The following is a 115,343-nucleotide window of genomic DNA, read 5'->3' as shown; positions in this document are numbered from 1 at the left end:
ACGTCACGCGGCGGCGAGCGAGTCGGGTCTTTCTTTCGGCTCCAACGCGAGTGCCCTATCAATTGGACGGTGACTATGTGGGGCGATTGCCATTGAAGATCGAGACGTTGCCGGGGCGGGTTTGTCTGCGGTTGCCGGTCGGAACAACTTTTTCGGGGCGATTGTCGAATCAATCTTGATTGCCGATGATGAGGGGATGAGCACTCCATCGCAAACCCATCACGTCGCCACCGTCACGGTTGGCCCTTACGCCTGCGGACCTCAGCAGCCCTTGCTGCTGATCGCGGGACCCTGTGTCTTGCAGAGCCAGGATTTGGCGTTTTCGATCGCCGATCGATTGGCCGCCATCAACGAGCGAGCGGACGTCAACGTGGTCTTTAAGGCCTCCTTTGACAAAGCGAACCGGACTAGCGTCAGTGCAAAACGGGGCCCGGGGCTCCAAGAGGGGCTGCGGATGCTCGAAGAGGTTCACCGTTACTGTGGCTTGCCGGTCACGACCGACGTCCATCTGCCGGATCAAGCCGAGGCGGTCGCCAGCGTTTGTGCACTGCTTCAAATCCCGGCTTTTTTGGCCCGGCAAACCGATCTCGTTGTCGCTGCGGCCAAGACCGGACGCCCCCTGAACGTGAAAAAGGGGCAGTTCATGGCTCCCGAAGACATGCAATACGTCGTCGAAAAGGTGCACGCCAGCGGCACCGGCGGAGTGATGCTTTGCGAACGCGGTACGTTCTTCGGCTACGGACGCTTGGTCAATGACATGCAATCGTTGCCGATCATGCGGTCGCTTGGGGTGCCGGTGGTGTTTGATGCCACCCACAGCGTCCAGCGACCGGGAGGTTTGGGCGGGGCGACGGGCGGAAATCGAGAAATGGTCGAACCATTGGCGCGTGCGGCCGTAGCAATCGGTATCGACGCGGTCTTTTTTGAGACGCATCCTGATCCCGAAACTTCGCCCAGTGACGGGCCAAATATGATTCCTTTGGACGCTTTTGAGCCAATGGTGGATCGTTTGCTCAGGCTCCGTGCAGCCTGTGGTGAAATCATGGCCTGACGCATCCCTTGCTCGATACTCCTATGGCCTCACGAAATCGCTCGCCTCTGCGATCCAGAACTCTCCCGTTCACCCTCTGGGCCGTGCATTCAGACGCGACATCGTTAGGGCTGCTGGGCACGGTGCTGTTGGGCACAGTGCTGTTGGGCACAGTGCTGCTGGGCGTCGCGGGGTGTGGCGACGATGCGTCGGTCGTCAAAGAGATCCAGGTTCAGCGACAAGCTCGCTTGCAAACCGAAACCAAGCAGGACCATCTTGGCGAAGTCCACCGTTTGTTGACCCGCTTGATCGAACTGAATCCAGATGAGTCACAGCGTCAAATCAGCTACCATTTGAATCGCTGGCTCGAATCGGCACCGTTGCCTGAGCAAGCGACGAAGCCAGCACTCTTTAAAACGATTGCCGATCGGTTGCCCGTAGCGAGTCGTGATGAGCTTCTTTTGAGCGATCGCTTTGTGCGTTCGGATATCAGCCATTTGCGCGACGCCTATTTGTTTGGCGCGATTGCAAAGTGGATCGATTCTCCGCGAAGCGACGATCCGCTGCTGGAAAATTGGTTGGCCGAACAACAAACCAAACTCGGGGAAAGCCACGCGAATCAGTTGCGTAGCGCATGTCGTTTCTTTGACTGGACAGTGCGCAACGTCGCACTTGAGCCGTTCATGGCGACCCCAGGAATGCAACTCACCCCTCCCGAAATGCCACTGGGGATGGTTTTTCAAGGTGCCGGTTATCGCCAAACCGATTACGAGACGGTTTGGCGCGGAACCGGAGACGCACTCCAGCGGACCGGGGTGTTTACTCAATTATGTCGACAAGCGGGGGTCACCGCCGCACTTTTGGCCGTTCCTTCGGCGGAGACCGGTGAACTTGCTCCTTGGGCGGTTGGCGTTTTGATCGGTTCCGACGTTTACCTGTTCGAACCGGCACTGGGGGTTTTTGTGCCGGGACCGAATCAAGTGGGAATTGCCACGTTGGCCGACGCGCGTACCGATGCTTCGGTGATGCGTCGATTGAATATCCCCGGATTTTTTGATTACCCGTTTAGCAAACAAGAGGTTCAGCAAAATATTGCACTGCTGAATGTGTTGCCGGTTGGGATGAGTTCACGGATGCAGCATTTAGAGTCGCGGCTGACCGGCGATCGGCGGATGACCGTCTACAGTGACGTTGACGAAATTGCCCACAAGCTTGACGCGGCCTCCGGTATCGCCGGCGTCCGCATCTGGGACGTGCCGCTGCTTGCTGAGGTCTATCACACGGCGCTTGAGCAGGCTGCGCAGCGTGATCCCATGCTCGGGTTTTGGTACTACTCGCGTTGGGCGATCATGGATGCGAATGTCGAGTCGTCTCGTTTGTTTTCCTTGGCCCGTTGGCGGCATCTACACGGAGAGTTCGACAGCGACGATGAAAATCATATTGAAGGTGCGAGACCGCTTTACTTAAGCCAACGCAAACCGGAATTTGAGATCGCGGATCTACGGATCGACGTTAACCTTCAAATGGCCTACGGTATTCGGCGAGAACTGGGGATGCCTACCGAGCTCTATGATCGACAAGTACAACAAGCTCAAAACATGATCCGGCTGGGCAAGCAGACGGCAACCTATTGGTTAAGTTTGATTCAGTATGACGACGGCCGTTACGACACCGCCGAAACGTGGTTTCGAAAACGCGTTCTCGATGATTCGCAATTGTCGCATTGGGTCCCCGCGGCTCGCTACAACCTGGGCCGGACGATCGAACATCTCGATGAACAAGAGCAAGCCGTCGAACTCTATAAGACCTCGGGTGACATCCAGGAACACGGTAACCGCATCCGCGCTCGGCTGCTTTTAAAATCCGAAGCCGATTGATGGGCGATTCAATTTCCGCGGATGTCGAACCCGCTCCTCATCAGGTGCGCCCGTTGCTTGACAGACGCGCCGCGTGACAGCGACGCCGCCGCTTGGCAAGTCCTTCGCTAGGCACGCCCGTCATCAGCTTTGATTGTTGCAGGGACCTCTTGGTGGGCATCGATGAAACGCATCGATAGCGAGTTGACGCAGTGCCGAGTGTTCTTCTCCGTCAATCGTTCACCTTGAAAGACGTGGCCAAGGTGACCGCCACAATTTTGACATAGAATCTCGGTGCGGCGTCCGTCGGCATCGGTTTCGTGTCGTACGGCACCTTCGATTTCATCATCGAAGCTGGGCCACCCGCAACCCGAATGGAATTTGTCTTCCGAGCGATACAGCGGCGCATTGCAGCGGCGGCAGATGTAGGTTCCCTCGGCTTCGGTATCAAGTAATTTACCGGTCCCAGGACGCTCCGTTCCTTTTTGCAGCAAAACGTAGGCTTCTTCGGGAGTCAATTCGTTGAAATCGGGCATCATCAATCTCGCGATTCTGAAAGGGGAGGAGGAGGTTGTTTTTGAATCATTCCTCAGGGGAGGGAAGCTCCGCAACGGTCATTGTTTGGTGAAGCGGTTTACGCCGCAAGCCTTGGCGGGTTGGCGCCACGGCCGTGAAGCTCAAAACGACACGACGCGCAGCTTCCACGGATGATTGGTGAAGAGGCAAAAAGCAGGGTCAACCACGCCGCGATCCACCATCTCCGCAATGTTCCATGTGGGATCAATCACACACGACTTCAGTAAAACCAATTCGTCGGCGGCTGATTCATTGGCAAGCATTCCTGCTAACGAATCGCTAGTGGTTCGCCAATCTTGCGGCAACCCACCGTCATGCTCGGGAGTGTAGAAGCTGCGGACCGCCACCAGCGTTGGCACGGTGTTGGAGAATCCATTTTTGAGGGTGTCATCAAAGCCATGTCGCGAATCGATTTGCGGCCATGATGGGAACCATTCCCCAATGATTTCAAACGTGTGCTGCAGCAATTCGATGCATCGCCAGTGTGTCTTCACGAGATCTGAAGGTCGCAGACGATCCCATTCGCGAATGGCTTCAATCAAATTGCCGCCACCGACGATCAACAGAGTTTCGGTCGGCCCCGCATCGCAACGATCCTCTTGGGCAATCGCATCGAGCCATCGCGGTAACTGCTCGACCAAGTCCTCATGCGTCATCAGGCTACCACCGATTTTGATCACTCGTCGCATGGAATGGCTCTACGCATGGAAGGGGGCCGTAGGTCGTTGATCAAAACCGTGGCTTAGCTGCATTGCGACCGCATACGAAGGAGCGCATCGAGAGACATCGGGTCCCAAACGCTCAGCCAAGGAAATCACCTCCTGATCATCAGGCAATCTTAAGAGATCGTTTCCATGACCGCTGATCACATACGCCTGGGGCCTAAACGACTGCGTTGCGAGTAAGCGTTGGATTGAGTCCGCGATCCTCTCTCGAGCGGCGTGAATGACTTGGTCGGCAATGTGAGTCGCTTGCTGCAGCGAGACACGGCGGCGATCGAGTCCGAGCATTCTCGCCAACCGATTTGCGGCGAATTCTTTGGTGCGTGGTTTGCCGTCCGCGGTTTGGAAATCCGTTGGCGACTCTAGCTCGAACCCAAGTACGATTCGCGCGTCATCGATCGTAGCAAACACTTCGTTCATGACCGGAACCGAACGGTCTTGAAACCGCAGCGACGAACACAGCGCACAAACCGGTGTGCGTTGGCAACCGATATAGGCAAGCGACCCTTCGCCTAAACGGTCGTAGTCCGTCATTGCTTTGGTAGCGACGACTCGATCGCGAATCGGAACGATATCGGTGGTGGTGGAACCGACGTCAATCAATAACGCATCGGCCGTAATCGTCCGTCCAACAAAGCTCGCCAATGCGTGCCAATTGGCGGCTGCTAACAAGTCAACGTCCTCGACCCCGACGCGTTGGCGAAACGCTCCGTCGACACCGTAGAAGTAACAGGATTTGATGCCGAGCTGGGCGGCGGCTTGATGAACATGGGCGGTGATGTGATCGACTCCCTCAGCGCGATCAACAAAGCAATCCGCCAACTCGCCGGTCATCACGATGGCGAGCGCAGTCACCTCGGGAAAGGCCGCCAGTGATTCGCGAAGTGCATCCTTCAACAATTCGGGCTGCCGCCAAATTGGGAAGAAACGCGATCGGGCACGTTGGGATTCGTCCGCAAATTTAAGGTTGGCGCCGCCGATGTCGACCCCGACGATCACGCTTGCTCCGTCACCAAGTCGTTGATCCAAACGGTTCCCGATGGAGTCCAACGCACGGAGTCCACCGCAGCATTGCAAGAGACGGGGCCCGTTTCTAACTCAAACAAGCGAGCCGCCAGGTTGCCATGAATGATCTGACGCAATCCCACATAAGATGTCGTCAAACGAGAATTGATCTCGATGACATAGTCTTCACTGGAATAGTTGCCCAGCAGCAAATCGAGGCCAACGAATCCCCGCGCGGTGGGAGGCATCGCAGCGATCGCGCGTGAGGCCAATACCGCGGCGCGTCGCTGGGACTCGCCGTCCAAGGGGCCTTGGCCTCCAGCGTATTCGCAAGTATTGCGGTCGAGGTCCTGGCTGACGGCGGGCAACAGCGTCAACTGGGTACCCGATGCAATCAGCGCAATCGAGACCGCACGACCCGGCATCCAAGGTTGTAGGATCAGGTTATCGGTCAACTCCGCCCGTGCTTCGTCGTAGGAGTCAAAGGTGCGAATTTTCTGCGTTCCACACCCATCGCGTGGCTTCAGCACAAAACGATCGAATTGCTGCAGTTCTTGTTCGTAGCGATCATCTGCCACGGTGACGAACAGCGGGTGTGCGACTCCGGCCGCCAACAAGCACTTTGCGGTCTGCATTTTGTCGCTGGCCACGCGCAGGAAATCGCCGCTGCCCGCAACCACGTCAATGCCTCCGGCGCGAAGCATCGCGACGGACTTCGCCAAGATCCCATCGCTTTCGGGTGCGACAATCAATGCGGCATCACAGTTCTCAGCAGCCGAGACCCATTGGCCGTAAAACGAATCATTGGCACGCATCGGAACAATTTCCGTCGCATCCACTTCGATGTCGAAACGGGGATCCAATGGGACCGTAACGCTCGCAAACTCTGAAAGATCGCTTACGATTGAGCGCAGCATTGCGGCCCCCTCGTGGCGCAACGAGGCTGGGATTTTATGGATATCTTTTTCCGCGAGACCGCCACCGCTGACAAACTCGCCCACAAAAATTCGCATGCTAATGCTCGGATGAGTGGCGTGATCAATGAGAGGGAGACGATTTCGGCCCTATCGCGACAACGCATCGGAGATGCACCGCCCGATGAGGATGGAAACCGTAGGCTCGCTGCTCGCTCGATCGACTAGAAAATGCCAAGATGGTCTCGCGCGTCATCGGTCATCTTGTCAGGTGACCAAGGCGGATCCATGACAACCTTGACTTCGGCCGTCTCCACTTCGTCCAACCCTTCGGCTGCCCCTTTGGTTCCCGCGACCAACTGAGGGCCGGCTGGGCACATCGGACTGGTCATCGTCATGTCGATTTCGACATCGTGACGACCATCTTCTTTCTCGTCACCGATGCGAACTTCGTAAATCAATCCGAGGTCCACAATGTTCACGTAAAGCTCAGGGTCAATGACCTGTTTGAGTGCTTCGCGAACTTTGTCTTCAGCCAATGCCATGGGGATCGCTACCTATTCGAAGAAAGTTTTAAACAAGCGGGTGGACAATTGATCAGCAGTCTTGCGCCGTCAAGCCGCCACGAATTGTACCAGACGCAGCGGATTTTGTAGACTATTCGTATTCACGAACTTGGCGTGCGATTGCAGCTCCTAGAGCATCGCGAACGCTCTCAATCGTGATGCGATCAAAAATCTGCTGGAAAAATCCACTGACGATCATCCGTGTCGCTTCCTTGCGGGTGAAACCACGGCAAAGGGCGTAGAAAATCTGTTCTTCGTCGACCTTGGCGGTCGTGCTACCGTGAGTACAACGAACGTCATCCGCTTCGATTTCGAGTCCTGGGATCGAGTCGGCACGCGAAGATTCCGATAAGACGAGGTTATCGTTTCGTTGATATCCATCGGTCTTCTGGGCGATCGGATCGACCTTGATCATGCCACGCCAAACCGTGCGGCTCTTGTCCTGTTGGGCGGACTTGTACAAAAAGTCGCTATGGCAACTTGGCGCGCGGTGGTGTTGCAGGGTGTGGTAGGCCAGGTGTTGACGACGTTGGGTGAACATCACTCCGTTGACTTGGCTATTGGCACCCGGGCCAACCAAGTCGACCGACTGATTCACCTTTGACAACAGCGATCCCATCGCGGCGAGCGTCCACTGTAGCGTCGCGTCTTTTCCGACCAACGCTTTTTGGTGTCCAAATTGATACGTTCCGTACCCCCATTCTTGTAGGTTGACGTAGCGAAGGTGTGAGTTCGCTTTTTGGATCACCTCGACCGCTCCGATCTGCAACCCACCGGACTCTTCGGTCGCTCCATTGGATTCGTGCAACACGGTCGCTTCGGCGCCCTCATCAAGCACAATCAAGGTGTGGGTCGTATCGGTACCGCCATCGGTCAGCATTGAACCGATATGCAACGGTTTGTCGAGCACCACTCCGCGTGGGACATATAGAAATTGGCCTCCCGACCAAAATGCCGCGTGCAATGCCGCGAATTTGTCGTAGTCGGGATCGAATGCCGTGAACAAGTGCGGTCGCACTAATTCGGGATGCTCAGCGCAGATTCGCGCCAAGCTTCCAAAGACGACTCCTTTTTGAGCCAGTTCTTCGTCCAGGGTTTCGGAGACGATATAGCTATCAACGGTTTCAATCGCCCCACCCAGGTCAACGCCACTGAGCAGTTGTGCGTTGGCTGGCACCGGGCGTGCTTCGGTTGCGGGTAATCCGTATTTCCCGATTTGGAAGGCACGAATGTCCGTGCGAATCCATTCTTCGTGACGTCGATCGGGCCAGTTCATCGCGCTGAAGTGCTGCCACGCATCACGCCGGAGTCCGGTCAACCAATCAGGCTCATTTTGCGAAGCCAGAAAGGAATCAAAACCGGCTTGATCGAAAGTCATTGTTGTCGTTTGCGTCATCAGAATTAAGTTGGCTTGTAGCGGATCGATAAACAAGAGTCCGCATGGTGGAATGAGAGCGATGTAGCTCGCTACGCCCGCCGAGGGAGTGTCGCGGGGGAAACTCAATGGCGGGCGAGTTCGGCTACGACGAGGTTCGCAAGTGCGTGTTAACCGACACTGCCTTCCATTTGAAGTTGAATCAAGCGGTTCATTTCGATCGCGTATTCCATCGGCAACTCTTTGACGAGAGGCTCGATGAAACCGTTGACGATCATGGTGCTCGCTTCTTGTTCGGTCAGCCCGCGGCTGAGCAGGTAGAACATTTGCTCTTCGCCGATCCGCGAAACGCTGGCTTCGTGACCGATTTGAACATCTTGTTCGGCAACCTCGATGTACGGATACGTATCACTTCGGCTTTCCGGATCCAAAATCAAGGCATCACAAACAACGCTGTTTTTGCTGTTGTGTGCTCCGGGTTCGACGCGAACGAGGCCGCGGTAGCTGCTGCGGCCGCCGTTCTTGCTGATGCTCTTGCTGATGATTTGGCCAGTGGTGTTAGGAGCACAGTGGACCAGTTTGGCCCCTGCGTCTTGATGTTGGCCGGCGCTGGAGAACGCAATCGATAGGATTTCTCCGCGAGCACCAGGTTCCATCATATGGACCGCGGGGTACTTCATCGTCAACTTGCTGCCCAAGTTACCGTCGACCCATTCCATCGTGGCATCGCCGTAAGCATAGGCACGCTTGGTGACCAAGTTGTAAATGTTGTTGGCCCAGTTTTGGATCGTCGTGTAACGGCAACGCGCGTTGCGTTTAACGACCACTTCAACGACCGCGCTGTGTAGGCTTTCGGTGCTGTACATCGGAGCGGTGCAGCCCTCGACATAATGCACGCTGGCGCCTTCATCGACGATGATCAAGGTTCGTTCGAACTGGCCCATGCTCTCGGCGTTGATGCGGAAATACGCCTGCAACGGGAATTCGATGTGAACGCCCTTGGGGATATAGATGAATGAACCACCGGACCATACTGCGCTGTTGAGCGCGGCGAACTTGTTGTCTTCCGGAGGAATGATTTTCCCGAAGTATTCGCGGAGCAAATCGGGATGTTCGCGAACCGCGGTGTCGGTGTCGGTGAAGATCACGCCCTGTTTGGCAAGGTCTTCTTCGAGCGATCCGTAGATCACTTCGCTTTCGAATTGAGCCTTCACCCCCGCCAAGAATTTCTTCTCCGCTTCGGGGATCCCCAGCTTGTCAAAGGTATCCTTGATTTCCTGCGGAACGTCATCCCAGGTCTTGCCCTGGTGATCGGTCGGTTTGAGGTAGTAGTAGATATCTTGAAAGTCGATGTCGATCGCCCCGCCCCATTTGGGCATCGGGCGTGCTTCGAACGTCGCCAGCGACTTTAAACGGAACTCACGCATCCAGTCGGGTTCGTTCTTGATGTCGGAAATTTGATTCACGACATCCGCGCTCAATCCCTTCTCGGCACGAAAGACCCCGGTCGTTTCGGTGCGGAAGTTGTACTTATTGATTTCGCCAATGTCAGACTTTTCGGTCACATCAGTGGACATCGTATTTCCTAACGTTATTCAGATTTCAGAGTTGAGTTTTGTCGTTCAGGCCGCGCCGCGAAGCTGCGATTAGACCGCGGTTTCTTCAGCCAGCATTTCTTGGTTCGCCGCTTCCGCTTCGGGATAGGCTTTGCGGATACGGTCGTAACCGTGTTGATGCAGTTCCTCGGCGAGTTCGCTGCCGCCGGTTTCCACCAAGCGTCCACCGAGCATCACGTGGGTGTATTGAGGCGGGTTGTGCTCAAGCAACTTGTCGTGGTGAGTGATGATCAAGAGGCCCATTTTCTTGTGCCCGATTTCGGCAATCGATTCGCTCGCCAAGCGGACCGCATCGGCGTCCAACCCGCTGTCGGTTTCATCCAAGACCGCGAACTTGGGCTGGAGCATGGCGAGTTGCAAGATCTCGGCACGCTTCATTTCGCCACCGGAAAAACCGTCGTTGACATAACGGCGGGCGAACTCTTCGTCCATCCGCAAATGAGCCATCTTTTCCTTCAGCTCTTTACGGAACTCACGCATCGGGATCAGCTCTTCGCCTTCCTTGCGGTCAGGGCGTCGGACGTTGGTGGTGGCGTGACGCAGGAAGTCGGCCATTTTCACACCTGGGACTGCCATCGGACGCTGGAACGCCATGAAGATCCCCGCGCGAGCTCGCTCGTCCGGCGCCATCGCCAATACATCTTCGCCATCCAGCGTGATCGAGCCTTCGGTGACGGTGTATCCGGGGTGCCCCATGATCGCCAAACCAAGCGTACTTTTGCCGCTGCCGTTGGGCCCCATCAACGCGTGAGTTTCACCGTGATTGATGGTCAGATTGACGCCTCGAAGGATCGGTTTGTCGCCAACGGAAACGTGAAGGTTTTTGATTTGCAGTACGTGTGTCATGCTTGGTTGCAAAAGTTCAAAGGGGAGAAAGGAAAACGTTGTCGAGCAAAATGGAGGTCGCGTTGTTGGCTAAGTTGCCGAGTCCGACGAGGGCGTCGAGGCGGCAAATTGACAACATTGATCGCCATCAAGTCGGCAACTGCTGAGGTGGACCGGGCGACCGAGCGCCTCGGAAATCATTTGTTCTTCAAGTCGGCACATCGCACGTTCGTCCGATGTGTCAGTCAGCGATGGATAAGGGCAAGCACAGATGTCGAGCACCGGTAGATCACCCGCATGCGAAATCTCGCTGGTGATTTGCCGATCCGTTAACATCTCTGATAATTTTTGCATGCGTGATTCGAACGATTGATCCTCGCTGCCATCACGGCCGACCTGCGACGCAAATTGACGACCTAACCGATTGGCAACGGACGTGAGCAACTGCTCTCGAACGTTGGCGTCTTGAATCGCTAAGATCTCTTGCCACATCGCTTCGGCCAGTTCGGTCGGGTTTGCACCCGCTCGACGATGCCCTCGCACGGTCAATCGATACTGGTACGTCGGCCGTCCGCGTCCCGCAACGATCTTCTCTCGCTCGAGCATGCCCGATTCAAGTAGCCGTTCGATACGTTGACGAATCGCGGTCGCCGTCACGCCAAGCTGCTCCGTTAAATCACCGATTCCAAAGGTATCCCCACTTCGCATCGCCATCAGCAATTCTCGATCCACCGACCGAAGATCGCCGATCTGGAACGAGGAGGAGGAAGGGGATGTCATGAAATACTTGAATAAGGGAACATCGACCGGGGGTTCACGGCCAGCACGGAGTGCCGCTGCGACGCTCTCATTATTAGAGGGAAACGCATTTTTGACAACCACCGTTGCGAAAAATGGATCCAAGGGGGATTTAAAGGTCGTCAAAGCCTTTTTGGGGGTCGCTTTGAGAGCAAAGAAGGAAGCGTTATCCGACCCGAGTCCCCTAAGCAATGTTGTCGGATACTGTTACGATTTGTCGCTTGGAAAAGCGATAAAGCATACAAATGCTATCGCACGTCGCATACCCTCCTGAACCCTATCCTCTCTGATCGAGTCAATCATGAAGGCTGTTGCAGTCACGCCAGGCACCCCTAATAGCGTGCATCTCGAAGAAATCGCGAAACCGAGCTTGGACCAAATTCCCGATGGGCTAGGAGTCCTAGTGAAAGTCCTAAAGGTCGGCGTCGATGCAACGGACCGCGAAATCAATGACGCGTTGTACGGCAATGCGCCTACCGGTGACAAGCACCTTGTCATCGGCCACGAATGCTTCGGCATCGTCGAAGCCGTCGGTGAAAATGTGCGGCGCGTTAAACCAGGCGACTATGTGACCGCAACGGTGCGCCGTCCCGGCGGTTCGATCTACGACATGATCGGCACCAACGACATGACCAGCGAGGAAGAATACTACGAGCGCGGCATCAACCTGCGGCACGGCTACCTAACGGAGTACTTCGTCGACGAAGAGGAGTACATCGTTCGTGTCCCGCAAGGACTGAAGCATTTGCATGTTTTGCAAGAGCCGATGAGTTGTGCAGCAAAGGCGGTCCACCAAGCTTACGAGGCTCAGCATCGGATGAAGGTCTGGCGTCCCCAGGTTGCTTATGTCCTCGGGGCGGGCCAGATCGGATTGTTGACGACCTTGATCCTGAAGCTGCGTGGCTTGGAGGTTTACACGCTCGCCCGTGGCGAAACGCCGAACCTAAAAGCAGATATCGTTTCGGGACTCGAAGCAAGCTACGTTAGCACTCGCCAGACATCGATGGGAGAGCTTGTCAAGGTTACCGGCAAGCCCGACTTGATCGTCGACGCGACCGGCAGTAGCCAATTGGCATTCGAGTCGATGCAGCACTTGGGGCATAACGGAGTGGTGGTGTGGACCGGCATTACCGGTGGCGACAAAACAATCGAAGTCCCATCGGATAGTATCAACCTGCAGTTCGTGCTCGGGAACAAGCTGTTGCTCGGCAGCGTCAATGCGAACCGAAATCACTTTGAGATGGGGATTCGCGACCTGGCCTTGGGTGAGATGATGTACCCAGGCGTACTGGAAAAAATCCTCACCAATCCTGTCGATGGGCTCGATAACTACAAGGAAATGATGCGGTTGTTGGTCGAGGACAAGGACGCGTTGAAGGTCTTCGTGAACGTCGCCAGCGAGTAGCCAAGCGGGCCCGTCAGCCAACACGCCGGAAATGGCGATCCCCCCTCGGGGACGCCGTCGCCTCGCTGCAGCGTGTCGCCCGAACCGGCACGGGTGGCCCGAACCGGCAAGCTTGTCGCCCGAACCGGCAAGCGGGGTCGAGCGTGGGCTCTGCACCGGGCCTCGTGCTCAGTGCTATCTGCTTTGGGACGCGAACCGGGCGGCGTTTGTAGCGGTGTGCCGCAAACCGCTCGGTGTTTTTGAACTTCTTTTTACTCGCTGCCCACCGGGCGGCTCGCGCCGCTAAAAAGTCGATGGGTTGGATCGCAACCGGTGCCGGCACGGGGAAGCGTCCCCATGCTGACTCTACAGACGTCAATAACGCTAGGGTGCCAATGGCGTTAGAGTGCCAATAGCAAGCGACTCGGTGCTTCGAGGTATCCGATCACATCGTTCAAGAATCGTGCGGCGGTACCGCCGTCGACGAGTCGATGGTCATAGGACAGACTTAGTGGCATCATCAAACGGGGCTTGATGCTGTCGTCGGGCATGACGACAGGCATCTTGCGACTGCGGCCCACCAACAAGATCGCCACTTCAGGAACGTTGACGATCGGGGTGGAGTATTGGCCACCGATGGCTCCGAGATTGCTGATCGTGAACGTGCCGCCGCGTAAGTCGCTGACGGCAAATTGTCCACCGCGGACTTTGCCCGCCATTTCGGCTAGTCCGCGAGTGATCTCAGGAATGCCTCGTTGGTCAGTGTTCTGCATCACTGGGACGACCAAGCCTCGGTCGGTGTCTACGGCGACGCCAACGTTGACATAGTCTTTGTAGATGATTTGCTCGTTTTCTTCGTCAATCACGGCGTTGATTCCGGGATGATGGCGAAGTGCGGTCGCTACTGCCTTGATCAAGAAGGGCATCGTGGTCAGCTTCAGACCTTGAGCCGCGTAATCATCCTTGCTCGATTGGCGGAGCCGCTCGAGGTCGGTGATGTCGGCGTCATCAAAATTGGTGACGCGCGGCACGGTCGACCAACTGGTGTGCATTTGGCGGGCAATCGTCTTGCGAATCTTGCTCATGCGTTCGACACGCACACTGCCGAAGTCATCGGAGCTTGCGTCGCCAGCGACCGAGGGTTGTCCGCTCGAAGCAGACTTGCTCTCTGCTGCTGGGGAAGCGGGAGCGGAGTTGCCGGTGCTGCGCGCCGCTTGGTTGGCTTGACGCACGACCGCCAAGACGTCCTCGCGTGTGATGCGTCCCGCATCTCCGGATCCACGAACGGCACTCAAGTCCACTCCCACTTCGCGAGCGAAGCGACGAATGGCGGGGCCGGCGGGGATGATTTCATTCGTTGATGCCGGAGCAACCGGAGCCGCGGGGCTGGCAGCCGCCACGGGGGCTTGAACGGGAGCTGGGGCTGATGCTGGAGCTGGGGCTGATGCTGGAGCCGGGGCAGCCGGTTTTTCTGGAGCGGCCCGTGGCGGGGTCTCCGCTTTCGGTTCCGGTGTAGCGGCTGGTTTTGCTTCGGGCGTCTTTGCTTGGGGTGCTGGGGCTGCAGCCGGCGGAGCGGGTTCGGCTGCTCCGGCTTCCGCTTCGACTTCCAGCAGCACGCCTCCGATCGCTACCGAGTCGCCTTCGCTGACAACGATCTTGGTGACCTTGCCGCCGACGGACGCGGGCACCGGAACGGTCGCCTTGTCAGTTTCCATTTCGACAATGTCTTGCCCTTTGCTGATCACGTCGCCGACCGACACAAAAATTTCCAGAACGTCACCAGATTCGATGCCGTCGCCCAGTTCGGGAAGTTTTACTTCAGTAGCCATAAAAGAGTTTCTGTAAGCAGATTTCAGTGGGATGTTTGTAACGAATGCTACCTCCGGCACGTCGCCGCGGCGCGTTGCCGCGGGCTCGGCGCCTCGGACTAGGCAAAGTAGGGGTTGGGTTTGTCAGGGTCGATGCCCAGGTCCTTGATCGCATCGGCGAGTTCCGCAGGAGTGAACAGGCCTGCTTTGGCAAGTCGGCTGAGGGTTGAGAAGGTAATGCATTCCGCATCGACTTCGAAATGTCGACGCAGGGATTCCCGCGTTTCGCTGCGTCCCATGCCATCGGTCCCCAACACGAAGTAGTCGCCTGGGATCCAAGGTTGCAGTTGTTCGCCCAACGCTCGCACGTAATCGCTTGCCGAGATGAAGGGGCCTTCGACGCCCTCGAGTTGTTCTTCCAGGTAGCTTTTGCGTGGTGTCTCGGTCGGGTGCAACATATTCCAGCGACTGCAATCGGCCGCTTCGCGACGCAATTGGGTGTAGCTGGTCACGCTCCAGACATCGCTGGCGATGTTGTACTTTTCGGCCAGCACCTCTTGTGCCTTCAACACGCAGTTGAGAATGGCACCGCTGCCGAACAATTGCACACGTGCCTTGGCGTCTTGCACATCACGGCTGCGGAATTTGTAGATTCCTTTGATGATGCCTTCTTCGCAACCTGCGGGCATCGCGGGGTGCAAGTACTCTTCATTTTCGCTCATCAAGTAGTACATGCACTCTTCGCCATCCTGGTACATCCGCTTCAGACCTTCCAGGATGATCACGACCGCCTCGTAGGCAAACGCGGGATCGTAAGCACGCACGGTCGGGAACGCGATGGCATTGAGCAGACTGTGTCCGTCTTGGTGCTGAAGCCCTTCGCCATTAAGCGTGGTGCGACCGGCGGTTCCACCGACTAGGAATCCCTTGGCTCGCATGTCCGCGGCGGCCCAGATCAAATCGCCGATCCGTTGGAAGCCGAACATGCTGTAGTAGATAAAGAACGGGATCATGTTGACGCCGTGGGCGCTATAAGCCGTTCCGGCAGCGTTGAAGCTGCTCATCGAGCCCGCTTCGGTGATCCCTTCCTCGAGAATTTGGCCGTCTTGAGACTCCTTGTACGAGGCGAGGATCTCGGAGTCCACGGGCTCGTACAATTGACCGGCGTGAGCGTAGATCTTGAACTGGGTGAACATCCCTTCCATCCCAAAGGTCCGCGATTCATCGGGAACGATGGGCACCATGTACTTGCCGATCTTCTTGTCGCGGCACAGCGCGATCAAGGTTTGCACCACTGCAAACGTCGTGCTACAGCTCTTGTCCTCGAGTCGGCCGATTAGCTTTTTGTAGTCGTCCAGCGTCGGCACTTCCATCTTGGGGTGCTCGGTGGGACGACTTGGCACAGGGCCGCCGAGCATCTTGCGACGCTCTTGCATGTATTTCAATTCTTGGCTGTTCGCCGGTGGCTTGTAGAACGGCGCCTTGCCGACCTCTTCATCGCTGATCGGAATGCCGAACCGCGTGCGGAATTCGAGCAGCTCCTCTTCGTTCATTTTCTTTTGGTTATGAGCAACGTTGCGTCCCTCGCCCGCCTCGCCCAGTCCGTAGCCCTTGACCGTCTTGGCCAACACGACGGTCGGTTTCCCGTTCTTCAGATCGGTCGCCATCTTGTAGGCCGCGTAAACCTTTTCAGGATCGTGCCCACCGCGACGCATCTTTTCAAGGCGTTCGTCGGAGTAGTTCTCGACCAACTTCAACAGCTCTGGGTATTTGCCGAAGAAGTGTTCACGAATGTAGCTGCCGGGCATGCCGGTGTACTTCTGGTACTGGCCATCGACCACTTCGTTCATGCGTTTGGCGAGCAAGCCAGTCGAGTCTTTGGCTAACAATTGATCCCAATCGTCACCCCAAACGACTTTGATGACGTTCCACCCCGCACCGCGGAAGATCGACTCGAGCTCTTGAATGACTTTGCCGTTTCCTCGCACCGGGCCATCGAGACGTTGCAGGTTGCAATTGATGACAAAGATCAAGTTGTCGAGTTTCTCACGCGCCGCTAGACCGATCGCCCCGAGCGTCTCGGGTTCGTCGCATTCCCCGTCACCCAAGAACGCCCAGACGCGTTGCCCCGAGGTGTCTTTGATGCCGCGGTCGCGAAGGTATTCGTTGAATCTCGCTTGGTAGATCGCCATGATCGGACCGAGTCCCATCGAGACGGTTGGGTATTCCCAAAATCCGGGCATCAACCAGGGATGTGGATAACTTGACAAGCCGCCCCCGGGCGCGAGCTCGCGACGGAAGTTCTCAAGATGCTCTTCGGTCAATCGACCTTCGACGAACGCACGGCTGTACATCCCAGGTGAAGCGTGCCCTTGAAAGTAAACCGTGTCACCCGAGTAACCGTCTTCACCACGACCTTTGAAGAAATGGTTGAAGGCGATTTCGTAAAGCGTCGCACTCGATGCAAAGGTGCTGATGTGTCCGCCAACGCCGCCGGGACGCTTGTTCGCTCGCACGACCATCGCCATCGCGTTCCAGCGAACGATCGACTTGATGCGGCGTTCCAGCTCTCGGTTGCCCGGGAAGGCCGGTTGGTCTTTGACCGGAATCGTGTTGACGTAAGGGGTGTTGGTGTCCTGGGCCGATTGGATGCCTTCCTCGGCAGCTCGGTCGCGAAGTTGCTCGATCAAGAAACGAACGCGATCGGCACCCTTGCTCTTCAGCACATAGTCGAGTGACGAGAGCCACTCTTGGGTCTCCGCCGTATCCATATCCATCTCGGTCTCCGGAGGAACCAATTCACCGAGCTGCTGATCGACTTCGGCCTGGGCGACTGTTTTTGAGTCCGACATATTCAATTCTCTTTCTATTACTCTATTACTGGGCAAACCCGTAATCGCACCGCTAATTTCGTGCGTCAATGTTTTCGTGCGAGTCCATAATGATTCGTCTATCTCAGAAGATTAGCCGGATTAGGGTAAATACGGCAAGGGCGAGCTGATATTGGCGTCAACTTTTACCGTGCAAGCTAGCAAGGGGAATTCGGGTGTGTATGGCTGTTCACCCAACCGTTGGTGTCCCGGTTTTAGGGCGAGTTTTACGCTCGATCCCCTCTCGCTGCAAACAGAGAAACGTCGCGGTCAAGGCACCTTAGAGCCAGCAACCAAGGGCTGGCAATCCGCTGGCAGCGGCCTGAAAACTTGGTCACCCCTGGGCGATGTGCCATCCGATTTGCGGCAGCCGGGGAGACGCTTTGGTGCTTCTCAACTCGCCCCCCCCCTGACAACGGATCGTCCCCATGACTAACGTACCACTCGGTTGCCGTGTTCGAATTCTCGAGCTACTCCAATGATCTCCAATGCCAACCACCTCCAACGCCAACCAAGGGAAGCGTGGAAATCGCGGAGGCGTTTAGCCGGGGGGATTCATTAGCCGGGGGGATTCAAAGGGGCAGCTGTGGCGAAAGGGACACGAGGCATTGTCGTAGGATCTCAGCATCACGCAGCTATCCGATCCACAACCGCATCGACGTGAGTTTGTCAAATTCCTAAATGAAAAGGCAGCGAGGGGTCGTGGAGCGGAATCGAGAATTTTGTGGTACCAACGCAGTGGTCACTGGGGCCTCCAGTGGTATTGGGCGTGCGACAGCCCTTGAGCTCTCGCGCCGCGGTGTCGATCGCATCGTGATTCACTATCGACGCAACCTCGAAGGGGCCAAGCAAACCGCGCGTGAATGCGGCGAGCTCGGTGCTCAGCCGGTGCTATTGGCTGCCGACTTGGGGGATTTCACCGCCATCGAAGCGTTTGCCAATCAATGTTGGAACGAACTTGGCGTGATTCACAGCTGGGTGAACAATGCCGGTGTGGATGTTTTGACAGGTGAGTTCGCCGCGTTGGATTTTGGCGAGAAACTCAACCAATTGCTGCAGGTGGATGTGATTGGCACGATCCATCTCAGCCGCTTGGTGGTTTCAAGAATGTCCGAGCAAACGCTTGAGTTGCCCGCTTCGATGGCATTCATCGGTTGGGATCAATCCTCCGCGGGCATGGAGGGTGACGCCGGGCAAATGTTCGGCCCGGTCAAAGCTGCGATCACCGCATTCGCCCAAAGTTTGGCTCAGACCGTCGCGCCCAAAATTCGGGTCAATGTGGTTGCCCCGGGATGGATCCAAACGTCCTGGGGACATACCACCAGCGAGTATTGGGATGCCCGGGCACGCAACGAATCGTTGATGAACCGCTGGGGGGCTCCCGCTGACATTGCCCGAGCCATCGCATTTGTCTCCGCTCCTGAAAACACGTTCGTGACCAGCCAAGTGATCGAAGTCAATGGCGGATGGAATCGCCGTTACGATCGCTGATGCGAGAATTCGTCAATTCCGTCCTGCTTGGTTTTTAACCGTGTCATGCGGAAGGTGCGGAGGAGGTTTTCCGCTAGCGGGATCGCGTTTTCGTATTGCCCGGGGCTCCGATTGCCTGGGGCTCCAATTCGCTGGGTCTCCAGTTCGCTGGGGCTCCAAACGAAAAAAGGCTAGCCGTGTGGCTAGCCTTTTGGAGTGGTTGCGTCGGCGAGGGGACGCTTACAAGTTGGGAGTCGTGTAGGGTTCGACGTCGCCCACCATGTGGAAGTGGTTGTGGTCAATGTAGACCACTTCGATCACTTCTCGGTCATGCAGCGTGTGGGGAACCGGGTATCCGACGATGGTCTTTTCGTCGAAGTAGATCGAGCACTTGTAGTGGGCGTGGTGCAGTTGTGCTGGACCGATCAGCGGATAGAAACGGGGCGGATCGATGTAATCGGCGATCTTTTCTTTGATGATCCGCACATTGTTGCGTTGGGTTTCCCACAGCAGGGGAACGCCACCTTGAGCCGGACGGGCCGACTCGAGTGCGTGCATCACTTCGTCGTCGCTAGGCGGGTCAAGCGCCACGGGGGTGCCACCCGATGTGGTTGGTCCCAGGATCGGAACGCGGTCGTAACGCTCCTTCTTCCAAAACTTCTCTTCTTGCTTGTGTTGGAAGTAAGGACTCACCGGGATTGGATAGGCCAAGAAGCCAAGGTTATAGTTGGTGCCTCCAATTCCGTAGCATCCGGTTGAACTGATCGCCATCATTGCGATCAGCCCCAATGCGATAGATGGGGCGTGCGTTTTCTTGGCAACACTTGCCACACGATCGACATCGCCGTTTGTGGTGCGTACGCGTGTTGAATTAGGAGTCTTCATCCGAGCAACCTTCCGTGGTTTCCTTTACGATCGATCGCAACTAGCGATCTGCGTAATGGTAGTATCGTGTGAACTTGGGAGGATCTTGCGGGTAAATCCGAAAGATCCGAAAATCGGACAAAAAGAAACGCGTCCGCAAGGATTGGGAGTCGAGTGATCAGGCGTATCCGGTCCGTTAATCCCCTTTAAAACGTCTGAAAACAAGCTGCGGCTCTCTCCACGATCGAAAACGAAGGGCCAGCTGCCCCGGATCGAGCAGCCCTCAATCGAGCAGCCCTCAATCGAGCAGCCCGAGCTTAGAAAACGGCACCTAGAAAGCAGAGGCGGGGGCGGAGCGTCCCGAAACGATACGCCTCGGTCGCGCGCTCTCGAACGCTGCGGGGGCGATCGACGCAGGATTCGGAGCTGCACCACCGCGAAGGCGGAATGAGTACCTGTAAAAGTCAGCGATATTTAAACGAAAAAAGCTCGTGAACAGCGAACTGTTTCACGAGCTTCTTTGCAAGTGCGATGGGCGAGGCGTTCCATGCCCAGCGGTCGATCGGCTTAGCGATCGGTGAAGTCCAGGAACCACCAGCCGTCGTCCCATTCAAGGCTGACCTTACGCCATCCAAGAGGAACTTGCGGATAAGGGTAGAACGGTCCGATGTACGGCCATGCCGATGGGCTGTACTGCTGTGGATAAGTCAATGCAGCGTAGTTTGGGTGAGCTGCGTAGCCTGGCCAAGCGTAATTTGGCAAGTTCGGCGAGTCATAGCGAGGTGCTCCTCCACCGGTATACGGAGCCATGGGAACGGGTTGTCCCATGGTCGGGGCTCCCTGCATTGCACCGTAACCCACTTGTGCCGCATGAACCTGTTGTTGCGGGTTCATGCGATAGGGGACTGCCATCGCGGGGGCATGCCCTTGGTTTGCAACCATACGAGTCTGCATGGGAGCGGCTGGCGCGACCGGTGCGGCTTGAGCCACGGTGGGCTTGGGAAGACGCGGCAGCGTTGCGGCGACTTCAATCGCATCGCGGACTCCCGTGACGCCTGGAGTGGATTCGGCAATCTGGACGATTGCATCGCGTTGTGCATCCGAAGCGGCGCGTCCCTTGAGTTGGACGATCCCACCGTTGCTCGTTACATCAACGCCAAAGCCACGTAGCTGGCCCGATTTCTGGGCCTGGCCGAGTGCACTGACGACCGACGAAACAATTTGCTCGTCGCCGCTTGGCAACGGCGAAGCGTTCAATTCCACCGCGGCGGTGGGACGAACCTCGCCCGGCATCTGCTCTGGGGCCTCAAAGCGAGGCAAGTCGGCTTGAACGACCGTCTCTTCGCGTTGAGTCGCTTCGCGAATCGTGGCTGCTTTTGCCGCCAACGCCTTGCTGAACGAGAAATTCGATTCGCTCGCAGGCTTGGGATTCGATTTCGCGGCTACAGCCGGTTTCGAATCCTTTGCACCCGCTTCGATCACCGGTTCCGTTGCCACAATGGCAACGTTTTTGACTGGTTTGACGACTTTTGCCGTCGTCGTTTCTGCCGACACCGTTTGACCATTGATGGTCACTTCATCCACGATGTCGTTGATCCCCTGGATGCCCGAAGCGGTCATCAATACGAGATCTTTTTGGGCCGACTGGCTGACGTTGCCGCGAAACAACACGACGCCTTGTTCGACCTTCATGTCGAGCGAGAAATCCTTCAACGCTCCTGAGTCACGGTTAACTTTCAACCGTTGAATAATTTGCTGAGCGATTTCTCGATCGCCGCCAAAGACCTGCATTGGTCCCAAGGCTGCTATCGTGGCAATCGCCAATCCGAAATACGTCCGTCGCATGGAAATGCCTCCCTACAGTGCTAAATCGCTCCGATGCGAATAACCAGCCGGAGGCCCAGTCGCCCGATGCGACAAGGAATAGGATGTCACCGTCACTGGTAACTGATCCTCCGACCGATCTGATCAGACCGGTGTTGCTGGTTGTTTCGGCTATTTCGCAGCGGGTCAGGTAGGTTTTTTCCAATTTTGGCGCCGATTCCGATTATTCAGTGCTCGAGGCAGCGTATTTAGAGCTCTAGACAGCGTGAAACCGAACGAAAGTAGTGTGAAACCGAACGAAAGTAGTGTGAAACAGTGGCCCCCCCAGAAAAAAGACAATCCCCCAATCGCCCTGCCTCGCGCGCTTGTCCGGGGGAACGCCTCTGTCCGACGGAACGCCTCGCACTCGGCTCGGTGCCTCGCTGACGCGTCGAGTTGTGATGGGCCCGGAAAAACGGCGTCCTCCAACGGGAAGGTGTCCTCCAACGGGACGGTGTGCCGCGATTTCTCTGCGGATAGAAATGAGGTGGAGGGGACGCTCAGCGTTTGGGGGGCCCGCGAAAGCTTCGCACCAACATGGTGATTGTGATCAACGTTCCGGCCGCTGGCACTACCGCAAAAATCAATCTCGGCTGTGCCGCCAAGACCATTAACGAGATCACCCCGATAACCGCCACCGCCGGTGGAAACCATCGCGCCGGGCGACGAAGCGAAGGCCACGCTAACCACAGCGCAGCGAGCACGAGCCCGACCCGTCCCATTGCCGCCGCCGCAAAGCGAGCGCTACTTTCGTCACCCCACCACCATACCGCAGCACTCCCCACCAACAGCGCAATCGCGATCAGCAATAACAGGGGGCGGCGGAAATTAGCGGAAAGAGGTTCAGGCATGCCAACTCAAAAATCACAGTCGAATTTGTTCAACCGTCACTTTAGTTGCTGTGACGGCATTCGGTAACCTTGCTGTTCGGGCAAACCGGAAATCATCGACGGTGGCGGCACCGGCGGCAGCGAACTCGCCCCATTGCTCCCATGCGCCGGAAAAAACATGCACTCGAAACGCATACGCTGGAAAAATGACCTGCCAGACATTGTCTTCGCCGGAATAACGCCTTTGCCCGAAAAGCGCCTTCGCCGGAAAAACGCCTCACGCGGAAAAGCATTGATCATCGGTCACACGAAAGCGAAGAAGTTGGCCATCGACAGCCGATCAAGCTTAGGCCAAGGTTGGTTTCGACACGCCCACCCTCGTCGTGTTTGCGAGTGGCGACGTTTGATTGATCAGGCCACGAGAATCGCGTGGCGACGCAATGACCAAGGAAAATACGATGAAATACCTTTGCTTTAGCGACCTTCATTGTGATACCGTCGCGGCCGAAAAATTGGTAGCGATGGCCGAAAGGGTCGATGTTGTGATCGGCGCAGGTGACTTTGCCCGACAGCACCGTGGGATCTCCGACACGCTCGACATCTTGTCCAAGATCGAAAAACCAGCCGTGTTGGTCCCGGGAAATGGCGAGACCGCTGAGGAATTGACCGCTGCGGCAAAAGGCTGGAACCGTGCCACGGTTTTGCATGGCAATGGCTGCTCGATCAAGGGCATCGATTTCTGGGGAGTCGGCGGCGGTATTCCTGTAACCCCGTTTGGGGATTGGAGCTACGACTTCGATGAGACGCAGGCCGCTGAACTACTCGCGGACTGTCCCCATCAAGGGGTGCTCGTTGTCCACTCACCTCCGATCGACAGCGTTGACCACGATAGCGAAGGGCGCATTCGCGGCAGCCAATCCATTCGCAGCATCGTTGAAACGCGAAATCCGCGATTGGTGGTCTGCGGTCACATCCATAGCGATTGGGAGAAACAGGTGATGATTGGCAACTCGTTGGTGCTCAACGCAGGACCGGCTGGAGTGATTGTCGAAATCCAATAGAAGTCGAAATCCAATAGAAACAGCGAAATTCAATTGGGAAAACGAAAAACCAAATGGCGAGCACGCCTTTTGGTTGACGCTTTACTGCAACGTGGGGGGCGGTCAGTCGATTTCGTCATAGGCAATCGTCCCGTCAAACCAAATCCGGAAACGTCGAATTCGTAATCCACGTGTGAACTGGATCTCGATTCGCCCTTGGATCGGTCCGTTCGTTGCGGTGCCATGGTCCTGCGATGGGGGGGACTGCAATGGGGGGGCCTGCGATGCGTTGAGCGCAGGCACGCTGTCGCCCGCGCGAGCCGTCGCTTCTTGAGCGTAGGCGCTCGCCGGAATGGAAAACGAGACGTCTCGGCTGAGGTTCAACCAACTGACCTTCCACCAGACCTGTTTGCCATTGATCTCGATCTTCTGGCGGAACCACCAACCGCTGTAGACCAAAGTCCCAAGCAAGGGCCGCCGGAACTCGATCACGCGATACAGAAACCGTCTTGTTCGCAGGGTTGCGTGGTCTCCGAAGACGCCTTTTTCCGCGGCTAAGGGGGCGGGGGGGCGAAAAGGGCTGGACAAGGAATCCCTCGTGGAGAAAAAAAATACCGCTTGCCACGCGGCGATGATGGAGAGAATTACCGACCGAGGAGCTCCAGAATCATAAGTGTCTTGAAAAAATCCGCCAAGTTCGCCTGCAAAAGAGAATTTGGCTTTTCCTCGTTATTTACGGCCCTTCTGAGGGTGGGTGTCGGTCTGGCTGGTCGGGGTGTGATCGGTAATTTAGCTGATTCCCCTCTGTAGAGCTGTTTTGCTGGGACTGAAACGTCGTCAGTTCAGGGCCTCAGGCGATCGAACGGAATTTGATAGCAATGTTAAATGTAGCGATTATGTGCTTGTTCACGGTGTTGGAAATGCTTACGATGAGTGTCGTATAAGTTGCCCAGCCCCCCTTGAATGAAATGCATCCGTCGGGCTGGTTGTGTCTCACCCATTAAAACACCAAGGCAATCAGAAATGAGACTCCACTTAGCAGGACTTGCCGTTCTTCTCGCGTCGACCTTGACTAGTGCACCGCTAAGGGCTGAGGTGGGGGCTAGTCACCTCACCGTTAGTCAGTGGGTTGCGCCTTCGAAGGCGGAAACGTTGACGGGGCGAGTCATTCTGCCGTCGGTCAATGGGGAAGCAAAGGCGGTCGCCGACGCAAAAATCACCCTGCTTGATAACGATGGAAACGTGTTGCGAGGCACCTCCAACGACGCTGGCGAATTTGCGATTGAAAATGTCAAGCCTGGCGTTTACTCGTTAACCGCGAAGGCCAAGGACGTGTTTGCATGCTTTGCAACGCATGTGCTTGATGCGGAAACCACTGCTGGCACCCACTTCCCCGGCGAACTGGAAATCGCAGCTGCGAACATCGATTTCACGATGGTGAAGATGGCGGTGACTCGCTATTTGCCAGCCAAGCTATCGGGCTCGGTGGTTTCTTTGCCGACCGAAAAGTTAAGCGAAGTATCTGAGCGAGTTTGCAACGATCATTTTCTCCGTGTCATGCAGAGCGATGGTGGGATGAATGGCATGCTTCGTCTTGCCGGTGCGAATGGCTCGGTGTTGGATGCCGCAAATCTAACGAACGTATTCATCGTGAAGGACGGTAAGACAATCGCGCGAGCCGTGACGGATGAAACCGGCAATTTTCGCGTGGATGCACTCGCCGCGGACGAGTATTCGCTGCTTGCTGTGGGAGCCGCCGGGGTTGGCTTGGTAGGGTTTGAGTTGGTCGATGAAGCCCAGCAAAAAGCGGCAAAGGGCGACGACAAGCAGAAATTAATTGGTCTCCATGGCCACGGTGCTCCCTACTGCAATTACTTTGAAATGCAAGTGGCGCCGTGTCCCGAAGTGATCCATTGTGTCGAGGAAGAGGTGATCGTTGAGGAAGAGATCGTCGTTGAAGAAGAGATCGTGGCCGATGGCTACGGTACGCCTCTTGATGGTTGCTGCAGCTCAGGCGGTGGTTATGGCGGCGGTGGCGGTGGAGGCCATGGCGGCTTGGGTGGCATTGCGGCTCTAGCGGGAATCGGTGGTCTGATCGCAGTCGCATTGGACGATGATGATGATGACAAAGATCACAAGATCAAACCGCCCCATGCGATCAGCCCGATCAAGCACGATTCGTCGTATTACGGGTCGTACAATTATCAATCCAACCCATATCAATCCAGCTCGTATCAATCCAGCCCATACGGCTTTTAAGAAACCTCGTTCCCGAACGCGTTTTTTGCGAGCGGAACGGAAAATTTAATCGATCCAATGGATCCTCAAACCACGGTCTCGGCCGTGGTTTTTTCATGCCCCCATGCAACGAGCCTTGCCACGCCCAAGAAACGCTGGCAATCGAAATAGGCCTTGCCTGCCGCCACCGGATTACGGGACCCGCGAATGTTGATATGATGTGGCTCCCGCCGTTGAGTTGCGTCAGCGAAAATAGGCTGAGGCTTTCCAACCCTCACTTTCTTGATTTCCTTCACGAGATGTCTCATGTCAGCTGTGGATAACCCCATGAACGAGCAAGTCGCCCAGAAAGCAACGGAGGCTCGGGATCAACTGAACGAGCACACCTTAAAAACCGTTCATTGGCATTTCAGCGACGACACCGGCAGCCCCTTTTGGCTCGAGAAAAAGCGGGAGTTGAATTTTGATCCGTTGACCGAGATCAAATCGTTTGACGACTTGAAAAAGTTTCCACTCTTTGAAGACGATTGGCTTCGCGGCGGGCCGATTCGTCGCTGGGTTCCCCAGGGACACGCGGGCAAACCGGTCTATGTTTTTGAGACGGGCGGGACCACGGGAGTTCCTAAAAGCCGGATGGTGATCGAGGATCACTGGAAGGACTACGAGTTATTCAGCGACACGCTTCCAGAGAAGTATTTCCCCAAAGGGGCGAATTGGTTGATGTTGGGCCCAAGCGGGCCTCGTCGCCTGCGTTTGGCGGTCGAGCATCTCGCCCAGCATCGTGAGGGAATCTGTTTTTGCATCGACCTCGACCCCCGCTGGGTCGTTAAGTTGATCAAGAAAGGTTGGATGGAACACCTCGAGGAATACAAGAAGCATTGCATCGATCAAGCCATCACGATTCTGACCGCAGGTCATGATGTAAAGTGCATGTTCGGGACTCCCAAGTTGATCGAGTCGCTTGGCGAAGCGCTTGAAGAGCGAGGCACCAGTCTCGCCGAGGTTGGTATCACCGGTATTTTTTCGGGAGGAACCGAGTTCACTCCCCAATGGACACGATTCTGTGTGGAGGAGTTGCTCGGCGGCCCACCGGAAGAGAGCGGTGTTTACATGACCCCCACCTACGGCAATACCTTGATGGGGCTGGCCTGTAGCAAACCGATCACGGCGGCCGATGGGTACAAGATTTCCTACTACGCTCCCCAACCGCGAGCGGCAACGGAAGTGGTTAGCTTCGATGACTACAACCAAGTCGTCCCTTTCGGAGCAACGGGACGGGTCAAGCTTTATACGCTGACCGATGAGTTCTTTGTGCCTGGATTTATGGAACGCGATGAAGGGGAGCGTGAAGCTCCGTTCGACCTTTATCCGTGGGATGGCGTCAGTGGCGTTCGCCCCTTTCATGAGCTCGCCGGTGCAACCACCGTGGGTGTTTACTAGTCAACGCCCGCGAGCTCGCCTTCGGTTATACGTTTTAAGTGGCGTGATCGTCGGTTTCTCAAGAAATCACAACTCGACGCGTCAGCGTGGGAACGAATCAAGATCGATTTTCTTTCGCTGACACTTCGGGTGATGAAAACACGCAATGTCAAATGTGACACGTGAGTTGCAGGAACACGTGAACTGCAGGAACACGTGAACTGCAGGAACACGTGAGTACGTTCACGCGAAATTCAAACCAAACGAAATCACCAAAAGTTCAAGCACATGATCACGCTCAGTCCATTGCGTTGGGGAAAACCGTACGAGTCGCTCGATTCGAAGGAAGTCGTTCACTTTGATACTGGCGAGCCGATCGCTCGTGTCGGAACGGTGGGCAGCGGGATCGTCGGTCGCGATATGCGAAAATCGCATCTGGCACGCGAAGCGCTGTTGCAATTCTCAACCGATGATTTGATCGCGCGTTGCAAGAAGGCAGCACAGCTGTTTGAAACAAGTGATTTGAAGGTTGGGGACTCACTGCAAAGTGTCGATGACTTCGTGCATCAGCAATCGGCCAGTACGGGATTGCCCGAGCACATGTGCCGCTCGAACATGGCCAAGAACAGTTTCGTTCTCAGCCGGATGGGCGAGATCCTTGATTGCTTGACGCGAGGATTAGATCTTTCGATTCTGTCGCGTGGTTACGGCGAGGAAGGCCGTGGAGTGATTGTCAGCTATCAGGTGCAAACTCCTGTGCTGGGTGCCGTGCTTCCCAACAACTCCCCCGGCGTGCACACGCTGTGGTTGCCTGCGGTGGCATTGCAAATCGGTTTGGCACTCAAGCCGGGATCGCAAGAGCCTTGGACGCCATACCGTATGGTCTCTGCGTTTATGGCCGCGGGGATTCCCGCCGAAGCATTTTCGCTTTACCCCGGTGACCATGATGTCGGCGGGGCGATCATGGCCAAGACGTCACGCAGCATGATTTTTGGAAGTGCCCAAACGCTGGCTCAACATGCGGGCAATCCACGGGTGCAAGCGCATGGACCTGGGTTCTCGAAAATTTTGCTGGGCGACGATGTCGTCGACGATTGGGAAGATTATTTGGACTTGATGGTCGAAAGCGTGCTCAGCAATTCGGGCCGCAGCTGTATCAATTGCTCCGGCATTTGGGCGAGTCGGCACACGCGTGAAATCGGCGAAGCGATTGCCAAACGAATTGGTCCGGTGGACGTGCGTCCGCCTGCGGATCCCGACGCCCAACTCGCCGCATTCACGGTGCCGGCGATGGCGACGGGCACCTATGCGATGGTCCAACAAGATCTTGCCGAATCGGGCGTGACGGACTTGACGGCTGAGTTTGGTGAAAAGTTGATCGAGCGAGACCATTGCGCCTACTTGCGTCCGATGGTGGTGCTGGCTGATTCCCCCGATCGTCAAGTGGCTGCCAAGGAATACATGTTCCCCTTCGTGTCGGTGGTCGAGTGTCCGCAAGCGGAGATGTTGAACCGCATCGGCCCCACCTTGGTGGGCACCGTGTTAACGCGCGACAGCGATTTCATTAACGCCGCAGGCAATAGTGTCGATATCGATCGTTTGAACATCGGCCCGATTCCCACGAATCGGTTGAATTGGCTACAGCCGCATGAAGGAAACTTGATTGACTTTTTGTTCCGATCGCGTGCCTATCAAGTGGCAACTTAGGGGATTGTCGGTTGATGGTGACGACGGAATTATGATCGGCCACTCTACCGCTGAGCTATATTCGAGAGATAAGGATCTCTCATCTTGGCCAGCGAAACTGATATGACCGGCACATCCCCTCTCAATACGACTGCGCCTGCGGTGCAGGTGTTGCAGGACGCGACGTGCGCCGCTCCTCCGATTGAGATTGATTCCGGGCCGGAGCAAGAGCAATCGTTACAATCAGTCTCATCGAACGCGGCTTCCAAAAATCGTTTCACGCGTGACCCCCGCATTATTCCGGGATTGATCAGCACGATCCTGCATACTTTGTTGTTGATCGCCTTTGCGCTGTTCACACTGCCGCTGCAAACGAAGCAAACGTTTTCGCTGCGTGCTCGGCAAACCACGGCTTCGCCGGTCGTGCATTTAGAGCAGTTTCCTCAACAAGACGACCGCGCCACGACCGAGGCTTCGCTTGCCGAGCGGCCCACCTCGATCACCGTCGCCCCGGCGAAGCCGAATGCAATCACTTCGCCGCTAAGCCAGCCCAAGAGTTCCGCTTCGTCGCCGAGTGAAATGACATCGTCGTTCACCATCGCTAATGCGCGCGACGCGATGGAGTCACTCCGTCGGCTGCCCAGCGGCGGGGGGCTATTGGGGCGAACGTCACAGGGGCGCAAGCAGTTCGGCGAACGGTTTGGTGCGACAGCAGCAAGTGAGAATGCCGTTGAAAATGCACTGCAATGGCTTGCCAATCACCAGCGTCCCAACGGCTCGTGGTCGTTCAATCTCGAGCTCGATCCCTGCAATGGGCGATGTCGCCATAGCAAAGCATCGTCGGACGCCGCCACCCCGTCGACCGGTGCAACCGGCTTGGCATTACTTGCCTTTCTGGGGGCGGGGTACACCCACCAAACCGGCAAGTATGACAACGTCGTGCGCGATGGACTCTACTACCTGCGTACCGCCGCGGCCGATACGGAAACGGGCGTCGATTGGCAACAGGGCAGTATGTATGGTCATGGAATCGCGTTGATGGCGGTCGCCGAAGCACTCTACATGTCGCGGAACGAAAGTAACGAAAACGGCGACTCCGACTTACGTGAACTCGCCACGCTCGGCAAATGGTTTACCACCTATGCTCAGCATCCAAACGGTTCCTGGGGCTACCTGCCCGGAAAGCCAGGTGACACAACGCTAACGGGATGGCAGGTGTTGTCGTTGGTTGCAACGCGGCGAAACGGCATCCCGCTTTCCTACTCCACCCTCCCTAAGGCAAGGGACTTTATCCTTTCGACCTCGCCCGATTCGCAATACACCTTCGCCTACCAGAGCGACCGAAAGCCCGATGCAACCAACACCGCGATCGGGCTGACGATGTTGCTGTACTTGGGCAAACCGCCCAGCGAGTTACCGATGGACAGGGCGCTCACGGCGATGGCCAAGCGTGGTCCGTTGCTGACCAATGTCTACCACGACTACTACGGCACCCTAGCGCTGCATCATTCGCGTCATCCGGGCTGGACGCGTTGGAACACCCAACTTCGGGATCACCTTGTGCGCACGCAAGCGACCCGCGGCCACGAAGCGGGCAGTTGGCATTTCAAAGACGAATACGGCGATGTCGGTGGGCGGCTTTATACAACCGCAATGGCCGCCATGATTCTTGAAGTCTACTACCGGTACTTACCGTTGTATGCCGAGATCGAAGCCTTTCCGCTCTAAACCATTGGGCGAAAATGATTCGGTGCTCTGGGGGGCTCTCCGAGCGAAACTTCGCCCCGCTTCCTCGTCAACGTGGGACGCGGCACCGCACACCGGTTACGCCAGCAGCTAGCGTTCTGTCAGCTAGCGTTCTGTGGCAAATGACGTGGAATTCAAGCCATTGCTGCGTTGACCCGCACGTGCTCCGCCGTCGGGCGACCGTAGCGACATCAACATGAAGAATGCGTTAGATCAACGTGCGCGGGGGCTTGCGGCTTTATTCACGCGAATCGGGGCGACCGAACATCGTCGACTTGTCGATCGCGGTCGCCATGTTTTTTTCGGTTCCCCTACGAGCTTGGATTCCCCTGGCATCCGGAGCATCGCCTATACTGAGTGTTGGAGAGGTGATCGTGATTTTGGGATGCGTTTCAAACTCTCATTCAACCCATTTCGATTGACGTGAACAAACCGATGAATCTTTACAAACATATTCGGACGAGCGCATCGGAGGGGGTGCCCGTTGTATTCCTTGCCTCAACGAAGTTCCTTGATCGAGAATTGATTCAGCAGACGCAGCAAGAATTAATCGCGTACATCAAGTCAGCTAAACCGGCGCGGATGGTGATTAATTTCAAGGACGTCAATGCAATTTCATCAGAGTTCATTACCACCATGCTGCGCTGCAACGATTATGTGCAGAGCGAGAATGGCGAGTTGCGTCTTTGCAACATGAGCCCGATGGTGCGGATGGCATTTCAGGTCACGAATCTGGATGGAACCCTGCTGCAGATCATGGACTCGACTCCCAAAGCCATCTTGTCGTTCACCCCCAAGCCATCGTCACGTTAGCCGTCGAGCACGACGCTTCCATGTGACACACTTTCTCGTAGGATCGCCCGTGAAAGACCAGCACCGTATTCTCGTTGTCGACGATAGCGCGACACAGTTAACCCAGATTCGGATGCTCTTAGAATCTTCGGGTTACGAAGTCAGCGTCGCCTCCGATGGGGTGCAAGCACTGGCAAGTGTGAAAGAGCGTTTACCCGATTTGGTCCTCACGGACTTGCAAATGCCAAACATGGATGGTTTGGAGTTGGTGCGTGAGATCACGTTGCAACAATTGCCGGTTCCTGTGATCCTAACCACCGCTGCGGGCAGCGAATTGATCGCGGCCCAAGCGTTACATGCGGGAGCGGCCAGCTACGTTCCCAAAAGCGCGATCGCAACCATCTTGTTGCCGACGGTTCGACGGGTGCTTGAGTTGCAAGTATCCGCGCAAACCAACCAACTACTTGCGAGTTGCTTGCATCAAACGGAGGTGACTTGGGCGCTCGTCAATGACCAATCGCTGGTGCCGGATTTAATCGGTAGCGTGGAGTCAATCCTCAACCAAATGTCCGACTACGACCCCGGGCAACACATGCAGATTGCGATGGCGCTAGACGAAGCAATTGTCAACGCCATGGTGCATGGCAATCTTGAAATCGCCTCGGAACTCAAATGCATCGAAGACGGGCAACCGTATCTCGATAAGATCCAGGAGCGATTAGCCGACCCTGCTTACAGCAATCGTCGCGTACATTTTTCCTTGCGTGCGGACCGCCATGGGGCCGTCTTCACGATTCGCGATGAAGGTCCTGGGTTTAACTTGAGCGACGTTCCCGATCCCACCGACCCCAGCAATCTCGACAAAGAAGGGGGCCGTGGGTTGTTGTTGATCAATACGTTCATGGATGAGGTCAAGCACAACGAAAAAGGCAACGAAATCACGATGGTCAAGCTTTGCGTCAATGATTCGCCCGTCGAGCAGATGGACGAGCAGATGGACGAGGAGTCATCAATGTGAAGGACGGCCCCGCTCGGTGCATCTTGATGGTGGAAGACAATCGCGACGATGCGGAAGCGGTCCGTCGTTGGTTAGCACGAAGCGAAACGTCGTACGAATTGCAGGTCGTTGAAACACTAGGTGCCGCAATCAATGCGATTGGTGCACATGACTACGACCTGATCTTGCTGGATTTGAATCTCCCCGATTCGCATGGGCTTGAAGGTCTTGCCCAAATTCGTGCCGTCGCAGATGCATTGCCCATCGTTGTTTTTAGTGGCTATGCCGATCGGTCGATTGCCATTCTTGCGGTTCGTTCAGGAGCGGAAGATTATGTCTTGAAGGACGAAGTTTCCAGTCCCGAGCATCTTACCCGGCCACTCGATTTGGCGATTGAACGTTGCCGACGACAAACCGCGGAAAAGTCGCTGCTGGGCTTTCAAAATCAGCTTGCACTGGCGCATCGCATTCAACAAATGCTGTTGCCCAATCCGATGCAGCGTTTCGCAGAGGTGCAGTGGTGTGGCCGATGCGAACCGGCCGAGCAAGCCGGCGGCGACTTCTACGACCTAATGGAATTACCCGATGGACGGCTGGTATTCGTGATCGCCGATGTCAGCGGACATGGCTTGGTGCCGGCGATGGTGATGATGGAAACCCGAGCGATTCTGCGAGCGATGGCGATGACCTGTGACGATCCAGGAACGATTTTGAGCAACGCCAACAAAATTTTATGTCGCGATGTTCATCTGCGGTATTTCGTTACGATGTTTCTTGGTTTTTTGTCTCGTGAACGCCAGACGATTCAATACGCCAGCGCTGGACATCCCGGCTATTTGATTCGCCCCGACAAAACCGTGCGAGTGTTGTCCTCAATGGAACCGCCCTTGGGAATCCTCGAAACCATCACCTATCCGACTCATCAAGTGGCCAAGGAGTTTGCGGATTCCACCTTGCTATTGTTCACCGACGGCGTTCTTGATTCCATCTCGCCGGGCGGTTCGTACCATACGTTTGAAGAGGTCGTCGCTAAAGCGGCAGGTTGCATCACAGCGTCGCTGCAGGATGTGATCGACTGTTTGTTTGAAAACATCCACGGCATCGGCACCGAACGTGATGATTGCACGGCGTTACTACTCAGAGCGTCGAAGAAAAACGCCGAGGGTGTTGCTTGACCATGTGCTTGACCATCGCACTCCCGCTTGGATGTCGTGCATCGCAGCGCTCTCATGCCCCCCGATGCGTTTCACGAGCCAACGTCGCGTTACTGAACCGTCCTTCGCAATTTTCCCCAACTCCACCAGCACCACGGAGCCCTCGAGCGTCAAGGGAACCGCGAATGACACGGGAAAACATATTTCAAGTTGCTTGCGGCGTGCGACCGTGAATCTGCCTCTACGACCTGCTGTCGTAGTCATTTTCGAGCGATTTCTGATTCCGTTATCCGAAGGTCAATGAGCCACGGAACAGGCCCCGCGTCGCGTCAAAAGTAGCGTTTCGAGACCTTTGACGCGTCTCAGTCCTGCAATCGGCAATCCTTGTAGGCTGCTCTTGATCACTCGTTTCGCACTTGACTCTCCGGACAACGATGGAAACAATCGCTCGATTCCCCAACTCATTGCCGGTGGATAAACCTACCATGTTGAATGCCATGATCCATCTCCTAACCTTCGTGGCGTTTTCAGCGCATGGGGTGTTGGGCTGGTGTGATCTGCATCATCATCATGAGCATCGAACTCACGTTCACGATGAGTTGTGTCACAGTAAGGAATCAGAGTTCGGGTCGCTCACAAAGGTGGAATCTCTTTGCGGGCATTCACCTTTTTGCAACGAAACGGCGTGTGCGTTCAAGCTTGCGAAATTCATCGCGTCCCCAGATTTCACGGAAATCACAAGCTCTGGTTTTGCGAGTGACCGTCTCGAGTTTGCTGTGGAATCGAATGCGTCTCGCTATTGGGTGTCCAACGGCATCGATCGTTACACCACTGCGAAGTCGCGTTGCGCCCTGCTGCAATCCTGGCAGCTTTAATGGGACTCGCGTTAACCCGCGTTAATCTACGCTCAGCCACGGGTGAAATTGCCTTGGTTTGTCGCTTCACAAGCATGCCAGAATCCCAAGTCGGATGAGGCTTAAATGGAGCGGTGACTGCGCATTTTTATCGCTCGGCTGTCGCCTCCACACGCTCTAAAACTGTTTCGCTGCTGCGCGTAAGAAAGTCCGTTTGTCTCGGTCGCTGCGGCGTACGGTCCCCAATGCAATAACCCGATCTAAGGAATTCAGTATGACTAAGACTCTCAGACTCACTCAAACCTTCTTCGCCTTTGCCGTTTGTGGCGCTATGTCGCTTTCAGACGACCGGACCTTCGCTCAAGGCACCGGTCAAACCGCTCATGATCACAGCGGTCACGGGCACGCTGATCACGGGCACGCTGATCACGGGCATTCTGAACATGAGCACGCTGATCATGGGCATTCTGATCATGGGCACGCTGGCGAAGGCTTGGCATTCTATTTACCCGAGTGGAATTCGATGCACTTCGACGATGCCAACAAAGCGGCTCAACATGCTGCGACGCTCAAGCAACTCGGATGCGAGGTCAAGCAAGGCAGCCATGCGGGGCACATTGACGTGACCTTTCGCGCTGCGATGTGGAAAGAGCTGAAGGTGAAAGATCACAACATGGCTCAGCAATGGGCGACTTGGCTCTCCCAATCTGGCTTTGACGTATCACACAGCCACGCCGACCCGGCTTACTTCAGCGGCCCCGAAGCGGTGGAGTTTCGCATGCTGAACTGGAAAAAAACGCACGGTAACGGAGCGGCCAACGAACAACAATTCGTCACGGCGCTTCGCCAGATCGGTTGTGAAGTCCGTTTGAACTCCCATGATGGACATTCCGACATCGCCTACCGCGCGCCGACATGGCGAGCGGTCCACTTGGCCGATCCTATGGCGGCAGAGCAATTGATCGGTTGGCTCAATCAGAACGGTTTCGAGACACATCACTCGCGCTAACGACAAGCCTCTCTTCGCAGCTTGCCGCCGAGTGATCGGCGGCAAGTTGCGGCGTTCCAAGCGAGCCGCGATGAGGTGCATCGATCGCCTTAGTGGGCGACCGCGTCCAAACGCTCGCTGCCCGAATCCACGCTTTGCTGGCTTCGATTCGGATTGGGAAGGAAGGCATCGAGCCGTTCGACTTGCACCGTTTCGAGACAGAAGGTCAAACGGTGGTCGGGTTGCAATTCGCGTCGCAGAAAATCCATCATCAGCGTGGCGGATTCTTTTGGCGCGATCACCTCGATCCGAACTTGTGGATTCGGTTCCTCGGTTGCCAATTGCAATTGTTGGCGTCCTACGCCGTAGCAAGGGATTGACGTGTACCCGCTAGCACCGAGCCGTACCACATGGCGTTGGATTTGTTGCTCCAAATCGGGGTCGGTGATAATCGTCAGACGCTGGACCGTGCAAAGTCCCTTGCGTCGCGCTGATTGGGCGTGCCCCGCAAACGGCTGATGCGAGTCGAGTCCGACGACCGTGAAACGCAATCCTTGTTGTTCGAAGTCGTTTTCCATCTCGTGTAATTTATCCATCACGCTATGGTCAACGAGCTTCGTTTCCGACAGATCGAGTTCGACGTTCTTGCGTTCCACTAAGCCCACTCGCTCGATCTGGCGGCGGATGGGAATCCAGTTGCTGAACACCGCAGATTGGTAAGCGGTCAAATGCACCGTCGTTCCGTCGTCTTCGGTAACCGCGATCTCGGGTTTGAACAAGGCTCGCAGCGAGACGCCGTTTGCCAAGTGGATGACCGCCTTCGTCGCAATCCCGATCGCGATCCCAATCAGCAAATCAGTTGCCAACACCGATACTAGTGTGACGGTGAAAATGACAAGTTGTTCGCGTCCGATTCTCCACACATTCATGAACTCGCTGGGGTGGGCGAGACGGAAGCCGGTATAGATCAGCATCGCAGCGAGCGCGGCCATTGGGATGCGGTGCAGCACCATGGGGATCAATGCGACGCAGACCAATAGGAAAATTCCGTGCCAAAGATCTGCGAAACGCGTGCGAGCACCGTTGTCGATGTTCGCTTTACTTCGCACGATCTCGGAGATCATCGGTAGGCCACCAACAAACGCACAGCACAGGTTCCCAGCACCGACGGCGACCATGTCGCGGTCCATGCTGCTTTTGCGTTTCCAGGGGTCGATGATGTCGATCGCCTTCGCACTGAGCAACGACTCGAGACTGCCGATGATAAAGAACATGAACACCCATTTCCATGCTTTGGGTTGCTGTAACGCCGAGAAATCAGGGGCCGTCAAGGAATCGAACATGCCGAAAACGCGGTCTGGCATCGCAACGAGGTAGTTCTCGCCAAGTTGGTATTGGTGATTTTGAAGCGTGTAAGAATGCGGGTGCATCAGGTCGAATCCCATCCCCATCGGAATCGCAACGATCAACACGATTAACGGCGAGGGCAATACTTTTAGTCGAGGAAATTTGCCGATCACCACCGGCCACAAAAACATGATCAACACACTCGTCAATCCAATCGCGGCGATCGCCGGATTCGCGGACGCGATAAACGTCGGAATCTCCCTGAGCATCTCGATCGGGCCACCGGACGCGCTGACGCCTAGGGCAACTGGGATTTGCTTGGCGATAATGATCACCCCGATGGCCGCCAACATTCCGTGTACCGCAGAAATCGGGAAGAACTCGCCCAGAATCCCAGCCCGGAAAACGCCGAAGAAGATTTGCAGCACCGCCGCAGCAACCCCGACGGCCAATGCCGCTTGATAGGCGGTAACGTCACTTTCCGTCCACCCGCCCACCATGCCGTCGCCGCCAAATTCACCGATGCATCCAATCGCAATCACGATCAAACCGGCTGCGGGCCCTTTGATGGTTAGTTCCGAGTCGCTAATGAAGGTGGTTAGCAACGATCCGATAATCGCGGTGAAAATCCCCGCGATCGGCGGATACCCACTGGCGATCGAGATTCCCAGACACAACGGCAATGCGATCAAAAAGACGAGCAAACCGGAGATGAAATCGTATTTAAAGTACTTCGTAAATCCGCTGAGATTACCGCGTGGTTTTTCCAGGGAATCGGGAACCGAGTTGCTCATTGGGTTGGATCCTTAGCTTTAGAGGAGGCGAGTCGCTTGTTCGCCAAAGGCGTGACAATATTCGTAGCAGGCAGAGCGGACGTGGAGACTTCTACATGTGCTGGCGCGTGATCGGGAGAGTGATCCGCGTCTTCGGTCATTGGATTACCTTGGCGTTGTCGCGTGAGTTCTTTAGCGGCGTGGTACCGCGACGCAACGCCCGGTTGCGGAACCAATCCGCCACCAAGAATGAGCAAGCTCAGGATCAGCACGGCGACATTTTCGCTCAGCCGTGCATGCATCGGAATTAACGTTGGATTGTGCCGCCCGGTGAAGATGCGAAAGTAGGCCCATAAGACGGCGATCCCGTTGAGTGCCGCAGCGATTACCACCATCGTGCCGACCAAGGGGTAGACGTCCACGGCACCTTCGATCAGCAATTCCATGCCAACGAAACCGACCGTTGCGGGGAATCCGATCGACGCTAATCCCGTCAACAGGAAGAAACCTGAGAAGATGGGCATCTGGCGATACAAGCCGTGGTAATCCGCTAATGAAATACGCGAGATCCGTGACTCAATACTACGCAACGTGATTCCGAATCCCGTCAACGACAAGCCGACGGACAACCACAGGCATAATGCTCCGGTCAAACCGATCGGGGTGACCAATTCGAGGCCCACGAGCACCAACGACGATTGGCTAAGCAGGATGTAACAGAACATACGGCGTGCTTCGCGTTGCACCAACGCCATTCCTCCAGCGTAAACCGCTGTCACTAGCGACAGGATTGCAATGCTCTGCAACGCCCATGAAGGGGCGATCGGTAATACCAATCGCATCACGGCGTAGGCGCCAACCAACGGGGTCGTAAACAGGATCGCGGTCCCGAAGGTTCCTTTTTCGAATAGATCGGCGATCCACAGATGGAACGGGGCGATTCCACTACGCAGCAGCGCGGCGGCCGTTAACAACGCTCCCGGGATCAACGCGGCGGAGGAGGTCGCATCGACCCTCGATAACCACGCCCAACCGCTCACCATCAGGGCGACGAACAATCCCATGTGTAGGGTGTAGATGCGAGTGCATCGGCCACGTTGACGCAGTTCCAAATAGGGAGGGATCGTCGATGCCGCCAACAAAGCCACCAAGGTCCACGAGGTGCGGCAACTAAAGGTCGCCAACAACAACGATTCGGATACGAGCGCCAACTTCAAAGAAAAGCGAGGGGTTTTGGTTCGCAGCGTCGACATGATGGTGACCAAAAAGATCAACGCGGCCAACGGCAATTGGAATGCGCTGAGCTCATCGACGACAAAAATGTCGCGGTCGAATAACCAATCGAGAAACAACCAGTGATCGTGCGCTTCAAACGCGCCGATGATGACAAAGTCGATTAATTCCCCCACCGTCAACACAAACGTGATTGCACAGATCACGATGGCGTGGCGAAGCAGATTCTCTCGTTGGCCCATAAAGTGGATCCAGATCGCCCCGAGCAACGGGACGAGGATGGAGACTTCGATCCAAGGGAAGTGAAGTTCAGGCATGGAAGCCGGGTTCCTATCGTGAGGGGGTGTATTCGTGGGAGTCGCCATGCTGGGCCCCGTTTTCGCCGGGGCGATGATGCGACTCGATGTTGGTCTAGAACGCGGGGAAGTTAGGCCGCGCGTCCCGTCGATTCGGGATGCAATTCAATCTTGTCCGATTCGCGAGACTGATCGCGGGACAACCAATCTGTGGTGCGATGTTCCATCCGGTCACACCAACGAAACAGACTCATGAACGGCCGCACCACCCATTGGTCTAAGGCGATATCCATGAATCCACGCTCGAAGCCAAATCGATAAAACCAACCTTGCAAACTCACCGGGAGATATCGGGTCCAGGGCGATGAGCCTTCGGGGAGCCGCATCCCTATCGCGTTTTCAAGTTCGTTGTAATCACGCAGTAACGTCGGAGCACGCAACAATTGCATCGTTCGCAAACAAGCGTGACCGATGATGTGAATGAGCGCCAAATAACGCAGCCCGAGTCCAATTTCGACCACGATGATGCCAACCTGGGTCAAGGACGCGTAGGCCAACGAAACCTTGACGTCATTTTGCACGCGTGACATCAACGCCCCACAACCGGCGGAAACCAAACCCAGGGTAATGACCATCATTTGCAACAATAGCGAAGCCTCCAAAATCGGACTCACTCGCAACAACAGGTAGGCGCCCAAGTGGACCGACAACGCTCCGTAAAAAATTGCGCTCGACGGAGTCGGCCCTTCCATCGCTCGCGGCAACCAACCGGAAAATGGAAACAGTGCTGATTTACCCGCGGCCGCGATCAGCAGTAGCGTCCCGACCAACAACGCTTGTTGGGACGAGATTGCCGCGACCCCTTCGGGCCAGACGCCAGAACTCATCAAGCCGCCCAAATCGCCTTCACCCGTCATGCTGTGCATGGTGATCGCCGCGATCAAAAAGGCAGCGTCCGCCAAGCGATAGACCGACCAAACGCGTTGCCCGTTGCGAACCGGGTTTTTGCGTTCGTGGAAGTAGGCGACCAACAACGCCGAGGAAAGTCCAACCATTTCCCAGCCGACAAACAAGGTTTCAATCGTGCCCGCCAACGAGGAGGTGACCATCCCGCAGAAGAACATCGCATAGTAGAGAAAGAAACGCCCATAGCCCTCTTCGCGATGCAGGTAGCGGCGAGTGAACGCGCCCACGACACCGCACAAAACGCATGACAAAAGCAAGAAGGGGATGCTCAGTCGATCGAAGACAAATTTCAAATTAAAGTGAAACTCTTGCTCGGGAATCGTCACCCAATCGCCCAATTCCACCGGGACGTAACGCGTGTCCACAATCAACATCAAAGCGAGGATGATGATCCCAGGTACCATCGTGAACAGCACGGCGACTTGAGTGAGTCGCGAGATGTTTGCTTCGCTTAACGGGCGGTTCAACAACGCGGATAGCCCCAGGATCGCCAACAACATGGCGGGGCTCGCCACCACGACGGTGCCGAAAAATTGGAAAGCGGTATCAGTTAAGTTCATCAAAGGTTTCCTGTTGTCCTGGGGAGCGACAACTCGCTAGGCGTTTCAGTCTTCATGTCAGTCTCGGGAATCGCAGCACCACTCGAATCGGCTGCTGCGACGGTTAAGAAACGGTTTCCTTGGAAGCGGTTTCCTTGATTGATGCAAAATCGAGATGCCCTCGTTGACCTCGGTACCACTGGATCGACGAATCCACTTCCGCCAACTCCGTCGACTCCGGCACAAACGGTTCATACTTGCCTTTGACATATCGCAACAACGTCGATGTTTCGGGATCCAACAGGGCGACTTGGACCCAATTGCCTTTGACAAGTCGAGCAATCGCAGGGTTACCTTCGATCACCAAGTCCATCTTCTCCGGGGTCGTTTCGATCACAAAGAGATGTCGCAGCGGTTCGTGAATCTCGACCATTTGTTGCGACAAACCAGGACGTAGATCGCTGGCCGCTCCCGTCATGACACCCAACATCGAAGCGACGTTGTGTGGCAGTTTTGATCCACACCCGTAGCCTTCGGTGTCCACGGTCGAGAAGTAATACTCCAACGCGATCCCGGCACAAACCGGAATGGCGGCACCGAGAATTCGTGACAACACCGACACCTGCTCGTCATCGACGCTGGGATCATACGAAGTCAAGAACACGCGGCGATCGGCGAACAACCCTCGACTCCATTCACGTCGGCCGACAAAGGTCAACGCGTTGGTCGCATGGTTGTATTCGGGGCGGGCTTGCGACAAGTCTTCGCCTCGTTGTTCCACATGCTCAAGTGCTTGACGGGGTGTCAAATCCAACGGCGCCGACTCAAACCGTCTCGCTCGCTCGTGGGCAACGTTTGCTCGCGTTTCATTGACACTTTTCTCAATGCGTCGGAATAACGTTCGATGGCTGCGAGGGAGCAAGTCGAGGTCGTAATACTCGACGTTGTCACTACAGGTGTTGTGGTAGGCACCGACGAAACGGGTGTCTTCGGGGATTTCCAGCCCAAGCTGGGCCGTCAATCGTCGCACCCGTGGATCGTTCGCCATCATCGCAAACGCTCTCGCGTTGGGGCCGCCGCGTCCGCCGCTGCAAGCACCACAGTTGTAAGCGGATTCGTGTGGATTGTTCAAACTGGCCGAACCATGACCGAAGAAAACCAAGATTCGAGGGAAGTCGTCGACCACCCCGATGTCTTGTAGGATTCGCACGACGATTCCCGCCATCTCATCCAAGCTATAACCGAGCGCATCGGGCGTCGGTCCAGGCTCTGCCGATACGCGTTCAAGTTGCAATTCCGTTGCGGGCGGGCGAGTGAAGGTGCCAAATGACTTGCGGATTCGTGAGGTCAAGCCGGGCGCCAGGATCCGAGCGACCATCGGAAACGTCGCAATCGCTCCGAACACGCCGGTCACCCAGCCACCGATCATCGTGCGAGAACTGGCATGCACTTGGTGTGTCAATCGTCCAATCCGACGACGACGATTGGCCCGCCGTTGACTCACATCGATCGTCGAGAACATTGGTTCTTCGCGGACGTAATGCTGCGGGGTCAGGATCGCGGGACACAGCGGGCGAAAATGGGCGTGGTCCGCTCCCTGGTAATACATTGCCACGGCAAAGAAGCCAGCCGCTGACGCGGTTTCGCATTCCGGATCCACTTCTTCCAAATGTCGACGGAACGATTCCTCGCGATCATCGATACAGAAAATAGCGACGAACGAAGGTCGTTTGCCGTTACGACGATTTTTTTCGCGGCGATTCAGTTCGCGACGGCGCTGTGTATGGACAGCGATCGCGTTGAGCGCTGCGACTTGGTAATGTCGTTCATAAGCGCCATGCAAAATGCGGCGACGCTCCAATGACGAGAATGCCTCGATCTCTTCGACCAAGCACTTCCATTGGGGATCGGACATGTCGATCAATTGTTGCGGGGTCCAACCGCTGACTTGTGCTAATTGGAACACCGTATAAGTACGCTGTTCCATCGACGCCCCATGACGATGCGGCGAATGTTGTTCGGCTAACTTGTGAATCTGTGGCAAATCACGGGTGCCGAACTGTTGGTGTCCGACCTCCGCGATCGCATAACGTTCCAACATCAACCGAATTGCAAGGTATTCATTGAGCGTGCCTGCCGGGGTGTGGTTGGGTAACCAGGGAGCGCCCGACTCCACCTGCCAAATCATTCCCGCCCAACCTTTGAGCGCCAATAACGTTAAACCAATTTTGGAATCGAAGTCCGAGGGCTCCACGCCCAACGTTTCGAGTGACTTGGCAATCGATGCGAGCGGGTCGAACGGGCCATCTAAAATCGCTTGCAACTCATCAACGATCCCCTCCATCCAACTCGCTTTGACGGTCATGCGATGCAAGTACAATTTGGCGAACGCTCTAGCAAACCCTTCGTCACGATGGGGCAAGGACCAATTCGCAAAGCCTTGATCGAGGAAGCTACCGCAGAAACGGATCAGCACGTCGTTGACCAACGCGTCGGTATCGTCCCCGGTCGCGTCGAGCAACAACTCTCGGATCCGCAGCGGTGTCGAGTCGTTTGACGACGGTAGGCTCGTCGTGGAGACACCGGCGCGGCAAATTCGCCACAACAATTTCAGCACGAACGCTTCCCATTGAGCGTCGCTCCAAGACTGGATTTTGTCGCCTCCCGATTCGGCGATCAGCGTTTCGACGATCGGCGGCAATCGACTCGCAGTCGTACCTCGAAGCTGCTCCGAAGCATCGGCTTCGGACGTCGCGGCGGATGCCACCGGAGCGGACGGGTGAGATGCTAACTCGCGATCACGCATCACCCAGGCACGCGTTCGCTGGATCATTTGTTCACGACGGGGAGCTGAAATGTCATCGCGGAAATGACGCAGCATGTCCGTTTCCGCTAGCAGCCAACGCAGTTCGGCATCCGGGACCGAATGCAATGTCATCTGCAACATCGCCAATCGCAAGGTGTAACGCGTCCCGAAACTGGCGACCAATTCGTCTGCCTCTTCCTCGAGATGATCCATCAGAACTTGGCGCAGATCGTCGACGGAAATTCGGCCACGATTGAGCTCGTCTCGGTAACGTCCCTCGCTGAGGTAAGGTTCGCAACCATAAAGCTTTCCACCTTCAACGACCGCCTCATCAAAGGGCATCTCCTCGAACGAATGGAGCGTATTGTGGTGCACGAAGATGGAGATCGGACCTTGCGACGGCAGGTAATGAGCCGCATGCTCGATCGCCGATCGCAGCTTGTCTTGTCGATTGCTTGAATGATCGGTGGGGGCATCCTGGCTGGGGACAAGACTCGCGACGGCATCTTGCATGGACTGGCTCCTGGTCGAGGTGGGGACGATGTCAGGAGTGGAAGAGCAAGGGGGATGCCAAACCCAAAGTCGCGATCCTGTGGCTATCACTCAAACAGGGATATCACGCCGCAAAAAACCGCAGATAAAAAATGTCCTTTTTCCGAAAATTCAAGCGAGGGTCAGAATCGAAAGCAACATCATGCAGAGTAGTGCAGGAGGCATGCAATTTTTTGCAGATCCGTGCGAGGCCAAGTTTTTGCCCCAACCGCGGCCACGGTCCCGGCAACGTCTCGGCGAGCTATGCACGCGGTGGGGGACTAAATTGGGCTGCAAAAACGGTAAGCGTGACACCGTAGTTTGATCATCATTGCGAGGGGGCGTTCCGCCTCGAGATGCCAATGGCGTGAAACAACCCTCGCTTGGGGTGACCCCACAATAGCGACCTAATGCAGCCCGTAACGCCCCATCTTGTAATGCAGGGTACGGACACTCACACCGAGCGCTTTGGCCGTTTTCTCGCGGTGCAAATCGCATGCTTCCAATGCGATTTGGATCGTCTCGCGTTCACAGCCTTCGACCGCTTCGGCCAACGTAGGGGGCAATGCGCGATTGTCCCTTTGTTTGGGGGTCAGCTCCGATGGCAGCTCGACGTTGTGAATCACATTTCCGGTGTGCGTTACCACGACACGCTCGATCACATTGCGAAGTTGCCGGACGTTACCGGGCCAAGGAGCGGCAACGATCGTCTGCATCGCCTCGGGCGCGAGTCGTTTGATCTCTCGATTGTAGCGTTTACAGAAATGCTCTAAAAAATGTTCGACCAACAATGGGATATCCTCACGCCGCGCTCGCAACGCGGGAACTTCAATCGGGATCACATTGAGTCGATAGAACAAATCTTCGCGAAACGTGCCGTCGGCGATCAAGTCTTCGACGGAGCGGTTGGTGGCCGAGACGACTCTCGCATCGGTTTGCAACTGTGCTTCGCCACCCACGCGAGTGAAGCGTCTGGATTCGAGCACGCGTAACAAATCGACTTGGCTTTTGGCCGACATCTCGGTGACTTCGTCCAAGAACAACGTTCCCCCGCTGGCCTGTTCGAAGCACCCCGGTTTCTGGCGGGTGGCCCCACTGAAGGAGCCTTTCTCGTGCCCAAACAGTTCACTTTCTAATAGCGATTCGGGCATCGCTCCAAGATTCACGGCAATGAACGGACCACTGCTGCGATCACTCAAATCGTGCAGCGCGTGAGCAACCAACTCCTTCCCCGTGCCACTTTCGCCTTGGATCATCACGGTGGCTTCGGTTGCAGCGACTTGCCGAATTTGCTGTAACACACCCTGCATCGCAGCGCCGCCGCCGATGATGTTGGAGACTTCCCCTGCGCTGGCCAATCGATTTCGCAAGCGTTGGTTTTCAACGCGAAGTTGGTGATACTGACGCGCTTTGCGGACCTGTTGTCGGATCAGATTCAAGTCGAGCGGTTTTAAGATAAAGTCAAAGGCGCCAGCATGCATTGCTTCGACCGCCATTTCGACGGTTCCATGCGCAGTGATCATAATCACGGCCGTTTGCGGACGTGAGAAGAGGATCTTCTTTAGCAGTTCGATTCCGGTGATACCACAGTTCAACCGAACGTCCGCGATCACCAATTGGTAGTCCGCTTTCTCGAATTTCGCGAGTGCGTCGTCGGCATCGACCGCGGTATCCACGATGTCGGCTTCTCCGGCCAGCCCTTTGGCGAGCCCCGACCGGATATTCGGCTCGTCATCGACGACTAGTAAGCTAAATGCATCGGAGTTCATCCGTTTCCTTCCATTGGTAACATCACTGAAAACTCGGTTCCGCTAGGACTGGTGCGAAAGTCGATGCTGCCTGCGTGTTGGCGAACGATCTTGTCGCACAGCGCCAATCCCATCCCGGTGCCGTCGTTGCGCGTCGTGAAATAAGGATCAAAAACCTGTGATTGGATTTCCATGGGAATGCCGTTTCCGGTGTCGCTGACATCAATACGAAGCGAGTCTTGGATCCGGCTCAAGCGGAATTGCAACGTCCCCCCATCGGGCATCGCGGCGAGCGCGTTGAGCGCCAAGTTCAACAGTACTTGTTCGAGCCGCCCCGAATCGGCTTCGATCGAACCGAGTGATTGAGGGGGCAGCTCCACTTTGACGATGACGTTTTGCTTCTTGACCTGCGGATGCAGAAACCGGACCAATTTTTCGATGAGGGTGGCGACATCGACCCAGGAACGTCCCAGTTCGTTGACCGATGCATAATTTCGAAAGCTATCCAAGACATGCGTGATGCGAGTGACTTCGGTATGCAGCACGTCGAGTAGCTCTTGCGTTTCAACATCGGGGGAATTTTGGGACACATGCTCACCTAGCAATTGCAGGTGAAGCGACAGGGCGCTTAGCGGATTTTTGATTTCATGTTGCAGCCCGGCGGCGAGGGAACCGAGTCCCATGTAGCGTTCCATCCGCCGCAGTCGTTGCTCCATTAACACCCGCTCGGTCACATCGCGAACATGAATCACCGTGCCGACCGCCTCGTTTCGTTGGTTTTTTAGACGGGTGCACCCCGCACGCAGCGTATGTTCATAACCATTGCGTAGGATCGTATAGTCGCGGTCACGAATCGGAGTTTGATGCTGATTGACTTCATGACAGATCGCGTCGAGCAGGGCATGTTCACTGCCCGCCTGAGACGGTGTCATTCCCTCGCCGTCGTCCTCGGAAAGCCCCAACAGTTCTCGACCACGCGGATTTAGACTGGTCATTCGCCCCTCTTGATCGGTCGTAATAATGCCCCCATCCAAACTGGCTCGAATGTCGGTCGCCAAGACTTGGGCGTCGCGAAGGGATTGCTCGCTGGTGACGTAACCTCGGACCACGAGTGCGAAAGCAATTGCAGTGCCAACGATGTTCAATACCAACAGCAACGAGAGCTTGCTACGCAATTGAAGGTCGCCGGAAAGCTCTTCCACGACCGCCATATCACTCTGCGGCAGATGCGTGATGATGCGGGCGACGATCTCTTGTTCACGCGCGACATCAAAGAAAATCCAGGCCGTTACGCTCAACGCCACGAGGCTAAGGAAGGCTAATCCGGCCGCAAATCGACGGACTCCACGTCCATCGGGGACGCCAAACATCGTGGGGTTCAGCTGATTCTGAGGCATGCGGTGGGCGTTTCAATCTTTGGAACGTGGAACCAGTTGTTAGGAAAACCGGGAGGATGGGGTGAGCCTACGGCCCTCGATTGGATCGTGCATCCGATCGCTCCAGAATGCCCTAACCGATGACTCCGAAAGGTGTTACGACTTTTAAGTGACGGGCACAATCGCAACCCGAAGCGTTCGCAACAGACGGAATCATGATCGATCTTCCCTCGCTGGCGCTTCGAATTATCAAAATACGCTCATTATCAAAATACGCTCAGCGTCAGGAATCATCCGAACTCGCTCGAAGTCTTTCAAAATTGCGGAGCTTCCGCAATAAGCCCACGTCGAATCCAACGATTCCATGATCGAACGCCCTTTTCATGCAGCGAATTGCAGGAGGAATGCAGGGCATTGCAGCAACTTTTTTATTTTACTCTAGGGAATAGCAAATCGCCTTTCCCAACTGGAGTTTCGCGGGCGGATAAGCCGACTCATACCCTTACCAGGATTACTCGGAGGGCGACGAGCGTTGAATGCAATCAGCATTCTCTACCGTCCCCGCCCGATGTGTAAAACACCCCCCAAGGGAGACCTCGGCAATGGAATGCCCACTTCAAACTCGCCCCGCTCGCGGACAGTGGCGGCCGCTCGCAGGACTGAAATCATGGTTCGCGGTGGGGCTAGCGGCAATCTGCCTTCATTCCTCGGCGTCCGCGCAATCACCGCCCGTCTCCGACGGCATGATCCTTTCCAACGAAGTCCAGTTTGAACTTCAGCGGATGCAACAACAGATTGACGAACTCAAATCGGCCAGCGTCATTTCGTCGGCGGCCTCGACGGCGACCTTCTCCTCCGCCCCCGTGTTGTGCTGTCCCTCGGAGAAACCGACATACCCCACGAAACCGAAATACCCCACCGCCCGTCTTACTGGATTCTTCCAGGCTGATGCGGTTGGTTTTAGCCAAGACCGTGCCAACATGGAAACGCTCGGAGGCGGGATTGCCGCCGACGGAGATATCCAAGATGGTGCCGACTTTCGTCGTGCGCGTTTGGCGGCGACCGGCCAGGCGTGGGACAATGTGAGCTACATGCTCGAAATGGACTTTGCCTTTCCCGGACGTCCTAGCTTCATGGACGTCTGGCTCGATATTGACGATGTGCTTGGATCGAGCAACTTGCGGGTGGGACAGTTCCGTCAACCCTTTGGGATGGATGGACTCACGAGTGTTCGAGAAATGACCTTTCTCGAACGAGCCTTGCCCTTCGCCTTTTTGCCGTTTCGACAAATCGGTGCGATGCTTTACGGCAACCGTAAAGACGAGCTCGCAACCTGGGCCATCGCCGGGTTCCGATACCCCACGGATACATTCGGTGGTAACGTCGGCGACAACGGTGGCTACGGAATGGCAACTCGGTTGACGGGGCTGCTTGTCAATCGCGGCGATGGCAAGGGGCTCGTCCACCTCGGTGGTGGTTACAGTTTCATTGATCCGGCCAATGACCAATTCCAATATCGTAACCAACCGGAGGTCGCTGTCGGCGAAACCGGTGGCGGAGTGCCCACACGAGCGATTGCAAATGTGCCAGCGTTTGTCGACACCGGCGCATTCGCCGCGGACAACGCCAACCTGTTCAACGCAGAACTCGCGCTGGCGTACGGATCGTTCTATGCACAAAGTGAAGCGAGCTACGCGGTGGTGACCCAACCCGCCGGACCCACCCTCACCTTGCCGGGCGCTTATGCTCACGCAGGCTATTTCTTGACGGGCGAGACGCGAAAATACAACGGGAAAAACGGAGTCTTTGGACGGGTGACTCCCGATCGTAGTGTTGGAAACGAAGGTGGCATCGGAGCGTGGGAGATCGCCGGCCGATGGTCCTACCTCGACTTAAACGATGAAAACATTCAAGGCGGACGCTTGAACGATTTGACCGCGGGATTGAATTGGTACCTCAACCCCTATACCAAGTTCCAATTCAACTACATTCACGCGATGCTCGACCGGCCGACTTATGGCGAAAGCGATGCGGATATCTTCGCAATGCGAGCCCAGCTCGATTTCTAAGCGAGTCGCCACTACGCATTATCGCCGTGGCTTTCCATCGGAATGACCGAGTGAAACTCCGTCGCGTTGCGGTTGCAGGTGGACCGACAACGGGTGTGTGTCCGTTTTGACGCTTAGGTTCAAATCGCGTTGCGGGAAGGGAATCGAGATATCGGCTGCACGAAGGGCCGTAAGGATGGCCGTATTTATCTCGTGCGTGACTCCGACACGGCGATCTAAATTCGCCAAGTAAAAGCGAATCGAGAAATTGAGTGAGCTGTCTCCGAAGGTGTCAAAGTTGATCAATGGAGCAGGATCTTCCATCACATCAGGGTGCTTCGTGACCACGTGTTCTAGGATGTCGCGGACTTGATCGGGATCGGCGTCGTATTCCACTCCCACTTCCATGGTCAACCGATTGATGACGTTCGAAAGCGACCAGTTGAGGATCTTGCCGGTGATCAAGTCCTTGTTCGGAACCACCAATTCTTTGCGTTCCCAACTGGTGATCGTGGTCGCTCTCATTTGGATGCGTGAAACGACTCCGGTGGTGTTGTCGATCGTCACGACATCTCCGACTCGAACGGGCCGCTCGAGCAACAAAATGATGCCCGAGACAAAGTTGGCGACAATTTCTTGCAAACCAAAACCGAGTCCCACCGAGGCGGCGGCAAGCAACCAACCGAGTTGTGTCCATGGCACACTGATAATATTCAATACGACCAATGCCCCCGTGACCGTCAACGCGTAACGCAGCATCGTGGTCAATGCATAACGCGCGCCGCTATCGAGCGAGGTCTGACGCAGCACAAATAACTCGACCAGCCCGGGTAAATTGCGAACCGAATAGGCGAGGACCACGATCGCTGCGATTGCATAGAGCATGTCGCGGAAGGTCACCACTTCCACTTCCATGTCCTTCCCGATGTGCACGCTCCACAGTTCGACACGATCAAAAATCTCGATGGCTGGTAAGACATTGCTCCAAATCAGGGCAAATCCGAACAACGAAAACACGGTGGCCACCACATAGATCAATTGACGCGTTTGTCGATCAAGCTTCGGCAGATCGGCCTGGTCTTCCTCTTGAAGCTCGATGCCAACGTCCGTTGTTAAACCATCCGTCGCAGAGGATTGCAGCGAGGCGAGTTTCTTTTCACGCTGTTCACGAGCTTGGCGTCGCGCCACTTCGCGGTAATGCAAACTCAGCCACCGGAACGTCAACGCCATCAACAACAGCACCAACACGAGCAGCAAAATGGAATACTGCATCAACGTGCCCAAGTTGAATGCCGTGTCGAGATAGCCGGCGAAGGCGAGTCCTGCAAATACGATTGGAAATCCAGTCAGGCCGAACCAGATCACCCGCCGCCACAAATACGCTTTGGAATCGGCACTGTGCCGCCGCGCTTGCAGAAAAATCGGGCTCTTGATCGAGAAAACAATGCTGTGAAATGAAGCGGTTACCAGGAACAGGGCAATCGAGGTGAGTCGCGATGCGGTGGCACGCAGTTGGGTATCGGAGTGATCCTGAATCATCACCATCACGAAAATGAGGATGCCTCCGAGCACGGTATACCAGCGCAGGTGGAAGCGGAGCATCGAGCGGACCGCTTTGTCCCAGCCGAAATGAAGTTGTGCTAAACCATGGTCGCGACAAACCTCTTTGATCAATTCACGCGAAGCAATGAATAACGCGGTGATCGAGAAGGCATTTCCGACTCCGTTGACGAACGCATCATTGCCGAGATTACTCAGCAACATCCAACCGATCCATCTAAAGAGTGCCGGCCAAGCACACGCCACTAAAATTGTGAAAAACAACGTGGTCGCGGTGATCCGAAATTTGGCGTTTGGACGCAGTGCTTGTTCGCCGCACTCATAGACGAGGCGCCGCAGTTTGATGCGATAAACAAACAACGCTAGCACGCCCAGCAATCCCAGCAGCGAACGCAGCGGTCGCCAGACGAAATTCCGCATCATTTGATCCAGCACCTTCCGCCAACTCGTAGGCTCCGCCAGCCAGCGGAGCGTTTCAGGGACATATTTCAGTTCCTGAAGGGAAAACGCAGGCGAGCTGCGAATCCAAAATACGTTTTGATCGACAAAATCAATGTACTCGTCGATCACGTTCCGAAGTTCGTGTCGCTGGGTGTCCACGGTTAACATCGTTTGCAAGATTGAGTTTTGAGCCTGCATCGTTGCGACCAACAACTCTTTGCGTCTTCGTAATAGTTCGAGCTCCTCGGCTAGGTGAGCGGAGTCCCGAATCGCTGCAATTCTTTCGTCGACCTCTTCGGCGGAGTCTTCCAAGCTAAAGACGCTGATTTGATGTTGTTGGATCTTTTCTTGTAAATCAGCACGCGGGCGAAATTTATTACGTAGCTCTTCGAATTCGTTGCGTTTGTTCCGCAACATCAATCCCAATGCATCGGTCAACCCGATCGCTTCGAGTCGCTCTTGCGAGATTTTCAAAGTGTTCTTGACGTCTTCGAATGCCGCCCGTGTCTCGTTGAGCTCGGCATTCGCTCGGGCGGACTCGTTAACCAACGCTTGATGTTGCTCGGTGACTTCGATGTTGCGTTGCGCAAGTGGCTTAAGTTTCTCTGGAACGCGTTGGAGATCATCGCGAAGATTTTCGATCTTATCGGCAACTTCGCTTCGCTGACGTTGGGTTAACGTCTCCTGCAATTGCTGCACCTCATTGCGAAGTGTGGCAATGTCTCGATCCGCCAACTGTTTCTGCAACGCCACGAGTTCGGTGGTGGCAAGGTATGCCGCCTGTTCCTTGCGGAGCTCCTCCATTTTCATCCGTAACGCTTGGCGTTTGGATCGTAGTTGGGTCGTCCGTGCTTGCGTTTGCACCGCAGGCTCATTCGCCAAGGCGGGGTTGGCGAGTTGCTTTTCGACCTGCTCAAGATCTTTCTCTAGTTGGCTGATCTCTTGCGGAATTTCAGTAAGCCGCTTTTGGCTGCGCCCCGGCGCCGTCGTCAATTTGCTTTCGGTGGAGACGAGCTCATTCAGTTCTAGCTGCGATTCCGCCAATGTTTGTTTGATCGATTCCACGGTGGCGTCGGGATCAAGCGTCCACTTCACCACTTCCTTGGAATCCAAATCCATCTTGGCCTGTTTCATCCTGGCGGGAGCTTCCGCCGCCATCGCCTCGAGTTGCTGAGCATTCTTCGCGCTCAACTCCGCGGCGCTGAGATTCTGCTTCGCTTGCTGATACAGATCCTCCAGAGACGTTTTTAAACTTGGGTCCAGGGATTCGGCCGCCGCGAGTGCGGCGAGTCCTGCTTCAATCGTGGTCGCATCGACCGCATCGCGATCTCCTATCGGATTTTCAATCGTCACGGGTTTAGGAATGTCACCCCCCTGTTGGCCATTCTGTTGGCCGAGGGCTCCCGTTGGTAACCCCGCCAGCACGATTACCAGCACGCACCACGGCAGCGCAGTCGGGTGAGGGATCGCGGCGAGGCAAGTGCGTAGACGGTTCGGTACAGGCTCGCCTGGTGGGAACCCGCCATTGGCTTTGATTGACATGATTGAATGAATGCGAGTGGGCTGGATGATTCGAGCTATCGAATACAAACTGTCTTCGATAGCTCGAAAGCCCGCAACCTTAATGCCAACGAGTTCGCCAAGAAATGTCGGTCGTCGTCTTGATTCGTTTCCGACGTGAACGCGATGGGTAAACCACGCTTCGCCACTTCATCCTCAGCAACGCGATCTTGTTTTGATTCAAAAGGCCATTCGCTTACGGTCGCCGACCGGAGCCAGAATCGTTGCCGTTTGGCGGACGGTTGTCGGATTCGCGAGACCATCTGTTTTCTGAAGCGACGCAGTGGACAGGTTTGCGATCGGCGAGTTGGACGCTGAGTTTCAATACTGGCTCGCCAACGGGCCCGCAATCGATCATCGAGCCCCCCTTTTTTTACATCGTCGTAGACTTTTGCTATCTTGGCCGTGGCTTCGTCTAGAAGGAGGGGATAACGCGTACTCGCACGACGAGCGCACGCTTGCACGAGGGCCTCTTTGTGAATCCAAACACGCGGACAAAGCCAGACGCTCTTTATCACGCCACGTGGTTGATAGAAGCGGTCCCCGTTTGTCAATCGACTTAGCATCGGAGAACACCATGATGAATGCTCAATGGCGCGCAACGAAGTCCACCCTCGATCAAGGGAACGGCGCTGGCGAACAACTCGTCCCAGCCAAGTGGCAACGATCAACGCCACGGGCGAACGTCATGACGCCCCGGTCGATTTTTGTTGGGATCCGAACGTTGGCGTTTTTGTGGCTCAGCGGGGTCGCCGTTCTTATCGTGTTGACGGGATCGATCAGTCCGGTCGCAGCCGCGGATCCTCCATCGCCGATTGAGTTTCGAGTTGGGTTTTTCAATATCTATTTGGGGCTAGCCAATTCGTCTCATCGCGCTGCCGTGGTGCGCCAGATCCAACGCGTTCGGCCGGACATCATGGGGCTTAGCGAAATCAACGACGCGGACCATTCGCTCCTGCCAACCCTGGTCGAGGGACTGCCCAATGTGGTCACTCAGCCCGGTGGTTTGCAACCTGCGCTGATCACTCGTTATCCGGTACTGTCGTCTGGATCGTTGGGCTCGATCGCACCGGCGAATGAATTTAGGCGCAAGCACTTGTGGGCGGTGCTCGATGTGGGGCACGCGAATCGGAATCTGTTGGTCTATGTCATTCACACCGAATCGTGGTGTTACGTGGGCCCCTGCGAGAACGTCGCCAGGCCGGCGTTGGAATTCCCGCGAGCGATTGAATGGATTCGGCTCAAGCAAGACATCCAAGCGAAGCTCAAGGCAGATCCTCAACTCGACGTGATCGTGATGGGGGATTGGAACGACGATAATCGCAGCCCCCAAACCGACGCGTTTGCGTCGCAGCCCGAAGGGATCTTCAACGGATTTGCCTTGGGGGCGGACATTGTTTTTCCGGTGCAGCACGCGCCTTATCCCAACTACCAATGTGAGCAAGCCGGACTTCGGTTGCTGGAGTCGACCGACACCGATGGCAACCGCAACACGGTCTGGGGGGGCAAGCCAAATCCGGCGTTACAGACCGCAGTGAAGATCGACTACATCGCCCACAGCGAGGGCGTTAGGGTCGCCGGCCATGAAGTCTTGAATTCCGAAGTCAGCGAGCCCGCCGCAGGACTGCGGAAATACGCAGCGCCGTTAGGGTTCGGTGATTCTCGCGCCGCCAGCGATCACTTGATGATCTTCGCCGACATGGGCATCGAGTAATCACCGTGGCAACACCCGCTTTCTCCGTTATCCCGCAGAGATTGTGGATTTCTACAAATCTCAGATGCAGACGTATTTCTTGACCTCGCGAAACTATCGATCTCGCTCTTCAAATTGCGTTCAATCGAACGTGGCTTCATTGAAGTGCGACGAGTTTCTGGGCGACGAGTTTCTGGGCTGCATGGTGGGCGTCATCGACAATGTCAAACGACTCAATGACGGCGTCGCGTTTGTCTAACGGACCGGTGCCGGTTGATACAACGCGTAAGATTTTTCCAGTCCTAGGAAACGCTCGCAAAAGGTTTCCGAGTGAGGAAACAGTGTCGCCATTTGCTGATGAGTCAAGACGCGGGTCTCGCGGATCATCTCGTACCACTCCGGAAGTTTCGTTTCCCACGATTGATGTAGCCGATCGCGGAGTGGCGCCGGTAGCCTCCAATAGCAAAGCACTCCCGTGTGGACTTCGAGAGGAAATCGATCACTTGGCGTTTGGATCCAATGCGCGGGGGCAAGCCGGTGCACTTCCTCGGCGAATGCAGCTTGGCGAGATTCATCGCCGACATGCTCAATCACGGAGTTGCTAAAGACAACGTCAAACGATTGGTCGGCGAACACCTCGCTGAGATCACACGCATCGCCATCAACAAAATGAAACGTCCCCTCCCCGTCGGGTTCGTCGTGACAACCGGGAAGATTGACCATCGTGATTTCGTAGTCGTGGGGGATCAGATTCCAAATCGTCGGAGAACCTCCCAAGTCGACAATCCGGGCGTGAGGTTTCGGTTGCACTAATTTCTGAAACGCTTGCATGCGTTTGGCTCGTCCTTGAACAATGGGAGTATTGTGCAAATAAACCCATTCGCTGAGATTTCGGAACAATGTCTGCATCGGGTGAAGTCCAAAAGAGCAAACTCGTTTACCGTGCCTTCGTTCTTCTGCTTGTCAGCAGTCTAGAGGGTGTACTGTGGAGCGTCAATTTTTTTGCCTTCCGCATCCGGCCCGATTCCTAGCATCCGATTCCTAGCATCCGGCCGCATTGGTTTTGGAAGCGGATCTCATTGCACACGGATTGCCAGCCTGCGGTTCGCTGCTTCGAGGAGTGCTCAATGAGATTCGGTTTGTGTTCCCAAGTTCCCAAGCGTTGCCGGCCCCGCCGCGATTTCCCGCCATGACTGACGACGACTTGCTTTCCATTGCCTACTTCACGATTGGCTACTTCACGACTGGCCGCCTCACGACCGTTTTGTTTGGTGAGCGAAGGGCCGTTTTGCATTTGAATGAATCGTATCGACGGGGCCGATGATTTAGATTCAGCCGATGATTTAGATTCAACCGGGCTGATGGCACGCGGATTCCTGATCGGCAACCCATCGTAGGGTGTTGCGCCGTGGAGTCCGAGAACCACGCCGCATCCGAGGCAACACAGTGGCAAGCGGTATCCGACGTGCAATCGTCCGCTCGTGAGAGCGGACGCGGATGGAAACGACTTGTCGACTTCTCGGGTTCCTGCCTCGCGAGTCAGATCAGGTCCGCTGGATCCGCTAAGCGTCACCGGCGGCCTGAGGCGTTATAGGGCGGCTAGGATCTCGTCGGTTGTGGCGCGGCCCCCGTGCGTTTCACTGATCTTGGCATACGTGATCTTGCCCGACTTGTCGACGACGAGCGTCGAGGGATAGGAGGTTTCATTGACGGCGTTCCAACGCAATCCGTAGGCGTTGGTGAACTGGTAGCCGGGGTCGAGCAAGAAGGTTAACGGCTTGGGCAGCTTGGTGCCTTGCAGGAAGTCACCGGCGTGTTGGTCGAGTTGCGATTTGGCCCCTGGGTAAATCAACAGCACTCGCGCCTTTTTGGCGGCAAACTTGTCTGCGTTTTTCACAAAATCAGCGACCTGGGCGCTACAGGCGGGACATTGTCGGCCTGGGAAACCTCGCAACACCACCACGACCACGGTCCCCTCGGCATTGACGTCGCTCAAGCGGACGTTGCCTGACAACTCGCCTCCAACGGATCGTAACTGAAAATCTTTCGCGGTATTGCCTGGAGCCAGCAACCTCTTGGCTTGGGCAACCGGTGTCTGGGTTGAGGATTGGGCCACAGCGGGAACCGCCAACGTGGTGGAAACGACGAGTGCAGCGAACGCAAGCGGAAGGACGGTCTTCATCAAGAGATACCTTTTCGAAAGTGAGTTTGAAACATAAGGGAGGGTAAGGCTCGGTCGCGGAGCGCCAGGATGAGCGACGTTGATTCTCATTGCCAATGGCCTCTTCCGCCTACAGTCCGCCACTTGCCCCCGAGAAAGCGATGACAAATTTATTTGCCGGCGGGTTGCGGAGTGGCTAAATTGGCAAACGTTCCTTTATGAGCATGAATTCCGACGCCTGCTGTTTGCCCTGAGCCTGTTTGGCCTGAACCGAAAGCTCTCTATGCCCACCACCATCAATGGAATCGGTACGCAGTATTACGGCAAAAGGAATCCACGCATCTATCATGGCCGCTGCGACTCCTGTGGTGCGAGTTGCCAGATGACCGACTACGAGACCGGTTACTATTTCGTGGTCCTGTTCCTCCCCCTGATTCCTTTGGGGAAAAAGCAAATTCTTGGCGATTGTTCTCGCTGTCGTCGCCATCGCGTGATGCCGCTACAGCAATGGAACCAACTTCGCGAAGAAGCGATCGATGCCGGCATGGATAAATTGGCTGCGGCTCCGGATGAGCCAGAACGTGCGATCGAATTGATTGGCACGATGACCCTCTTTAACCGACTCGACGATGCCATCGAGCTGGCCTCGGCGACGTTGCAATCGCATGCCGATAATGTGGACGTCCAGCTTGGAATTGGGGGCTGGTACGAGACTCAAAATCTCAGGGCTGAGTCCGAGACGTGCTTTGCGCGGGCGATCGAGCTCGATCCACAGCGCCCGGCGTGTGTCCGTATTGCCGGAATTGACTTGCTCGAGCGTGGCAAGCCGAAACTTGCCGCCGAGCGGATCGCGGCGATTCGCCCTCCATCGCCTGATTACGATCCGTTATTGTTCTTGATGCTGGCCAGCGCGTTTGCCAGTGCGGGAAATCACGACGAGGCATTGAAAGAATACACGCAAGTGTTTCTCAAGGCTCCGGAACTGGCGATGGACAAAGCGGTCCGCAAATCGGTCAAGCAATGCGAAAAGACACTCGGGCGCAGTGAGACGATCCTGCCCAAAAAAGGACTGTTCGGTTAACTGCGGACACGCTGCCGCGAAATCAAATTGCCCGAGGTTCCCTGGCTCTGATTCTTCGTAGAGAATGAATGGACCAAAATTTGCAGTCCATTAACTCTGTTTGACTTCGAAGGATCTCTCGAAATGAGCCACACGACAGACCGCCCCGTTTTAACTTCTCGCGACTCATGGAAAGCACTGCAATCGCATCACGCGGAGATTCAAGACAAGCACCTCCGCGATTGGTTTGCCGAAGACCCCCAACGAGGCGAGAAGCTGAGTCTCGAAGCGCTCGGTTTGTTTCTTGATTATTCAAAGAACCGGATCGATGCGAAGACGATTGCGTTGCTCGTCGCGCTGGCGGAATCGGCGAACCTAAAGGATCGCATCGAGGCGATGTTCTCGGGCGAAAAGATCAATACGACCGAACAACGCGCGGTGCTGCATACCGCGCTGCGTGCTCCACGTGATGCCCAAATTGAGTTTGAGGGTGAAAACGTCGTGCCAGAGGTGCATGCCGTGCTCGACAAAATGGCAGCCTTTTGCGAACGCGTGGCCAGTGGTGCGTGGCGGGGGCACAGCGGAAAACGCATTCTTAACGTGGTCAACATCGGGATTGGCGGATCGGATCTGGGGCCGGTGATGGCTTACGAATCGCTGCGTCACTTCAGCAATCGCGAGCTGACGTTCCGCTTCGTTTCCAACGTCGATGGCACCGATTTCGCCGAGGCCACTCGTGATTTAGATCCTGCCGAAACGTTGTTCATCGTGGCGTCCAAGACCTTCACGACTCAGGAGACGATGACCAATGCGAAGACGGCGCGTCAGTGGTTGTTGGCGGGACTCGGCGACGACGTGTCAGCGGTAGCGAAGCACTTTGTCGCCGTTTCGACCAACGCCGACGAGGTTGCCAAATTTGGAATCGACACCGAGAACATGTTTGGATTTTGGGATTGGGTCGGCGGTCGCTACTCGATGGATTCTGCGATCGGGTTGTCGACGATGCTGGCCATTGGTCCGCAACAATTCCGCGAGATGTTGGATGGGTTCCATGCCATGGACGAGCATTTTCGCACCGCTCCATTGGCGGAGAACCTGCCCGTGTTGATGGGATTGTTGAATGTTTGGTATGCCAATTTTTTCAATGTTAAAACTGTCGCGGTGCTCCCCTACGATCAATACTTGAAGCGGTTCCCAGCTTACTTGCAGCAATTAACGATGGAGAGCAATGGCAAGTCGACGACGCTCTCGGGAGAACGAGTTGACTACGACACTAGTCCGATCTTCTGGGGAGAGCCGGGAACCAATGGGCAACATTCGTTCTACCAATTGATTCACCAGGGAACGCATTTAATCCCTTGCGACTTCATTGCATTTGGGAAATCACTCAATCCGCTCGGCGAGCATCAGGACATTTTGATGGCCAATGTGATCGCACAAGGCGAAGCGTTGGCGATGGGGAAAACGGCCGAGGAGGTGGAACGCGAGGGCACCGCTGCGGAATTGGTGCCCCATCGAGTTTTCGAAGGCAATCGCCCCTCCAACACGCTGTTGGTCGAGCGTTTGACGCCTGCCGTGCTCGGGAAATTGATCGCCTTGTATGAGCACAGCACGTTCACTCAAGGGGCGATTTGGGAAATCGATTCGTTCGATCAATGGGGCGTTGAGCTGGGGAAAGTGTTGGCCAAACAGATCATGCCGGAATTGCAATCCAAAGATGCCGCGTTAGGCCATGACAGTTCCACCAACGGCTTGATCGAGCGATATCGTCAATGGAAGTAGTGCGTTGATCGGAACATTAACGAGGGGGGCGCCAAAGCGTGAATGCGATACATCGATGGTCGAGTAATCCGATACCGAAACGAGCGGTGTTCATCTCGGATTTGCATTTAATGAGCACGCGTAGCACGGCAGAGCAGCATCGCGACCAGATTGGCTCGTTGATCCAACGCAACGAGATTGTGGTCTGGGGAGGTGACCTGTTTGATTTCCGATGGTCAAGTTTTTCGACAGAATCCGAAGCCGTCGATTATTCGCTCGCTTACTTGCAGCAATGGCGAAAGGAGTTTCCGCACCAGCAATTCGTTTTTCTGTGCGGTAACCATGACGCCAGTCCCGTGTTCTTGAACGAACTGCGACAGTGGATTCAAGGCGATGCGAATTTTGTCTTCGCAGGGGATGTTTTGCGAATCGGCGACACCGTGATGCTTCACGGGGACCAGATCGAGGGGCGTGGGACAATCCATCGTTTTGAGAATTACCGCCAACGGTGGGCTGATAAAAAACGCGCCGCGATGTGGCGTTTCGCGGGGTACGATGCAATCGTTGCCGCGCGGGCACACAAGGTCGCCGCGGCGGTCGCGCACAGCAACAAGACGGCGATCAAGAAACTCAACCGCTTCCTGACCTTGCAAGAATTGACGCACGAGACCGGAGTTCGGCAAGTGGTGTTTGGGCACACGCATCGCTTGATCCGTGGGGTTCAGCACAATCGGATGCACTTTTTCAACGGCGGCGCGGCGATCCGTCACGTGCCGTTTCGGCCGGTCGAAATCGAATTGGACTCAATCGATTGATCGTGCGCCGTCGCAAGCGTTGCGGAAGGCATGCGAGCGCATTTTAAAGCTGCGTTTTTCAGCCACGCGGTGGCGTCATCACGTGGCGCCGGGGGCGGCGCAAGCCTTAGGACAACGAAGAAAAGAATGATACGAAGCCGCGAAAGAAGAAGGGGCGAAAGAAAGCGAACCGGTCGATCGCTGCCGCCCTTGCGGGGCTTTGCGTACGCGTGGCGTCAAAAGACTGGGCTTTCGCCCCAGCCTAGAGCATTCTTAATTCTGACGTAGCTACCCATCGCCAGTCGGTGGACCACGTTTTGGCAAACGCAGCTACGACTCGGAATGCCGCATCATTTGTCAAAGAGCTCTCACCGAAGTCCCCTGCGGCAAAGCGTCGGGTCGTTTCCCGTATCACCGGGCGAGATGGTGCCACGGGTGATACGCGAGGTTCGAGCCTTTCTGCGGGAGTCGTGCTTGCGCAGTCCCTATTTGGCGTGCGCGGGCTTTTTGAAATGCTTTTTCTTACCAGGCTTTTTGCCTGCTGCATTGGCCGTGGCCCCTTTTCCACCAGGCTTTCCGCCCGATTTGAACTTCTTGTCTTTCGATCCGAAGCGTTTGCCCGTCGAGCGACCGCTATCGGTATTCGCATACCGATTTGTATTGCTTCGCTCATCAGCGACGCTGATGTTGAGTTGCTTTCCGGCAACCCAAGTATTGCGCAATGTTTGGAAGATTTCGTTGGGCATTCCCGCCGGCAGGTCGACGGTGGTGTAGCTGTGTTGGATATCGATAGGGCCAATAAACTGGCCTTCGATGCCCGCTTCGTTCGCGATGGCTCCGACCAAGTTACCGGGCTTCACGCCATCGGCGCGGCCGACATCGACGCGGAAGCGTTGCATGCCTTCGCGAACGGGGCCCGAGCGTCGCCCACCGCGACGCGGTGGGCCATCGTCGGAATGACTGAATCGCTCACGATGAGAATTTCTCGAATCGTCAAACCCATTGTCGCGTGGCGGACGCTTGGATTGAGGCACATCTTTGAGCAACAATGGACGACCGTTCTGAGCCATGTCGGCAAGCGCGGCTGCGATCATCTCCATCGGCTGGTTGGACTTTTCCGAAAACTCGGCGAGCATCTGCTTAAAGAAGGTCACATCGCGATTCGCGATCGTTTCGGTAATCCGTTGGTTGAAACTCTCGACGCGTTTGCGGTTGATATCGGCGGTCGAAGGCGGGTCGACGATCTCAATCGATTGACGGGTCACCCGTTCGATCGAACGCAATCGTCCGCGTTGGCTGTGCGACAACAAAATGATCGCTTCGCCACTTCGTCCGGCACGCCCTGTGCGGCCAATCCGATGCACGTACGACTCGCTGTCGTGTGGTGGATCAAAGTTGATCACGTGACTGATGCGAGGCACGTCCAAGCCGCGTGCAGCGACATCCGTGGCAACGATGATATCCAATTGACCCGACTTCAATTTGTCTACCGTTCGCTCGCGTAACGCTTGAGGCATGTCGCCATTGAGCGCCGCGGCGGTGTGACCCCAGCGGGCCAGTTTGTCGGCTAGGGTCGTGGTCGCTTCTTTGGTCTTGGTGAACACGATCACGCCATCGGTCTCTTCCGATTCGAGCAATCGCATCAACAAGTCGGTCTTGTCGCGTGGTGTCACGTACAGACAACGTTGGCGAATATTGGCCCCCGTCATCGTTTTGTGTTTGATTTGAATGGTTTCGGGATTCTTCAGATGCTTTTGAGCAATCCGCCGAATCGGGTCGGGTAGCGTCGCCGAGAAAAGAGCGATCTGAGTCGTCTCGGGCGTCTTGTCGAGCACAAATTGGACGTCTTCCAAAAAGCCCATGTTGAGCATTTCGTCCGCTTCATCCAACACCAAACAATCGAGGGAGCCCACTTCCAGCGAACCACGCTTGATATGGTCGATCACGCGGCCGGGGGTTCCCACGATGACTTGAACGCCCCGCCGCAGAGCGCGCAGTTGAGGTTCATAATCTTGGCCACCATAGATGGCACAGACAGAAAAGCCGTCCATGCATGACCCGTAGGTCGAGAACGACTTGGCCACTTGAATGGCAAGTTCACGAGTCGGTGCCAACACGAGGACTTGAACGGCTTTCTTCTTGGGATCGATTCGCGACAGGACCGGCAGCGCAAAGGCAGCTGTCTTTCCAGTCCCGGTCTGGGCTTGCCCGATCACATCGCGTCCCTCGAGTAGGTGCGGAATCACGGCAGCTTGAATTTCAGACGGGGTTTCGTATCCCGATTTCACAATCGCTTGTTGGACTTCATCCGAGAGCGGCAACTCGGCAAACGTGGCGTTTTTCACTTCGGCGGGGCTGTTTTCCAGCTGATTCATAAAGAGCTTCACATGTCAAAGAGTCTGCGCCGAAAGTGCTCTGGCGCCCACTTGACTGTAAGCATCGCCCCTATTTTACACAACTCAAAGGAACGCTCAGCCGCCCGATTTCCCCGCGAATATCACGGCTTTGCGTGAGCGTCATGCGTACTGCATCGACTGTACGGTTGGGGAATGCCCCCTTGCAAATTGTCGTAAATCTTTCCCTTTTTACATTCAAGCTCCTGCAAATGAACCGCCTTGGACGATCGATTCGTGTTCCACCCATCTCTCCCCACTCCCCATGCCGGGCCCTCATGTGGACTGTTCGCTACTGGCCCATCTTGTGGTTCCGCATGTCGAGGGCACTCGATGAGTCGGGGATGGAGGCACTGTGCTGGATCAGACGGCAAGCCTCGAAAGCCGTTGGCGGGCGGCTCGGCGACCGAGTTCGATGATGCGTTCGGGATGGCGAAAGTCGAACCAGTCGACGCCTTGAAGATCTGGTCGAATCACCACATCGGCGCACTCGGCCTTATCGCGACGCATCATCGTTTCGCCAATATCTTGCATCCGCATGATCACATCCAGCGCGGTCGTGCAATCATCGACCCGGGCATGCGATTGCCCCACATCCACCGCGATCGTCAAATCGGTGGCATACGATTTGGCCATCACCGAGGGCAACGAATCGATCACACCGATGTCGCACAATTGCATTCCCTGCCAGTCGACGGGCGGAAAGATTCCCGGTATCGCCATCGATGCTTGAATCGCCGTTCGGAGCGGTCCGTTCTCCAACACGATTCGATTGCCGCTTCGCAAGTCGGCCGCCACGATGCTCAGTGGCGTGGGCAGATCGGAGAACTCAATATCGGGCACCAACGCCTCGATCGCTTCCGAGAGAATCCCTTCGGGCATTAAGGATTGCCGTGTCGCTGCCCGCGTGATTCGGCGATGTGCCGAATAGAGATAGCGAACGCGGTTGTACCACGCCATCACACCCGATTCGACTTCATCCAATCGCGAACCGGTGGTGCCAAACAAGAGATGTTGATTACGAGAAAAGGTCGGCGAGAGCAGAAATTCGACTGCCTGGGCCTGGACGCGACGTATCTCTGGTTCTAGAGCACACATGGCTCCGACCAACGCCCCGATACTGACCCCGACAAACCGCTCGGTTTGAATTCCTGCCTCACCGACCGCTTGAATCGCACCGTAGTGCGCGAGCCCACGCGCCCCGCCCCCTCCCAGGGCGAGGACTGCACGCCGTTGGCGTGTCGTCACAACCTGGGCGAGAGGTGAGCGAAAATTAAAGAGGTTGATTAAATTCATGTTGCAACTCCAATGCACCTCAGGTTTCTCTACTGGATTGGATCCTTTTGCTGTTAGTCCCACTTCGCCAGATGGCAAATCCCCAGGCGTTGATCGCCCGTTGTTTTACTTGTAGGGCATCATGATGTTTCCCGCCGTCACTCCCTCCAACTCCCGCCATCCCTGCGCTGCGATCTGAGCCCCCAATTGTGTCGCTTGACGGAAATCGGCATCGCTCGCTTTTCCCCCCGTCACCTGCAGTGTCAATTGGCGACAAACCGTGTCCGCGGCGGCGCGTGTGAGTGGGTCACTTGACGCTTGCGCGTACAAGCTGGTCACCAACACGACGACCGCATTTTGGATATCCAACGACAATGCGGACATGCGGCATTGTCGGTCGGTCAATTTCAATTGATAAGTCCGCATCGTGGTACTGATTCGCATTCCACTTTGCGACAAATACCGCTGAGCAAAACGGGTATGCCGAGCAAGATCGCGATCGGCTGCGGGTAAATCGGCAACGGGTAAATCGGGGGTTGGCGAAGCGGTCCACCGCGCGGGCCTCGCTTGTTGTCCGACCCACCAACGCGCATAGCGTGCCAGCGGCGCCTTGAGTGCCCACGCATGACGTGGGTTGAGCGGGTTGGGTTTGGCCGTGCCCAGCGCGCTAAGCGTCCGCCCGATCGGCTCAAAGAATTCCTTGCCGTGGTGTTTGACCAGCGACTTGAAAAACGCCATGCCCAACATTTCCCCTTCGCCTTCGTAGATACACGGCGCCAGGAATTCGTGCACATGATCACCGAACAAATGGCCTTCCAAAAACGATCGTCCGCCATGCGTTTTCATGAACAATTCGATCGCCGCTTCCTTTTGAGCTTCACTGCCGAAGATTTTCGCAATGATGCACTCCATCTCCCCTCGATAGCCTTGGTCCAATAGTCCGGCGCACCACGCCGTCAGCGCGTCGCACCCGACAATCAATCCCGCCAAACGCCCGATCCGCCGCCGCACCAACTCGCGGCGATCAATCGTTTGCCCATAGGTTTCACGGTACGACGCCCACGGCAACATTTCCGCCAACATCCAACGCATCGCCCCGGCCGCATTGGCACACAATGAAACGCGACCCAAATTCAAACCGTGATAAGCAATCGTCAGCCCGTCGCCTTGCACCGGAACCAACAAGTTTTCGGCAGGCACGCGGAAATCGTGAAAGATCAAGCCGTTGTTGTTCGCTCGCCGCAACGCATAGATGCCATAGCGTTTCAATTGAAAATGCTCGGACTCTTGCTCCGGCAAATCAACGATCAATACGCTCGGTTTTCCATCGATCTTGCATACCAATCCGATCGTGCGTCCCGGAATCGCATTGGTGATAAAGAGTTTCTCGCCGTTGACCACGTAGTGATCCCGATCGAGCACTGCGGTGGTCCGCAATGCCGTCAAATCGCTGCCAGCCCCCGGTTCGGTTAAAGCAAAGGCAGACAAGCGACGCCCATCGGCTAACTTTGGCAAAAAACGCTTCTTCTGGTCTGGCGTGCCAAAGGAACGCACCGGATCGACGGCACCGATACATCCGTGAACGGATGCCAAGCCCGCGACCGTAGGATCGATCGTCGCCATTTGCGTCACCATTTCGCTGAATTGACGCATCGTCGCTCCGCTTCCCCCATACTCGGGCGAAACCAATAGTCCCCAATAGCCGACCGATCCTAGTTCTGCCAAAACTTTGGCGGTGATTTTGCCTTGGGCGTCGAGCAGCGTCCCTCCATCGCGATGTTTACGCACGATGCGGAGCGATTGCCCCACGACTCGCGCTACCGATTCGCGTTGCGACATCGACGCTGTGTGAGATGTCGACGCCAATTGCGACGTCGGCGCGGTCTGGAACAATTCGGTCGGCACCTGTTTATCCCAAACCGCGCGGTGCACGGGGCTGTTCGTGGTTTTATAGGGAGCTGCAAACAGATCCTCGACTTGATCGTCCGCGGTATCAATCAATCCAGTGCGTTTCGACTCGTCGACCGAGGCGCCCCCTAAACGGAGCGCGACCTCGGCGAAGGATTCGTCTGCCGACCGTGAAGCGGCGTCCGATTTCGGCGGCGCGGGCTGGTCCGGTTGCTGGGGCGGGTTCGGTTGTTTGGGCTGAGATGAATGAAGATCAAAGCTCATGATATCGCTCCTCGAGGAAAAGGACGTTTGAACGTTCTCGGTACCTTTGCCTGACCCACCCCTGCCCCGCTGGATCGCTTGGCGTACGTGGCGGTCTCGTTGGCAAATAATGAAGTCCTTTGCGAACGCGTTCTTGGATCAATGGGTCACGGCGTGGTCGTTGTTCTCCGCTTCGGAATCCTCGAAAAACAACAGGTGTTGCTCCGCCATCGCTTCGAGCAGCACGGGGCTGGCAAATCGATCCCCGTAGATCGATTGCAAGTACGTCAAATTCGCATGCACAATGTGCTCGCCGATCGTATCGACCACGTGCAACGGGCCTCCGCGATGGGGCGCAAATCCGGTGCCGAGCACCATCGCTAAATCGATCGCCCAGGCTTGGTCGACAATTTTTTCTTGTTTACAGCGAATCGACTCGGCCAGCATCGGGTAAATCAAGCGGCGTTGTTCGAGCGACAAGCCATCGTTAACAAAGTGATCCTGATCTGCGACGGGCCAGTTTTGGCGTCCCTCCTTTTTGCTGGGGCGGGGAAAATTTGCAACTCCGTCGCGACGTCCCTTCTTGTACCGATAGAAGCCGCTACCGGATTTTTTGCCTAACATGTTTTGGTTCACCATCAACCCCAATTGATCGACCACGGGCGTGACCCCCGCCAACACGCTGGCCAAGGATTGAGCCACATGCAAGGCGATATCGAGGCCCACTTGGTCCAACAATTCGAGCGGCCCCATTGGCATGCCAAAGCGGCGAATGGCCTTGTCGAGTCGCTTGACGTCATGCCCTTGGGCCACCATCACCACCGCTTCGCCCAAATACGGAAACAAGACTCGGTTGACCAAAAAACCAGGCGCGTCCGCGGTGACGACAGGCGTTTTCCCCAACGCTCGGACAAACCCGACCAAGCGGGCTACCGTGGCATCGCTGGTCCCCGCCGCGCGGACCACTTCGACTAATTCCATCTTGTGAACCGGATTGAAGAAGTGCAGCCCGGCGACTTGCTCCGGTCTCGCGGTTGCCTCGGCCATTCGAGCAATCGATAACGACGAGGTGTTCGACGCCAGAATGGCTGTGCTTCCCAAGCACTTGTCGAGCGTGGCAAATACGGTCTCTTTCACCTTCGCGATTTCGACGACCGCTTCGATCACCAAGTCCGCATCGGCGAGGGCGTCATCGTGGGTCGTCACCTGCACGCGATCCAGAATCGAGGCACGGCTTTTGTCGTTCATCTTGCGATGCTTCGCCAACGTCTCGACCAACGCAACGACCCGTTTGCGTCCCGCTTCGGCCGCCGTTTCGTCCATTTCCTTGAGCACGACGTCGAAGCCGTTGCAGGCCGCCAATTGCCCGATCCCCGCCCCCATCGTTCCCGCTCCAATGATCCCGACTTTGCGAATCGGAGCTTCATGCAACGCGCCGATTTGCGACGACCACGTGCGTCGATCGCGTGCCGATTCACGGGCAAAGAACAGCTGTAACAGGTTGCGACACGTTGGGGTTGCCAACAAGTTCACGAACTCATTTCGCTCTGTCATGAATCCATCGGGCCGTAATCCATAGCTGCTGCGGACCGCTTTGACCGCCGATCGCAGCGCGGGATAATGTGCCGCTTTCGAACCAATTTTCTTTTCGGTTGCGGAAAAAATCAGCGATCGCCCCCACGGTGTCGCCTCTAGCCAACGTTGCCCCCACGAACGCTCGCGTCCACTCTGGCTAACCGCTTCACCCTCGAGCACCTGAGTGACAAAGCACGCGACTTCATCCTCCCAGCGATCGGGATCAATCGCTAGGTCGATCAAGCCGATTTTTGCCGCTTCGGCCGCCGACAAGTTTTTGCCCTGCAGGATCATTGATAACGCATTGGCCAATCCCACGACGCGGGGTAATCGCTGAGTCCCGCCCCAGCCGGGAATCAAGCCGAGTTTGATTTCAGGCAGCCCAATTTTTGTGCTGCTATTGTCCCTCGCGATTCGGTAATCACAGGCGAGCGCCCACTCCAGCCCGCCGCCCAAACAGGGGCCGTGGATCACCGCGATCGTCGGCATGGCTAACCAATTAATGCGGTCAAACAATTGTTGCCCACAATCGATCAATTGGGTCGCATGCGCGGGGGACTCGATGTCCGCGATCGCTTTGACATCGGCGCCCGCCAAAAATCCGCTCTCTTTGCCGCTGCGAAAGACCACGGCTTGACAATCGCCATGGTGTTCCAGGTGATGAACGATCGCATCAAGTTCGCTCATCACTTGATCGTCAAACACATTCAGCGGTCGGTGGGGCACATCGAGCGACACGGTCGTCACCCCTCGCCCATCGGTCGAAACGTGAAACGATTTTGTTTGTTTGGTATTCATCTTAGCTCTCCAATTCGGTTTCCAGTGCAATGGCGACCCCTTGGCCACCTCCGACGCAGAGTGTCGCCAATCCACGGCGTTTGCCCGCCGCGCGTAAGGACCGCAGCATCGTCAGGATTAAACGAGTCCCGGTCGTTCCCACGGGATGTCCCAATGCGATTGCCCCGCCATGGATGTTCGTGATCGCGGGATCCATTTCGCCCACCGCGGTGCCGCGTGAAAGTTCCTTTTCGGCAAACGATTTGGACTGCATCGCACGATCGCAAGCAATCACTTGCGCCGCGAACGCTTCGTTGATTTCGATCAACTCAAAATCCCGCAGCGACAACCCGGTTTGCGCGAGCAGTTTGGCGATGGCATAAACCGGCCCCAGCCCCATCCGTCTCGGATCGCATCCGGCAATCGCTGCGGCGGTGAGGTATCCCAGCGGCGGCTGGGCAAAACGATCGAGATCGTCCACCGCCGATAACACCACTGCCGCGGCACCGTCGGTCAAGGGACAACTATTGCCGGCCGTTACCGATCCGTCGCGTTGGAAGATCGGTTTGAGCTTGGCCAACTGGGCAATCGTTTGGCCAGGACGAATGCCGTTGTCCTTGCGGAAATCAACCGCGCCGGAACCCTCGTGACGGGGGAGCGAAACCGCGACGATCTCGCCCGATAAAAAGCACTGTTGCTGGGCCGCCTCCGCTTTCTGGTGACTGCCCACAGCGAACTCATCTTGTTGCGCGCGGGTGATCGCGAAATCGTGCGCCAGCACCTCGGCGGTTTGCCCCATGTTGAGGCCGGATACGGGGTCGGTCAGCCCCAATTCGACACCGGCGACGGGTTTGAAATGTTGCGGGCGAAACGCAGCCAGCGCCGTGATGCGTTGAGTCAAGGTCTTGGCCCGAGCCAGTCGCATCCATGCTCGCGCCGCTGAGTCGCTGTAGAGTAGCGGAATCTGTGACATCGACTCGCTGCCTCCCGCGACCACCGTCCTAGCCCGCCCGCTGCCGATGATGCTGCCGCCTTGCAAGACCGCTTCCATTCCTGAGGCACAATTGCGATTCACGGTATGGGCGATGCGGTCGACCGGAATCCCGCTTTTCAAAGCGATCACACGAGCAATGTTGGCCGAATCGGCCGGACCGGCAATGTTACCGATGATCACTTCGTCGACCGCAGAGGGCGTCAGATCACAGCGACGAAGCGATTCGGTCACCGCGATCCGTCCCAATTCGACTGCGGAAACATTTGCCAACGCACCAAACGCTTTGGCAAACGGTGTCCGCACTCCCGCCACAATAGCAATCGGTTGCATGATTTGGTCTCCTAAAGGTTGGTCATCGCTTCTGAGTTCCCAATGCCCCAGGGGCAGCTCGCGGTCGCCCACGAGCTGCTTTGCGTTATCCGGTGTAAGGATTCGCTGGCGATCACTCTCGCAATTTTCGCCGCAGCACCTTGCCTAGGAAATTCCGCGGTAAATCGCCGACACACTGTTCGTACACCTGCGGTTGTTTGTGCTTGGACAAATGGATCCGGCAATGCTCGCGCAAGGCATCCTCATTCCACTCTGCTTTGTCATCCATCACCACGAACGCCTTGACCGCTTCGCCGCGGCGTGGATCGGCGATGCCGACGACGGCGGCATCGCGGACGTCGTCGACTTGGCGAAGCACCCCTTCGACTTCCGAGGGACAAACGTTGAATCCCGAGGTGATGATCAAGTCCTTCTTGCGACCGACGATGCGGTACAAACCGTCCGCAGTCCGCGTCGCCAAGTCGCCCGTGTACAACCACCCGTTGCGAATCGTTTGAGCGGTCGCGGTGGGATCGTCCCAATAACCCAGCATCACTTGAGGTCCACGCACGATCAGTTCTCCCACTTGGTCGTCTCCCAAGTCCTCGCGACCTTCTTCCGCAGCAACAATCCGACATTCGGTCTCTGGTAACGGCAACCCGATCGTGCCGTAATGAGGATCTCCGAACAGATCGCCGACATGCGTTACCGGCGAGGCTTCGGAAAGCCCGTAACCTTCGACCACCAAGGCACCACTGTGTTGACGGAACGTTTCGCCGACTTCGGCCGCCAACGGAGCTCCACCGGAAATGACCCAGCGAATCGAAGATAAATCCGCGGGATAGTCCCGCAGTCGTTCATTCAATGCGATCAACATCGCAGGCACGGCATGCAGCACGGTGGGCCGGTGGGTTTCGATCAATTGAATGACTTGCCGAGCGTTGAAGTGATGGTGCAACACCAACGTTGCCGCCATCGCGGCGCCGCCGAGCACCATTGCCGAAACTCCGTAGCTATGAAAGAACGGCAGCACCGCGATCATCGTCTCGGTCCCAAACGAGCGGTGCGTCCACTCAAATTGCTGCCATGCATTGGCGACCATGTTCTGGTGACTTAGTGTCACCGATTTGGGCACCCCAGTCGTGCCGCCCGTGGGCAGAATGTAGGCCGGATCGGACTCCGGATGAATCTCCACCGGATGCCATTCACGACGCAAACCGTTTAGCGATTCCCAAAACCAAGCGTGCCGATCATTGCTCGGCAATGACCATTGTCCGGTGCGTTGATGTCGCGCCCATAAATATCCCAACTGCTTCAACGCAGGCAAATGAGGTCGAATCGAAACGTATAACGTCTTCGTCAACTCGGACTCGCAATCGCCTAGCAACTGAGCCAGCATGTCGAGTGTGATCACGACCTTGCACTCGGTGCTGCGGACAACCTTCGAGACTTCCTCTGGCACCATCAGCGGGCTGAGTGCGACGACGACCCCACCGGCACGCCAGATGCCGTTGACCGCAATGATGAACTCGGGCACGTTGGGCAGTAACACGCCGACACGATCCCCCGGTTCGACGCCCAGATGCTGGAGCAACGCTGCCGCCCGCACCGCTTCATGATTCAGCGCTTCGTAGGTCCACGTCATCGTCCCGTAGATCACCGCGGTGCGGTTGGGAACCACATTGGCCGCATGTCGAAGCAATCCAAAGGCAGGGATTCCGTGGTAATCGGTGCAGCCCGACGGAGTGAGTAAATCCGCGTCAAACTCAGCGGACTTTGCTAACGTCCGATTTCGCTCGTTGACCGGCAAGACACTTGCATTGCCTGAAACCGTATTGCCTGAAACCGTATTGGACGCAATCGCATGAGGTGAAACGTTGGCGCAGGGAAAATTCCCATGACGGTTGGGGGACCCCAGATTGTCTTCAAGCATTGGACCCATCGCTGAAACTCCCAGAGAGAAACCGCTGTGTCGTACAGGATCATCCGTGATGACATTGCGAGACATCGACGGTCCGCTCCGATCGCAACGATGCAACCCCATTTTGGGCGTGTCCATCGGCACGACGCGAAGGAGAGTGTCGAGTCAAATCGCTCCACGTTGGTCGGGGCTAAGCATGGCGTTTGACGGCACACTCAAAGCCGACCGCAATTGCGGCTGTCGGCTCGGGGCCAGCCAAATGATCGATAAGAAAAGAAGTCGCGACCGTTACCGAAATGAATGGTCATCGCACCCCAAATGGGGCGCAGAGGGTAAACCGGCCGTGATCAACAACAAGAAACCGATAACCGAGCCGTAGTCGCCTCTTGTTGCTAACACTTGATCTTACGTTGCAGAACCAGCAATGGCAAGCTTTTTTACCAACGGGTCAACGCAGCGTGATAACGGGCGCCCTTGTGAAATGTTTCACGAACAAGTGTTCATCATCCGCTTGAGGTAACTGGCTTAGCGGATGGCCAGCCCTGGACCCGTTTGATTAGTCCCTTGGCGGCCGCGTACGCATCGACTCCGCTGGCGCCACACGACCGCGAACTAAGAAGCTTGTAGCGTGTTCCAAAGCTGCGAAAGCACGATGACCGCGATCACGACACAGCCGCCAACGGCCGTCGCCATCAGTAATTGTGATTTGATCGAACGTTGACGCTTGATCTGAACCATGCGCTGCGTCACGCCGCTGGTGAATCCATCCGCTTCGATATCGGTCTTTGCGGTATACGCGCCGCCGGTCCCGGACGCGGCATATTGGCGGAGCGGATGGGGCGATGCCGTGACGGCGAGGGGAGTCGTTTCCGCAGCAACCGCGACGCGGACTGGCTGTTTCGAGAGCAGGCGTTTCGAGAGCGGGCATTTCGGCGCCGCAGCCGCGTTATAAGAAATCTGGATCTCGCCAACACTAACGGCGGTCCCCGGCTGCATGGGGTGTGCCAGCATCGTGGTCACCGAATGAGGATGAGATTCAGGGCATAGCGGCAAGTACCACAATCCCTCGTTGACCGAGACCACTGCGGCGTGACACCGCTGTAACCCGGCGCCGCGAATCCGAGCAACGCTAGGGTGCTCGTTGCCAACAATCGTCACCGCACGCTGCAGTGGCAACGTCAACCGACGCACCGCCCCGACCACGGCCAAATCCGGATGATTCGGCTGAGGCTGCAGTGCAGCGGAGTGACTTCGCGAGCTCTCGTCTTCGGGCTCGCCATGGCCTCGCGTCTGGCAATGGAACGTCACCTGTTGGCCGCCCAGCCAAATGCCTTCATCCGAGGGCAAGGTCCCCCAACGCGGTAACGAAATCGGGGCGACCGGCCAGACTTCGATGCGCTCGTCGATCACGCATGCCAAGTACGCGACCGCAGGCAGTCGTGGGTCATCCAACTGGATCTCGCAGCCGGGGTGAGAGCCGATCCGCGCGTACGGCAGCAGGGGAGCATAATGCTGCTCCGCATCTTGTTTGCGGACGATGATGGACCACGGTGACGAGCTCCAGAGCACGTCCGGCTGCACTAACGATATCGGTTCAGTCTGCATCGCGTGATTTTAGTTGCCCCCTGCGCGGCCAATGATTTTCTGGGCAGTCAAAATTTTGATGTCCCCCCGATTTCGATGCCCTTTCAAAGGGATGAACGCAACGTGGTTAAGTCAGCCATGCCCGGCGTCTACGATGGGAACCATCGAGGAAACGGGGGTGGAGGGTGATCGAAAACCGCAGCCTGCTTGCCGCCTCTGGTAAGGCGATCCGGCCGACAATAAAGCCGCGGTCAAAGGACAGATCAAACGCCATAGAATGAGGTTTCTGGACTCCGTGTCAATCGCCTCTGTGGGGGTGTGGGTGTCCCCGCCTTGGCTTGTTTTCTGGCCCCCCAGGGCCAGTCGAAATACCTGCCAAGCTGAACGCTTCCCCCTTTTTCAGGTTGCAAATGTCCGTTAATGGTTTGGGGGCCTCCTATTTCGCGGTCCCGGCGCAGGCCCAAAAACGCTAATTCGAGCCCACATGAGGGGCAAAGGCGAACGGACTTGTTCCCGCTTTAACGCCCGCGGCTTCCCAGCTTCCCGGATTCCCGGATTTCCAGCTTCCCGGAATCGGAAAACGCCGAGCCAGCTCCCACGCCGTCGACGCTAACGGATGGCGGCGGCAGTCTATCGACTTCCCACTCCATGCCACGCCCCCGATCGTGCTTCGCTGGGCATCGTGTTTCGCTGAGCATCGTGCTTCGCTGGGCATCGTGCTCCGCTGGGCATCGTGCTCCGCTGGCCTTAATGACCTGTTGGCCGCCGTGCGTGTCTCTTAGCCCGATGCCGATCACGCATATTGTCGAACCAAACTAGCTACGGCGGGCTTGGACGCACCATAGGAGACGATTGCCACCTCCAGATCCACATCGCGGTACCGCTGCAGCGACCTTTCGATCGCGTCGATGATCCACGCGTCGGCGTTGCCAAACACGCCGCCGCCAAGCAGCGTCAGGTACAGTTTGTTTGACGATGGAGCTTGCTTGGCGACCCGCGATTGCGGCGTTGATGGCCGGGGCGAGTTCGCGGCAGCGGGGATGCCGCTTTGGCGGTTCAGGATCGCGGCGCAGAACGTTGATTCGTAGGCTGCTTCCAACACGAGTCGAGCAACGTCCGCCCATTGGCTCTCCGGTTGTCGGCCGTAGGCAACCGGCAGCGCCGAGGCGTAGGCCTGCGACACGCGATGGCGTGCCCCCGGCAGCGTTACGGCGGTGTTCCACTGCAATCCGATGCGAAGCGTGGAACGATAGTGGTCCCGTTCCGCTTCGTCGGCACGTTGTAGTGTGGTCGAAATCTGCTGGAGTCCTTCGTCGGTCGGGATCAGGTAGCCGTTTTGCATTCCCCACAACTTGCCATTTTGGTTTCCCAGCAGCACGCCCAGATCGGAGGCGCAATCGATTTGATGGTCGGCGGTTTGGCCGATGCGATCGCCAACGGCGGCAAAGTAGTTACGAAAGATCGTTCCGGCGCCACATGAGATTGCGCACGCTGGCCCTTGCGTACGATCGTGCTCATAGATCCCCACTCCGCGTTCGGGAGTCACCGAAGGGCCGGTCATTTCCAACAAATTAAACTGAGACGCGACTTGGAACATCGCTCCAGCGTTAGTCACGTCCGCATGCAGTTGGCGAACATCGGCAATCATCTCGCGAATTTTCAAGCGTCCCGGTGATGGCGCTGCCGCCGCGACTCTCGCACGCAGCTCGCTGAGTGTCGGAGTCTCCAGTCGTCCAAACGCGATCCGATTGTCGTTGGGGAGAACCAAACAATCGTCCTCGACCGATATTTGCGAGCGAACGTATTCCGGTGAAACTTCGTCGATCCCCGTAAGCTGTTCAAACCAAGTCATCGGTTAGCCTATACATGTGAAATTCTGCCATTTGAGGTCTTACCAACATCGCGTTCACGCTGCGTCGCGTGATTTCCATTTTTCAATTTGCAACTATCAATTTAACATTTTTAATCCTTCATCACCCCTCCGCCATCCCACATGCCATGGCTGGCCGCTCGAGTCCAAGCTGTCCTCTCCAACTGCTTCCATCGTCAGGTAAAAGAATCCGTCTCGCTTCCGCAGAGCGTTTAGCAAGGCATCGCTTTGAGCCTTGTCGACACGACGAGATGTCTGGATCGGTGCTGTTGCTAACGCTCATTGCAAATCCCTCACCTTTCTTGGAGTTCACGCATTTCCGACGGCTCCATCAAGCCGCTCATAGGAGATCGATTGCAGACAATGAGATAGCCTTTGTTGATGCAGCGATCGTTCATCAGGTCAGAAGCAGAAATGGAATGGAATACAGCCCAGGGCATTTTCTGTCGTGCCTTTTCCTGTGAATCACCAGGCTGACGTGTAGATCTCCAAAGCATCGCTTTGCGTGACGGTGCGAGGATTATTGACCAACAACCGCGTTTGATTCATCGCGTCGCGCGCAAGCATCGGCAGCGAGGCTTGTTCAATGCCCACGTCGCGCAGACGTTGTGGCAATCCACACCGCGCCGAAAGAGCGGCCAGCTCGTCCGCAAACGCGGCGGCCTTCTCCTTTGGATTCACCTCAGCCAGCTTGGGGAACACGATGTCCGCGATCTCTACATAGGGCTGGGGTGACGTGCAGGAATTAAATCGCAGGACATGAGGTAGAACCAATGCATTTGAGAGACCATGCGGTACATGGAAATGTGCGCCGATTGGATAGGCGAGCGCATGCACCGCCGCCACTGGCGAATTCGCAAATGCCTGACCGGCCAACATGGAACCGAGCAGCATATTAGCGCGCGCTGAGGAATCATGACCATGGTGTACGGCACGTTCCAACGCTCCTCCCATCAGCCTCAGTGCCTGCTGTGCCAAATGCCGTGAAACGGGATTGTTGTTCGCGCTGCTCGACGCGTAAGCCTCGATCGCATGAACCATGGCATCGATTCCGGTCGCGGCCGTGATGTGTGGCGGCAAGCCCAAAGTGAGGTCCGGATCCAATAACGCAATGTCGGGGAGGATCACCGGTGTTACCACCCCCATCTTTTCACTGGCGCCGGTGGTCACGATCGAAATCGGCGTCACCTCTGACCCCGTTCCGGCGGTGGTAGGCACTAGCATCAACGGCAATCGCGGACCTACCGCTTTCCCAACTCCGTAGATCTCCGGTAGTGTTTGTGCTCCAGCGGCCAGCAATGCGGAGAGCTTTGCAACGTCCAGCGATGATCCACCTCCCAGTCCGATCACGCCTTGCCGATCCGCTTTCGCCAGCTTGGCGGCGGCGAGGACGACGGCCTCGGACGGATCGGTCTGGACGTCGGCATACACGGTCACATCCACGCCAACGTCTTCCATCATTGCCACGGCCCGATCCACGATGCCGATCGCCACAATGCCGGGATCGGTCACCAATAGAACGCGCGAACCCAACGCCGACTTGGCAATCTGTCCCAGTTCCGCAAACATGCCGCTTCCGAATCGAATACTGCTACAGGTGTCGAATGAAAATTTGCGCATCTCGCACTCACAATCCGCTTGGCGAAGTCAAAAAGAGGTGGAAACATCGTTGTTCCTCAACAATGCATATCGTAACAACAAGCGGAAGGGAGATGTCAGGATCGGTGTTGTTGCTAACGCTCATTGCAAAGCTCTTCTGTTTATCGGATTTCACGCTCTCCCACGGTACCACCAAGCCGCTCATGTGAGAGCGATTGCAGGTAATGAGTGAGCGTCTTGCAGCGCTGTGACAGTTCATCAAGTACTAACGTAGAGTACGCATGTGGCGGACGAGTCGACGCAAATAGAAGAGAACAAGCTAAACGCGGACGCCCATGTTGACGGAGCCGTCAGTACCGACGGCGTGAGTCCGTTTCGTTTACCGATGAAAGAGGTTGCAAACAGTGGGCATTTGGATGCCGTCGCCGTGTTTTTGACCACACTCGGTTTGCACATGGTCGTGGCGTAGCCTAGGCTTCCAGCCTGCGGGGCCGTAACAACACAAGGACCCAGGCTGGAAGCCTTGTCTTTACCCACGTTTCTATTGAGTGCCGTGAAACGTTTTGAGGGTTTGATGCAACGAATTCTCGGGTCGGTCGAACCGTGAATCTGGCTGTCGCTTGACTGATCTGAGGCGGATGCAACGATCTGGCTGCCGACGGGATGGATCGTTGGTGTCCTCTTCCCCTGGAAACCTACGTGTCCAGGCAAACGCAGATCGTTAAACGGAGTGTACTCGATGAAGGTTGTTGATAACGAAACTTGGGTGATGAACCAATTCTCATCCTGTGACCTAAAACACAAAACGCGAACCAAGCGACTGCAGAGCGTCGCCTCCAATATGCTGGCTTGTCCGGAGAAATCGTTACCTGGCCAAAATACCCAGTGGAAAGATCTCAAAGCGGCCTACAGGCTGTTCGATCGTCCCGACGTCACGCACGCTGCGATTTGCCGGCCCCACTGGGAAAAGACTCGTGCGACCCGACCGGGCCGCTATTTGATGATCAGCGACACCACAGACATCGACCACTATTCGCATCAAGCCACCACGGGCCTAGGGATGCTTGGCGACGGTAAGGGCCGTGGCATGCAACTTCACAACTGCTTGGCTTATGACTGTCACAACCAAAAGATCGTCGGCCAAGCCGGTGCGATGCTTTTCTATCGCTCCAGGGCGCCGAAGAAAGAGTCTCGCACACAGCGTCTGAAACGAACACGCGAAGGATGCTACTGGGGCGAGGTGGTCGATCAAGTTGGCCCGCCACCGGAGGGAAGTCAGTGGATTCACGTTTTTGATCGTGGCGGTGACAACTTTGAATCGTTCTGCCATCTTGCGCAAAGCGGATGCGACTGGGTTGTTCGTGCCGCCCAGCTCCACCGCAACGTCTTGGACCACGAAGGTGACACAAAAAAACTATCCGAAGTCGTCGATAACGCTCAGTTGCTCGGCTCTTATGAAATAAACGTTCGCAGTCGCCCCGGTGTGGCAGCCCGGACAGCCAAGATCAACGTATCGGTTGCAACGGTCAGCTTCGTTCCACCAGCACACAAAAGTTCTTACGTCAAACAGTGCGGCGTCAATGAGATCCCGATGCGTGTGGTGGTGGTCCAAGAAGTTGACGCTCCCAAGGGCGTCACGCCAATTCGCTGGGTATTGCTGACAAGCCTGCCAGTGGAAACATTCGAAGATGCTTGGCAGGTGATCGAAGATTACGAGCATCGTTGGCTAATTGAGGAATATCACAAAGTGATCAAGAGCGGTTGCAGCATTGAGCAGCACGCTCTGCGAACCGCCGATCGTCTGGAACCATTGATTGCGTTAATCAGCGTGATCGGGATCAGGCTGTTTGAGTTGAAGTTACTCGGACGCAATGAACGTGAGACGAAAGCCAGCGGGCGTGTGCCGTCATCGTGGATGAAGTGCCTCACGATTCTCCGCCCGAACTTGAAGGCGCACGAACTGACGGTCTACGAATTCTTCCGCGAAATTGGCAAGCTTGGCGGCTTCCTCGGACGCAAAAGCGACGGCGAACCCGGTTGGCAAACGATCTGGAGCGGCTATCAAAAAATGCAGTCGCTCCTTGTCGCGATGAAACTACTCGGTCAAATCGAGACTAAAATTCGTGGGTAAAGACAAGGCTGGAAGCCTAGGCTACGACTGAGTGCTTGAATCTCGTGATTGAGAATTCGGTCGTTTTCGGAGTCAGCAACGAGGACTTTAATCTGATGGACACCGGGCGAATCCAGGCATTGGCAACGTAGCGCCGGAAGGTTCTGGCTCAAGGCGACGGGATGCCCGTTTGCGTCTTAAACTTCCGCGTCCATGACGAAGTCAGGGGGGCCGTACCTCAGCCCGAAATTCTGCAACCCCATGTTGGCCTGATCATACCATAGACGCCATCGCGGAGGACCAAGACGACGAGATTGAACTTCAGCCGTGTGGCGGTTTCGCAGTGCCTGAGAGTTCATTACGACGCCAATGTCACCGCAGACCGCGATGAGTTGCCGATCTGCATGAACCCGTTTGGCCGCCATCCCGGTCGGCATTCCGGTTCGCATTGTTGCTAACGCGTTGTCGAGCCACACCGTGTTCGGCGCGGTGGTCCGATCGTTTTGCGAAAACCAAAACGGGGAAGGAAACAAAGGGGCAAAAGGATTTCGATGGTGGAACGGCGGTACGCCATCGATCAGAATTGAGGTGTCGCTTGTCGTCCTGCCGCGTCAGCCGGTGCGTATGGGGTTTGGTGTTGCCGTTTTTTTCTAATCCGAAGTGGTCAGCGAGGGAATGTTGCTCATGACTAGGTCCCTCGATGATGCTTGGGGTTAGGGACGCTTGGGGTTAGGATTTGCTGGGAACAACGACAATCTCGCGACTTCAAACCGTTGGCGTTTCTCTCTCCTACTCACCGCCGAGAACCCTAATGAACCACATCGACGGAACTTTCTGGGCCAGTCTACTGCGACCGCAATCGGTGCATCCTTTGCCCTCACGCTGGACGCCACGTTTGCCGACGACAATGCGAAACCCAAGCGGATCCTGCTTCGCTCGTCGTGGCAGACGGTGAATATCGGCGACATCGCTCACACTCCGGGGGTATTGAGGATCTTGGAAACGCATCTGCCGGATATTGAAATCGTGCTTTTTCCGAGCAACGTCGATAACGGCGTGGAAACGCTTCTGCGTTCGCGGTTTCCCAAATTGAAGATCGCCCAAAAGGAATCTCAGGAGCTTGAAGAAGCGTACCAAACGTGCGACTTTCTGCTGCACGGTTCAGGTGCATCGCTTGTCGCGGAGAAGGACATTCGCATTTGGCGAGAGAAGACGGGCAAGCCGTATGGCATTTACGGGATCACGCTTCCGCCGAAAATGTCACATGCCACCCGAGCCACTTCGGCCAGCTCGCTCCAGAAAACAGTTGACGTTCTCAGTGCGGCAAGCTTTGTCTATTTTCGCGATTCGAAATCGCTTGCGTTTGCTAAACAACTTGGGGTGAAAAGTCCGGTGATGCAGTTCGGTCCGGACGCCGCCTTTGCCTGTGATCTGCGAGATGACAAAAAGGCCGAAGCGTTCTTACAGAAGCACAATCTACGAACTGGCAAGTTTTTGTGCTGCATCCCAAGGCTTCGTTACACTCCGTACTGGACGATTAAAGAACGCGTCAAGTTTGATCCCGACAAACATCAACGTAACGAAAGGATGAAGGAGCACGATCACGTTCTACTACGTGAGGCGATCATCGAAGTCGTGAAGCAAACCGATCTCAGCGTGTTGGTTTGCCCCGAAGACCGCACGCAAATGCAGGTCGGCAGAGAGATGATTTACGACAAGTTGCCAGCGGAGGTTTTGCCGCGAGTCGCGTGGCGGCCCGATTATTGGTTGACCGGCGAAGCGATCAGCACGTATGTCCGCAGTGCGGGCTTGTTTGGTAACGAAATGCATTCTCCGATCATGTGCATCGGTCACGGAGTCCCTGCGATCGTATGCCGCTTTGACGAACAAACCAGTAAAGGTTTCATGTGGGAAGACATCGGGCTCGGCGATTGGTTGTTCGACCTCGATGACGAATCACGCCGCCAACAACTGGTCGCCACCGTTTTACAGATGGCCCAAAATCCCGCAGCGGCAAAGGCCAAGGCGGCAAAGGCACGCCAGTTCGTCGAAATGCGACAACGCGAGACGATGGAGCAACTGCGAAGCGAATTGGGGTGACGGCAGGCCCGGGAGATCCAGGCGGCATGCAAGCGATCAAACCAGAACGCACGGAGTGATATGGGACGCCGCTGGGGTTCTGGCCTGTTTTTATTGCATTTCCCGGGGCGTGCTGTGCGCCCCCGGGCTTTGTGTTGAACCGCGATGCGGTCGACCTCGGAAAACGGCGTCGGTTCGGTGACACGCCGGAGCGAATGGGGGTGATGGGTTTGCGTTGCTGTAGTGGTTATGATGCATGGCCTTGTTAATCCTCGACAATGCCTTTTTCAACGCTCACGGATCCGATGAGAACCTCGCCCCTGATCTCCGCCGCATTCTTATGCCTTTTGATAGTCCCGCCGTTTAGGATTGGCATGGTGGCGGGTGAAGAGACCGCTTCTGCGCCGAAACCCACTCGTCTCGCGCCGTCGCCTCCGTTGTTAATCCACTCTCCCTCGCAGGACGCCTCGAGCTATCTTCACAATCGATTGCAATTGTCGGAGCGGATTTACTCGGGCGCCCAACCCGAAGTGGATGCGGCATTCGCTGAGATTGCCGAGCTCGGAGTGCGCACGATCGTTAGCGTCGATGGGGCTCGGCCGGACGTGGAAGCGGCGAAGCGGGCGGGTTTGCGCTACGTCCATATCCCGATTGGGTACGACGGGCTCGATCGGAAAGCCAAAGAATCGATCGTCAACCTAGTCAAAACTGCTGACGGTCCCTTTTATATCCATTGCCATCACGGCAAGCATCGAGGCCCTGCGGCCGCGGCCATTGCTTGTATCGCCGAGGGGTCGGCCGACAATGATTCCGCCCTTCAGATCCTGGCCAAGGCGGGCACCAGCAAGAACTACGCGGGACTGTACCGCGACGTCAGCGAATTTCAGATGCCGCCGGCCGACGCACCGCTGCCGAAACTCGTGCCGATCGCCGAGGTCAACTCAATGGCGTCACTGATGGTCGTCATCGATCAAGCCCACGAGCATTTGAAAATGCTAAAGAAGAATGACTGGGCGCCCCTCGACCGGCATCCCGATTTACGATCACACACCGAGGCAAACCTGCTTCGTGAAGGGCTACGCGAAGCGATGCGACTGAAATCGACTCAGCCCCCAAGCGAAACCTCGAAGCACGACGAGGCTTACTGGATGCAAATGGCTGATGCGGAAAGGTTGGCGGAACAACTTGCCGACGCGCTCCAGCAAAAGGATTACGCTTTGGCAACGAAGCGGTTGCACGCGACCGGCGTGTCATGCACAAAATGCCACGATGAATATCGCAATTGATTGCCGCCCGAACGCTCACAGCCAAACTCGAACGATCGCAAGCAGCCGCTCTTGTCCCTAGCATCGTTTGAATAAAACGGCAAAAGCGAAGCGGGCCGAACTCGGCGCCACTTCGCTTCTGCGTGCTTTCTTGTTTAGACCGCGACCGTTGGACGCGGAATCAACCGCCTACAATTCGCGGATTTCGACGTTGCGGAATTCAACGGGATCGCTGTGACCGGCGAACCCAAAGAATCCCGACTTGCGATCCTTGCCGGGGTGGGGCGAGTCGGCCATGAATTCTTTGACCTCTGCAATGTCGGCGTCCAAGATCACGCTACCGTTGAGCTCGACCTTGATGCGAGTGCCATTGACGGTCACTTCTTGGAAATTCCATTGGCCAACTTCACGCAAGTACCCGCGTTTGGCAGCGACCATTCCGTACGCACCGCCGTGATATTGGCGTGGATCCAGTTTGGCGTACTTGGGATGCTCGGAGTCGAGGACCTGCAATTCGGTCATGGCATCGTAAGCGGGGTTGCCCTCGAGAGGGGCGCGAATCGCCAAGCCGTTGTTTCCAGCCGGTGGCAGACGAAATTCAACGCGTGCTACGAAATTGCTGTACTCGTCTTTGGTCAACAGCATTCCGCCATGACCTTGTTTGCAACGGATCGCTCCGTCAACCACTTCGTAGTTCGCAACGGCGCCGTGCCAGCCGTCCAAGTTTTTGCCATTGAACAGCGAGGTGAACGAATCATCGCCCTGTTCGCTGAGCAGTTCATTGGCTTCATCGGGAGTGAATTCACGAATGAACAGATTGCGCCAACGGATTTCACCGCCGTGCGTTTGCAATTGAATTGGACCGGTGACGGCGAGCGGCGATTTACGGTCCCAGTAATTTTCCATGATGGCGTTATCGACGACTTTTTCGCCATTGAGCCAGACGCTGGTGCGAGCACCGATTTGACGAATTTTGAACGAGTTCCACTCGCCAAACGGCTTGTCGGCAAGCTTGGCTGGATCTTTTCCGGCGGCCCCGGCGCTGTTGTTCCAAAGTCCACCGCTGCCAAGATTCGCACCCAGCTTGAACTTGGCTTCATCGGTGTAATCCCAGATTTGGACCTGCGGAGTGGCCTTCAAATAGATGCCACTATCGGCGCGAGCGACGGTCTTGTACTCGAGCAAGAATTCGTAGTCGCGGAAGTCGTCATTGGTGGTCAGGTAGGCGCCGTGGCCATCGTTGACCAATTCGCCATTCTCGATCGTCCAATGCTGCTTCGCATCGGCCATCCACTCGGCTAATTTCGCTTCACGCTCGGCGGCTGGCATGTCGGCCAACTTGGTGGGGTTGAAGTGGGGGCGTGCGTGCCACCCTTCGAGTGTTTTTCCGTCGAAAATCGCACGAAAGCCTTCGGGGGGAGCTTCCGCTCGAACGGCGCTGATTGCGACGAACGCAAGTAAAGTAAACGTAAGAGACGCAAACGTTTTTTTCATCAGGGGGTCCTAGGTGGGATCAGGAAGGTTGAAGATGAACAGTTTAGTCAGATGGGGACGATAAGGGCGTGTTGATTTTGTCGTTCCAGACAAAACAAAGTCGCCTTGCGCTTCGCGAATGCCGTGTTTCGTGGCGTAATTTTTGCGGGAGCGAAAAACGACGATGATTAATACAACACGCCCGTAAGCGAGCGAATCTCTATCTTGGCTCGGTCCCTCGCTTACGCGTCGGGTTAGGAATTCGACTGCGTCCATCACTTCAATGCCGTAACGCTTTGCTGAGTAAGCGGTGAAGGCACTTTGGGGCGTTTGGATGCAATCCAAGCTAAAACTCGCGGCACGATCCGCGCGGTATTCAGTCCGGACGCGGTCTGAGTATGCAAAGGGAGTACGCGATACGGCGGAGCCGGACATCGATATTCGCCCCATCGCAGGGGAGTTTAGCGATAAATCATGCTTTGCAAAGTGCCAGCGATGCCGGGGAGTCTTCCGCTACAGGTGGGCCAATGAGGCAAGTTTCTCTTTTGCGGCGTTCGAATCGATCGTTTCGGCTGCCCGCTTCACCCCATCGGCGACAGTGTCAGACACCCCCACTAAAACGAGTGCTGCGGCGGTGCCCGCCAATACGGCATCGCGGCAAGGTCCCGGTTCTCCGGCGAAAATACGCTGAATGATTGCGGCACTTTCGTGTGGGTTTGCCGCAGCCAATGCGTCACGTGTGGCGGGTAGCAAGCCGAAATCCGTTGGCGTCCAATCGTAGCGGACTGCCTCTGCGTCGCGCACATCGATCACATGTGTCGCTCCCTCAAGCGAAACCTCGTCTTGGCCATCCGCAGCATGGACGACGAAGGAGCGGGTCGTGCCGAGCGAACCGATTGCCGCCGCGACCATCCGCTGTGCGTCGGGGGTCGATGTGCCCAGCAGTTGGTGGGTGGCACCGGCCGGATTGCATAACGGGCCGAGCAAATTAAACAGCGTCTTAACGCCGAGTTGTCGCCGCACGCCGATCACATGCCGCATCGCGGGATGGAGTTTCGCTGCGAAGCAGAAGCAAATGCCGTGTCGATCGAGCCGCTCGGCGACCAATTCAGATTCGGATTCGATCGGCACTCCCAAGACTTCGAGCACATCGGCCGATCCTGATAAACTTGTCGCTTTGCGGTTTCCGTGCTTGGCGACCGCCACGCCTGCGGCCGCTGCGACAATCGCCACGGCGGTACTGATATTGAAGGTCCCACTTCCGCTGCCGCCCGTCCCGCAGGTGTCCAGCAACACAGCGTGGGAGTGGGGAATTTGTGTCATATGGCGACGCATCGCTCGGGCAGCCCCGACTAGCTCGCTGACCGATTCCCCTTTTTCCCGCAGCGCTAGCAATAGGTTCGCGACATCATGCTCTTCCGCCTCACCACGAAGCATGGCGTCAATCAGTTGGCTTGTTTGATCTTCGCCTAAATCGGTTCCCGCATTGGCTTGGGCGATGGCGGTCTGAAAAAGAGAGGGCATGGCGAGATTAGGGGAGCTAAAGAGGAGAGGGGTAAATGGGGAAGGATTTAATTTGGAGCGAGTGGATTGCCAAGCTTGATCGCCAAGCGAAGTTCCCACCCCGGCGCGGCGGCGGCGTGGGCCGTTCGGTTTTCAAACTGGCATTGGGAGGCCATGATACGATATCTTCAACGTTTATGCTGCCACGCTCCCCCTCGTCACGCCACGTTATTGAAACGAAAGCATTTCCATGACACGCAAGATCATCATTGACTGCGACCCCGGGATCGACGACGCCATCGCACTTTGTATGGCTCTGTTCGATCCACGGTTGGAGGTTCTGGCGATTACCGCTACCGCCGGTACGGTGGACGCGGACCAAGCGACTTCCAATGCGATTGCGATTGTCGAACAGTTGGATCCCAAAAAGTACCCGCGCATCGGCAAAGCCTCGGTGCCCGAAGATGCGCCGGTGATCGATGATCGCCACCTCAACGGCGCCGATGGGCTCGGGGGGTGCCACTTTCCCGAGTCCGCTCGCCAGCATCTGCCGCTGAGCGAAAAGGTGATCGCTGAATTGGTGCGAAAGTTCCCCAATGAAGTGACCGTGGTCTGCCTTGGCCCGACCACCAATCTGGCTCGCATTTGTCGTGTCGACCCCGGTGTGTTGCCGTTGTTGGACAAAATTGTGATCGGCGGGGGATCGGTCGCTCATGTGGGGAACGTGACCGCCTCGGCGGAATTCAACATGTACTTCGATCCGATGTCGGCTGCCGATGTTTTCGAGTCGGCAACGACCAAGAGCATGGTGCCGTTGGATTTGATCGATGCGATGAGCTTCGGCGTCGATTTGTTAGAAAAGTTGCCCCCCAAGCATTCGCGTGCGGGAAATTTGTTGCACAAATTACTGCCGTTTGCGTTTCGGGCTGCCCATCAGCGTTTGGGGCGCGAATTGATTCCGCTGAGCGACGCGACGACGATCCTTTCGATCGTCGAGCCCGATTTATTCACTTGGAAATCGATGGCCGGCCGAGTGGAAACTCGCGGCGAATTGACTCGAGGGGTTACCGTCTTCGATCAACGACTGCGGCCGGAATGGCCCGTGAATATGGAAGTGGCGTTGGATGTCGATGCCGACGAGGCGCACGAGATGTTGGTGCGTGGTTTGCGTTACGCAGGACAGCAAACGTGATCGGTTGAGGCGGCCAATCGCCGGGATCGACGGCGCGTGACGAAACCGAGTTCGGCATTCCGCCTCGACAGCACGCGGGCAGCGGGAAACCATTATACTGATTCGAGCTGAGTTCGTTTCAGTCACTCGATCCTCCGCCCCCTCGATGTTTCTTTATGCCTAGCGACAAACCCTCCTCGGCGCAACCGGTGGTCCCCAGTCGCATGCTGCCGCGTGTTTCCTTTCGGCTGGTGTTTGCGATCACGACGCTTTCGGCCATTGTGGCTGCATTGGCACGCCAAGCGGGAGACGGAGGCGCATTGGCGACCGCCGTGATGACGGCGTTGTTGGTCCCCGCGATCTGCTTTGCCCTGTTTGCCATGCTGTTCTTGTTTGCCTGGGCGATCACGTCGCTTTGGTTCCAGGGGGACGACCAAGACACGCTGCACGGCAGCCCGTTTGCCGCTGGCCAATTGCCGCCACAAATCATGCCCCCGCGAGAGCACAACGCATGATGCGAAGCAACGCATTTCTCAGGCCGCGAATCGTAACGGCGATTGTCGCAATGTCGATCGTTTGGGGATGGTTGATCCTTGTCACGCCCCACGGCTGGGCGGATAACGCGGAGTCCCTACGTCAACCGGATTCCCCGTCTGAACTCGATTCCACGTCTGAACTCGATTCCACGTCACGGGCAATTTCCGCTTCGCAGGCAATTTTGCCTCCCACCGCCCCCACGGTTCGCTTGCCGACCACGAAAGTGAACAGGCTCGGATTGACGATCGACATTCAATTGGCGCGGCAACAAGCCGCGGGAACCATCGCGGTCAAAATCGACGTTTGCTCGACCAGCACGTTTGCCGCCGACCGTGAATTGACTCTCCGCTTCGTTACCGATCCCAACGGACAATCGCCCCCCACCAACGGATTGCGAGTGGACGTGCCGATTTCATTGGCCCAGGGCACCTCCGCAACCACTGTGATACGGTATTTACCCAAATGGTCCGTCGGTTACCTGTACAACGTCTCGGTATATGAACAGGACCGAGCACTGGAGAATTGTTTCGCCAAGCTTGGTGGGAACGAGATCAACTTTGCGGTGGACGATCCCGACTTCCATTGGTTGTTGGTTACCGAATCGGAGGAGGTGGATTACGCGAAATTGCCGGATCTCCGCTCGTTATTCTCAAAGCCTTCGCCGCAGCGGATTTCTCGGGTTCCAGGCGAGCTTCCTGCGCCGGAGCAAGACCCTCATTTGTGGGCATCGATTCTAAGCGACGGCCCCAATGTCGCTGCGGGGCAAGCTGAATTGCCAACCGATTGGCGTGGTTACCAGAACGTTAGTCTACTCATCGTTAATCTTGCGGCGTTAGAGTCCGCCAAGCAAAACGGCAACTTCGAGGCGATTCACGATTGGGTCCTCAACGGGGGATCGATCGCGTTGTACGACGCGGCCTCGGAACAGCAGTTTGTCGAGGCTTTGGGGTTGCTCCGCGATGCCCCTGCGGATTCAAAACTGGCCGTGCCCATCCCGGAGATGCCCATCGCGGGGTTCCCGTACAACGTACCCGCTGGCGACTTGAAGCCGTTCGTTGACGCCCATGCTGCGGAGTGGGCGAAGAAGACGTGGGTTCGTCCGCTCGGTGCGGGATTGGCGTTCGGGTTGCAGCGATCAGCGGACAAGACGTTCCCTAGTGCAATGCAATGGACCATTGTGGAGAAAACGCTCGGCTATCGCGTGTCACCGATGTTACGGCGCGGGGTCGACCCGATCCTCGGCGACCGACGCTTTGGCCGTTGGTTGATCCCAGGGGTCGCTCAGCCGCCGGTTTACACCTTTATGGGACTGCTCGCTGTTTTCGTAATCCTGGTCGGACCGGTGGCTTATCGCAGTACGGCAAAACGTGGACGCACCTATTTGATGTTCTTGATCGCTCCGGTGCTGGCGATCATTACCACGGTCGCCATGTTCGCCTACGGGATTGTCTCGGATGGCTTCGGCACGCTGGCGCGGGTGCGACAATTGACTTGGGTCGATGGGGCGTCGAGCAAGGCGGGTGAGCGAATTCAGTCAACCTATTTTGCGGGATTGAGACCGATCGACGGCCTGGAATTCTCAGGCGATGCCGAAGTGATGCGTTATACCAGTGGCAACGCCGGAGCTTGGGAAACATTGAACCAACTTCCGCCCGCAATCATCGGCAACATGCGTATCGAAGATCAAACCCAGCGTTTCAGTAGCGCCTTTTTGCCTTCGCGACAGCAGCGGCAATTTGTAGCCCATCAATCTCGACACGCGATCGGTCATCTGTCGATCCAAACCGACAAATCGGATCCAAATCGCTCCGCAGCCACGGTCGGTAACCGATTCGCGTTTGAACTTCGTCAATTGGTGATCCGAGATGCCGATGGCGAATATTGGTTCGCGGAGCAGGTCCCCGGCGAATCGAATGACGTCCCTTGCGTCCTGCTCAATTTGAAGGAGGCGTCAAGCAAACTTGCGAGTCACTACAATCTCTATCGTCCGCTGGAGGAAGACACCTATCAAATTTCACGACGTTCCTTTCGAGGCTTGACGCAGGATCTGATCGTGCGGGCCTTGGACCCGCGTCTTAATTCAACGCGAGAGAACTGGAGGGTGTCAACCGGATCGTTCGAAAACTGGCTCGATCGACACCTCCAATTGGATCTCGATCTGCCTCTCGCTCACTTCGTTGCAATCTCGGACGTCAGCGAGGATGTGATTGCGGTGCCCCAAGCGGAATTGGTCGAGAGCGTTCGTTACGTTTATGGAACTTTGAAATGAACACCGATACGTCATCGGCCGTCGACGATCGCAAACCCACGGGCGGCGAACTTGCTGGCGCCATGGAAACGAGGGGCGGAGTGCATCGTGGCGCCGGCGATTGCATTGAACTTCGGCGACTGCATCGGTTCTTTGGTAAAACCAAAGCGGTCAACGATATTTCGTTCTCGGTCGCTCGAGGGCATGTGTTTGGCTATATCGGTCCCAATGGCGCCGGCAAGACCACTTCGATGCGAATTCTTGCAACGCTCGATTTGCCCAGTTATGGCGACGCGTTCATCGATGGGTTTTCGGTGATCAATGATCCCGAACTCGTCCGTCGCCGGCTTGGGTTCATGCCCGATTCCTTCGGCACCTATCGCGATGTGAATTGCAAAGAATATCTCGACTTTTTTGCGCGTGCGAACGGATTGGTCGGTCGCGAGCGGAACCAACGCCTTGAGTGGGTGCTCGACTTTACTGGAACCGCGGGGATGGCAAGCAAGCCGATCCGGGGGCTGAGCAAAGGGATGAAGCAACGTCTTTGTTTGGGACGCGCCCTGATCCACGATCCCGCCGTGTTGATTCTCGATGAACCCGCAGCGGGGCTTGATCCCCGAGCACGCATCGAGCTGCGCAAGATGATTCGCGAATTGGCGGACCGTGGAAAGACGGTTTTGATTAGCAGCCACATCCTGACCGAATTAGCCGAGATGTGTGATTCGGTGGGGATCATCGAGCAGGGGTGTTTGTTGGCGACCGGCAGCGTAGAGCAGATCCAGCGTCAACGTGAAACCCATCGCGAATTAACGATTCGGTTGCTCGATCGCGCGAGCGAATGTGCCCAGGAAATTGAAACGAGGACGGGCATCGACCGGACCCTCGTCGACGGGACGCTGGTAAGGTTTGAATTCGAAGGCGACTTGGAAGCCCAAGCCGATTTGGTCGCCTGGATTGTCGGACGCGGCTATCGAGTCGCTGAGGTCGCGTCGCACAAAAAGAGCTTGGAAGACGTCTTCTTGCAGGTCACCGAGGGGCTCGTGCAATGAATGAAATGCTTTCCATTGACCCCGCTTCGGTTACTCCCGCGACAAACGCAAATCGTTGGGAACGATTCGATGCGTGGTGCGAACGGAAGGGCGATCAGCTCAATCCGATCCTCGTCAAAGAGACTCGCCAGGCGCTGAAGAGCCGTCAATTCGTGGTCACGTTCTCGGTATTGCTGTTTGCCTCGCTGGGGTGGACGGTCGCGGGCAGTTTGTCTCAGATGCCACAGATCTACACGACTCCCTCGGCAGCCCGTTTGATGATTGGCTATTACGTGGTGTTGGCGATTCCGATGCTGTTGGTGGTACCGTTGGCGGCTTACCGATCGCTCGAAGGCGAGATCGACGATGGCACGCTCGAGCTGTTATCGATCACCGCGCTCAGCCCTTGGCAAATCGTGCTCGGCAAACTGGCCAGCGCGTCGCTACAAATGATGATGTATTTTGTCGCCCTGTTTCCCTGTATGGCGTACGCCTACACGCTGCGGGGGGTGGACTTGCCGACGACCTTGATCATCATCGCGACGTTGTTGGTGGCGGGTCTCGTGCTGACGGTGATCGCCTTGTTCTTGGCCCCGTTGGCACAGAGCCGGACGGGCCGCATCGCGACGCTACTAATGCTGATGATGATTCTGTTGATCGCCGAATATTCGATTGGCTTTTTTGTGATTAACTTGATCACCTATGGCAACTCGTTGTCCGCTTCCTGGGTGTTTTTCTTAAGCGCATCGACAATCCTGTTGTCGCTATCGGTCTCGCACTTGTTATTGACCGCGACGGCGGCCCAGTTAACGCCGGAGAGTGAAAACCGCTCGACCCAGCTTCGCATTTCGATGATGGTGTTGTCGATGTTGTTGGTTGGAATCGCATGGTATTCCGCCAACGCACTCGAGGGCAGCGTGGGCGTGTTTCTGATCACGTCGCTCGCGTTGGCGGTGTTGTGGACTGTCTTCGGAAGCATGCTGGCGGCCGAATCCCCGGTGATGACACCGCGAATTCGGCGTGAATTGCCGCAAAGTTTTTTCGCCCGTGTGATGCTAACTTGGTTGACGCCGGGCCCCGCCACCGGCTTGGTATTTGCCACCGTGAATATTGTCGTCTTGACCGCGACAATGCTCTTCGGGCTTGTGCTCTACGCTTCCCAGATGGGCAATGTTCGCCCCTTGGAGATTCAAGCGTTCATTCGAATCAGCATGCTGTTTGTGAGCTATTTAGTGGGCGCGTTGATCGCCGTGCGATTGGTTGTCGCGGTTGTCCGAATCAACAATCATCCTCGCGTTGAAGTCGGCATGGCGGCGATGGTCACCGTGCTCGTGATGTCCGCCTTGGTGCCTTATTCGATTGGTTTGCACCTCAATGATTACCGTGGTTATTCGTACTCGCGTTGGCAGATTGCCAATTGGGTTTGGACGCTCGCCGAAGCAGGTCCCAATGGATCGGTGCGGACTTTTGAAGTGGGGATGGTGCTCGGGTGCGTCTCGATCGCATTTATTGTCTGTTTGCTAACGATGCCGCGAATCGTCATGCCCCGACGTATCGCGACGCCGGAACAGGTCGAGGCAGAGCAAGCCAAGGCCGCGCACCCCCTGAAGCTCGCCCCCTGAATACAGGGGTAAAATCCACTAGAATTGGTTTTCACCTCGCTAACGTATTGGCTTTCGTAAGCCCGCCTCGCTACAACAGCGGTCGCTTGATCGACACGACTCGATGTTGACAGCCACCGCGTCGTCTCCCGCATCACGATTTTTAAAAACAAAACGGCTTGTATCGCATGACTTCTGAATCTGGATCGTCTCCTGACCGCCCCGATCCCGCCGACGCTAACCCCGCCCTCCGCGCGCGGGTTCCAGACCATGTCGCCGAAGGTTGTTTTAGCACCGGCGCGATTGTGATGACCGGGCCGAGCGAATTCATTATTGACTTTTTGCAAACGATCGGCCGACCCCATCGTGTTGCCTCGCGGGTGGTCATTCCTCACCCTGTCATGCCTCAATTCATCGAGGCGTTGCAGACCAATCTCGATCTCTATCGCAATCGTTTTGGCGATCCCCCGTCGCCGCCCGCCAACCCGCCACAAAACCAAGCTCGCCGCCCGACGCCGCAAGAGATCTATGATGATTTGAAAATGCCCGATCACGTGCTCAGTGGCGCGTATGCCAACGGCGTAATGATTGGGCACGGCGCCAGCGAATTTGGCTTGGACTTTCTGACCAGTTTCTTTCCGCAAAGCGCCGTCAGCTCGCGAGTGTTCGTGGCGGCAGGCCAAGTCCCGCGGCTGCTCGATTCGCTCAAGGGAGCTGTGCGTCAACTGGAACAACGACGACAAGAGCAAGGTGGTGCTGCCGGGCCGTTGCCTCCCACGCCTCCGTCGCTCGGCGATGGCCCGATGGGAGAGCTCGATCGCGGCAACAGCGACCTCACCTCCGATGGCGGACTCGAAAATCGTGGGCTTGGTCGCAATGAAACCGAGGGCGATGCGGAAACCGAGGGCGATGCGAGAAAAGAGGATCCTCCGCCTCCTGCTCCCCCCCGCGACAACGATCCCCAACCTGGCAGCTAGTGCTCTGTCTGAATTGGAGTTAGCAGGGAGGAAGTGCTGGCCAGGATATTGCATCCGGCCAAGCAAAAATGTCCGAACCGATTGCTCAACAACGGGTTGCCTACTCAGTAACGTGTTACGCATTTTGAGTGGCGTACGCAAGCAAAATTATCACGCGACGCGTGAGTGAGGGGGTTTACGAAGGGGGCCTCGCTTACGCTGCGGGTGATGCAATCTCCGCCCTCGTTGCTTCACGGCGGATTCCCCCAAGTGGAAATGGTGAAATCTTTCTGGGGTTGAGATCGCCACGGTTTCACGACGTTTTCTTGAGTCTTTTTCGACAAAACAGGTGAAGTGGGCTGAGTTTCACACTTTTCTCTATTTCCGAAAAATGGCGATTTCGACTAAAGTCCCACTCACATACCGCAAATGTACCTGGACGACTCGCTCTTTGAAGGGCTTCTTGCCACACGATGATGGCAACGCAACGGAGTCGCCCCAATGAATGACCCACGTGGCCATGGAGGAGCCAGACCATGTTATTAGAACGAATCGATATCGACGCACACGGTCCCCTGAACCGTGTAGAACTTGGACCGTTCTCAGAACATCTCAATGTGGTCTGTGGCCCCGAAGGCTCGGGAAAGACAGCAATCGCACGCTTCATTCGCGACTCGCTCGTCGAGCGTGATTACCCGCTGGGGATGATGAGCTCCTCGTCGGGACGCGTCGTTTGGGCCGATCGCAATGGGTTGTTGCATTGTCGACGGGAACAGGATGGATCCAAGCAAGGTCGCCGCAGCGTCGAATACGAATCACGCGGTGTTGCTTCACAGGACTCCGATTTCCAAAAGCATGCTTGGCTGAACACACAGTTCCCTTCCGCAGAGGGCTATCATTCGAGCGACGCGGTGGGCGGTTATGGTCGCGACTCTGACGCCACCCGCGCCCTACACTCGATCCAGTTGCCCGAAGCGATCGTGGATGCTGTGATCACCGATACCGCGATCACGCATGTCGCACGAGTTGTCTCGGCGTGCCTGCGAAGCGGCCTCGATTCGCGTCAAACCTATCGCGGACTACCACTGGACGAGACGACTCCCTACTCCAACCGCGACGGCTACACGGCGCAGCAATCTTCCGCCCACGAAGAGCATCGCCGATCGCTTCGCGCTCAGTTGGCAGATGTTGAAATGGAATTGGCTCGCATCGAGCCCGATTCTTGGAACGAGCCCGCATTGCTCGCTCGCCGTGATGAGTTGACGAATCGTTTGAATCGTCGCCCGGTTCCTCGTTCGGAATCGTTTGACGAGCTCGAGCGGGCCGATCGCCAGTTGCAAGCGTTTTGTGACCGAGCCAATCACCTGCGTGCTCGACAAAGCGAGTTGCGTCGTTGGGTTGCTGACCTCGATGCGCAATTGCGCACCGGTGATGTCCCGCACCGCGATGAAGTGACGGGCAACTACCAACAACATTGGGCTATCCGGGATGAATCACTCCGCCGTGAGCTCGATGATCTCGACGCTCAGATGATTCGGTGGCGTCGCGCTTTGCTTGAGGTTCGTGGTCTGCGCGATGCGATTCTCGCAACACGCCAAAGTTTTCGTAAATCGGGGCACGTCGACTTTGTCGATCATGGTCCCCAAGACGCTGCGATCCAACGTCGACGTCGTTTAGACGGATTCCTTGACGCGATCGATCGCTTTGACGCTTCGCGTGGTTGGAAAGAATTCTACTCGGACTCTCCGTTTTCGGACGACCTTTACCACGCATCACGTGTACGTGATCGAGCGGAAATTCAAGCTTCACAGGAGGGGCGAGTTGTCGATCCGATTCATTCGCTCGATCACTTAGAGCAACGCGTTGAATCGGCTACACGTCAAATCGATTGGTTGCTGCAACGCTACGCAAGTTCTGAAGATTTGAGCCATGATTGGTACCGAGCCGCTCGTGAGTCGACCGCATTTGGCGGCACGACGCTCGCAGAAACCTTGCGGACGATCCGAAACGATCTCGTTCACGCGTCACGCCACGCCGTCGCGGATAAATTGGCCTCCGTCGGGGTTCAATCGCTCCGTGCGGGTGCTTCCGACGACCTGCGCGAACTTCATCGCAGCGAACAATGGTTGGTGTCGGCGATCGAACAACTGATGCAGCATCGCGAAGCGATCTTCAATCGCTACACGCCAACGGAGATGAAGGAAACTCAGGATTGGGCGCGTCAGCGTGAAGTCCTTCATTGGCGTTATCAAACCGAACGCGCTGAACGGCTCTCGGAACTGGATCGGACTTCGCGTGAACTCGAAGCCTGTCTGGCCGAAGCGGCCCGGTTGCGGCGCGACGTGCGTGCCGACCAACCTCGCCAAAATGATCGTGACGACGCCATCGCTCGCGAGGCAATGCTGCGGGAACGGCAGCAAATCGACGGCAAACTATCGAATCTTTCCCGAGTTCGCTGGCTTCGCGACCGAGCTGAGCAATTGCGTGACCAACTCCGTGTCGTTCACGCTCCGATCGAATCGACTTCGCCGCTCGCTCAAACCGCTAGCCGTTGGTTGGTTCGTTTGTCGGGTGGACGACTGCGTCACCTTTCCTGGCGAATGACGGCGGCATCGAACACGATCCCGCACAATCCCGCAGTCTCGAATCGTGTAGCGGCATCCTCCTCGGCGTACGGTGACGTGCACGTCGCCATTGATGGACGTGATGAATCCGCTTGCTCCCTAGCTGACCGCGGCTTGGCTGTGATGGCCGTGCGAATGGCCGCGGGCGAATTGCTCGCACGACTTGGCAAACCGGTGCCATTGGTACTCGAAACGGCGCGTTCCTTGGTCAGCTCCGTTGCCGATCACCCTCAAGGTTCCGCATCCGATGCGAATCGTGACTCGGCATTTTATCACCACAGCGGTGATGGGCGTTTCAATCATCCGGTTGCCTCGGCGCTTCGCGACTACGCCACATCGGGTCGGCAAATATTGTTGCTGACCAGTGATCGATGGTTGACCGAACAAATCGCACGCGGTGGCGGGCGCACGTTCACGTTGAGGGCGGATCGAGTGGTGCACGCCCACCGCCCTGTGTGGCGACCCCACTACGCGCCCGAACGCTATCACGGACCGCACCCGCATACGTACGGTGACCAAATCGTCGGAGAACCCTCTTCCTATCGCTCCCGCGAGTTTTTAGTCAACGATATCAATCGCGATTTTGACATGGCTTGGCGTGAAACCTATGGTCTCTACGACCACGGTGACGCGCGTCATCCTCAACCGACACGCGCGGTCCCCACGCCGGGACATGTGCACTCCTCGAGCATCGGCGATCACACAGCCCCCACCCCTCGTACCAGCACCGATACCGCTCGTGGCGGAGACCTGTTCCGCGATGGCTATTATTACGCCGACGCCTACACCACCGCGCCACCCCCGGCAATGGATGCAACCGTCGTCCCCCGTGGAAACGGGGCTTATCGGGATCGCTCTCTGATCGACTCGGGACAACTCAATACACTGCGTCGTTCGGACCATACTGAGCCAGCTTTTTTTTTAACGGTGGATAGTCCCATCGATCAAGCTCCGTCGATTGACGCGGTCGCAGCCGCACGGTTGCGTGGTTTACAGGTCACTCATATCACGCACTTGATGCAACAAGATGCCAACCGGTTGTCCGATGCGTTGGGCTTGGCAAGTGTCGACGCCGCGACGATCCGGCGTTGGAAGAGCGAATGCCGATTGGTATGTCGAGTGCCGAAGCTACGCGGCTTTGATGCTCGCGTTCTCGTCGGTTGTGGAGTCACCGATCCCGCTCAATTGGCATCGATTCATCCTACCGACTTGCTGCAACGTGTCGAAGATTTTCTTGCCACGGAGCAAGGACAGCGAGTTTTGCTGAGCGGCAGCAGTCGCGAGCTATCGCGGATCACAAGCTGGATCGCTGCGGCCAATAGCTGGGGGGCCGAGCAAGGTTCTCGCTATGTCGATGGCCGTGCCGTTCGCAAATCGGCTCAACAAGACCGTCGCGCCAACGAGAACCGCGGCCGATCGCGCGATCGACAAAACCTTGGCGACGACTCAATGCAATACGCGGGCATCCGTTACGGGATCCGCCCGATCGGTGGCGAAACGCGACAACGCGAGGGCATTCGTGTCACACGAGGACGCCCACTGGCGGGACGCTCCACCTTGCAAATGCGAAATGGCGACGGCAGCCGGCGTCGTCGCTCAGGACTTCGCCGTTCCGACTCGGGCCGTTCCGACTCGGGCCGTTCCGACTCGGGCAGCTCCGAGTCACGCAGCTCGCAATCTCGCAGCTCGCAATCTCGCAGCTCGCAATCTCGCAGCTCGCAATCTCGCAGTACCCAATCTCGCAGCTCGCAATCCAGCGGTCGTGATGTCGTTCGCATGGAACCACGAGAGGGTGAACGCTCCGAACGAGCGTCGCGTGAATCGCGGAGCGAGCGTGAAAACCGCATGAATCGCGAGCCTCGTGACAGCGAAAATGAATTGCGATTCTATTTGCAACGCGATAGCCCCGTCGTCGACGCCCCCTCGATCGGACCTCGCATGGCAGATCGATTGAATCGGATCGGCGTCTACAGTGTCGATGACTTGCTCAACGCGGATCCGGATGCCTTGGCCGAGCAATTAAGAAACCGCCGCATTGACGGGGAAACGATTTTGTCTTGGCAACAACAAGCCACCTTGGTTTGTCGCATCCCAATGCTTCGCGGACATGATGCTCAATTGCTCGTTGCGTCGGACATTACCGCTCCCGAAGAATTAGCGATCCAGGACCCTGCGGATTTGTTCGGTCGCGTCGACCCGGTCAGTCGCAGTCGTGAAGGCAAGAGAATCCTCCGCAGTGGCAAACTTCCTGATTTGGAAGAGGTCACTCAGTGGATCGCCTACGCCAAAGAGAACCGCGAACTTGTGGCCGCGTGAAGGGATCCCCCGTTTGCGTAACTCCGCTCTAAGAAGCGAACCAAAAACCGCGAAGAAACCCGCGGTTAGCCTGGATCAAAAAGTGGATGAGGAGTGTCGGGCCGCTGGTTCATGCCACTCCCCCTGGCACAGGTGCACCGAGGTGTAGCTAATGTTTTTAGGTGGATTTGCGATGTCCCGTTTCACGTGATCGAAACGGTCGCATGGCTTTGCCTCCTTTTGATTCTTAATCGTAATCTTACTCTTGATCCTGATCTTCTCCGGCTGGTTGCGGTCCAGCGTGGTTGCGGAGACGGGATGTAAGATTACGAGTTGCTTGTTCCAGGGTTAGCTTAGAGACTTCCTAACCCGATGCGTTGCGTTAGGGTTTTGATTCGAGTACCATCTGCGGCGGAGGTACTCGATCGATCATTGCTCCTCTGCTTCGATTCGCCGGAGCGAGACATGACCGGGGGGCGACTCGATCCGAATCGCTCCAGGCAGCATACAAGCGTCGGTCTCGATCCCTGCGATCTGGTCGTAGATCCGTTGCCAATGCGTTTGCGACATGCTTTGCATCGGCCAACGCTGTTCGGCCCACAATTGCTGCATCCCTGCAATGATCACACTGCGGTCGGTTTCATGGTCGCGTTGAATGGAAATCGCGTCACCAAACTGGACGTGCCGTGTGCTCCACTCTTCCGCTTGCGATTCCATGTTGGTAACCCAATCGCGTTGGGTTCCGGAGGCTCGAGAAATCGCGTCGCGAGCATCAGGATATTTTGATTCGATCATCGGCATCAGTTCATGGCGAATCCAATTGCGGCGATAGTCCCGGTTGGCATTGCTTGAATCTTCGCACCAAGATTGCTCGATCCAACGCAGCGCGGCGCAGATGCGTTTCCGCGTGATGCCAAGCAGCGGACGGACTAACACCACGTCCTGGCCAAGGGGGCGGTGAGGACGAATCCCAGCCAGCCCGGTGGGCCCCGTGCCACGCAATAGGTGATGCAGCACGGTTTCGACATTGTCGTCGGCCGAATGGGCGACCGCGACGTAGCGGGCTCCCATTTGCTCGGCGGACGCGCGCAGAAAGTCCAGCCTCATGCGGCGTAACGATTGCTCGTCACGAACGCCGACGCGTGTGGATCGCTGACGCAGAAACGGGACGTCAAGCTGGCCCGCCAACTCAGCGACAAAGGATTCATCTCGCTGCGATTCCTCCCCTCGTGTGGCGTGATTAAAATGTGCCACTGCCAATAAACCTGGCGGCAGAGCGACCTCGGACCGCTGGACCAAATCATGCAGTCCGCGGATCAAGGCAACGCTATCCGGGCCTCCGCTACAGCCGACGACCACGCCCACGCGTCCCCACCGCGACAACGGCCAAGCAGCATCGATCGAACGACAAAAGGCGCCCCAGGCATCGGAGTTGGGTTTGCGTTCCATTGTCGAGAGGGCTTCCTAAAGGGGGGGGGGCAGCGATCGGTTAGTTGAACGGGGTGGGCTGCGCCTAGGTGCATGGGGTGGCAAGGATTGGGCCCGCCGCCCCTTGATGCGCCGCATTTTTAAGCCAAGACCCTCCATTCGCGGGGTTCTGTTTTTTGATTCCGCGGCTTGCGGTTTCCCTTAGGGGGAGGTGGACGCATGAATAGTGACGAAGGGGAACTTGGGCCCATCTCTCAAACTTTGGTCGAGCGTTGTTTCGCGGTGACTCATCAGCTGCTAATCTGAGTCGACCTGATCACCCCCGAGATCGAATCATAACGAATACGGGAGAGTTTTCAGAGCTGACCTACAACAATCAAGACTCAACATCGACTCCTCTGAACAACAGAATCACCTTCCTTTCGATCATGTCCCCCCTCCTCCTCTTACTGCTAGTCGCTCGAGTGACGAGATTGAAGCAACATGTTTGCTCGATCGGTTGCTTCATTAGAGCTGAGTCAGCAGCAAAGCAAATCCTGGGCTCGATTGAGCTTAGAGTGGTGAGCGGGGCTTGCACATCGAGGAATCCCACTGAACGCTGCAAGATTCTTCAGCGTTCAAGGCATCGCATGGACTCTTTGCGTGCGGATGAATTGGGGTATCCCCATGGCCGATTCTCTTGTTCTCGGTACCGAGGACATATTCATGCTCGCTGCTTCCGAAACCACCCTCCTTTACTCTGGCTTCTCCTTTCTGGTAGGAGCCGCGATCGTTTGGGGCATCACCCAACGGGTCAACTCCGTCCGTCGTACGGTGCAACAACAGGCAGCTGAAAAGCTGGTTGAAGCAGCGCGTCGTGAAGGCGAAACGTTACGAAATCAAGCGATCGTGGAGGGCAAGGAAGCGGTCCTGAGTATCAAGGCGGACGCGGAAAAGGAAATCGCGATCGAGCGCAAACAGCTGCTACAGCGTGAAGCCAAACTGGACCGACGCGAAGAAACGATCGAGCAACAAGAAGACGGATTGCGCAAACAGCAACGTGGGCTTGAAAGCACTCAGACGCGGCTTGATACCCAATTGCGTGCCGCTTCGGAGCAGCGCCAACGACTCGACGACACAATCAAGCAACAACAAACGCTGCTCGAAAAGGTCAGTGAGATGACGCGGGAAGAGGCATCCCAAGCGTTGCTTTCGACGCTCGAGCATGATCTCGAAGGCGAAGTAGGGTCGGTGCTGTTGAAGCATCAAAAGCGACTCAACGAGACGGTCAAAGCGCAAGGCCGCGAGATGTTGTTGACCGCGATCCAGCGGTTCGCATCGGCACATACCGCCGAGAGCACGACCAGCACGGTCGATGTCCCCAGCGACGATATGAAGGGGCGCATCATTGGTCGCGAAGGGCGAAATATTCGCGCGTTTGAAAAGTCAACCGGCGTCGATGTGATCATCGATGATACACCGGGCGTCGTGATCGTCAGCGGGTTCGATCCGGTGCGACGCGAGATCGCTCGTCTGTCCCTAACCCGGCTGATCAGTGACGGACGCATTCACCCATCGCGTATCGAGGATGTGGTCGAAGAAACGGGCAAAGAGATCGATGATCTGATCATGCAAAAAGGACGTGAAGCGGCGGATGAAGTGAATGTGAACGGGTTGCATGACCGCGTCATCCAAATGCTCGGTCGCTTGCACTTCCGCACCTCGTATAGCCAAAACGTGCTGCGGCACAGTGTCGAGGTCGCGTTCATTTCCGGCATGTTAGCCGAGATGTTAGGCATGGATGGTGACTTGGCTCGTCGCTGTGGATTGCTGCACGACATCGGCAAAGCAGCCGACCATGAACTCGAAGGGGGGCATCCCAAAATTGGGGCGGACCTGCTGCGACGCCACAACGAAGGCAGCGAAGTCGTTCACGCAGCGTTGGGACACCACGACGACATCGTTACCGAGCACCCTTACACCATGCTGGTGGCGACAGGCGACGCTTGTAGTGCTAGCCGTCCGGGAGCCCGACGCGAATCGCTCGAGCGTTACATCAAACGGATGGAAGAGCTTGAATCAATTGCCACCCGTTTTGATGGGGTGCGCCAAGCGTTTGCGATCAGTGCGGGACGTGAACTTCGCGTGATCGTCAACAGCGACAAAACCTCCGATGAAGAAGCGGCCACGATTTGTCGCAACATCGCCCAAGCCTTCGAAAAGGAACTCACCTATCCGGGTGAGATCAAAGTCACCGTGCTGAGGGAGTCGCGTTTCATCGAGACCGCCAAATAGCGAACGCCCAAGAAACGGGACGTTTCGAGGCCGCCGGCGGTGTGCAGAGTTGTTAGAATTCAGGAGGGCCGCTAGGTGAGCACTTTTGAAGTGGCGTGTTTTTTATAACCCGCCGCGTCAGCGAGGGAGTGTCACGCTTAGCTCAGCCGCTGACTTACTCAGCCGTTTGCTTACTCAGTGGTTTGCTTACTCAGTGGTTTGCTTACTCAGTCCCTCGCTGACGCGTCGGGTTATGATTTGCTAGGTAAAACGGCAATAGCGCAACTTCGAAACGGCTAAGTCCGGAGACCATAGTTCTTGGCTTGGTCGCATTCTCAACTCTTTTCTGGCGGAGCGTTTTTGCCTTGGTCGCAAACGAATGGGCTTGGTTGCCAACCCCACGAAAAGAGATTTTGCCGACAATCCAAGCCGCACTCCGCGAGCGGTTCGTGTTTTGTGATGTGATCGCTGACCTGCTCTCGGCGGCCTGTTACGAACCCTGCAATGTGTTGTTGTGGGGCCCCGGCGGACATGGCAAGTCAGAGATGGCGTTGACCGCCCTACGTGCATTGGGATTGCAGGACGAAGAGATTTTTATTCAATCCTTTGGCGAAGGGATGAGTGAAGATCGGCTTTGGGGCGGGCCCGATATGGCTTCGCTCGATACCTGTGTTCGCTATGACACGACGCGATCGTTTTTGGCGCCGCAGTACAAAGTCGTGATTTTTGAAGAACTGTTCGACGCCCCGGCGCAAGCGCTCTTGCCACTGAAAGACGTGTTGACGCGGCGTGCCTTTATGAACGGCAACGAACGCGTCGAGATGGCTGCGAAGGTTGTCATCGCGTGCACCAACAAAGACCCGCGAGAGTTTGCCGAGGGCAGCGACGCGGTCCAAGCATTGCTGGAGCGTTTTTTGTTGCAAAAGGAAGTGCGTTGGCCGGGTTACGAAGCAAAGCACTACCGCGAACTGTTTGCCAAGGTCCATCGCAATTCAAGCATGGGTGGCAAGCAGTTGCAAACGATGCTTTCCAAAGTGATCGCGGGTTTGAATGAAGCCAAAACCTTCATCATGTCGCCACGCATGGCGATTCAGTCGTTAGAGGTGGTGAGCAATGAAGCCAAGATCCATGGCGATAACACCGTTACCGCCGAAGCGTTTCGGAGCATTCGCTTTGTCCAAGGAATGCAGTCCTACACGGCTGATTTATCGCGGCGGATTGAACGGCAATTGCCGAATGAACCGATTCACATTCGACTTACCGATGCCGACTTTTCTCACCACGACGACGGACCCTTAAAAACACCTCGCGGCGAGGTGCCCGCACGGATTTCGCAAAGTTTGAAGTCGCGTTTCATCCATTGTGATGAAATCGTGCAAGTGTTGACTCACGCGTTCTTTCAGCCCTGCAATGTGCTGTTGTGGGGGCCCGGGGGTCATGGCAAATCCGACATGGTGATGACGGCGCTCCAAGAACTCGGCTATCTCGAAAACGAGATTTTTTTACAGTCGTTTGGCGAAGGGATGACCGAGGATCGACTGTGGGGCGGTCCCAACATTGCCAAATTGGACCTCTGTTTGGAATACGATACTGACCGCTCGTTCTTGCCGTACGAGGTGGTGATCTTAGAAGAAATCCTCGATGCGTCATCGCAAGCGCTGTTGCCGCTCAAAGATGTGTTAACGCGCCGCGTCTTTATGAATGGCAACCGACCGGTGCCGATGCGATCGCAAGCGATTGTGGCCTGTACGAACAAGGACCCACGCCAATTTGCGAAAGATAGCGACGCGGTGAAAGCACTGCTGGAACGATTTCCGCTGCAATTAGAAGTCCGTTGGCCGTCGTATGATCAAGCCGACTACGAAGCCCTGTTTCATAAAACCAATCCCGATGCTGGGCCCGACCGTCGCAAACTCAACCGCATCTATGCCCATGTGATCGCCAATTTGAATGATGATCGGGAAAGTGGTTTTCAGGTTTCTCCGCGTATCGCTCTGGGCGGCCTGCGATTGGCCGCCAACAGTGTCGGACGGCATGGCCGCAAAAAGATGATCGTCGATGATATTTTGACGATTCGCAACATCCAAGGCATGGAGTCTTATCAGCGGGATGTCGAGTCCTTGATTCGATCGGCGCTGCGTGAAGGGGGCGTGGAGGTGTTGCTCAGTGACATTGATGAACGGGCCCACCAATTGCAGGGGAAAATGCAGGACATCAATCGCAAATTCGCTGCGGCCAAAGACCTCGATGACGAGGCGCGTGGCGATGTGAATGACGAAGCGATCTCCGACATGGTCGATTTGATGAGTAGCATGGACGCGTTGAAACACGAGCTGCAGAATCTGCAGGTCTCCGATCCGATGCTCGTCAAATGGAAAAAACGCTCCGAGCTAGCGGTGGATCAAGTGGCGGCGGAAATCGAGGCCGGGAGATAGGTGATGAATCAAGTTCGCGTCGAGCGGAAGTTCCGCGATTTCATTCGCTTTCACACCCATATCACTTATCCCGAATCGAGCGAACGAAGGCAACAAATCAATACCGCCGAGGTGGTCAAGAAACTCGACGCGATCGGAATGGAGCATGTGCATGTCCCGATCATTTGGGATGGGGTGCACTTGGTCGACGAAGGGCGGTTGGCGGGCGCCAACGAAATCGAGCGTCGCACGCGGCTAACCTATCGGATGCGAATGTGGAAGTTGATGACTTGGATAGACGACGTCCTGGATTTTTCACGGCGCGATGTTGAGCTCTACCTGCAACTTGCCCAGACGCTTCGTGAGGTGGAATTCCAGAACATCCAGGGACGTACCGACGTCGATCGAGCGATCGCCAATATTGCGATTATCGCGACCGCCAAACGCGCCCTTGCACTCGGCATTCCCCCCGAGACGATTACCTGGCAAATCAATTGGTCGCTGCAACAGGTCGGCGGCTTGGAGGCGGATGAAGTCGAGTTGCTCGAATGTTTGCCCGACGAACGGATGCTGAAATCGGCCGACAAGATTGATTACGAACAAATGTCGCGAGACCGCGGGATTTCAGCAATCGTGTTGGTCGATAACCTCGAGACACGCGGCAAGATCGCGTCGCTGTTTGCCGATTGTTTTGGCGGGGTTCGGCGTGCAACTGAAAAGAAGGAAATGCATCCGTTGTCGGTTCGCCGCTTGGATGTGGCCTCGCGATTGTTAGCCGAACCGGGCATGGAAGCCTTGTTGCGGATTTCGCGGATCGCCAACGAATATGTTGCGTTTCAGCCGCGTTTTGAAAAGAAGATGATTCCGGCGGCCGATGGCGACCAGACCCGGATGCGGATGATGCAATCGTACGATGAATTGCCAAAACTAGCCCCGGCGGCGTGGGCCTTGAAGGTAGCCGCCCCCAAGTACTTTCGCTATCGCTTGGCCACCAAGAGTTTTATGGTGCGAGAGAAAATGAAAAGGAGCGACAAAAAACAGTTTTTCTATGCGATGCTCGACCGTTCCAAGTCGATGCAACAAGGCGAACGCATTTACAAGTTGTTGGCGATCTTGCTGAATCGATTACGCGCGGTCGGCCGCCGCGAAGCAATCTTAGGATACAGCTTTTTTGATTCGGTCGTGCATGACGAGGTGCTGGTGCGAGAAGTCGCCGACGCGCGGGAAGAGATCCAGCGGATGCATTACGAGTTCTTTACCGGGGACGATACCGACATCAACTTGGCGCTGCGTGAAGGAATCAAGCGGATCAAGAACTTGGTCAATGACCAAGAGTCGGAGCAACCCGAATTGATCATTGTGACCGATGGTGACCACGGCATTAACGTCCGCCCGGATGAGCTTAAAGGGATCATCCTGCATGTCTTTGTGGTCGAAGAGAAGAATGATGATTTGATCCAATTGGCGCATCATACCGGCGGCGTCGCACTCGACGGGCTGTAGTGGCCGAACGCGGTTGCCATGTTTTACAAAAGTTACTTTGGGACGGGACTCGGCCATCGCCAAACGGTGCGGTAGAATTTGGCACTGCGGGGTGAACCCGCCGCTTGAACCCCTGCCCCCTTCACCGGCGTGAACCGCGTCCCACAATTGCAACGTTAACGGAGCGACAACGATGAACCACCCCGTTTCACTGGGCCTCGACTTTGGCACCGAATCGGTCCGCGCGATCTTAATCGATGCTGCGGGGCATCAACTCGGGTTGGCGTCGAGCGAATATGCGAACGGGCAAATCACCGAGACACTTCCTGGGGGGGATACCCTCTTGCCGGCTCGTTACGCGTTGCAATCGCCTGGGGATTGGCTCGATTCGGCTGCGTCGGCAACGTGTGCCGCGATGGTCGAGGCGGCGGTCACGGGCGACAGGATTGTGGGAATCGGTGTCGACTTCACCAGTTGTACGATGCTGCCGACACGATCGGATGGCACGCCGCTATGCCAATTAGATTCATTGAAATCAACTCCCTTGGCGTGGCCGAAACTTTGGAAACATCACGGTGCCCTGGAGCAAACCGAACGGATGAACGCCGTGGCTCGCGAGCGTGACGAGGCGTTCTTACAGCGGTATGGTGGGACGATCGGCTTGGAATGGTTCTTTCCTAAAATGCTCGAAACGATTGAGCAGGCTCCCGATGTCGCCGCCGCAGCCGATGTCTGGCTCGAGGCGGGCGATTGGTTGGTTTGGCAATTGGTCGGCGGTCCGGCGGAGTCGCTGACTCGCTCGACTTGCCAAGCTGGCTACAAAGCGATGTGGTCGGCCAGCGACGGATACCCGTCGGACGCCTTTTTCTCGGCCGTCCATCCTCAATTGGCCGCAGCCGTGCGCAGCCGATTGCCTGGGGTGATGCGGTCGCCCGGTGAGGTGGCTGGTGGTTTAACTCAAGCGATGGCAACGCGCTTCGGACTTCGTGCGGGCACTCCCGTTTCGGCCGCCATCATCGATGCTCACGCGGCCGTTCCCGGCGTCGGGGCTGCCGAACCAGGAACGCTGGTGATGGTGCTGGGCACGAGTAGTTGTCACATGCTAAACGCAAACGTCGCCGCGGAGATCCCCGGCATCGCGGGGGTGGTCGAGGGGGGCATTTTGCCAGGCATGTTTGGATACGAAACGGGCCAAGCCGCGGTCGGGGATGCGTTTGCATGGCTGCGCCGTTTGCTTGGACTCGATTCCTTCGATTCGCTTGCCGAAGCTGCACTTCGCTTGCCCCCAGGGGCTCAAGGCGTGATGTGTTTGGATTGGATGAACGGTTGCCGTACGCCATTGATGGACGGGAGTCTGCGTGGCGCCTTCACTGGGCTAGGGCTCGAGCACGGTCCGGAACACATGTACTTGGCGTTGATGGAAGGCTCGGCATTTGGGCTGCGTTGGATTGTCGAACTGCTTCGCGATGGCGGCGTGCCGATCGAACGACTCGTGGCGACCGGCGGGCTGCCGCATCACAACCGCGCCTTCGTCGAAGTCTATGCTGATGTGCTTGGCAGCGAGATTGAAATTCATCCATCCACGCAAGGTCCGGCCGTGGGGGCAGCGGTATTGGGCATGATCGCGGCAGGCCCCGAAGCGAGCGGATTCCAATCGATCCGCGAAGCGGCCGGCGCGATGGCGAGCGTCGCCAAGGGGAGCCAAGACATCGTCCGGCCTCGTCTCCAACGCACTCAGGCATACGATTCGTTGTACGCCCAATACCGGCAACTTGCCAAACGGTTCGCCAACGGCACTTGCCTTGATTAGTGCGAGCTTGCGTCGATTAGCGTGAGTGTGTCCTGCGTGAACGTTGCACTTGGGTGCGGCGGAGCGTGTTGCGTCGATGCAATACTGCTAACTCTTTGGGGTTGTGAAATGTCCAGCCTCAGCCTGCCTCGGACGTGTTCACTTCCGTTTCGGGCTCCGCATCGATTTCGAGCAAGGAAGCCTGCAACCCATTGCGGATATGATCCACAGCCGCTTGGCATGCTTCCTCGGCATCGCCGGTGCGGATCGCTTCAAAAATACGTTGGTGGTCTTTGCAGGTGCGTTGCATCGCTTCGATATCATGGCGATGCCGTCGAATGCCAAACACACGTGTTAACACTTGCGACTGGGAAGCCGTGCGCACGAGCGCCTGGTTGCCAGTGGCTTCGATGATCGACATATGAAATCGATAATCCGCCTTGTCAAATCGCCCCTTGATTCGTTTGCCCGCATATTGGGCCGCAGATTGTTCATGCTGTGAAGTCAATTCCAACATTTGCTGCAACTCTTCTTCAATCACCAAGAGTTGCTCGGGGCTCGCCCGCTTCGCTGCCATCGCCGCGGTGGCCGGTTCGATCACTTCGCGAACCTCGTAAATTTCGATCAAGGCGTTTCGATCGAGCCGGCGTACGATCGCTCCCATGTTGGGAACCAGATCGACGAGTCCCTCGTTGGCCAATTGCCCTGCGGCCTCTCGCACCGGCGTCGCACTGACTCCAATCTCTTTGCCGATCGGTCCGTAGAGCAATCGCGTTCCCGGTTCAAAATCGCCCGAAATTAATTTGTTTCTTAGATGCAGGTAGGCACGGTGTGCGTTTGTTTCAGTCCTCATGCTCTAACCTAATTCAATAACAGAAAAGTAGCTCTCACTGCGACGCTTAGCATTCTAACCTTTTCTTCACGTTGCGAAGAGGTGATTCGGTCAGGAAACAATGAATGAAGCTTGCGCTTTGCTGCGGGGAATCGAAGTACAACATAAAATACCAAGCCGACGGCGATGCATATCGCGTTTCCCCTGCGGGGCGAAGAAATAAGGGCGTCCTAGGTGCCAGCGACCGGCGGCCGAATTCCCTATACTTTGGAGCGGTCGGTTGGAGCGGAACTGGGGCGTTTGGATTCATTGTCGTTTGGATTTATCGCTCTCGCAGAATTCGGCCGCAAATCAGTTCGTTTCTTGTCGCCTTTTCTCAGTCCACGCGGACGACACTCGCTTGCCGGCCTCCGCGCGGGCCGAGCGGTGACCGTTTCCATTTCCTTATGTGTTCCGTTTCCTTTTGTTTGGACCTCCTCCGTGATGCCACACTTTCGCAGCCTCCTAACGGTCGCCGGATTGCTACTCGCGTGTGGCGTCTATGTGTTGTGCGTGGACGGGTTTGGGTTGGAACACGCCGCTGCGGTGACCGCCGCGGTCACCTCGCTTTGCGGCCTATGGTGGTGCACCGAGGTGATTCCGATTCCGGTTACATCGCTATTGCCGTTTGTGGTCTTTCCAATGGCGGGTGTGCTCGACCATCGCCAGCTTGCCGAAGCCTATGGCGACAAGTTTGTCTTGTTGTTCATGGCGGGGTTTATGATTTCGCGCGCGGCCGAGCGATCCCAAACGCATCTCCGCGTGTCGCATGGGTTGATGAATCTGCTGGGGACGAAATCCCAGCGACGGATCGTGCTTGGGTTTCTCGTTGCCACCGCCTTTTCAAGCATGTGGATTTCGAACACCGCAACGGCATTGATCATGTTACCGGTGGCGATTGCCGTGCTCGCTGAACAAAACGATGCGAAACTAAACGTGCCGCTCTTGTTGGCGGTCGCCTATGGCTCAAGTATCGGCGGGATTGCGACCATCATCGGTACGCCCCCTAACGGAATCTTTGTCTCGATTTACGAGCAGCAGAATGCTCATTCGGTCGATTTTATCTCTTGGCTAAAAATAGGAGTCCCGGTCGCGTTGATCATGCTGGTCGCTGCGGGAGTGCTGTTGACGCGGGGGCTTTCGCATGGCTCCACGATGCAACTGCAAAATTTGGGGCCATGGACGAGCGCTCAGCGACGCGTCTTAGGTGTCATTTCGTTGACCGCATTGTTATGGATCACGCGTAGTGCTCCGATGGGCGGTTGGTCGTTTTGGTTAGACATGCCGATGGCGCATGACGCGACGGTCGGCTTGGCCGCCGTGGTCGCCCTGTTCCTGATTCCCAGTGGGAAAACCAGCGAACGTCCCGCGAAAACCGCAGCGGGTCCGAAGCGATTGCAAGCTGACCGTTTGCTCGATTGGGAAACCGCTCGCGACATCCCTTGGGGCATCTTGATTCTGTTCGGAGGCGGGTTAGCGATTGCCAAGGCGGCCGAAGTGACGGGACTTTCCCAAACGATCGGAGGCCAATTTGCCCAACTTTCGGGGCTTCATCCGCTATTGCTGATCGGTGTGATCTGTTTGACGGTGACCTTTTTAACCGAAGTCACCTCCAACACTGCGACCACGACGCTGTTGATGCCGATCTTAGGTGCCGTGGCCGAAGGAGCGGGGTATGACGCCGCGGTCTTGATGGTGCCTGCCGCGTTATCGGCAAGTTGTGCGTTCATGTTGCCGGTCGCGACGCCGCCCAATGCCATCGTCTTTGGCTCGGAACAATTGACGGTTCGCGAGATGGCTAGAGCGGGCTTGGCACTGAACTTGATCGGCGTCGTTGTGATTTCGGTCAGCTGTTATTTCCTGGTCGATTTTAAGTCAGGCATTGGCACCGCGATCGCACCGCCGGACATCGCGATGGAATCCATTGACGACGCAACCGTTGACGGCCAAAGGCCCTGAGCGGTGACCCGACTGGCCTGGTGTCCATTGACGTCGTTGGCGTCAGGAAACGAGTCTAACGCACGCACAATCAACGTCAGCGAGGAATGGTCACGCACCGTCGCAGTAGCGAGCATTGACGGTCACTCCTCGCCCTTCGCTTGCAACACAATGTCGCGTGTCGTGGTTTTCCTTTCCGGCCACAACGCTAACACGTTTGCCAACATGACCAGCGATCCGCCGGCTAATAGCGGCATACTAAACGACTCGTTGGCGTAGTGGATTGCGCACATGGCACTGATGATTGCGGGACAGAACATCGCCCAGGTCGACGCGAACAACGGTTCAAGCGTGTAGATCACGGCAGCTTGCCCCGCAGTCAATCTTGGCTGGTATTTGTTCATCCACATAAAAGCAACCAGCGACGGAAAGACGCATAAGACGGCCAATAGGAAATAGAAACGTGGCTCGCTCGCCAGTCCGATCCACCCTCCGCTGGCGACCTCGGGGACGTAGAAACTCGAGCAGCCAAAAACCGCGAACGCGAAAATCGACGTCGTGGCAAACATGCTGGGAGTGAACAATACTGATTCATAACGTTTGCCGAACACGTCGATCAGTAAGATCTGGGCGCTGAAAAACAAAGTGGCCACGGTCGTCAGCGTATCTCCGTGGGTCCATTGGGCGAACGCATCCTTGGCCAAGGATACCTGGCCGTTCTCGATCGCAATCAAGCCGGTCAACGTGGCGACTCCAATCACCGCCACCAAGGCCCCCAAGATGACACACCGCCGGGGCAACCGCTTCCGTACCAGCGTGTTCATCATCGGCGTAATGATCACCACCAAGCTTGTCAGAAAACCGCTGCGCGAAGCCGGGATCGTGGCGAGTCCCATGACTTGCAGCAACAAACCGCAACAAAACAGGAATCCAATCGCGGCACCCGCAAGTAGATGCGGCCATTGCACGCGGGCCAGCATGCCTCGTAACAGCAGGACCAAGAGCAAAAAGGCCATCCCAAACCGCATCCCGATCAACCACCCCGCCGAACTGACGCGAAGCCAGCCCGAGGCGGTCCACTGGGTCACTCCGAAGTGACCATCGATCTGTAGATTCAAGGCCTTCATGATCGGAAACGAAGCTCCCCACATCGCATTGACCAAGACGAGCGCGAGGATGGCTCGGCGACGATCGGACGCGGTGAATTCTTGGTTCATGTTCGTTTTAGAGGTTCGGATGGGGGGAGCGAGTTCTGGGAATCCGAAATCGCAGTGGGGTTTACGGGCCGCGTCGCAGCGGTGAGTCGGTTTGAAGGGGGAGACCGCTCCATGGCTGCGGCGACGAAACACTACGATGCTTCACGCAAACCAATCCAAAGCGTATATTCCGGCACTTCGTTTGTGAATGAGTTCCCCCCTTTGTTTGGAGTGTCAACGTGTCGACCGATCTACCGAATATTCTTGCTTCACGTTATGCGAGTGAAGCCATGGTGAAAATCTGGTCGCCCGCCAACAAGGTGGTCTTAGAGCGTGAATTGTGGATCGCCGTGCTAGAGGCTCAAAAGGACCTTGGTGTCAACGTGCCCGACGGCGTCATCGAAGCCTATCGCTCGGTGATCGATCGTGTTGATTTGTTTGCCATCGATGCGCGTGAACGTGTCACCAAGCACGATGTGAAAGCACGCATCGAAGAGTTCAATGAATTGGCCGGTCACGAACATGTCCATAAAGGGATGACGTCGCGCGACTTGACCGAAAACGTCGAGCAACTGCAAATTCGCTCCGCACTAAATCTCGTGCGTGATCGCATCGTCACCGCGCTCTCGCTGGTGGCGGGACGAGCGGCGGAGTACAACGAGCTTGCGATCGCCGGTCGCAGCCACAACGTTCCGGCTCAAGTCACGACCGTTGGAAAGCGTTTTGCCAACGTCGCCGAAGAGTTGTTGGTCGCCTACGACCGCATTGAAAACTTGCTCACTCGCTACCCGCTTCGCGGCATCAAGGGGCCGGTGGGCACTCAGCAAGACATGCTCGATCTGTTCCAAGGGGACGCTGGCAAGCTAGACCAACTTGACAATCGCATCGCGACCAAACTTGGCTTTGAGTCGTGTTTTGATTCGGTGGGACAAGTCTATCCGCGATCGCTGGACTTTGACGTTATTTCAGCCCTGACTCAGCTTTCCTCGGGGCCTGCGAATTTTGCTCGCACGTTGCGTTTGATGGCGGGGGCGGAATTGGCCACCGAAGGCTTCAAACCGGGGCAAGTTGGTTCGTCCGCGATGCCTCATAAAATGAACGCGCGGTCGGCCGAGCGTATCGATGGATTCAACGTGATCCTACGTGGCTATTTGACGATGGTGGGTGGGTTGCTTGGTGATCAATGGAACGAGGGCGACGTCAGTTGCAGTGTGGTCCGCCGCGTGGCGATCCCAGATGCCTTCCTAGCGATCGATGGACAATTGGAAACCTTCCTGACGGTGCTCGTTGATTATGGTGCCTATCCTGCCGTGATCGATCGTGAACTGCGTCGTTATTTGCCGTTTCTGGCCACCACCAAAATCCTCGTTGCTGCGATCAAAGCCGGCGTCGGACGCGAGCTTGCTCACGAAGCGATCAAGGAACACGCCGTTGCCGCAGCGCTTGCGATGCGCGAAAGTGGCCGCGACGACAACGATGTGATCGAGCGATTGGCGGGCGATGATCGCATTCCGATGGATGCCGACGCCCTTCGCGCTGCCATCGGCGACCCGAAACTCTTTATCGGCAATGCCACCAATCAGGTGCAAAGTGTGATTGCAAAAATCGACGCGATCACGAGCAAGCATCCCGAGCTCGCGGAATACCGTCCCGGTTCCATCTTGTAGGCGTTAGAAACGCCTCGGCGATGACGGTGAGTCGAGGCTCGTTGCTTTGCTGAACGGGACACGCTAGCGGTTGGATTGATCACTTTACCCGCGTGCCTCACGACTTTCCCTTGCCGTTAGCACTAGGCTTACCGCAAGGGATCGCGTTCGAGTTCACTGGCCGTGTCTTCCCTGACGCGACTTCACTGGCGCGTCTTCACTGGCGCGACTTCACTGGCGCGACTTCACTGACGCGACTTCACTGACTGCGCCGAGTTGATCAATAGGGGGGGCACGTCGCAGCGAAGTGGCCGAACGGATTGTTCCGCTTGGTACGGTGTTACTCCTCAGGTAGCACGCAATTGGAAATCGTCGATTGACTTTCACTAAGGTTGCCTTAGTCTGTGCCTAGGTTCACGCTTTCATTTGAAATCGCTCAAAACACGTGACACTGTTTGGCAATACGCCTGACGTCATTTTGACAGCGAAATTTTGACTTCCGGCGTCGAATCATTCTTTGCAGCCCACGTTCAGCGGCGGGATCGCGTTAATGCCAATTCATCATGCTGCCGATATTCGATCGATTCTTTGGGTGATGATCGCCATCACCTTGGTCGTGATTCAATATTCCGACCCGCGCTGGGTGGTTTATTTGAGTCCGATCAGTTGCTATTTAGCGATCGCCTGCGGCACGATTTCTCACAATCACAACCACCGAGCGACGTTCAAGTCTCCGCGTTGGAACACTTGGTTCGGTCATGTTTTGACGCTGTTCTATGGCTATCCGACGCTAATGTGGGTGCCGACGCACAACTTGAATCATCATCAATTTGTAAACCGTCCCGGCGATGCGACCGCGACTTGGCGATACACCAATCAACACCGCCTTTGGGTCGTGCTGACTTATCCCTTTGTGTCAGGCTACTTTCAAAGCTTCCCCATTCGCGAGTACATCAGCAAAGTAAAAAACGGCAAGCCGAAGCTGTACGCCCGCATTCGGCTTCAGTACACGATTTGGATGGGCGGCTACATTGGGTTAGGCGTATTGGCGGCCTTGCTTTACCACAATCAACAAACCGGATTGGGGTTGTATTTGTGGTTTTTCTCGGTGATTTTGCCCGCGATTTTGTCGAGCACGGTGATCATGTTCTTTAACTTTGTCCAGCACATTCACACCGACGCGTGGTCCGAGCATGACCACTCACGCAACTTTACCGGATGGTGGTTCAATTTTCTGTTTTTCAACAACGGTTATCATACCGCCCACCACGAACACCCCGGAATGCACTGGAGCCAATTGCCAAAAGCACATGCGGCGATCGCAGCTACGATTAATCCAAAATTGAATGAAGGCAATTTACTTTGGTTTGTATTTCGCCAATACGTATTGTCGCCCGTGTTCCCAGCGTTTGGCACCCAACAGATCGGCCCTTTCCCAGGCGACGAAACAAGCTCCTCTAGTCCTTGACCAAGCAACGCTTCATCTTAATCCCGTCCGCGCAAGCCACACCGGACCGGAGCCAAGTCATGAAGATTAGGATTAGTAATCAATAAGGGGATAAAGGCATGCGACCGTTTCGGTCACGAGAAACGAGAGGTCGTCATCCACCTGAGATCGCCAGCTGCACTCGTGCCAACGCGGCGTGAGTTACCGGTTCCGGGGCCTTTTTCTCTAAGATCCTCGCTCGTTTAAACGCTGATCACGCGACCTCGCGTCTTGCTACCCGAGATGCAACGCCGCCCGGGCGAGTTGCAACCAACTTGTCCCTGCGGCATCGACTTCCATGTCATAGTCTTTGGTGGGAATGTAGGCGCGGCGATGATCGACGATGCGAATGGCGATCGAACTTTGTCGCCCCAGTTGGTCAATCCGTTTGCGGTCGGAGTAGTGCAGCACGATGAAGCGGGCATCATACGTGATTGCTGCGATCTGCCACGCCGCCGCATCCAGCCGCAACTCCGCAAGTTCTAGCATCCGTTTTGCAGGATTGGGTAGCGGGCCAAATCGATCCCGCAACTCCACGCGAACCTCCTTGATTTGCGCCGCATTCTCGATCCTCGCGATGCGGCGGTAGAGATCGATTTTGTGGCGTAAATCGGGCACATAGTCGTCCGGCAAATAGGCTTCCACGGGCAGGTCGATATCGACGTCGGCCGACAATTTCGGCGGCAACTTCTGAGCCTGACGCACCGCGTCCTCGAGCAATTGGCAATACATCTCGTAACCGATCGCGGCGATATGACCACTTTGTTGGCTGCCCAATAAGTTGCCTGCGCCGCGGATTTCAAGGTCGCGCATCGAAATCGCGAAGCCCGCTCCCATGTGACTGAATTCTTCGATCGCGCGCAAGCGTTTGGACGCTTCGGGCGTCAAATGCTTGTGCGGGGCTACCATCAAATACGCGTACGCTTGATGTTTGTACCGTCCCACACGGCCTCGTAACTGATGCAGATCGCTCAACCCGTAACGATCCGCATCGTCAATGAAAATCGTATTCGCATTGGGGATGTCGATGCCGCTTTCGACGATGGTGGTCGCCAACAGCAGATCAAACTTGTGCTCGATAAAATCGACCATCACTCGTTCGAGTTCCCCTTCGCCCATTTGTCCATGACCGATGCCGATGCGCACTTCGGGAACAATGCGACGGATTTTATCTGCTACCGCGTGCATGTCCCCGATGCGATTGTGGATAAAGAAGAGTTGTCCGCCACGATTCAATTCACGCACGATCGCGGTGCGAATCATGTGATCTTCCCAGCGTGTGACCTTCGTCTCGACCGCCATTCGTTCGGCGGGAGGCGTTTCCAGGTTGCTGATGTCACGAACCCCGACGAGCGCCATGTGCAAGGTGCGGGGGATCGGTGTTGCCGAAAGCGTCATCACATCAACATTGCTATACAACGTCTTCAAACGCTCCTTGACCGCGACACCAAACCGCTGCTCTTCGTCGACGATCACGAGTCCGAGGTTGGTGAAGTCCACATCCTTGCTGGCCAAACGGTGCG

The 115,343-nt window shown here is 56.2% G+C and carries 80 protein-coding genes (2 of these 80 cut by a window edge); 39 read left to right on the top strand and 41 right to left on the bottom strand.

Annotated features, from left to right (window positions below; genetic code table 11):
• The 3 genes from Pla52o_RS17480 to Pla52o_RS17470 form a co-directional block, all read left to right on the top strand.
• Positions 1–179: the end of a diacylglycerol/lipid kinase family protein gene (locus Pla52o_RS17480; RefSeq protein ID WP_146595906.1), read on the top strand. 829 nt of this gene lie to the left of the window's left edge; 179 of the gene's 1,008 nt are visible here — the last part of the coding sequence; its start codon lies off the left edge, out of view; it ends in the stop codon at positions 177–179.
• Between the two features lie 17 nt (positions 180–196).
• Positions 197–1,051, top strand: a complete 855-nt coding sequence (gene kdsA, locus Pla52o_RS17475) for a 3-deoxy-8-phosphooctulonate synthase (RefSeq protein WP_146595905.1) — start codon at positions 197–199, stop codon at positions 1,049–1,051.
• An 83-nt stretch (positions 1,052–1,134) separates the two neighbouring features.
• Positions 1,135–2,907 carry a tetratricopeptide repeat protein gene (locus tag Pla52o_RS17470; protein ID WP_231612440.1) on the top strand — a complete coding sequence of 591 codons (1,773 nt, stop codon included), beginning with the start codon at positions 1,135–1,137 and terminating at the stop codon, positions 2,905–2,907.
• Positions 2,908–3,014: 107 nt separating this feature from the next.
• Here the strand turns inward: Pla52o_RS17470 and Pla52o_RS17465 are convergent, their stop codons facing one another.
• The 9 genes from Pla52o_RS17465 to Pla52o_RS17425 all read right to left on the bottom strand — a co-directional run bounded on the left by Pla52o_RS17465 (position 3,015) and on the right by Pla52o_RS17425 (position 11,265).
• Positions 3,015–3,422, bottom strand: coding sequence for a methionine-R-sulfoxide reductase (locus Pla52o_RS17465; protein ID WP_146596039.1), 408 nt, complete (start codon positions 3,420–3,422; stop codon positions 3,015–3,017).
• A gap of 141 nt (positions 3,423–3,563) precedes the next feature.
• Positions 3,564–4,151, bottom strand: a complete 588-nt coding sequence (locus Pla52o_RS17460; protein ID WP_146595904.1) for a hypothetical protein — start codon at positions 4,149–4,151, stop codon at positions 3,564–3,566.
• Positions 4,152–4,160: 9 nt separating this feature from the next.
• Entirely contained in the window at positions 4,161–5,213 is a 1,053-nt protein-coding gene (locus Pla52o_RS17455; RefSeq protein WP_197169314.1) for a hydantoinase/oxoprolinase family protein, read from the bottom strand.
• Complete coding sequence (locus Pla52o_RS17450; protein ID WP_146595902.1) at positions 5,180–6,202, bottom strand: ATP-grasp domain-containing protein; 1,023 nt, start codon at positions 6,200–6,202, stop codon at positions 5,180–5,182. Before Pla52o_RS17450 ends, Pla52o_RS17455 begins: the two co-directional genes overlap by 34 nt.
• A gap of 125 nt (positions 6,203–6,327) precedes the next feature.
• Positions 6,328–6,648 (bottom strand): metal-sulfur cluster assembly factor, encoded by a 321-nt coding sequence (locus Pla52o_RS17445; RefSeq protein WP_146595901.1) that lies wholly within the window; start codon positions 6,646–6,648, stop codon positions 6,328–6,330.
• A 112-nt stretch (positions 6,649–6,760) separates the two neighbouring features.
• Complete coding sequence (sufD, locus tag Pla52o_RS17440; protein WP_146595900.1) at positions 6,761–8,065, bottom strand: Fe-S cluster assembly protein SufD; 1,305 nt, start codon at positions 8,063–8,065, stop codon at positions 6,761–6,763.
• Positions 8,066–8,214: 149 nt separating this feature from the next.
• Positions 8,215–9,621 (bottom strand): Fe-S cluster assembly protein SufB, encoded by a 1,407-nt coding sequence (sufB, locus tag Pla52o_RS17435; RefSeq protein WP_146595899.1) that lies wholly within the window; start codon positions 9,619–9,621, stop codon positions 8,215–8,217.
• Between the two features lie 69 nt (positions 9,622–9,690).
• Positions 9,691–10,506, bottom strand: coding sequence for a Fe-S cluster assembly ATPase SufC (gene sufC, locus Pla52o_RS17430; RefSeq protein WP_146595898.1), 816 nt, complete (start codon positions 10,504–10,506; stop codon positions 9,691–9,693).
• Positions 10,507–10,575: 69 nt separating this feature from the next.
• A complete protein-coding gene (locus Pla52o_RS17425; protein ID WP_146596038.1) occupies positions 10,576–11,265 on the bottom strand; it encodes a helix-turn-helix transcriptional regulator in 690 nt (229 codons plus the stop codon).
• Positions 11,266–11,572: 307 nt separating this feature from the next.
• On the opposite strand from Pla52o_RS17425, the gene Pla52o_RS17420 reads away from it, so the two are divergent.
• On the top strand, positions 11,573–12,688 hold the full coding sequence (locus tag Pla52o_RS17420; RefSeq protein WP_146595897.1) for a glucose 1-dehydrogenase: 1,116 nt from the start codon (positions 11,573–11,575) through the stop codon (positions 12,686–12,688).
• A 380-nt stretch (positions 12,689–13,068) separates the two neighbouring features.
• Here the strand turns inward: Pla52o_RS17420 and Pla52o_RS17415 are convergent, their stop codons facing one another.
• The gene (locus Pla52o_RS17415; protein WP_146595896.1) at positions 13,069–14,496 is read right to left on the bottom strand and encodes a 2-oxo acid dehydrogenase subunit E2; all 1,428 of its coding nucleotides are present in this window, start codon (positions 14,494–14,496) and stop codon (positions 13,069–13,071) included.
• A 98-nt stretch (positions 14,497–14,594) separates the two neighbouring features.
• Positions 14,595–17,327: a pyruvate dehydrogenase (acetyl-transferring), homodimeric type gene (gene aceE / locus Pla52o_RS17410; protein WP_146595895.1), complete on the bottom strand. Its 2,733-nt coding sequence runs from the start codon at positions 17,325–17,327 to the stop codon at positions 14,595–14,597.
• A gap of 699 nt (positions 17,328–18,026) precedes the next feature.
• Between aceE and Pla52o_RS17405 the strand changes: the two genes are divergently transcribed.
• Positions 18,027–18,836 (top strand): SDR family NAD(P)-dependent oxidoreductase, encoded by an 810-nt coding sequence (locus Pla52o_RS17405; protein WP_146595894.1) that lies wholly within the window; start codon positions 18,027–18,029, stop codon positions 18,834–18,836.
• Between the two features lie 219 nt (positions 18,837–19,055).
• Here Pla52o_RS17405 and Pla52o_RS17400 read toward each other — a convergent pair whose 3' ends face one another.
• The 3 genes from Pla52o_RS17400 to Pla52o_RS17390 all read right to left on the bottom strand — a co-directional run bounded on the left by Pla52o_RS17400 (position 19,056) and on the right by Pla52o_RS17390 (position 22,393).
• Entirely contained in the window at positions 19,056–19,589 is a 534-nt protein-coding gene (locus Pla52o_RS17400; protein WP_315852963.1) for a hypothetical protein, read from the bottom strand.
• A gap of 657 nt (positions 19,590–20,246) precedes the next feature.
• Entirely contained in the window at positions 20,247–21,524 is a 1,278-nt protein-coding gene (locus Pla52o_RS17395; protein WP_146595893.1) for a BON domain-containing protein, read from the bottom strand.
• A 518-nt stretch (positions 21,525–22,042) separates the two neighbouring features.
• Positions 22,043–22,393, bottom strand: coding sequence for a cytochrome d ubiquinol oxidase subunit II (locus Pla52o_RS17390; protein ID WP_146595892.1), 351 nt, complete (start codon positions 22,391–22,393; stop codon positions 22,043–22,045).
• A gap of 437 nt (positions 22,394–22,830) precedes the next feature.
• Between Pla52o_RS17390 and Pla52o_RS17385 the strand changes: the two genes are divergently transcribed.
• On the top strand, positions 22,831–23,433 hold the full coding sequence (locus tag Pla52o_RS17385; RefSeq protein ID WP_146595891.1) for a metallophosphoesterase family protein: 603 nt from the start codon (positions 22,831–22,833) through the stop codon (positions 23,431–23,433).
• A 102-nt stretch (positions 23,434–23,535) separates the two neighbouring features.
• Here the strand turns inward: Pla52o_RS17385 and Pla52o_RS17380 are convergent, their stop codons facing one another.
• Positions 23,536–24,000: a hypothetical protein gene (locus tag Pla52o_RS17380; protein ID WP_146595890.1), complete on the bottom strand. Its 465-nt coding sequence runs from the start codon at positions 23,998–24,000 to the stop codon at positions 23,536–23,538.
• Positions 24,001–24,435: 435 nt separating this feature from the next.
• On the opposite strand from Pla52o_RS17380, the gene Pla52o_RS27000 reads away from it, so the two are divergent.
• From Pla52o_RS27000 to Pla52o_RS17340, 8 genes are all read left to right on the top strand, one after another.
• The gene (locus tag Pla52o_RS27000; RefSeq protein WP_197169313.1) at positions 24,436–25,671 is read left to right on the top strand and encodes a carboxypeptidase-like regulatory domain-containing protein; all 1,236 of its coding nucleotides are present in this window, start codon (positions 24,436–24,438) and stop codon (positions 25,669–25,671) included.
• A gap of 285 nt (positions 25,672–25,956) precedes the next feature.
• Positions 25,957–27,090: a hypothetical protein gene (locus tag Pla52o_RS17370; RefSeq protein ID WP_146595889.1), complete on the top strand. Its 1,134-nt coding sequence runs from the start codon at positions 25,957–25,959 to the stop codon at positions 27,088–27,090.
• Between the two features lie 267 nt (positions 27,091–27,357).
• Complete coding sequence (locus tag Pla52o_RS17365) at positions 27,358–28,776, top strand: aldehyde dehydrogenase family protein (RefSeq protein ID WP_146595888.1); 1,419 nt, start codon at positions 27,358–27,360, stop codon at positions 28,774–28,776.
• An 84-nt stretch (positions 28,777–28,860) separates the two neighbouring features.
• The gene (locus Pla52o_RS17360) at positions 28,861–30,483 is read left to right on the top strand and encodes a hypothetical protein (RefSeq protein WP_146595887.1); all 1,623 of its coding nucleotides are present in this window, start codon (positions 28,861–28,863) and stop codon (positions 30,481–30,483) included.
• 453 nt (positions 30,484–30,936) lie between these two features.
• Positions 30,937–31,314 (top strand): STAS domain-containing protein, encoded by a 378-nt coding sequence (locus tag Pla52o_RS17355; protein ID WP_146595886.1) that lies wholly within the window; start codon positions 30,937–30,939, stop codon positions 31,312–31,314.
• A 49-nt stretch (positions 31,315–31,363) separates the two neighbouring features.
• Positions 31,364–32,311, top strand: coding sequence for a response regulator (locus tag Pla52o_RS17350; protein ID WP_197169312.1), 948 nt, complete (start codon positions 31,364–31,366; stop codon positions 32,309–32,311).
• Positions 32,308–33,465 carry a PP2C family protein-serine/threonine phosphatase gene (locus Pla52o_RS17345; protein WP_146595884.1) on the top strand — a complete coding sequence of 386 codons (1,158 nt, stop codon included), beginning with the start codon at positions 32,308–32,310 and terminating at the stop codon, positions 33,463–33,465. Before Pla52o_RS17350 ends, Pla52o_RS17345 begins: the two co-directional genes overlap by 4 nt.
• Before the next feature lie 1,107 nt (positions 33,466–34,572).
• Entirely contained in the window at positions 34,573–35,307 is a 735-nt protein-coding gene (locus tag Pla52o_RS17340; protein ID WP_146595883.1) for a hypothetical protein, read from the top strand.
• A gap of 89 nt (positions 35,308–35,396) precedes the next feature.
• Here the strand turns inward: Pla52o_RS17340 and Pla52o_RS17335 are convergent, their stop codons facing one another.
• The 6 genes from Pla52o_RS17335 to Pla52o_RS17310 all read right to left on the bottom strand — a co-directional run bounded on the left by Pla52o_RS17335 (position 35,397) and on the right by Pla52o_RS17310 (position 46,922).
• Positions 35,397–37,427, bottom strand: a complete 2,031-nt coding sequence (locus Pla52o_RS17335) for a SulP family inorganic anion transporter (RefSeq protein ID WP_146595882.1) — start codon at positions 37,425–37,427, stop codon at positions 35,397–35,399.
• Positions 37,424–38,956, bottom strand: coding sequence for a proton-conducting transporter transmembrane domain-containing protein (locus Pla52o_RS17330; protein ID WP_146595881.1), 1,533 nt, complete (start codon positions 38,954–38,956; stop codon positions 37,424–37,426). Before Pla52o_RS17330 ends, Pla52o_RS17335 begins: the two co-directional genes overlap by 4 nt.
• Positions 38,957–39,066: 110 nt before the next feature.
• Entirely contained in the window at positions 39,067–40,461 is a 1,395-nt protein-coding gene (locus Pla52o_RS17325; RefSeq protein ID WP_146595880.1) for a proton-conducting transporter transmembrane domain-containing protein, read from the bottom strand.
• Between the two features lie 103 nt (positions 40,462–40,564).
• Positions 40,565–43,759 carry a DUF2309 domain-containing protein gene (locus Pla52o_RS17320; RefSeq protein WP_146595879.1) on the bottom strand — a complete coding sequence of 1,065 codons (3,195 nt, stop codon included), beginning with the start codon at positions 43,757–43,759 and terminating at the stop codon, positions 40,565–40,567.
• Between the two features lie 425 nt (positions 43,760–44,184).
• Positions 44,185–45,546, bottom strand: a complete 1,362-nt coding sequence (locus Pla52o_RS17315; protein WP_146595878.1) for a sigma-54-dependent transcriptional regulator — start codon at positions 45,544–45,546, stop codon at positions 44,185–44,187.
• On the bottom strand, positions 45,543–46,922 hold the full coding sequence (locus Pla52o_RS17310) for an ATP-binding protein (RefSeq protein WP_231612436.1): 1,380 nt from the start codon (positions 46,920–46,922) through the stop codon (positions 45,543–45,545). Before Pla52o_RS17310 ends, Pla52o_RS17315 begins: the two co-directional genes overlap by 4 nt.
• Positions 46,923–47,503: 581 nt before the next feature.
• Between Pla52o_RS17310 and Pla52o_RS17305 the strand changes: the two genes are divergently transcribed.
• Positions 47,504–48,970, top strand: coding sequence for an OprO/OprP family phosphate-selective porin (locus Pla52o_RS17305; protein WP_231612435.1), 1,467 nt, complete (start codon positions 47,504–47,506; stop codon positions 48,968–48,970).
• Between the two features lie 18 nt (positions 48,971–48,988).
• Here Pla52o_RS17305 and Pla52o_RS17300 read toward each other — a convergent pair whose 3' ends face one another.
• Positions 48,989–52,492 carry a mechanosensitive ion channel domain-containing protein gene (locus Pla52o_RS17300; RefSeq protein WP_146595876.1) on the bottom strand — a complete coding sequence of 1,168 codons (3,504 nt, stop codon included), beginning with the start codon at positions 52,490–52,492 and terminating at the stop codon, positions 48,989–48,991.
• A 595-nt stretch (positions 52,493–53,087) separates the two neighbouring features.
• On the opposite strand from Pla52o_RS17300, the gene Pla52o_RS17295 reads away from it, so the two are divergent.
• Positions 53,088–54,224 (top strand): endonuclease/exonuclease/phosphatase family protein, encoded by a 1,137-nt coding sequence (locus tag Pla52o_RS17295; RefSeq protein WP_146595875.1) that lies wholly within the window; start codon positions 53,088–53,090, stop codon positions 54,222–54,224.
• Between the two features lie 64 nt (positions 54,225–54,288).
• Positions 54,289–54,462 (top strand): hypothetical protein, encoded by a 174-nt coding sequence (locus Pla52o_RS26995; RefSeq protein ID WP_197169311.1) that lies wholly within the window; start codon positions 54,289–54,291, stop codon positions 54,460–54,462.
• Here Pla52o_RS26995 and Pla52o_RS17290 read toward each other — a convergent pair.
• From Pla52o_RS17290 to Pla52o_RS17280, 3 genes are all read right to left on the bottom strand, one after another.
• Positions 54,459–55,112 carry a class I SAM-dependent methyltransferase gene (locus tag Pla52o_RS17290; protein ID WP_146595874.1) on the bottom strand — a complete coding sequence of 218 codons (654 nt, stop codon included), beginning with the start codon at positions 55,110–55,112 and terminating at the stop codon, positions 54,459–54,461. The two genes, Pla52o_RS26995 and Pla52o_RS17290, sit on opposite strands and share 4 nt — an antisense overlap.
• A gap of 118 nt (positions 55,113–55,230) precedes the next feature.
• On the bottom strand, positions 55,231–55,497 hold the full coding sequence (locus Pla52o_RS17285; protein ID WP_146595873.1) for a hypothetical protein: 267 nt from the start codon (positions 55,495–55,497) through the stop codon (positions 55,231–55,233).
• 294 nt (positions 55,498–55,791) lie between these two features.
• Complete coding sequence (locus Pla52o_RS17280; RefSeq protein ID WP_231612434.1) at positions 55,792–56,385, bottom strand: redoxin family protein; 594 nt, start codon at positions 56,383–56,385, stop codon at positions 55,792–55,794.
• A gap of 262 nt (positions 56,386–56,647) precedes the next feature.
• On the opposite strand from Pla52o_RS17280, the gene Pla52o_RS17275 reads away from it, so the two are divergent.
• The 3 genes from Pla52o_RS17275 to Pla52o_RS17265 all read left to right on the top strand — a co-directional run bounded on the left by Pla52o_RS17275 (position 56,648) and on the right by Pla52o_RS17265 (position 60,000).
• Entirely contained in the window at positions 56,648–57,445 is a 798-nt protein-coding gene (locus Pla52o_RS17275; RefSeq protein ID WP_146595871.1) for a hypothetical protein, read from the top strand.
• Positions 57,446–57,568: 123 nt separating this feature from the next.
• Positions 57,569–59,206 (top strand): glucose-6-phosphate isomerase, encoded by a 1,638-nt coding sequence (gene pgi / locus Pla52o_RS17270; RefSeq protein WP_146595870.1) that lies wholly within the window; start codon positions 57,569–57,571, stop codon positions 59,204–59,206.
• 38 nt (positions 59,207–59,244) lie between these two features.
• Entirely contained in the window at positions 59,245–60,000 is a 756-nt protein-coding gene (locus Pla52o_RS17265; protein ID WP_315852958.1) for a metallophosphoesterase, read from the top strand.
• A gap of 464 nt (positions 60,001–60,464) precedes the next feature.
• Here the strand turns inward: Pla52o_RS17265 and Pla52o_RS17260 are convergent, their stop codons facing one another.
• The 6 genes from Pla52o_RS17260 to Pla52o_RS17235 all read right to left on the bottom strand — a co-directional run bounded on the left by Pla52o_RS17260 (position 60,465) and on the right by Pla52o_RS17235 (position 71,395).
• Positions 60,465–62,354 carry a DEAD/DEAH box helicase gene (locus Pla52o_RS17260; RefSeq protein ID WP_231612433.1) on the bottom strand — a complete coding sequence of 630 codons (1,890 nt, stop codon included), beginning with the start codon at positions 62,352–62,354 and terminating at the stop codon, positions 60,465–60,467.
• 381 nt (positions 62,355–62,735) lie between these two features.
• Positions 62,736–63,668 (bottom strand): patatin-like phospholipase family protein, encoded by a 933-nt coding sequence (locus tag Pla52o_RS17255; RefSeq protein ID WP_146595868.1) that lies wholly within the window; start codon positions 63,666–63,668, stop codon positions 62,736–62,738.
• A 105-nt stretch (positions 63,669–63,773) separates the two neighbouring features.
• Positions 63,774–65,819 carry an acyl-CoA dehydrogenase family protein gene (locus tag Pla52o_RS17250; RefSeq protein ID WP_146595867.1) on the bottom strand — a complete coding sequence of 682 codons (2,046 nt, stop codon included), beginning with the start codon at positions 65,817–65,819 and terminating at the stop codon, positions 63,774–63,776.
• A 138-nt stretch (positions 65,820–65,957) separates the two neighbouring features.
• Complete coding sequence (locus Pla52o_RS17245) at positions 65,958–68,171, bottom strand: 3-hydroxyacyl-CoA dehydrogenase NAD-binding domain-containing protein (RefSeq protein ID WP_146595866.1); 2,214 nt, start codon at positions 68,169–68,171, stop codon at positions 65,958–65,960.
• Between the two features lies 1 nt (position 68,172).
• Positions 68,173–69,474: a thiolase family protein gene (locus tag Pla52o_RS17240; protein WP_146595865.1), complete on the bottom strand. Its 1,302-nt coding sequence runs from the start codon at positions 69,472–69,474 to the stop codon at positions 68,173–68,175.
• A 112-nt stretch (positions 69,475–69,586) separates the two neighbouring features.
• Complete coding sequence (locus Pla52o_RS17235) at positions 69,587–71,395, bottom strand: AMP-binding protein (RefSeq protein ID WP_197169310.1); 1,809 nt, start codon at positions 71,393–71,395, stop codon at positions 69,587–69,589.
• A 49-nt stretch (positions 71,396–71,444) separates the two neighbouring features.
• On the opposite strand from Pla52o_RS17235, the gene Pla52o_RS26990 reads away from it, so the two are divergent.
• Positions 71,445–71,753, top strand: coding sequence for a hypothetical protein (locus tag Pla52o_RS26990; protein ID WP_197169309.1), 309 nt, complete (start codon positions 71,445–71,447; stop codon positions 71,751–71,753).
• A gap of 233 nt (positions 71,754–71,986) precedes the next feature.
• On the opposite strand, the gene Pla52o_RS17230 is transcribed toward Pla52o_RS26990, so the two are convergent.
• From Pla52o_RS17230 to Pla52o_RS17220, 3 genes are all read right to left on the bottom strand, one after another.
• On the bottom strand, positions 71,987–72,979 hold the full coding sequence (locus tag Pla52o_RS17230; protein ID WP_146595863.1) for a hypothetical protein: 993 nt from the start codon (positions 72,977–72,979) through the stop codon (positions 71,987–71,989).
• Positions 72,980–73,751: 772 nt separating this feature from the next.
• Positions 73,752–74,810 carry a hypothetical protein gene (locus Pla52o_RS17225; protein ID WP_146595862.1) on the bottom strand — a complete coding sequence of 353 codons (1,059 nt, stop codon included), beginning with the start codon at positions 74,808–74,810 and terminating at the stop codon, positions 73,752–73,754.
• Positions 74,811–75,293: 483 nt separating this feature from the next.
• Positions 75,294–76,448 carry an iron-containing alcohol dehydrogenase gene (locus tag Pla52o_RS17220; protein ID WP_146595861.1) on the bottom strand — a complete coding sequence of 385 codons (1,155 nt, stop codon included), beginning with the start codon at positions 76,446–76,448 and terminating at the stop codon, positions 75,294–75,296.
• 262 nt (positions 76,449–76,710) lie between these two features.
• Here Pla52o_RS17220 and Pla52o_RS17215 point away from each other — a divergent pair, with 262 nt between their 5' ends.
• On the top strand, positions 76,711–76,896 hold the full coding sequence (locus Pla52o_RS17215) for a hypothetical protein (protein ID WP_146595860.1): 186 nt from the start codon (positions 76,711–76,713) through the stop codon (positions 76,894–76,896).
• A gap of 270 nt (positions 76,897–77,166) precedes the next feature.
• Positions 77,167–78,558 carry an IS4 family transposase gene (locus tag Pla52o_RS17210; RefSeq protein WP_146595859.1) on the top strand — a complete coding sequence of 464 codons (1,392 nt, stop codon included), beginning with the start codon at positions 77,167–77,169 and terminating at the stop codon, positions 78,556–78,558.
• A gap of 176 nt (positions 78,559–78,734) precedes the next feature.
• Here the strand turns inward: Pla52o_RS17210 and Pla52o_RS27940 are convergent, their stop codons facing one another.
• On the bottom strand, positions 78,735–79,070 hold the full coding sequence (locus Pla52o_RS27940) for a thiamine pyrophosphate-dependent enzyme (RefSeq protein WP_197169308.1): 336 nt from the start codon (positions 79,068–79,070) through the stop codon (positions 78,735–78,737).
• Between the two features lie 301 nt (positions 79,071–79,371).
• On the opposite strand from Pla52o_RS27940, the gene Pla52o_RS17200 reads away from it, so the two are divergent.
• Together Pla52o_RS17200 and Pla52o_RS17195 are read left to right on the top strand one after the other, a co-directional pair.
• Positions 79,372–80,637 (top strand): polysaccharide pyruvyl transferase family protein, encoded by a 1,266-nt coding sequence (locus tag Pla52o_RS17200; RefSeq protein ID WP_146596033.1) that lies wholly within the window; start codon positions 79,372–79,374, stop codon positions 80,635–80,637.
• A 284-nt stretch (positions 80,638–80,921) separates the two neighbouring features.
• Entirely contained in the window at positions 80,922–81,902 is a 981-nt protein-coding gene (locus tag Pla52o_RS17195) for a cytochrome c (protein ID WP_146595858.1), read from the top strand.
• A gap of 168 nt (positions 81,903–82,070) precedes the next feature.
• Here Pla52o_RS17195 and Pla52o_RS17190 read toward each other — a convergent pair whose 3' ends face one another.
• The gene (locus Pla52o_RS17190; RefSeq protein WP_146595857.1) at positions 82,071–83,375 is read right to left on the bottom strand and encodes a 3-keto-disaccharide hydrolase; all 1,305 of its coding nucleotides are present in this window, start codon (positions 83,373–83,375) and stop codon (positions 82,071–82,073) included.
• Positions 83,376–83,867: 492 nt separating this feature from the next.
• A complete protein-coding gene (trpD, locus tag Pla52o_RS17185) occupies positions 83,868–84,878 on the bottom strand; it encodes an anthranilate phosphoribosyltransferase (protein ID WP_146595856.1) in 1,011 nt (336 codons plus the stop codon).
• Positions 84,879–85,107: 229 nt separating this feature from the next.
• Between trpD and Pla52o_RS17180 the strand changes: the two genes are divergently transcribed.
• The 7 genes from Pla52o_RS17180 to Pla52o_RS17150 all read left to right on the top strand — a co-directional run bounded on the left by Pla52o_RS17180 (position 85,108) and on the right by Pla52o_RS17150 (position 97,338).
• Positions 85,108–86,049: a nucleoside hydrolase gene (locus Pla52o_RS17180; RefSeq protein ID WP_146595855.1), complete on the top strand. Its 942-nt coding sequence runs from the start codon at positions 85,108–85,110 to the stop codon at positions 86,047–86,049.
• 155 nt (positions 86,050–86,204) lie between these two features.
• Positions 86,205–86,543 carry a transmembrane 9 family protein gene (locus Pla52o_RS17175; protein WP_146595854.1) on the top strand — a complete coding sequence of 113 codons (339 nt, stop codon included), beginning with the start codon at positions 86,205–86,207 and terminating at the stop codon, positions 86,541–86,543.
• Positions 86,540–88,834 carry a hypothetical protein gene (locus tag Pla52o_RS17170; protein WP_146595853.1) on the top strand — a complete coding sequence of 765 codons (2,295 nt, stop codon included), beginning with the start codon at positions 86,540–86,542 and terminating at the stop codon, positions 88,832–88,834. The genes Pla52o_RS17175 and Pla52o_RS17170 overlap by 4 nt, the downstream gene beginning before the upstream one ends.
• A 62-nt stretch (positions 88,835–88,896) precedes the next feature.
• On the top strand, positions 88,897–89,862 hold the full coding sequence (locus Pla52o_RS17165) for an ABC transporter ATP-binding protein (RefSeq protein WP_146596032.1): 966 nt from the start codon (positions 88,897–88,899) through the stop codon (positions 89,860–89,862).
• The gene (locus Pla52o_RS17160; RefSeq protein ID WP_231612431.1) at positions 89,859–91,463 is read left to right on the top strand and encodes an ABC transporter permease; all 1,605 of its coding nucleotides are present in this window, start codon (positions 89,859–89,861) and stop codon (positions 91,461–91,463) included. Before Pla52o_RS17165 ends, Pla52o_RS17160 begins: the two co-directional genes overlap by 4 nt.
• Before the next feature lie 167 nt (positions 91,464–91,630).
• Entirely contained in the window at positions 91,631–92,419 is a 789-nt protein-coding gene (locus Pla52o_RS17155; RefSeq protein WP_231612430.1) for a DUF3467 domain-containing protein, read from the top strand.
• 515 nt (positions 92,420–92,934) lie between these two features.
• Positions 92,935–97,338 carry a DUF4332 domain-containing protein gene (locus Pla52o_RS17150; RefSeq protein WP_146595852.1) on the top strand — a complete coding sequence of 1,468 codons (4,404 nt, stop codon included), beginning with the start codon at positions 92,935–92,937 and terminating at the stop codon, positions 97,336–97,338.
• A gap of 408 nt (positions 97,339–97,746) precedes the next feature.
• Here the strand turns inward: Pla52o_RS17150 and tilS are convergent, their stop codons facing one another.
• Positions 97,747–98,766: a tRNA lysidine(34) synthetase TilS gene (tilS, locus tag Pla52o_RS17145; RefSeq protein WP_146595851.1), complete on the bottom strand. Its 1,020-nt coding sequence runs from the start codon at positions 98,764–98,766 to the stop codon at positions 97,747–97,749.
• Positions 98,767–99,450: 684 nt separating this feature from the next.
• Between tilS and rny the strand changes: the two genes are divergently transcribed.
• The 4 genes from rny (at position 99,451) to Pla52o_RS17125 (ending at position 106,704) form a co-directional block, all read left to right on the top strand.
• Entirely contained in the window at positions 99,451–101,019 is a 1,569-nt protein-coding gene (gene rny, locus Pla52o_RS17140; RefSeq protein WP_146596030.1) for a ribonuclease Y, read from the top strand.
• A gap of 368 nt (positions 101,020–101,387) precedes the next feature.
• Positions 101,388–103,433, top strand: a complete 2,046-nt coding sequence (locus Pla52o_RS17135; protein WP_146595850.1) for an AAA family ATPase — start codon at positions 101,388–101,390, stop codon at positions 103,431–103,433.
• A 3-nt stretch (positions 103,434–103,436) separates the two neighbouring features.
• Positions 103,437–104,915: a hypothetical protein gene (locus tag Pla52o_RS17130; RefSeq protein ID WP_146595849.1), complete on the top strand. Its 1,479-nt coding sequence runs from the start codon at positions 103,437–103,439 to the stop codon at positions 104,913–104,915.
• A gap of 172 nt (positions 104,916–105,087) precedes the next feature.
• The gene (locus Pla52o_RS17125; protein ID WP_146595848.1) at positions 105,088–106,704 is read left to right on the top strand and encodes a ribulokinase; all 1,617 of its coding nucleotides are present in this window, start codon (positions 105,088–105,090) and stop codon (positions 106,702–106,704) included.
• A 118-nt stretch (positions 106,705–106,822) separates the two neighbouring features.
• Here Pla52o_RS17125 and Pla52o_RS17120 read toward each other — a convergent pair whose 3' ends face one another.
• Positions 106,823–107,536, bottom strand: coding sequence for a GntR family transcriptional regulator (locus Pla52o_RS17120; RefSeq protein WP_146595847.1), 714 nt, complete (start codon positions 107,534–107,536; stop codon positions 106,823–106,825).
• Between the two features lie 462 nt (positions 107,537–107,998).
• Here Pla52o_RS17120 and Pla52o_RS17115 point away from each other — a divergent pair, with 462 nt between their 5' ends.
• Positions 107,999–109,513 (top strand): SLC13 family permease, encoded by a 1,515-nt coding sequence (locus Pla52o_RS17115; RefSeq protein ID WP_231612462.1) that lies wholly within the window; start codon positions 107,999–108,001, stop codon positions 109,511–109,513.
• Between the two features lie 122 nt (positions 109,514–109,635).
• Here Pla52o_RS17115 and Pla52o_RS17110 read toward each other — a convergent pair whose 3' ends face one another.
• Positions 109,636–110,709, bottom strand: coding sequence for a DMT family transporter (locus Pla52o_RS17110; protein ID WP_146595845.1), 1,074 nt, complete (start codon positions 110,707–110,709; stop codon positions 109,636–109,638).
• Between the two features lie 218 nt (positions 110,710–110,927).
• Here Pla52o_RS17110 and purB point away from each other — a divergent pair, with 218 nt between their 5' ends.
• Both purB and Pla52o_RS17100 read left to right on the top strand, forming a co-directional pair.
• On the top strand, positions 110,928–112,355 hold the full coding sequence (purB, locus tag Pla52o_RS17105; RefSeq protein WP_146595844.1) for an adenylosuccinate lyase: 1,428 nt from the start codon (positions 110,928–110,930) through the stop codon (positions 112,353–112,355).
• Between the two features lie 529 nt (positions 112,356–112,884).
• On the top strand, positions 112,885–113,802 hold the full coding sequence (locus Pla52o_RS17100; protein WP_146595843.1) for a fatty acid desaturase family protein: 918 nt from the start codon (positions 112,885–112,887) through the stop codon (positions 113,800–113,802).
• A 252-nt stretch (positions 113,803–114,054) separates the two neighbouring features.
• Here the strand turns inward: Pla52o_RS17100 and mfd are convergent, their stop codons facing one another.
• Positions 114,055–115,343, bottom strand: partial view of a transcription-repair coupling factor gene (gene mfd, locus Pla52o_RS17095; RefSeq protein WP_146595842.1) — the final stretch only. 2,032 nt of this gene lie beyond the right edge of the window; the window shows 1,289 of its 3,321 coding nt (coding positions 2,033–3,321); its start codon lies beyond the right edge, outside the window; it ends in the stop codon at positions 114,055–114,057.

The sequence above is a fragment of the Novipirellula galeiformis genome (assembly GCF_007860095.1).
Lineage (GTDB): Bacteria > Planctomycetota > Planctomycetia > Pirellulales > Pirellulaceae > Novipirellula > Novipirellula galeiformis.
This window is presented reverse-complemented; position numbering and strand designations above follow the sequence as displayed.

What these genes read in the sequence shown, in the direction of transcription:
- kdsA (WP_146595905.1), top strand. Translation starts at nt 197, where the DNA reads ATGAGCACTCCATCGCAAACCCATCACGTCGCCACCGTCACGGTTGGC.
- Pla52o_RS17465 (WP_146596039.1), bottom strand. Translation starts at nt 3,422, where the DNA reads ATGCCCGATTTCAACGAATTGACTCCCGAAGAAGCCTACGTTTTGCTG.
- Pla52o_RS17460 (WP_146595904.1), bottom strand. Translation starts at nt 4,151, where the DNA reads ATGCGACGAGTGATCAAAATCGGTGGTAGCCTGATGACGCATGAGGAC.
- Pla52o_RS17450 (WP_146595902.1), bottom strand. Translation starts at nt 6,202, where the DNA reads ATGCGAATTTTTGTGGGCGAGTTTGTCAGCGGTGGCGGTCTCGCGGAA.
- Pla52o_RS17445 (WP_146595901.1), bottom strand. Translation starts at nt 6,648, where the DNA reads ATGGCATTGGCTGAAGACAAAGTTCGCGAAGCACTCAAACAGGTCATT.
- sufD (WP_146595900.1), bottom strand. Translation starts at nt 8,065, where the DNA reads ATGACGCAAACGACAACAATGACTTTCGATCAAGCCGGTTTTGATTCC.
- sufB (WP_146595899.1), bottom strand. Translation starts at nt 9,621, where the DNA reads ATGTCCACTGATGTGACCGAAAAGTCTGACATTGGCGAAATCAATAAG.
- sufC (WP_146595898.1), bottom strand. Translation starts at nt 10,506, where the DNA reads ATGACACACGTACTGCAAATCAAAAACCTTCACGTTTCCGTTGGCGAC.
- Pla52o_RS17425 (WP_146596038.1), bottom strand. Translation starts at nt 11,265, where the DNA reads ATGACATCCCCTTCCTCCTCCTCGTTCCAGATCGGCGATCTTCGGTCG.
- Pla52o_RS17415 (WP_146595896.1), bottom strand. Translation starts at nt 14,496, where the DNA reads ATGGCTACTGAAGTAAAACTTCCCGAACTGGGCGACGGCATCGAATCT.
- aceE (WP_146595895.1), bottom strand. Translation starts at nt 17,327, where the DNA reads ATGTCGGACTCAAAAACAGTCGCCCAGGCCGAAGTCGATCAGCAGCTC.
- Pla52o_RS17405 (WP_146595894.1), top strand. Translation starts at nt 18,027, where the DNA reads ATGAAAAGGCAGCGAGGGGTCGTGGAGCGGAATCGAGAATTTTGTGGT.
- Pla52o_RS17400 (WP_315852963.1), bottom strand. Translation starts at nt 19,589, where the DNA reads ATGATGGCGATCAGTTCAACCGGATGCTACGGAATTGGAGGCACCAAC.
- Pla52o_RS17395 (WP_146595893.1), bottom strand. Translation starts at nt 21,524, where the DNA reads ATGCGACGGACGTATTTCGGATTGGCGATTGCCACGATAGCAGCCTTG.
- Pla52o_RS17390 (WP_146595892.1), bottom strand. Translation starts at nt 22,393, where the DNA reads ATGCCTGAACCTCTTTCCGCTAATTTCCGCCGCCCCCTGTTATTGCTG.
- Pla52o_RS17385 (WP_146595891.1), top strand. Translation starts at nt 22,831, where the DNA reads ATGAAATACCTTTGCTTTAGCGACCTTCATTGTGATACCGTCGCGGCC.
- Pla52o_RS27000 (WP_197169313.1), top strand. Translation starts at nt 24,436, where the DNA reads ATGAGACTCCACTTAGCAGGACTTGCCGTTCTTCTCGCGTCGACCTTG.
- Pla52o_RS17370 (WP_146595889.1), top strand. Translation starts at nt 25,957, where the DNA reads ATGTCAGCTGTGGATAACCCCATGAACGAGCAAGTCGCCCAGAAAGCA.
- Pla52o_RS17365 (WP_146595888.1), top strand. Translation starts at nt 27,358, where the DNA reads ATGATCACGCTCAGTCCATTGCGTTGGGGAAAACCGTACGAGTCGCTC.
- Pla52o_RS17355 (WP_146595886.1), top strand. Translation starts at nt 30,937, where the DNA reads ATGAATCTTTACAAACATATTCGGACGAGCGCATCGGAGGGGGTGCCC.
- Pla52o_RS17340 (WP_146595883.1), top strand. Translation starts at nt 34,573, where the DNA reads ATGACTAAGACTCTCAGACTCACTCAAACCTTCTTCGCCTTTGCCGTT.
- Pla52o_RS17335 (WP_146595882.1), bottom strand. Translation starts at nt 37,427, where the DNA reads ATGAGCAACTCGGTTCCCGATTCCCTGGAAAAACCACGCGGTAATCTC.
- Pla52o_RS17330 (WP_146595881.1), bottom strand. Translation starts at nt 38,956, where the DNA reads ATGCCTGAACTTCACTTCCCTTGGATCGAAGTCTCCATCCTCGTCCCG.
- Pla52o_RS17325 (WP_146595880.1), bottom strand. Translation starts at nt 40,461, where the DNA reads ATGAACTTAACTGATACCGCTTTCCAATTTTTCGGCACCGTCGTGGTG.
- Pla52o_RS17320 (WP_146595879.1), bottom strand. Translation starts at nt 43,759, where the DNA reads ATGCAAGATGCCGTCGCGAGTCTTGTCCCCAGCCAGGATGCCCCCACC.
- Pla52o_RS17315 (WP_146595878.1), bottom strand. Translation starts at nt 45,546, where the DNA reads ATGAACTCCGATGCATTTAGCTTACTAGTCGTCGATGACGAGCCGAAT.
- Pla52o_RS17310 (WP_231612436.1), bottom strand. Translation starts at nt 46,922, where the DNA reads ATGCCTCAGAATCAGCTGAACCCCACGATGTTTGGCGTCCCCGATGGA.
- Pla52o_RS17305 (WP_231612435.1), top strand. Translation starts at nt 47,504, where the DNA reads ATGGAATGCCCACTTCAAACTCGCCCCGCTCGCGGACAGTGGCGGCCG.
- Pla52o_RS17300 (WP_146595876.1), bottom strand. Translation starts at nt 52,492, where the DNA reads ATGTCAATCAAAGCCAATGGCGGGTTCCCACCAGGCGAGCCTGTACCG.
- Pla52o_RS17295 (WP_146595875.1), top strand. Translation starts at nt 53,088, where the DNA reads ATGATGAATGCTCAATGGCGCGCAACGAAGTCCACCCTCGATCAAGGG.
- Pla52o_RS26995 (WP_197169311.1), top strand. Translation starts at nt 54,289, where the DNA reads ATGCAGACGTATTTCTTGACCTCGCGAAACTATCGATCTCGCTCTTCA.
- Pla52o_RS17290 (WP_146595874.1), bottom strand. Translation starts at nt 55,112, where the DNA reads ATGCAGACATTGTTCCGAAATCTCAGCGAATGGGTTTATTTGCACAAT.
- Pla52o_RS17285 (WP_146595873.1), bottom strand. Translation starts at nt 55,497, where the DNA reads ATGCAAAACGGCCCTTCGCTCACCAAACAAAACGGTCGTGAGGCGGCC.
- Pla52o_RS17280 (WP_231612434.1), bottom strand. Translation starts at nt 56,385, where the DNA reads ATGAAGACCGTCCTTCCGCTTGCGTTCGCTGCACTCGTCGTTTCCACC.
- Pla52o_RS17275 (WP_146595871.1), top strand. Translation starts at nt 56,648, where the DNA reads ATGCCCACCACCATCAATGGAATCGGTACGCAGTATTACGGCAAAAGG.
- pgi (WP_146595870.1), top strand. Translation starts at nt 57,569, where the DNA reads ATGAGCCACACGACAGACCGCCCCGTTTTAACTTCTCGCGACTCATGG.
- Pla52o_RS17260 (WP_231612433.1), bottom strand. Translation starts at nt 62,354, where the DNA reads ATGAATCAGCTGGAAAACAGCCCCGCCGAAGTGAAAAACGCCACGTTT.
- Pla52o_RS17255 (WP_146595868.1), bottom strand. Translation starts at nt 63,668, where the DNA reads ATGAATTTAATCAACCTCTTTAATTTTCGCTCACCTCTCGCCCAGGTT.
- Pla52o_RS17250 (WP_146595867.1), bottom strand. Translation starts at nt 65,819, where the DNA reads ATGAGCTTTGATCTTCATTCATCTCAGCCCAAACAACCGAACCCGCCC.
- Pla52o_RS17245 (WP_146595866.1), bottom strand. Translation starts at nt 68,171, where the DNA reads ATGAATACCAAACAAACAAAATCGTTTCACGTTTCGACCGATGGGCGA.
- Pla52o_RS17240 (WP_146595865.1), bottom strand. Translation starts at nt 69,474, where the DNA reads ATGCAACCGATTGCTATTGTGGCGGGAGTGCGGACACCGTTTGCCAAA.
- Pla52o_RS17235 (WP_197169310.1), bottom strand. Translation starts at nt 71,395, where the DNA reads ATGGGTCCAATGCTTGAAGACAATCTGGGGTCCCCCAACCGTCATGGG.
- Pla52o_RS26990 (WP_197169309.1), top strand. Translation starts at nt 71,445, where the DNA reads ATGACATTGCGAGACATCGACGGTCCGCTCCGATCGCAACGATGCAAC.
- Pla52o_RS17230 (WP_146595863.1), bottom strand. Translation starts at nt 72,979, where the DNA reads ATGCAGACTGAACCGATATCGTTAGTGCAGCCGGACGTGCTCTGGAGC.
- Pla52o_RS17225 (WP_146595862.1), bottom strand. Translation starts at nt 74,810, where the DNA reads ATGACTTGGTTTGAACAGCTTACGGGGATCGACGAAGTTTCACCGGAA.
- Pla52o_RS17220 (WP_146595861.1), bottom strand. Translation starts at nt 76,448, where the DNA reads ATGCGCAAATTTTCATTCGACACCTGTAGCAGTATTCGATTCGGAAGC.
- Pla52o_RS17210 (WP_146595859.1), top strand. Translation starts at nt 77,167, where the DNA reads ATGAAGGTTGTTGATAACGAAACTTGGGTGATGAACCAATTCTCATCC.
- Pla52o_RS17195 (WP_146595858.1), top strand. Translation starts at nt 80,922, where the DNA reads ATGAGAACCTCGCCCCTGATCTCCGCCGCATTCTTATGCCTTTTGATA.
- Pla52o_RS17190 (WP_146595857.1), bottom strand. Translation starts at nt 83,375, where the DNA reads ATGAAAAAAACGTTTGCGTCTCTTACGTTTACTTTACTTGCGTTCGTC.
- trpD (WP_146595856.1), bottom strand. Translation starts at nt 84,878, where the DNA reads ATGCCCTCTCTTTTTCAGACCGCCATCGCCCAAGCCAATGCGGGAACC.
- Pla52o_RS17180 (WP_146595855.1), top strand. Translation starts at nt 85,108, where the DNA reads ATGACACGCAAGATCATCATTGACTGCGACCCCGGGATCGACGACGCC.
- Pla52o_RS17175 (WP_146595854.1), top strand. Translation starts at nt 86,205, where the DNA reads ATGCCTAGCGACAAACCCTCCTCGGCGCAACCGGTGGTCCCCAGTCGC.
- Pla52o_RS17170 (WP_146595853.1), top strand. Translation starts at nt 86,540, where the DNA reads ATGATGCGAAGCAACGCATTTCTCAGGCCGCGAATCGTAACGGCGATT.
- Pla52o_RS17165 (WP_146596032.1), top strand. Translation starts at nt 88,897, where the DNA reads ATGGAAACGAGGGGCGGAGTGCATCGTGGCGCCGGCGATTGCATTGAA.
- Pla52o_RS17160 (WP_231612431.1), top strand. Translation starts at nt 89,859, where the DNA reads ATGAATGAAATGCTTTCCATTGACCCCGCTTCGGTTACTCCCGCGACA.
- Pla52o_RS17155 (WP_231612430.1), top strand. Translation starts at nt 91,631, where the DNA reads ATGACTTCTGAATCTGGATCGTCTCCTGACCGCCCCGATCCCGCCGAC.
- Pla52o_RS17150 (WP_146595852.1), top strand. Translation starts at nt 92,935, where the DNA reads ATGTTATTAGAACGAATCGATATCGACGCACACGGTCCCCTGAACCGT.
- tilS (WP_146595851.1), bottom strand. Translation starts at nt 98,766, where the DNA reads ATGGAACGCAAACCCAACTCCGATGCCTGGGGCGCCTTTTGTCGTTCG.
- rny (WP_146596030.1), top strand. Translation starts at nt 99,451, where the DNA reads ATGCTCGCTGCTTCCGAAACCACCCTCCTTTACTCTGGCTTCTCCTTT.
- Pla52o_RS17130 (WP_146595849.1), top strand. Translation starts at nt 103,437, where the DNA reads ATGAATCAAGTTCGCGTCGAGCGGAAGTTCCGCGATTTCATTCGCTTT.
- Pla52o_RS17125 (WP_146595848.1), top strand. Translation starts at nt 105,088, where the DNA reads ATGAACCACCCCGTTTCACTGGGCCTCGACTTTGGCACCGAATCGGTC.
- Pla52o_RS17120 (WP_146595847.1), bottom strand. Translation starts at nt 107,536, where the DNA reads ATGAGGACTGAAACAAACGCACACCGTGCCTACCTGCATCTAAGAAAC.
- Pla52o_RS17115 (WP_231612462.1), top strand. Translation starts at nt 107,999, where the DNA reads ATGCCACACTTTCGCAGCCTCCTAACGGTCGCCGGATTGCTACTCGCG.
- Pla52o_RS17110 (WP_146595845.1), bottom strand. Translation starts at nt 110,709, where the DNA reads ATGAACCAAGAATTCACCGCGTCCGATCGTCGCCGAGCCATCCTCGCG.
- Pla52o_RS17100 (WP_146595843.1), top strand. Translation starts at nt 112,885, where the DNA reads ATGCCAATTCATCATGCTGCCGATATTCGATCGATTCTTTGGGTGATG.